Genomic DNA, 86,142 nt, shown 5'->3' with positions numbered 1-86,142 from the left:
CAGTGCGATCGCGGCCAAAGGGAGCAGCGCGACCAGGGCGGCGCGGAGCGTGTTGATACGGTTCATTCGGTATTCTCCATCCCCTTCCTCGGACGGCCGCTCGATCTGTCCCGGCGCGCGGTCCGCGAGGTGCGATAGTCCTAACACGCGAGTTCTGCATTCGTCCCATGACAGATGTGTCATAGCCGCCTGCGGACTGGCCAACAGGCCACCACTCGCCATATAACCGGGCAGAATTTAGGAAAATCGATGAGCGCGCTCGCCAATCACGCATTCGCCAAGATGAACGGCATCGGCAACGAGATCGTCGTCGTCGACCTGCGCGATTCCGAGGCACAAGGTCGGGCACAGGTTTCGGCGGCGGAGGCGCGCGCTGTGGCCTCGCCGGCCGGAGCGCCCTATGACCAACTGATGGTGCTACAGCCGCCGCGGCTCGACGGCACCGAAGCGTACATCACGATCTACAACAATGACGGCTCGGAGGCCGGGGCCTGCGGCAACGGCATGCGCTGCGTGGTGCGGCGGATCTTCGAGAAGACCGGCCAGACATCGGCGACGTTCCAGACCCGCGCCGGCCTGCTCAATTGCTGGCAGGGGCCGGCGCCCGATCTCTACACCGTCGACATGGGCGCGCCGAAGTTCGGCTGGCAGGACATTCCGCTGGCTGAGGAATTTCGCGACACCCGCTACATCGAGCTGCAGGTCGGGCCGATCGACAATCCGGTGCTGCATTCGCCCTCGGTGGTCTCTATGGGCAATCCGCATGCGGTGTTCTGGGTCGATGACGTCAATGCCTACGACCTCGAACGTTTCGGGCCGCTGCTGGAAAACCATCCGATCTTCCCGGAACGCGCCAACATCACGCTCGCCCATATCGTCGATCGCGACCACATCACGATCCGCACCTGGGAGCGCGGCGCCGGTCTCACCAGGGCCTGCGGCTCAGCCGCCTGCGCGACCGCGGTTGCGGCGGCGCGGCTGAAGCGTGCCAACCGCATCGTCGAGATCACGCTGCCCGGCGGCAAGCTCGGCATCGAATGGCGCGAGCGCGACGATCACGTGCTGATGACCGGCACCGCCGATTTCGAATATGAGGGCCGCTTCGATCCGGCGCTGTTCGCCAGCGTGGCTTAATTGCCGTGGGCGTCGACGTCGTCACCTTTGGCTGCCGCCTGAACGCATTCGAATCCGAAGTGATTCGCCGCGAAGCGGAGCAGGCGGGGCTTGCTGATGCCATCGTCATCAACAGCTGCGCCGTCACCAACGAGGCGGTGGCGCAGGCCCGGCAGGCGATCCGCAAGCTGAAACGCGAACGGCCCACGGCGCGCATCGTGGTCACCGGCTGCGCGGCGCAGACGCAAAGTCAGATGTTTGCCGACATGGCCGAGGTCGATCGCGTCGTCGGCAATGACGAGAAGATGCGCGGTGCCGCCTGGCAGGCGGCGCGCTCAGCGCTCGCAGCGCCGTTCGGCATCGATGCGAGCGAGAAAGTCGCGGTTGCCGACATCATGGCGGTGACCGAGATGGCGCCGCATCTGCTCGACGGCTTCGAGCGCGGCCTGCCGCGGGCGTTCGTGCAGGTGCAGAACGGCTGCGACCATCGCTGCACCTTCTGCATCATCCCCTACGGCCGCGGCAATTCGCGCTCGGTGCCGATGGGCGCGGTGGTCGATCAGGTCCGCGCGCTGGTCGAGCGGGGCCATGCCGAGATCGTGCTGACCGGCGTCGATCTCACGAGCTATGGCGCCGATCTGCCTGGCGCACCGAAGCTCGGCCAGTTGACCCGGCAGATCCTTCGCCACGTGCCCGAGCTGAAGCGGCTGCGCATCTCATCGATCGATTCGATCGAGGCCGATCGTGATCTACTCGATGTCATCTCCGACGACGCGCGGCTGATGCCGCATCTGCATCTGTCCTTGCAGTCCGGCGACGACATGATCCTCAAGCGGATGAAGCGCAGGCACTCACGCCAGGACGCGATCGATTTCTGCGCGCAGGTGCGCCGGTTGCGGCCGGACATCGCGTTCGGCGCCGACATCATCGCGGGCTTCCCGACCGAGTCTGAAGAGATGTTCGCGCGTTCGCTCGATCTGGTCGACGAATGCGATCTCACCTTCCTGCATGTGTTTCCCTATTCGAAGCGCCCCGGCACGCCGGCCGCGCGGATGCCGCAGGTCGCAGGCGGAGCGATCCGGGAACGGGCCAGGCGGCTGCGCGCGGCAGGCGAAGCCGCGCTGGCGCGGCGGCTTGCGGCCGAAGTCGGCGCGACACGCGAGGTGCTGATCGAGAGCGACAAGCAGGGCCGCACCGAGCATTTCCTGCCTGTGGCGATCGCGGGCGATGAGCCGGGCATGGTGCTGCAGCTAACCATGACGGGTCATGACGGTGAGCGCCTCGTCGGGTCGCCCGGCGTCAAAGCAATCATCTAGAGCCCCGTTCCGGAACGGACGTGGCTCTAAAGCGGGCGTGAATGCAGTCAGCTTTGGGGACAACAGGCGACATTGCAATCAGCGGAGTCGCCGTCTCGATCGAACTGGGGATGATCCCGGCGTCGTGCGACAATGTGGGCGACGAGACGTTGCGCCTCCTCGGCGATCCCAAAGATGGTGCCTGATTTGCGGGTTGAGGAAAAATCGACACCTGCGAAATAGATCCCGGGTGCGTCGGTCAACCCCTCGCGCTCCAGCGGCTGGCCGCGTGCATTGAGCACGCCGGGCACCTGCACAAACCGGTAATCACCCTCCAAACCAGTGCACCAGATCACCGTCGCAAGGTGGTGCTCGCTCGGGTCAAGGGACAGAATCGGCGGATCAGGCAATCGCGGCGCGACAGTCTCGGCTGGATCGTCAGTGGCCGGCGGCGCATCGAGGCAGTTGCGGTCGATGTAATCGTCGATATGCCGTCTCGTCTTGGCGGCGACCTCATCGCCGAGCCGCAAACTCTCATGCACATCGTCCGCGAAAGTAAGCCGGCCGTCGGCGATCCCTGTGAAGCGGCCGACCAGCACAACACCCTGCGCACTCAGCGATTGCAGGCTTATCGTGTGGAGCGCACCGAGCAGCGGTCGTCCCGCAAGGCGACCATCGGGACCCACGAAATCCTTGCGTGGGACGTCAAATAGACCGCTTTCCCGCTCCCAGAACCCGATATCGCGGCCCCGATAGCGTCGCGGTTTCCGCCCGGTCCGTCCAGTCGACAGGAAGACGGCCCGCCCCGCCATGACAAGGTCTTCGGCAATCTGGCCCCCGGATTGAGCGCTTCCAACCACCAGAATTGCTCCTGCGGGGAGCGCCTGCGGATTGCGGTAGACGGATGAGTCGATCTGCAGCAGCTGCGGTGGAAGCGCTCGCGCCGCCTCCGGTCGCCGTGCGCAGTTCAGACTGCCGCTGGCGATGATCACGGCTCGGGCCGTGAGTGCGCCGGCTGACGTGACGAGGCGGTAGATGCCGGCGTTCCCGTCGCGCGTCAGCGCCGTCACTGCTGTGTTGATCGCCACCGGAAGGCGGCGGAGCCTCGCATATTCCTCCAGGAGATCGACGAATTCATCGCGCGTATAAAACCCATCGGGGTCTGATCCCCTGTAACAGTCACCCGGCATCAAGGTCAGAGACTTCGGCGTGTTCAAATGGAAGGAGTCCCAGCGTTGGGTAAGCCAGGTCTCGCCGATCCGACCGCGCTCCAGCACGCGGTGCGAGAGGCCAGCCTTGGTCAGCATGTAGCTGACCCCGAGCCCTGCCCAGCCGGCTCCGATCACCGCCGCGTCAAATGGTCTAATCATGCTGATTGCTCAATGACTGCCAACCCTCGACTATCGCCACCAAGCGCCACCCGCTCGACCGTGACCTCGGTCATCGCTGCAAATGAGCGAGGCTTCGAATGGCTTCCTCCGCTCGGCAGCGAATGAAGGCGGCCAAACCCGAAACTGTCGCTGCGTATAGATGGAATTGAAATCGCGACATCGAGCGTCGCCATTTTGTTGCAGCGGGTTGGGAGGTCTTCTTCGGCTCCAACCAGTATTCCTCATACCAATCAGGCCGAACCCAAAACGCTTTGATCGACTGCTCGAAATCCTGAGGAAGGTTTTTGGGCCTCATGACGCAACTCCCTTGAGCCGACGGAGTGCTGCTTGTCGCTCACGATTCTTGAGGTCGAACATCTCTGTCATGGAGGGCAGACGGCGCTTCGCGGGTCGATCGCGCGGTTCGACGCGACGTAATCGATCTCGCCGCGCGAAATGCCGATGTCCGCCAGCTCACCGTCACTCAGGTCGGACAAAGCGGTGCGCAGCCTCGCGCGCTTGCGCCGCTCTTGAAACGTCTCCCAATGTCCTTCCAGGAAGCTGACGACGCGCCGCGCAGATGCGAGCGGTCTGTCCCACCCCGTTGCGATATAGATCGTGCTCATTGCGCAATCTCCGGATGGTCAACTCGGCCGGGCGCGCGCATCGTCGCGCCGCCTTGCGAAAATGAACTACCGCTGTGTCGCAATCGACCTGTGGCTCCGAGCGTGATAAATTCGCAAAATCTTCGGCCCGGGGCGTGTTTCTTGCCCCTGAAACCCAAGTGCGACCGATATGGCGAAGGTCAATCTCGCACTTCTCGGTGGTTTCCGACTCCAGACGGAGCCCGGAGAGCCGGTCCCGTTGTCGACCAAGAAGGCAGGAGCGCTGCTGACCTATCTGGCGCCCCACCCCGGCCAGGCTCAGCCGCGCGCAAAACTGGCGAGCCTGCTGTGGGGCGACCACAGCGAGGTGCAGGCGCGCGACAGCCTGCGACAGGCGCTGAGCCTGGTGCGCAAGGCGTTGTCGCGTCTCGACCCGGGCGCATTGATCGCTCACGAGGACACAATCAGCTTTGCGCCGACGGCGCTGACCGTCGATGCCATCGTGTTCGGGACTCTTGCTGTGCGCGAAGAGATCGAGAGTCTCGAGCAGGCCATCGCGCTCTATGGCGGCGAACTTCTGGACGGCTTCGAGGTTGCCGCGCCGGAATTCGAGGGCTGGTTGACGGCGGAACGTGAGCGATTTCGCGAAATCGCGCTCGAAGCCATGACGAGGCTGCTGGACCATCATTTGTCCAACGGCGCGATCGAGGGCGGCATTCACATCGCGGCGCGGCTGCTGGCAGCCGACCCCTTGCAGGAGCGCGTCCATCGCAGCCTGATGGAGCTCTATTGCCGACAGGGACGGCACGGCGCGGCGCTTCGCCAATACCGTAGCTGCGCCGATGTGCTCGCAAGGGAGTTGGGGATCGATCCGGATGCCACGACCAAGGCATTGCGTCGCGAGATCCTTCGCGAGTGGAATCAACGGAAAGGTGTGACCCTGGGGGGTGATGCCGCAGCGATATCTCTCGATGAGGTCGACGAGACCGAAGCGCCGACGATGCCGCGCTCGCCGGAGCGTCGCCAGGTTACGGTTCTCAGCTGTGACCTTGTCGGCACGAGCGCGCTTGCGGCTCGACTCGATCCGGAGGAGCTGCAGGCACTGATCGCTACCTATCAGCGCTGCTGTATCCCGATCATCGTTCGGTCCGGCGGCACGGTGGGCAGGCTCTCCGGGACCGGGGTGCTGGCCTACTTCGGCCACCCACAGGCGCACGAGCATGACATCGAATGCGCGATTCGCGCCGGGCTGACCCTGGTCGATACGATCGCGCGGCTTGATGGCGGCAGCGCCGGCTCACTTCAGTTGCGCGCAGGCATCGCCACCGGTCCGGTCGTGGTCGGCGATCTTCTCGGCAGTGGTGCGGATCACCAGATGATCATCGGCGAGGCCGTCCAACTCGCCGGGGCTCTGGAGAAGATCGCCGGGCCGAACACTGTTCTGATCGCGGCGAGTACCCGCCGGTTGGTCGGCAATCTGTTCGACTGCGACGACCTTGGGTCGATGGCACTCAACGGATTCTCGGAGCCGGTCCCGGCATGGCGGGTGCAGGGGACCAGCAGCATCGATAGCCGTTTCGAAGCACTGCGCGCGCCCACCACACCGCTGATTGGCCGGGACGAGGAGCTCGAATTGCTGTTGCGCCGCTGGCGGCAGGCGGCCAGCGAGGGGCGCGTGGTGCTGCTGTCGGGCGAGCCCGGAATCGGCAAGTCGCGGTTAACGGTGGAGCTGGAAAAACGAGTTCGGGAGGAGCCGCACAGCTGCCTGCGCTATTTCTGCTCACCCCACCACCAGGACAGCACGCTTTATCCGATCAGCCACCAGCTGCAAGGGGCGGCCGGATTCCGACGCGATGACACCGATGCGCAACGACTTGACAGGCTCGAGGCCGTACTGGCCCAGTCGATCGACGATTTCAGCGAAGCTGCCCCGCTCATCGCGCATCTGCTGTCCGTGCCGACCGACGGCCGTTATGCGCACTTCGACCCTGCCCCCCAGAAGCGCAAGGAGAAGACGCTTCGGGTGCTGCTGGCTTGGCTCGAAGGGCTGGCTGCCCGGCAGCCGGTACTTGTCGTGTTCGAGGACGTCCACTGGATTGATCCCACGTCACTGGAATTGTTGGACCTGATCGTCGACCGGGCGTCGACGATACCGGCCCTCGTGATCATCACCTGTCGGCCCGAGTTCACGCCCTCGTGGATCGGTCGTCCGCCGGTGACTTTGCTTGCGCTCAACCGCTTGTCGCTTGCCCAGCGTGCCGAGATGATCGCGGCGGTGGCCGGCGGCAAGGCGCTGCCGCTGGAGATCGCCGACCAGATCATCGATCGCGCCGACGGAGTGCCGCTGTTCATCGAAGAGCTTACCAAGACGGTGGTGGAGAGCGGCTTCCTGGTTGAAGCCAGTGATCGTTACGCGCTAACGGGGCCGGCGGCGGCGCTGTCGATCCCGTCGACGTTGCAAGGTTCACTGCTCGCGCGACTTGATCGTCTTCCTGAGACACGGGAGGTGGTGCAGATCGGGGCGGCGCTTGGTCGCTCGTTCTCTCATGAACTGATCTCCGCGGTGGCGCAGATGCCGCAGCAACAAGTCGATGATGCGCTCGCACGCCTCGGGAGCGCGGAACTGATCTTCCGCCGGGGCGCTCCACCCGACGCAACATATGCCTTCAAGCACGCGCTGGTCCAGGACGTCGCGTACGGCACCCTGTCGCGCACCCAGCGGCAACTGCTGCACGAGCGGATTATCAAGACGCTGGAGGAGCAATTTCCGGATACCGTGACGGCCCAGCCCGCGTTGCTTGCTTACCACTGCGAACAGGCGGGATTGATCGGAAAGGCGATCAGTTATCGACGGAAAGCCGGAGAGCTGGCGCTCGCGCGCTCGGCAACGGTGGAGGCGGAGGTCCAATTCCGCAAAGGTCTGGGCCTGCTCGCCAACCTGCCCGAAGGCCCAGAGCGCCACCACAAGGAGTTCCGCTTGCAGGCGGAGCTTGGCGTGGCCCTGTGTGCCGCTCTGGGCTGGGGCGCGCCATCAGCAGGTGAGGCCTTCGACCGAGCCCGTGAACTCTGCACAGCTATGGATCAAACCGATTGGCTCCCGACCATAATCATGGGCCAATTTGCCCATCGCTTGTATCGCGCCAAGCTGAGGTCAGCCTATCAGCTTTGTGACGAGCTTCTGAATTTGGGTAACACTTGGCAGCATAACCGGGCTCCCTCGCCCGCCTGGCGATGGACCCCTGAAGCACTCACATGGCTGGGGCGTTTCTCGAGGGCCCAAAGTCGGCTTTGGCTGGGGGAGTTGGCTGCCGCTCGCGATGGCGCCGAAGAGGCGCTTCGACTTTATCCCGCCGGCATGGATGTCGTCTCCGTCAGGCATTGGACCAATGACGTTCAAATTGTTCCACTGTCGGTCGGCATCGAGTCGCTGACCTATCTTGGACACCTTGATCAAGCGCGTCGGCGACGTGATGAGGCGATCGAGCGCGCGCATCAAATCAAACATGCGGGCTCGATGGGCTTCATCCTGTCGTGCATTGCAGGTTGCGAAGCGCACACTGAAACCGATCCCGCCATCCGGTTGGACCATGTCCGGGAATTGGAGACCTTCTGTGCGCAGCACGGCTTTGCGCATTGGGAAAACTCGGCAAAATGGCAGCGCGCATGTTGCCTGATGGCTCTCGGCCGCACGGCGGAAGCAGCCGAACTGCAAGCCGCTGCCGGTGCAGAACTGCGCACCACGGGGAGCTATCTTCACAAACCGACGCGGCTCATGTCGCTTGCGGAAGCGCTTGGTAAGTCTGGTCGCCCGAAGGAAGGACTGAAAGAGCTCGAAACGGCGGCAAGTGAAATCGAGATCACTGAAGAACGTTGGGCTGAATCAAATCTGCACCGCATTCGGGGCGAACTCCTGCTTGCAGTTGGCGACCTTGCGGGAGCGGAAGCAAGCTTCCGTCGGGCGATCGAAATTGGAATCCGCCAAAGCGCAAAATTGTGGGAGCTGAGAGCCGCCACCTGCCTCGCCCGTCTTTGGCGTGACCAGGGCAATCGGGAGCAGGCGCGCGATCTGCTCGCGCCGGTCTATCATTGGTTCACCGAAGGATTGGATACGCCGGTTCTGAAAGAAGCCGGGTCGCTGCTGGAGCAGATCACCGATTGAGCCGCCTCCGCGGGTGACGACACTGAGCAGGCTATTTGACAGATCGAATCAAGGCCAGTCGCGTCATCGCGCATGACGCGCTCAGTGCGCGCGTCCGCCCGGCTTTGCAGGCTGTGTCGCACGAACCTGCCAGAACCGCAGCAGGCGATCGGCGTTTTCGCGGGTCATTTTCGTGAACTGGCTCTTCGCATTGGCGAGCTCGACGGGTCCCATGGAGCCGGTCGTGTAACGGCATTCCATCACGGCGGCGGTGGTCTCCCAGCTCAGGCCTGCCGCCCGGCACGGCACCAGCAGGCCTTCACTGCGCAGGCTTTGCATCAGGGAGCGGATCACCTCGATGCTCGACGGCGCAAGGTCCGCCAGCGCAACAATGGTCTCTTCATATTTTCGCTGCCTGGCGAAGCCGAGTAGGGCGGCCTCGTTGAGTTCGCCGCTGTCCTTCAGCTTTGCGACCAGGCGCCGGGCTGCGGTGAAATCGCGGACCTGCGACATGTCGCGCTCGACGCCTGCGGCGACCGCGGCGATCGCGTGCCGGATCTCCTCGAACAGATATGGCGGGGCGCGCTCCAGCAAACGGCCGCGAACTTCTTCCGTTGCGTCGCGCAGGAGCTGAAGGCGGAGCTCCGAGGGCAGATCCGCGCGGATGCCGGTCTGGACTGCGAGGGCTGGATCGTGCTCGGCCTGTGCGAGGATGACGGCAAATCCACCCGGCGACAGCTTGGCGCCGGGATTGCTGACCAGGCGGTGGCTTCCGCTCGGAAAGCTGCGGGCCAATAGCGCGTCGGTGACGATTTCCTTCAGCCACCAGCGGCCGGCGACGGCGAGCAGATGCTGCTCGCTCTTGGTCTGCGCGATCTCGACCAGGTCGTCCGCGCTAAGCCGCGACGATTCCTGAAGGATCGGCCGAGCGATCCTGATCTCGTCATTGCCGGCGAGGCGGCGAATGATCGCGGGCGGTGCCTGGGCGACCGGTGCGAGCTGCTCGCTGATGTCGGTGAGCGCCATCCGGGCGCTGATGTCGGCAAGCGCCCGCAATTCGATGGTCTTCACCAGGCGCTCGAGCACGTTGTCGAACAGCTCGACCTGCTCGCTGTTGAAGCTGCCGGCGGATGCGAGGAAGAGGCTGGTGACGCGCTTCGCCGTGGCCAGGCATTTTTCGGCGGAGCCGGCGCGTATCGCGGCTTCGACCTCGTCGGCAATTGCTTGCCCGTCATTCAGCATTGCTCGTCCTGAGCCCGTCCCGATTGCTTGTTCTAAGCCAGCTTGCAGCTCTATCGGGCTTACCTGAACGTTTCGTAAGGATAATGCTCCGTAGAATCCCCTAGGCTACTCGCCGTTCCAGCCGCAGGCCTTCAGCCGCTCCTGCATGTGCGGGGGCGCCGGCGCGACGACATGCACCGGCTCCTTGTTGCGGGAGATCGGGATGCCGATTTCGCGGGAATGCAGGTGCAGGGTCGGCTCGCCGAACCGCGGACCATTGCCATAGATATTGTCGCCGACGATCGGCCAGCCCATCGCCGACGAATGCACCCGCAGCTGATGGGTGCGGCCGGTGACCGGCTCCATCGCGAGCCAAGCGAGGCCGTTGCCGCGTCCCAGCACCTTCCAGTTGGTGATGGCCTTCTGGCCATCCGGGTCCGGCTTCTGCCACCAGCCGCGCTCGGCGTTGAGCCGGCCGAGCGCCATGTCGATGGTGCCTTCATCCTCGGTGGGGCCGCCCTCGACCACGGTCCAATAGGTCTTCGCGATCTTGCTGTGCTTGAACAACAGCCCGAGCGAGGCGGTCGCCTTGCGGTGGCGTCCCAGGACGAGGCAGCCGGAGGTGTCCTTGTCCAGCCGATGTGCCAGCACCGGCGGCCGCGGCAGGCCGAACCGCAACGCGTCGAAGGAAGCCTCCAGATTGGGGCCGCCCTTGGGGCCGCGATGCACCGGCAGACCGGCCGGCTTGTCGATGACCAGCATCAGCCCGTCGCGGTGGAGCACCCGCGCAAGGATTTCTTCCGCGGTCAATTGGTGAACATCGATCAATTCGTCGAGACTTTCGTTTGTGAGCCGAAACGGCTAACACACCCGCGCCATGAACGATACCACTGCGGGAACTCCCAAACAGAGCTGGTGGCAGCGGCTGAAAGGCGGCCTGAAGCGGACCTCGAGTTCGATCGGGACCGCGGTCGCCGACCTCGTCACCAAGCGCAAGCTCGATTCAGCCATGCTCGATGACATCGAGGATGTGCTGCTGCGCGCCGATCTCGGCACCGATGTCGCGGTCCGCATCGCGGAGGCGGTCGGCAAGGGCCGTTACGACAAGGCGATCTCCGCCGACGAGGTCAAGGACGTCGTTGCGACCGAGGTCGAGAAGGTGCTGGCGCCTGTGGCGAAGCCGCTCGAGATCGATGGCTCGAAGCAGCCCTTCGTCATCCTGGTGGTCGGCGTCAACGGCTCCGGCAAGACCACGACGATCGGCAAGCTGTCGGCGAAATTTGCCGCCGAAGGCCGCAAGGTCATGCTGGCCGCCGGCGACACCTTCCGCGCCGCGGCGATCGAGCAGCTCAAGGTCTGGGGCGAGCGTACCAAGTCGCCGGTGATCGCGGGCGCCCAGGGCTCGGATTCGGCAAGCCTCGCCTTCAGCGCCCTGACCGCGGCCAAGGAGCAGGGGCGCGACGTGCTACTGATCGACACAGCGGGGCGCCTGCAAAACAAGTCCAAGCTGATGAACGAGCTTGAAAAGGTCGTGCGCGTCATCAAGAAGGTCGACGCGTCTGCGCCGCACGCGGTGCTGCTGGTGCTCGATGCCACCGTGGGACAAAATGCGCTGTCGCAGGTCGAGGCGTTTCATCGTACGGCAGGGGTCACCGGTCTCGTGATGACCAAGCTTGACGGCACGGCACGGGGCGGCATCCTTGTCGCGCTGTCGGAGAAGCACAAGCTGCCGGTGCATTTCATCGGCGTCGGCGAAGGCGTCGAGGATCTCGCACCCTTCACGGCGAAGGATTTTGCCAAGGCGATTGCCGGGATCGAGTAATTCATCCTTCGAGACGCGCGCAGGTGCGCGCTCCTCCAGCAACAACGGCAAAGCCGTTGTGCAGGGATGACGGTGGGATACGAAAGGTCGTCATCCTGAGGAGGTGCGAAGCGCCGTCTCGAAGGATGGCCAAGACACGAGTTCACAAGACACGAGTTCAATGGACTGATTGATGGACAAGACCCAGCCGCATCCGCTGTTCAAGCTTGCAACCGAACTCGGGCCGCTGCTCGTGTTCTTTGTCGCGAACGCCAAGTACCATCTGTTCGTCGCCACTGGCGCGTTCATGGTGGCGATCGTCGCGGCGATGATCGCGTCCTATGTGGTGACCAGGCACGTGCCGATCATGGCGATCGTGACCGGCGTGATCGTGCTTGTTTTCGGCACCCTGACGCTGGTGCTGCACGACGAGACCTTCATCAAGGTCAAGCCGACCATCATCTATGGCCTGTTCGCGGCCGTGCTCGGCGGCGGCCTGCTGTTCGGCCGCTCCTTCATCGCGGTCATGTTCGACCAGATGTTCAATCTGACGCCGCAGGGCTGGCGCATCCTGACCATGCGCTGGGCGCTGTTCTTCGCCGGCATGGCCATCCTCAACGAAATCGTCTGGCGTACGCAGACCACGGACTTCTGGGTGAACTTCAAGGTGTTCGGCGTGACGCCGCTGACCATGATCTTCGCCATCGCCCAGATGCCGCTGACCAAGCGCTATCACCTCGAGCCGGTCTCGCTGGAGACCAGCGAGGCGGACGCCGGCGACCTGCGGAAGTAGATCGGACGCAGCGCGGGCGATTGCGCCGCGCTGCGTCCGAGGTCTCAGAGATCAATTCTTCAGTGTTCAGCTCTTCTGCTTGGCGATGATCTTGTCCTTGATCTTGTCGTAGGTCGCCTGAGGCAGGATGTTCTTCTGCACCAGCTCATCCTTGCCCTTGTAGGGCCGGCCCTTGATGATCGCGGCCGAATAGGCCTTGCCGACACCGGGCAGCGCGTCGAGCTGGTCGGCTGTGGCGCTGTTGACGTCGAGCAGGTCATCCTTGGCCATCCCCGTCGTCTTCGCGTCGGGTGTCACAGCCTTCGGCGCGGGAGCCATCTTGTTGACTTCCGATTTGGTGGCGGGCGTGGCCGGCTGAACGCCTTGGGCCATCGACGGCGTGGCCGTCAGCATGCCGAGCGTGAGCGCGGTGGCGAGAAGTGAAGCGAGTGTGGTCTTGCGCATATGTCCCCTCCAGAGGAACGTTGATGTCAACGCTGCTGAGTTGGGGTTGCGTTCGTGGCGTTGCCGTGGCCGCGAAATGAACCGCAGATAAATGCGACGCAGTATTTTGTCGCAGGCATTTCTCTCGTCATTCAGCAGCGGTTCACAGCATCGCTGAATGACGATGTGCTTACGGTCCGGCGCGCAGCGCCTTCTCGATCTCGGCCTTCAGCACGCTGTTGACGTTGTCAGGCGTCACCGGGCCGACCAGCTTGTAGACGATCTTGCCCTCGCGCCCGACCAGGAAGGTCTCGGGCACGCCGTAGACGCCCCATTCGATCGAGGCGCGGCCGTTGCCATCGACGCCGACGATGCCGAACGGGTTGCCGTAGCGGCCGAGGAAGCGCCGCGCATTCTCGGGCGAGTCCTTGTAGTTGATGCCGATGATCTGGAAGCGCTTGTCGCGGCCGAGCTCGGTCAGCAGCGGCGCTTCGTCATGGCAGGGCACGCACCACGACGCCCAGACGTTGACGACCGAGACCTTGCCCTTGAACGCGGCGGGATCGAGACCCGGGACGGGCGCGCCGTCCTTCACCAGGCCGTCGAGCGCAGGCAGCGCGGTCTGCGGTGCCGGCCGGCCGATCAGTGCCGACGGGATTTTCGAGGGATCGCCGCCATAGAGCCGCAGCAGGAACAGCCCGGCGAGGGCGAGAAAAACCACAAGCGGCAGCACCACCAGCAGGCGGCGGGTTTGCGGCGGGCTGTTTGTCGCCTGGTCGCTCATCGAATATCCACCGCGCTGCGGCCGGAGCGGCGCGTGACGCCGCTGGCCTCGATCTCCCTGAGGCGCGCCTGCTGCCGGCGATAGTCGGCGATGATCCAGACGATCAACAGCAGCACGACGGCGGCGACCAGCGCATAGGACGTCACGATGAAGGAGGCGTAGGGACCGAGCGACATGGTGTCAGGCGGCCTGTTGATTGGCCTGCATCATCTGCAGGTTGCGCACGCGCCGGCGCAGGATCTCGTTGCGCATCGCCGCCAGATGCAGCGTGACGAACAGCAGCGAAAACGCGATCGCCATCACCAGCAGCGGCCACAGGAACGCCTTGTCGAGCGTCGATCCGCCCATCCGGATCACGGATGCCGGCTGATGCAGCGTGTTCCACCAGTCGACCGAGAACTTGATGATCGGGATGTTGATCGCACCCACAAGGGTGAGGACCGCAGCAGCCCTTGCCGCGCGCGACGGGTCCTCCACCGCGCGCCACAAAGCCATCAGGCCGAGATACATCAGGAACAGGATCAAGACCGAGGTCAGCCGCGCATCCCATTCCCAGTAGGTGCCCCACATCGGCCGGCCCCACAGCGAACCGGTGACGAGCGCAAGGAAGGTGAAGGCGGCGCCGATCGGCGCGGCGGCTTTCGCGGCGACATCGGCCAGCGGATGCCGCCACACCAGAGTGCCGAGCGCGGCCACGCTCATGACGCTCCAGACGAACATCGACAGCCACGCATTCGGCACGTGGATGAACATGATCTTGACCGTGGCGCCCTGCTGGTAGTCGTCGGGCGCCATGGCCGACTGATAGAGCCCGATCGCGAGCAGGATCGCGGTCGCGCCGGCGAGCCAGGGCAGGATGCGCGCGGTCAGCGCCAGAAACCTGGTCGGGTTGGCGAGGTCGGTCAGCGTCTCGGTCAGCTTCATGGCACCCTGATAGTCGTCCGGTGTGAGCGAGGCAATCGGCCGAATTCCCCTCGGCGAGATTTGATCGGGCCCGTCTCAGTCCAGCCCGTGCCGCAGGCTCGCGGCGGCGGCAAACGGGCCGATCACGAGGCTTGCCAGCGACAGCGCGCAGAGGATCGAGAACGGTGTTCCAAAGGGCAGCGGGCCCGAGATCGCCGCCTGCGAGGCCGCAACCCCGAAGATCAGCACCGGGATCGACAGCGGCAGCACCAGCACCGCCAGCAGCAGCCCGCCGCGATGCAGCGTCACCGCCAATGCCGCTCCGATCATGCCGGTGAAGGTCAGCGCCGGTGTTCCCGCCAGCAGGGTTGCGGCGACGGCAAGCGTCGCCGTGCCGTCGAGATTGAGCAGCAGGCCGAGGACGGGTGTGGCGATGATCAGCGGCAGGCCGGCGGCGAGCCAATGCGCCAGCGCCTTGGCGGCGCAGGCGAGTTCCAGCGGCGTTCGGCTCATCACGATGAGGTCGAGCGAGCCGTCCTCGTGGTCGGCGGTGAACAGGCGGTCGAGGGTGAGCAGGCTCGCCAGCAGCGCGCCGAGCCAGAGAATGGCGGGGCCGAGCCGCGACAGCAGCGCCAGATCCGGACCCACCGCGAACGGCATCAGCACCGTGACGGTGAGGAAGAACAGCACACCGATCAGCGCGCCGCCGCCGACGCGCAGCGCGATCCGGATGTCGCGGCGGATCAACGCGGCAAGGGCGCTCATGCCGCACCCCTGCGTTGATGGCCATGTGACCTGATATCGTACCGCGCGACTGGTGTGCTCCCTCCCCCCTTGCGGGGGAGGGTTGGGGAGAGGGGTGACCCCGGGCGAGATCGTCGGCAGGGACGTCGCTCTCGCAATCTCGTCAGCTGATCGTGAAGAGACAAATGGACAGAGTCCGTCGTGTGGCACCCCCCTCCCTGACCTCGAGAGCGAGCTTCGCTCGCCTCGGACCCCGCAAGGGGGGAGGGGACGGAGAGACCTAAGCTCCGTGTTGAGAGCGCGTTCATGCCGCACCCCCCATCCGCAGGTCACGTGCATCGATGCCGAGCGGCAGATGCGTCGCCGCTATGATCAGGCCGCCGCTGGCGAGATGGTCGCGCATCAGGCCGATGAACATCGCCTGTCCGGCCGCATCGAGTGCCGAGGTCGGCTCGTCCAGCAGCCAGACCGGCCGCCGCACTGAAAGCAAACGCGCGATCGACAGGCGGCGGCGCTGGCCGGCAGACAGGTAGGCCGCCGGCAGATGCGCGGCGTGGTCGAGTGCCACGGCGGCAAGACAGTGGCCGGCATCCTTGGTCTCGCCACCGAGGAATTCCCGCCAGAAGGAAAGATTTTCCATAACGCTTAGCGCCGGCTTCAGAGCGTCGCGGTGGCCGAGATAGTGGGCCTGTTCGGCCAGACTGAGCTCGGCGTCGCCGGCTTCCAGTGCGATCGAGCCCTCGGCTGGAACCAGCAGCCCGGCGAGGACGCGCAGCAGCGAGGTCTTGCCCGCGCCGTTGGGGCCGGTGACGGCGAGCGCCTCGCCTGACGTGGCCGACAGATCGAGGTCGGAAAACACCTCGCGCCCACCGCGCACGCATTTCAGATTTCGTCCCGAGAGCCGCATGGTTCGTCTTGTCACAGCCCTCTGAAACCTTTCGCTACCGCGTGAGAATTTTTGGGTCGCGCAACGCTGTCGCACGCTTGTCGGTGTGGCGGTGCTTCTAGAAAGGTTCTATAAGCCCGGAACTTGATGCAGCACACACAATCGGCGGCCGCAAGCCATCCAGGCCATCCCCTCGGCCCGTATCGGTCGCCGGTGTTTAGTTACCCTTGCCGGGTATAACTGAAATTGGGATCCCTCGCATGACCTCGCTCGACAGCTTCAAATGCCGCAAGACCATGAAGGTCGGCGCCAAGTCCTACGTCTATTACAGCCTGCCCCTGGCAGAGAAGAACGGACTGAAGGGCATTTCGAAGCTGCCGTATTCGATGAAGGTTCTGCTCGAGAACCTGCTCCGCAACGAGGACGGCCGCACCGTCAAGAAGGAAGACATCGTTGCGGTGTCGAAGTGGCTGAAGAAGCGCCAGCTCGAGCACGAAATCGCGTTCCGCCCGGCGCGCGTCCTGATGCAGGACTTCACCGGCGTTCCGGCGGTGGTCGATCTCGCCGCGATGCGCAACGCGATGCAGAACCTCGGCGGCGATGCCGAGAAGATCAATCCGCTGGTGCCGGTCGATCTCGTCATAGACCACTCGGTCATCGTCAACTTCTTCGGTGACAACAAGGCGTTCGGCAAGAACGTCACCGAGGAATACAAGCAGAACCAGGAGCGCTACGAGTTCCTGAAATGGGGCCAGAAGGCGTTCTCGAACTTCTCGGTGGTGCCGCCCGGCACCGGCATCTGCCACCAGGTCAATCTCGAATATCTCGCGCAGACGGTCTGGACCAAGAAGGAGAAGATGACGGTCGGCAAGAAGACCGGCACCTTCGAGGTCGCCTATCCGGACTCGCTGGTCGGCACCGACTCGCACACCACGATGGTCAACGGCCTCGCCGTGCTCGGCTGGGGCGTCGGCGGCATCGAGGCGGAAGCCTGCATGCTCGGCCAGCCGCTGTCGATGCTGCTGCCTGAGGTGGTCGGCTTCAAGTTGAAGGGCCAGCTCAAGGAGGGCGTCACCGCGACCGACCTCGTGCTGACAGTCACCCAGATGCTGCGCAAGCTCGGCGTGGTCGGCAAGTTCGTCGAGTTCTTTGGCCCAGGCCTCGACTTCCTGTCGGTCGCGGACAAGGCGACCATCGGCAACATGGCGCCCGAATATGGCGCGACCTGCGGCTTCTTCCCGGTCGATGCTGCGACCATCGATTACCTGAAGACCTCGGGCCGCAAGGCCGATCGCGTCAAGCTGGTGCAGGCCTATGCCAAGGCGCAGGGCCTGTTCCGCACCGCCAAGTCGGCCGATCCGGTGTTCACCACCACGCTGACGCTCGACCTCGGCGACGTCGTGCCGTCGATGGCCGGACCGAAGCGCCCCGAAGGCCGCATCGCGCTGCCGGCGGTCTCGACCGGTTTCGCGACCGCGCTGGTCGGCGAGTACAAGAAGCCGGAGGGTGAATCGAAGCGCTTCGCGGTCGAAGGCCGCAACTTCGATCTCGGCCATGGCGACGTCGTGATCGCCGCGATCACCTCCTGCACCAACACCTCGAATCCCAGCGTGCTGATCGGCGCCGGCCTGCTGGCGCGCAAGGCGGCCGCCAAGGGCCTGAAGGCAAGGCCGTGGGTGAAGACCTCGCTCGCGCCGGGCAGCCAGGTGGTGGCGGAGTATCTCGCCAATTCCGGCCTGCAGGCTGATCTCGACAAGGTCGGCTTCAACCTGGTCGGCTTCGGCTGCACGACCTGCATCGGCAACTCCGGCCCGCTGCCGGAAGACATCTCGAAGTCGATCAACGAGAACGGCATCGTTGCCGCCGCCGTGCTGTCGGGCAACCGCAACTTCGAAGGCCGCGTCTCGCCGGACGTGCAGGCGAACTACCTCGCCTCGCCGCCGCTGGTGGTCGCGCATGCGCTTGCCGGCACCGTGACCAAGGATCTCGCAGTCGAGCCGATCGGCATCGGCAAGGACGGCAAGCCGGTGTTCCTCAAGGACATCTGGCCGACCACCAAGGAGATCAACGCCTTCATGAAGAAGTACGTCACAGCGACGATCTTCAAGAAGAAGTACGCCGACGTGTTCAAGGGCGATACCAACTGGCGCAAGATCAAGACGACGGAAAGCGAGACCTATCGCTGGAACATGAGCTCGACCTATGTGCAGAACCCGCCCTACTTCGAAGGCATGAAGAAGCAGCCGGATCCTGTCACCGATGTGATCGACGCGCGGATCCTCGCGATGTTCGGCGACAAGATCACCACCGACCACATCTCGCCGGCCGGTTCGATCAAGCTGACCTCGCCCGCCGGCAAGTTCCTCAGCGAGCACCAGGTGCGCCCCGCCGACTTCAACCAGTACGGCACGCGGCGCGGCAACCATGAAGTCATGATGCGCGGTACCTTCGCCAACATCCGCATCAAGAACTTCATGCTGAAGGGCGCCGACGGCAATATTCCGGAGGGCGGTCTGACCAAGCACTGGCCTGACGGCGAACAGATGTCAATCTACGACGCCGCGATGAAATATCAGGCCGAGGGCGTGCCGCTGGTGGTGTTCGCCGGCGCCGAATACGGCAACGGCTCGTCGCGCGACTGGGCTGCGAAGGGCACCCGCCTGCTCGGCGTGCGCGCGGTGATCTGCCAGAGCTTCGAGCGCATCCACCGCTCCAACCTGGTCGGCATGGGTGTGCTTCCGCTCACCTTCCAGGACGGCACCTCGTGGTCCTCGCTCGGCCTCAAGGGCGACGAGAAGGTCACGATCCGCGGGCTGCAGGGCGATTTGAAGCCGCGCCAGACGCTGACCGCCGAGATCGTCTCCGCCGACGGCGGCAAGCGGGACGTCCCGCTGCTCTGCCGCATCGATACGCTGGACGAACTCGATTACTATCGCAACGGCGGCATCCTGCATTATGTGCTGCGCAAACTCGCGGCCTAAGGCCCTTTGTTTGAGCATGGTCTCCGCGCAAACACCTCGCGTTTGTCGCGAGGGACCGCGCTCTAACGCGGATTTGTGATCGGTGCCTCACCGCTTAGTGAGTAGCGGCTAAAAAGAAGGCGGCCTATGAAAAGGCCGCTTTCTCGCGTTTTGGGGCACGCAAGTTCAGGGACAAACTTCATGCTCCGTACAATTACGGATAGAAATCATCACGACTGGTTCGCAGTATGACAGCGATGATGGCCTATAATTCTATCTCGCGATGGTCCAGCGCCCTCGGTATCTGCGCGATCGTCGCAATCATCCGCCCCGCTCACGCCGATCCGCGTGCTGTCGTCGAACTCTTCACCTCGCAGGGATGCTCGTCCTGTCCGCCTGCGGACAAGATCATCGGTGAGCTCGCGAAGGACCCCAACGTCATCGCGCTGAGCATGCCGATCGACTATTGGGATTATCTCGGCTGGAAGGACACGCTGGCTGATTCCCGCTTCAGCGCGCGTCAGAAAGCCTATTCGCATATGCGCGGCGATCGCGACGTCTACACGCCGCAGGCCGTCATCAACGGCTCCGCGCATGTGATCGGCAGCGACCGCGCCAGTATCGAGAGCGCGATCAAGGACACTGAGAAGGGCGGCAGCGTGATGTCGGTGCCGGTGACGATGACGCTGACCGGCAAGCAGATCAACGTGTCGGTCGCCGCATCGAAATCGCCCGCAGTGTCGCGCGGCGAAGTCTGGATCTGCTCGATCTCGAAGTCGGTGCCGATCTCGATCGCGCGCGGCGAGAACCGCGGCCACGAGATCACCTACCACAACGTGGTGCGCAATCTGCTCAAGGTCGGTGACTGGAACGGTTCGTCCGGAAGCTGGACCGTACCGCTGGAGAACATTACGCGCGATGGCGTCGATGCCGCGGCGGTGTACGTCCAGGACGGCAATCGCGACAAGCCGGGCCCGATGCTCGGCGCGGCCTTCACCTCGCTTCGCTAGCGCGTTGCTGCGCTAGCCTGCATCAGTCGCGTCGTTGGGCCGCGCGCATGTCGTGCAGCCGCCTGGACCGACAACAAACGTGCATCCAGTGATGTGCTGAAAGGAACGCGCCGGGGCTGGGTGTGGGCATCTCGATCGCGCGGGATCGAGCAGGGTCCCCAAAACAAAAAGGACCAACTTTCGTTGGCCCAGTGTTGGGATTTAACTCCCCTGCGAACAGGCCCGATCCCGACGGCCCCGGGGGGCTGGGGGCTGAGGAATCCGGAACCGAAAGGACCGGGCCAACGCAGGATTGTCTTTTCGCAGGGCAGCGGGGCAGGCGATGGGCGGAAGTGGGGCAGCAATATGATTCCGCTAACGTTCCCGTGACTCTGCGGTTTTCCGGACAATCCGCCGCGGCTGACCTTGGTTAAGGGTTGTTTGCGTTGCGAATGGCCCCTTGCAGGCCCTTTCGCTTAGCGCAATCATGTCACTCTCGTGACGATGCCGAAGTGGGGCCTTCGGAACCCGATCGTCGCCGAGATGACAGGAGGCGCTCGATGAGTTTGATCTCGGAGGACACTGATCCGAGCGGGAACCGTGCCGCGGCGCGTCCCGTCGCCGCGACCCCACAGTCCAACTGCGTGACATTCAATCGACTTGAGCTCAACCGCATTCTCAATCTCTATGGCCGCATGGTCGCCGATGGCGAATGGCGGGACTATGCGATCGATTTCCTGAAGGACCGCGCCGTGTTCTCGGTGTTCCGGCGCGCGTCCGAAGTGCCGATCTACCGGATCGAGAAGGATCCCCGGCTGGCGCGCAAGCAGGGCATGTACAGCGTGATTTCGGCGACCGGCCTGATCCTGCGCCGCGGCCACGAACTCGAACGCGTGCTGTTCGCGATTGATCGCAAGCTGTCGGTGGTGTAGGGGCGCCTTCGTAGCCCGGAGGAGCCAACGGGTCGCGCGAACGCGCGCCCGATGACAGGCTCCGCGTAATCCGGGTCTCTGTAACCGAGGATGGATCTATCCCGGATTTCGCTGCGCTCCATCCGGGCTACGGGTTCGTTTCTGGCCTCATTCGCCAGTCTTACCCAAAACAAAAGCCCCGGCCGCATGGCCGGGGCTCGGATTGATCTGTTCTCGCTCGAGGCGCTTAGTCGCGCTGGCCGAGCAGCTGCAGGAGCAGCGTGAACAGGTTGATGAAGTTCAGGTAGAGCGACAGCGCACCAGTGATCGCCGCACGCTCTGCCATCACGCCGCCCTGCGAGGCGTAGCCGTAGATGTAGTCGTTCTTCAGCCGCTGGGTGTCCCAGGCGGTGAGGCCCGCGAACACCAGCACGCCGACCACCGATACGATGAACTGCAGCGCCGAGCTCGCCAGGAACAGGTTGACCAGGCTCGCGATGATGATGCCGATCAGGCCCATGAACAGGAACGAGCCCATGCCGCTCATGTCACGCTTGGTGGTGTAGCCGTAGAGGCTCAGCGCACCGAACGTCGCCGCGGTGATGAAGAACACGCGCACGATCGAGGTGTGCGTGTACACCAGGAAGATCGACGACAGTGACACACCCATCAGCGCGGAGAACACCCAGAACAACATCTGGGCGGTCGCGGGCTGCAGGCGGTTGATGCCGGCCGAGATGACGAACACCATCGCCAGGGGCGCGAGGATGAACAGCCACTTCAGCGGGCTCACGAACATCGCGACGCCGAACTGCGTCAGGGGCACCTTGCCGAAGTGAGCGACGGCAGTAGCCGGATCGGCCACGGCCGCCATGTAGACGCCGAGCGCGGCCAGGCCGGTGATGGCGAGGCCGATGCTCATGTAGTTGTAGATGCGCAGCATGTAGGCGCGCAGACCGGCGTCGACGGCCGCAGCGTCAATGCGCCCGGCGGCCCGGCCGAAAGGAGAAGCGTAATTGCGGTCTAGGTCCGACATGGTCGAATTCCCGTGGTTGGTCCCGGTGGAGCGCAAGGGATTTGCGGCGCCGGTCGTAAATCTATCTCAGATGGCTCGGTTTGCGGAACATTAATTCCGTGTCATTCGGCCGTCCATCCGACCTGATTGGTATGTGGGAAATTAACACATCCGACGCAAGCTTCCACGCGCGGCCGAATGTCGCTCTGGCCTAGCATGATAGGCGAAAACGGCGCTTTCGCCGCTACAAATTGTCACAAATTCCGCAGTACCGAGGCTGGTTTCTGGTTCAGCGCCAGCAGCGTACCGGCCAGCCCAAGTCCAACCGTGACGATCAGCGCGGCGACCACGACGAGCGCGGCGCTGCCGGCCTGCCAGATGAAACTCAGCGTCATCAGCCGCGTCACGATCAGCCAGGCCGCGACCGAACCGGCGATCACCCCGAATATGGCGGTTGCAAAACCGATCATCAGATACTCCAGCGCGTAGGCGCCGAGCAGTCGTGCCCGCGTGGCGCCGAGCGTCTTGAGGATCACGGCATCGTAGACGCGGTGGCGGTGTCCGGCCGCAAGTGCGCCGCCCAGCACCAGGATCGCCGAGATCAGGGTCACGGCGCTGGCACCGCGGATCGCCAGCACGAGGTTGCTGACGACGCTGCCGATGGTCTCCAGCGCCTCGCGGACCCGCACGCTGGTCACCATCGGAAACGCGTCGGCGACCTGCTTGATGATGCGCGCGTCGTCGCCGGAGCCCGCCTGGGTCGAGCTAGCATGCGGTTCCGTTAGGGTCGCGACATGGCTGTGCGGTGCGCCCTTGAAGGCGTTCGGCGAGAACACCAGCACGAAGTTGATGCCGAGGCCCTGCCAGTCGATGTTGCGCAGATTGGCGATCTTCGCCGGCACGTCGCGGCCGAGCACATTGACTACGATCTCGTCGCCGATCTTCAGGCCGAGTCCGTCGGCGATCTTCTTCTCCATCGAGACCAGCGGCGGTCCGCTGTAGTCCGGCCCCCACCATTCGCCCTCGACGATCTTCGAGCCCTTGGGGATTTCGCCGGTGTAGGTCAGGCCGCGGTCGCTCTGCAGCACCCATTCCGAATCGACATTGGGCTTGAGCTGGTCGGCCTTGACGCCGCGCGCGGCAACGATGCGCCCGCGCAGCATCGGCACGTCCTCGACGGTCGAGCCGGCTGCGATCTGGCCCAGGAAGGCCGCAAAGCGGTCGGCCTCGGTTGAGGGGATGTCGATGAAGAAGAACGACGGCGCCCGATCCGGCAGCGCGGCCAAAAATTGCCGGCGCAGATTGCCGTCGATCTGGGTGATGGTGACCAGCACTGCGAGCCCGAGCCCCAGCGACAACACGACCGACGGCGTCAGCGCGCCCGGCCGGTGGATGTTGGCGATGGCGAGCCGCAGCATTGTGATGCGGCTGCGCGGCAGCCGGCGCGCCACCGCCATCAGGATCTCGGCGATTCCGCGCAGCAGCAGAAATACCGCGATCGATGAGACGACGAATACGGCAGCCACGCGCTTGTCGTAGGCAAGCCCGATCGCGACACCGATCAGGAGCGCGATCACCACGGCCATCAGCGCGAGATAGCTCCAGCGCGGGCGGTGCCACTCGCTGGTGACGGTCTCGCGGAACAGCGCCGCCACCGGCACGTCATGGACCCGACCGAGCGGCCACAGCCCGAACGCCAGCGCGGTGAGCTGCCCGTAGAGGAAGGAGAGCGCGAGCTCGCCGGGATGCAGGGCAGGCACCACCGGCAGCGGCAGCAGCTTGCCGAACAGACCGACAATGACGAAGGGCAGTGCGGCGCCGAGCGCGAGCCCGATCACCGAACCGATCCCCGCCAGCACTACCACTTGCGTGCAGTAGATCGTGAAGACGTCGCGGCCGGTGGCGCCGAGCGCCTTGAACGAGGCGATGACGTCGCGGCGCCGGTCGATATGGCTCTTCACCGCGTTGGCGACGCCGACGCCGCCGACCAGCAGCGCGGCGAGGCCGACAAGGGTCAGGAACTGGGTGAAGCGGCTGATGGTGCGCTCAAGCTGCGGCGAGGCGTTGCTGCGGCTGCGGACCTCCCAGCCCGCTTCGGGCGCAGCAGCCCGCGCGCCGTCGATCAGGGCGGTGGTGGCGCGGTCGTCGCTGGCGCCGTCGGGCAGCTTCACCCGGTAGATCCAGCGCACCAGGCTGCCGGGCTGCAAAAGATCGGTGGCGCGCAGGCTGGCTTCACTGATCAGGAAGCGCGGGCCGAGGCCGACGCCGCCGGCGAGTTTGTCGGGCTCTGCCGCCACGACGCTGCGGATCTGGTAGGTCGCGCTGCCGATGGTGACGTGGTCGCCGAGCTTGAGGTCGAGCCGCGCCAGCAGGGTCGAATCGGCAGCCGCGCCAAAAACGCCGTCGCGTTCGGCGAGCAGGTCGGCGACCGGCATGTTCGGCTCGAGCGTCAGCTCGCCGAGCATCGGATATTTGCCGTCGACCGCCTTGAGCTCGACCAGCGCCAGCTTACCGTCACCGCTGCGCGCCATCGCACGGAGCGTGGCCGCGACCGAGACCTCGCCACGGGTGCGCAGATAGGCGACCTCGTCGGGCTTGGCCTCGCGCGAGATCAGCGAGAACGCGACGTCGCCGCCGAGCAGCGTGCGCCCTTCGCGCGACAGACCGTCGCCAAGGCTTGCGGCGACCGAGCCGACGCCGGCAATCGCCATCACGCCGAGCGCGATGCAGGCGATGAACACGTAGAAGCCGCGCAGGCCGCCGCGCAGTTCGCGCAGCGCGTAGCGGAAGGCAAGCGACGACGCGCGGCCCTGCACCGCGACTTCGGACGCAATGCTCATGTGGGGGATTGTCCGTCGATGCGGCCGGAGCGCAGCCGTACGACGCGGTCGCAGCGCTGCGCCAGCGCGAGATCATGCGTCACCAGCACCAGCGTCATGCCGCGCTCGGCGTGCTTGGTGAACAGCAGATCGACGATCTGCTTGCCCGTCGTCTCGTCGAGATTTCCGGTCGGCTCGTCGGCAACCAGGATCGCGGGATCGGGCGCCAGCGCGCGTGCGATCGCGACGCGCTGCTGCTCGCCGCCGGAGAGTTGCGTCGGATAATGATGCAGCCGTTCGCCGAGCCCGACCGATTGCAGCTCCTGCGCGGCGCGCGCGGCAGCATCGGGATTGCCGGCGAGCTCGAGCGGCACTGCGACATTCTCCAGCGCCGTCATGGTCGGGATCAGATGGAACGACTGGAAGACGATGCCGACCTGGCGGCCGCGGAAGCGCGCCAGCGCATCTTCATCGAGGGCATTGAACGAGGTGCCGTCGACGACCACTTCTCCACTGTCAGGACGTTCAAGCCCCGCCATCACCATCAGCAAGGTCGACTTGCCCGAGCCCGACGGGCCGATCAGGCCGATGGCCTCGCCCGCTGCCACACGAAGGCTGATATCTTTGAGGATATGAACCCGTGCCGCGCCGGTGCCGAGCGAGAGATTGACGTTCTTGACGGCAATAGTGTCCGGCTCGACGTCGGTCAGTGAAGAGGATGCGATGAGACTGTCCATGGTTCGGTCATATGGCACTTCCGCGGTTGCGGTCGAGGGCCGGTTGAGAATCTTCGTGCACATACTCGTGTTGCTTATGGGCTTGATGACGGCGGCGAGTGCGCAGACGCCGAGTGTGGACAAGGGACCTGAGAACGGCCCGGCGCAAGGTTCAGTAAAGCCGATCAAGATGGTGGTCCTGGGCGATTCCCTGAGCGCCGGGTACGGCCTTCCGGCCGCGGCGGCATTTCCGGTCCGGCTGCAAAAAGCCTTGGAAGCCAAGGGGATAAGGGTCGAGATGACCAATGCCGGGGTGTCCGGCGACACCGCCTCGGGCGGCCGCGAGCGGCTCGACTGGTCGGTGGCCGATGGAACCGATGCCGTGATCGTCGAGCTCGGCGCCAACGATGCCTTGCGCGGCATCGATCCCGCGGTCACGCGTGCCGCGCTCTCCGACATCATCACAAAGTTGCAGGCGCGCAAGATCGCGGTGCTCTTGTGCGGCATGCTCGCGCCACCGAACTATGGCAGCGAGTATGCTGCGAAGTTCAACGCGATCTATCCGGATCTCTCGAAGTCCCTCGGCGTGCCGCTCTATCCGTTCTTCCTCGACGGCGTTGCTGCTAATCCGAAGATCAATCAGGCCGACGGCATGCATCCAACGGCGGAGGGTGTGGACATCGTCGTAAACAACATGCTGCCCACGGTGCAGGCATTTCTCGGCGCATTATCAGGGCAGCGCAGTTGAAACGCGGGCAGCGCGCCGCGATGTGTCCGTAGGTTTACGAGCTGTTAACGCCTCATGCTTCGCAGAGTCACATATCTCGGGTACAAATAGGCATCGGTGATTCGTCGCCGGGCTGTTACAGGGGTGCGGGCTCCCAAAACCCGCGCCAAGCATCGAGGATTATAGCGATGCCGCGTCTGTTCACTGGACTGGAAATTCCGGCCGAGATCGGCCAGACACTTTCCAATTTGCGTGGCGGCCTTCCAGGCGCACGCTGGATCGATCCCGAAAATTATCACGTCACTCTGCGCTTCATCGGCGACATCGATGGTCTCTGGGCCAACGAGATCGCGACGATGCTGTTTCGGGTGAACCGCAAGCCGTTCGAGGTCAAATTGCAGGGCCTGTCGAGCTTCGGCGGACGCAAGCCGCGCGCGGTGGTTGCCGCCGTCGAGCCGAGCAGGCCGCTGATCGAACTGCAGGCCGAGCTCGAGCGGATGATGCAGCGGATGGGGCTCGATCCCGAGGGCAGAAAATTCACGCCGCATGTCACGCTCGCGCGTTTGCACGACGCTTCGAGCCAGGACGTCGCGGATTATCTGTCCGTGCGCGGCTACTTCCCGAGCCGCACCTTCACGGCGGACCGCTTCGTGCTGTTCTCGTCGCGCGCGTCGACAGGCGGCGGCCCCTATGTGGTCGAGGATTCCTACGACCTCTGCGCGTAGGGTCTCGCAGATCGCGGTTTGAGGCGCCCGGCGCTGCTCGTGCGGTCGGCCGTGGTATGCAAGGGTTTGCGTTTGCAAACCCGCTTGCATACCCCACTGGCACAATTCACGGCTTGCAATTTGCCGCGCACTAGGGCCGTAAGGTGGGCTGATGCTGTCCACCTCGCCCAATTCGTTCCTCGAACACTACAAGTCCCTGGTCGCCTCCGGCGCGATTGAGGCCGATCCCGCGCAGGCGCTCGCCGCTGAAGCGTTCGGCGCACTGGAGGAACGGCTCGCCAGCTACAAGCCGCAGCGCAAGCAGAGCCTGCTCGGACGGCTGTTCGGCGGCGACAAGGACGACAAGCCGCCGCGTGGGCTCTACGTCCACGGCGAGGTCGGTCGCGGCAAGACCATGCTGATGGACCTGTTCTTCCAGCAGAGCCCGGTCGAGCACAAGCGCCGCGCGCATTTCCACGAATTCATGGCCGAGGCGCACGAGCGCATCTATGGCTACCGCCAGCAGATCGCGCGCGGCGAGATCGCGGACGGCGACGTGATCGCGCTCACCGCGCAGGCGATCTTCGACGAAGCCTGGCTGCTCTGCTTCGACGAATTCCACGTCACCGACATCGCGGATGCGATGATCCTCGGGCGGCTGTTCGCAAAACTGTTCGATCTCGGTACCGTCGTGGTTGCGACCTCGAACGTTGCGCCTGATGATCTCTACAAAGGCGGTCTCAATCGCGCGCTGTTCCTGCCGTTCATCGCGCAGATCTCCGACCATATGGACGTGCTGCGGCTCGACGCGCGCACCGACTTCCGGCTGGAGAAGCTCGTCGGCGTCAAGATGTGGCTGGTGCCGGCGGATAACACGGCCGATGCCGCGCTCAACGCGGCCTGGCGCAAGATGACCGGTAATGCGCCGTGCAAGGCGCGCCTCATTCCGATCAAGGGACGCATCCTGAACGTGCCGTGTTCAGCGCACGGCGTCGCGCGCTTCAGCTTCATGGACATCTGCGAGAAGCCGCTTGCCGCCTCCGACTACCTCAGGCTCGCGCACGACTACCACACGATCCTGATCGACCACATTCCGGTGATGGATTACGCCGAGCGCAACGCCGCCAAGCGCTTCATCTCGCTGATCGACACGCTCTATGACAATGCCGTGAAGCTGATGGCGTCGGCCGAGGCCGATCCGGTGTCGCTGTACCTTGCCGAGGACGGCATCGAGGCGATGGAGTTCAAGCGCACGTCTTCGCGCCTGATCGAAATGAGCTCGGAATCCTATTTGGCGCTGCCGCACGGCCGGAAGGACTCCTCCGCAAGCGGCGCGTCGACCGGCCTGGTCGAGACCTGAAGTTCAGCTCGAAATTCACTCTTGCGCGCGGTCCGGTTCGGAGCAACTTTTCGTGTCTCCGGGGCGGATGTTGCTGGCATGCCTGACCGAATTCCAGGCAGGGCCTGCAATCGGGCAGGCGCGACTTGCAGGCCCTGACTTGCAGGCCCTGACTTGAATGGATCATTCGAAAGGGATAACCACCCTTGCAACCGACTTCCCTCCCTCCTGCATCCAGTTCAAAGGACTGATTTCCCATGGCACGCGACAAGATTGCACTCATTGGCTCCGGACAGATCGGCGGCACGCTGGCGCACCTCGTTGGCCTCAAGGAACTCGGAGACGTTGTGCTGTTCGACATCGCCGAGGGCGTGCCGCAGGGCAAGGCGCTCGATATCGCGCAGTCGTCGCCGGTCGACGGCTTCGACTCCAACCTGGTCGGCGCCAACTCCTATGAAGCGCTCGACGGCGCCAAGGTCTGCATCGTGACCGCAGGCGTGCCGCGCAAGCCCGGCATGAGCCGCGACGATCTGCTGTCGATCAACCTCAAGGTCATGGAGCAGGTCGGCGCCGGCATCAAGAAGTACGCGCCCGACGCCTTCGTCATCTGCATCACCAACCCGCTCGACGCGATGGTGTGGGCGCTGCAGAAGGCCTCGGGCCTGCCGCACAAGAAGGTGGTCGGCATGGCCGGCGTGCTCGACTCCGCGCGCTTCCGCTATTTCCTGGCCGACGAATTCAACGTCTCGGTCGAGGACGTCACCGCTTTCGTGCTCGGCGGCCATGGCGACACCATGGTGCCGCTGACCCGCTACTCGACGGTTGCCGGCATTCCGCTGCCCGACCTCGTCAAGATGGGCTGGACCTCGCAGGCGCGCATCGACGAGATCGTCGATCGCACCCGCAACGGCGGCGCCGAGATCGTCAATCTGCTCAAGACCGGCTCCGCCTTCTATGCGCCGGCGGCGTCGGCGATCCAGATGGCCGAGAGCTATCTGAAGGACAAGAAGCGCGTGCTGCCCTGCGCGGCCTATCTCAACGGCGAGTACGGCGTGAAGGACATGTATGTCGGCGTGCCCACCGTGATCGGCTCCAAGGGTGTCGAGCGCATCGTGGAGATCGAGCTGGCCGGCAAGGACCGTGAGGCCTTCGACAAGTCGGTCGGCGCGGTGCAGGGCCTGGTCGATGCCTGCAAGAAGATCGCGCCCGATCTGCTCGGCAAGTAATCTCAATTGGCAATGACCCGATAGGCGATCTCAATCGCCTGTCGGGTGCAAGATGATGAAATTCCGGCGGATTTTGTAGTTGCGCGAGCTTTGGTATATGGTATGCCAGCGTCAAGGCTGACGTAGGTTCGCCGCACGAGGGTTTGGGAGCGTCTTTCCATGAATATCCACGAATACCAGGCCAAGGCTCTGCTGCATGAATTCGGCGTGCCGATCTCGCGCGGCGTTGCCGTGCTGAAGCCGGAAGAAGCCGACGCCGCAGCGAAGCAGCTCCCCGGTCCGATCTGGGTGGTGAAGAGCCAGATCCATGCTGGCGGTCGCGGCAAGGGCAAGTTCAAGGAAGCGTCGGCCGGCGACAAGGGCGGCGTCCGCATCGCCAAGTCGGTTGCCGAGGTCGACGAATTCGCCAAGCAGATGCTCGGCGCGACGCTGGTCACGGTGCAGACCGGCCCGCACGGCAAGCAGGTCAACCGCCTCTACATCGAGGAAGGCTCCGACATCGACAAGGAGTTCTACCTTTCGATCCTGGTCAATCGCGAGACCTCGGAAATTTCCTTCGTGGTGTCGACCGAAGGCGGCGTCAACATCGAGGACGTCGCGCATTCGACCCCGGAAAAGATCATCTCGTTCTCGGTCGATCCGGCCACCGGCATCATGCCGCATCACGGCCGCACCGTTGCCGAGGCGCTGAAGCTGAAGGGCGATCTCGCCAAGCAGGCCGAGAAGCTGACGGCCCAGCTCTATACGGCGTTCGCCGCCAAGGATATGGCGATGCTCGAGATCAATCCGCTGGTCGTCACCAAGCAGGGCCAGCTCCGCGTGCTCGACGCCAAGGTGTCGTTCGACAGCAACGCGCTCTACCGTCACCCGGACGTGGTCGCGCTGCGCGACGAGACCGAGGAAGACGCCAAGGAGATCGAGGCCTCGAAATACGATCTCAACTATGTCGCGCTCGACGGCACGATCGGCTGCATGGTCAACGGCGCCGGCCTCGCGATGGCGACGATGGACATCATCAAGCTCTACGGCATGGAGCCGGCGAACTTCCTCGACGTCGGCGGCGGCGCCAGCGTCGAGAAGGTCGCGGCCGCGTTCAAGATCATCACCGCCGATCCGAGCGTGAAGGGCATCCTGGTCAACATCTTCGGCGGCATCATGAAGTGCGACGTGATCGCCGAGGGCGTGGTCGCCGCGGTGAAGCAGGTCGGGCTCAAGGTGCCGCTGGTGGTGCGTCTCGAAGGCACCAATGTCGAGCAGGGCAAGAAGATCATCCGCGACAGCGGTCTCAACGTTCTGCCCGCCGACAACCTCGATGACGCCGCACAGAAGATCGTGAAAGCCGTCAAGGGAGGCTAACGATGGCCGATCATCTCGATGCCCCGACACCGCTGGACGAACACCGCAAGCTCGCGGTTTTCGCGGGCGAGTGGAACGGCGAAGAGATGGTCTATCCGTCGCGCTGGACCGCGGGCGGTCCGGCGACCTCCCATGTCGTCGCGCGCATCGCGCTCAACGGCTTCTATTTGATCCAGGACAGCGTGCAGACCCGCGACGGCAAGGAGAGCTTCGCCACTCACGGCGTCTTCACCTACGACCGCGACGATCGGGCCTACCGATTGTTCTGGCACGATTCACTCGGCTACTACCCACCGTCGCCGGCGTCCGGCGGCTGGGCGGGCAAGTCGCTGATCCTGGTGCGCGGCTCGCTGCGCGGCAACGCCCGTCACGTCTATGAGGTCGTCGACGACAACACCTACAGCATGAAAATCCAGTTCTCGCCTGACGCGGAAGGGTGGGCCGACGTGCTCACCGGCGTGTACCGGCGTATCCACTAAACCCTTCACCGCTGTCTCGCGAAAGCATCTCGAACCATGTCCATTCTGATCGACAAGAACACCAAGGTCATCTGCCAGGGCTTCACCGGCAAGAACGGCACGTTCCATTCGGAAGCGGCGATCGCTTACGGCACCAAGATGGTCGGCGGCGTGGCGCCCGGCAAAGGCGGCTCGACGCACCTCAACCTCCCGGTGTTCGACACCGTCGCCGAAGCGCGCGCGAAGACCGGTGCTGACGCCAGCGTGGTCTATGTCCCGCCGCCGGGCGCCGCGGATGCGATCTGCGAGGCGATCGATGCGGAGATCCCGCTGATCGTCTGCATCACCGAAGGCATCCCGGTGCTCGACATGGTGCGCGTGAAGCGCTCGCTGTCGGGCTCGAAGTCGCGGCTGATCGGGCCGAACTGCCCGGGCGTCATGACCGCCGGCGAGTGCAAGATCGGCATCATGCCGGCCAACATTTTCAAGCCCGGCTCGGTCGGCATCGTCTCCCGCTCCGGCACCCTGACCTATGAGGCGGTGTTCCAGACCACCCAAGAGGGCCTCGGCCAGACCACCGCGGTCGGCATCGGCGGCGATCCGGTCAAGGGCACCGAGTTCATCGACGTGCTGGAGATGTTCCTGGCCGACGAGAAGACCAAGTCGATCGTCATGATCGGCGAAATCGGCGGATCGGCCGAAGAGGACGCCGCCCAGTTCCTCAAGGACGAGGCCAAGCGCGGCCGCAAGAAGCCGATGGTCGGCTTCATTGCCGGTGTTACCGCACCTCCCGGCCGCCGCATGGGCCATGCCGGCGCGATCATTTCCGGCGGCAAGGGCGATGCCGGTTCCAAGACTGCGGCGATGGAAGCTGCGGGCATCAAGGTGTCGCCGTCCCCGGCCCGCCTCGGGCACACGCTCGCCGAGATGCTGAAGTAACCGCCGTCAGGCGAAGTTCCCTTTCGAGCGCCTGGCGTATTTTGGGCGGGTTCTCCTTCGGAGGACCCGCCTTTTATTGCGTTTTGCCGCCAGAATGCTGATCAAGAAAATATGAAAATATGTTCATTTCTTAGTTCTTTTAGGCAGGAATATCCGACCCAGATAGGGTAAAGGGTATCTATCCAGCCGGCGCACTTCCAGACCGGCATCAGCGCCGTCTCCTACGCGCGAACCGAAAAAATCACCAGGACTGCCCCATGTCTCGCCAAGACGCGAACGCCGCTTTTGCACTCTCTTCATTCCTGCAGGGCACCAACGCCGCCTATATCGACGACCTCTATGCCCGCTACGAGCAGGATCCGTCGTCGGTCGACGCCGAATGGCAGGATTTCTTCAAGAGCCTGAAGGACACCCCGGCCGACGTCCAGAAGAACGCCGAGGGTGCCTCGTGGGGCCGCGTCAACTGGCCGCTGACGCCGCGCGATGAGCTGACCTCGGCGCTCGACGGCAATTGGGCCCAGGTCGAGAAGGCGGTCGGCACCAAGCTCGCGGCCAAGGCGCAGGCCAAGGGCGCCGAGCTCTCGGACGCCGACGTGCATCAGGCCACCCGCGATTCGGTCCGCGCGCTGATGCTGATCCGCGCCTATCGCATGCGCGGCCATTTCCACGCCAAGCTCGATCCGCTCGGCATCGAGGCGCCGCGCGACCGCGAGGAGCTCGATCCGCGCTCCTACGGCTTCACCGAGGCCGACTTCGATCGCAAGATCTTTCTCGACCACGTGCTCGGCCTCGAATACGGCACGCTGCGCGAGATCGTGCAGATCTGCGAACGCACCTACTGCCAGACGCTCGGCGTCGAGTTCATGCACATCTCCAACGCCGCGCAGAAGGCCTGGATCCAGGAGCGCATCGAAGGTCCGGACAAGGAGATCAGCTTCACGCCCGAGGGACGCCGCGCGATCCTCAACAAGCTGATCGAGGCCGACGGCTTCGAGAAGTTCTGCGACACCAAGTTCACCGGCACCAAGCGCTTCGGCCTCGACGGCGGCGAATCGCTGATCCCCGCGCTGGAGCAGATCATCAAGCGCGGCGGCAATCTCGGCGTGAAGGAGATCGTGTTCGGCATGCCGCATCGCGGCCGCCTCAACGTGCTGACCCAGGTGATGGGCAAGCCGCATCGCGCGCTGTTTCATGAATTCAAGGGCGGTTCGGCCAATCCGGACTCGGTCGAAGGCTCCGGCGACGTCAAGTATCACCTCGGCGCGTCCTCGGACCGCGAGTTCGACGGCAACAACATCCATCTGTCGCTGACCGCAAATCCGTCGCATCTCGAGATCGTCGATCCGGTCGTGATGGGCAAGGTGCGCGCCAAGCAGGACCAGCACGGCGATCCGCCTGATATGCGCATCTCGGTGCTGCCGCTGCTGATGCACGGCGACGCGGCGTTCGCCGGCCAGGGCGTGGTGGCAGAATGCTTCAGCCTGTCCGACCTGAAGGGCTACCGCACCGGCGGCTCGCTGCACTTCATCGTCAACAACCAGATCGGCTTCACCACCTATCCGCGCTACTCGCGCTCGTCGCCCTATCCGTCGGACGTCGCGAAGATGATCGATGCGCCGATCTTCCACGTGAACGGCGACGATCCGGAGGCGGTGGTGTTCGCGGCCAAGGTCGCGATCGAGTTCCGGCAGAAATTCCACAAGCCGGTCGTCATCGACATGTTCTGCTACCGGCGCCACGGCCACAACGAGGGCGACGAACCCGCGTTCACCCAGCCGGTGATGTACAAGAAGATCGCCGCGCATCCGACCACGCTGGAGATCTACGCCAAGCGGCTGGTCGCCGATGGCGTGCTGACCGACGGCGAGGTCGAGAAGGCCAAGGCCGACTGGCGCGCCCGGCTCGATGCCGAGCTCGAAGCCGGCTCGGGCTACAAGCCGAACAAGGCCGACTGGCTCGACGGCAAATGGGCCGGCTTCAAGTCGGCCGATCAGGAAGAAGACGCGCGCCGTGGCGTCACCGGCGTCGATGTCGCCGTGCTCAAGGAGATCGGCCGCAAGATCACCAATGTCCCGGACGGCTTCCGCGTCCACCGCACCATCCAGCGCTTCCTCGACAATCGCGCCAAGGCGATCGATAGCGGGGTCGGGATCGATTGGGCGACCGGCGAGGCACTGGCGTTCTGCACGCTGCTGCAGGAAGGCCATCATGTGCGCCTGTCCGGCCAGGATTCCGAGCGCGGCACCTTCTCGCAGCGCCATTCGGTCCTGATCGACCAGGAGGACGAGAGCCGCTACACGCCGTTCAACCATCTCGGTGGCGAAGACACCGGCCATTACGAGGTCATCAACTCGCTGCTCTCGGAAGAGGCGGTGCTCGGCTTCGAATACGGCTACTCGCTGGCCGAGCCGAATGCGCTGGCGCTCTGGGAGGCGCAGTTCGGCGATTTCGCCAACGGCGCGCAGGTGGTGTTCGACCAGTTCATCTCCTCGGGCGAACGCAAATGGCTGCGCATGTCGGGCCTCGTCTGTCTGCTGCCGCACGGCTATGAGGGCCAGGGACCGGAGCACTCCTCCGCGCGCCTCGAGCGTTATCTGCAGATGTGCGCCGAGGACAACATGCAGGTGGTCAATCCGACCACGCCGGCGAACTACTTCCACGTGCTGCGGCGCCAGCTGCATCGCGAGATCCGCAAGCCGCTGATCGTGATGACGCCGAAGTCGCTGCTGCGTCACAAGCGCGCGGTGTCCCGGCTCGACGAGCTCGGCAAGAACGCCACCTTCCACCGCATCCTGTACGATGACGCGCAGATGCTGCCGGACGAGAAGATCAAGCTGGTGCCGGACGACAAGATCCGTCGCGTCGTGCTGTGCTCCGGCAAGGTCTATTACGACCTGTACGAGGAGCGCGAGAAGCGCGGCATCGACGACATCTATCTGATGCGCATCGAGCAGCTCTATCCGGTGCCGCTGAAGGCGCTGGTGCAGGAGTTCGGCCGCTTCAAGAATGCGGAGATGGTCTGGTGCCAGGAAGAGCCCCGCAACATGGGCTCCTGGCACTTCATCGAGCCCTATCTGGAATGGGTGCTGAACCAGGTCAACGCGGCCAACAAGCGTCCACGCTATGCCGGCCGTCCGGCATCGGCGGCGACCGCCACCGGCTTGATGTCGAAACATCTCGCGCAGCTCAAGGCGCTGCTCGACGACGCACTGAACTAACGACCTTCACTGAAGCCATGCCCCGCGAGAGCGGGGCATCCGGTATCCCGCGTCACTCAGCGAAATGGCTGTCGTCACGGAATACCGGGTCGTCCGCTTTGGCGGGTGGTGGCCGGATAAATTTTTCGACCGCAAGGTTATCGAGGAAAAGACCATGACTGAAATTCGCGTTCCAACGCTCGGCGAATCCGTAACCGAGGCCACCATCGGCCGCTGGTTCAAGAAGGCCGGTGAGGCCGTCGCGGTGGACGAGCCGTTGGTGGAGCTGGAGACCGACAAGGTCACCATCGAGGTGCCCGCGCCGGTCGCCGGCACGCTCGGCGAGATCATCGCCAAGGATGGCGAGACCGTCGCCGTCGGCGCGCTGCTGGGCCAGATCAATGACGGCGCTGTTGCGGCCAAGCCGGCTGCTGCCGCTGCGGCGGCGCCCGCCAAGGCAGCAGCGCCTGCTGCAGCGCCTGCCCCTGCCGCGCCGAAAGTCCCGCCGTCGGACGCGCCGCTGGCGCCGTCGGTACGCAAGCTGTCGGCCGAAAGCGGCGTCGACGCCTCCACCGTTCCGGGCTCGGGCAAGGACGGCCGCGTCACCAAGGGCGACATGCTGGCCGCGATCGAGAAGGCCGCCTCGGCGCCGACCCCGGTCAACCAGCCCGCCGCCGCCGTGCAGGTTCGTGCGCCGTCGCCGGCGGATGACGCCGCCCGTGAAGAGCGCGTAAAGATGACGCGGCTGCGCCAGACCATCGCGCGCCGCCTCAAGGACGTGCAGAACACCGCCGCGATGCTGACGACCTTCAACGAGGTCGACATGACCGAGGTGATGAAGCTGCGCGCGCTCTACAAGGATACATTCGAGAAGAAGCACGGCTCGAAGCTCGGCTTCATGGGCTTCTTCACCAAGGCGGTCGTGCAGGGGCTGAAGGACATTCCCGCCGTCAACGCCGAGATCGACGGCTCCGACCTGATCTACAAGAACTACTATCACATCGGCGTTGCGGTCGGCACCGACCGCGGCCTGGTGGTGCCCGTGGTGCGCGACTGCGATCACAAGTCGATCGCCGAGATCGAGAAGTCGATCGCCGATTACGGCCGCCGCGCCCGCGACGGTCAGCTCAAGATCGACGAGATGCAGGGCGGTACCTTCACCATCACCAATGGCGGCATCTACGGTTCGCTGATGTCGACGCCGATCCTCAACGCGCCGCAGTCCGGCATCCTCGGCATGCACAAGATTCAGGAGCGGCCGATGGTGGTCGGCGGCAAGATCGAGGTGCGGCCGATGATGTATCTGGCGCTGTCCTACGATCACCGCGTCATCGACGGCAAGGAAGCGGTCACCTTCCTGGTGCGCGTCAAGGAGAGCCTGGAAGATCCGGCCCGCCTGGTGCTGGACCTGTAAGGTCATTCGCGCGTGACGCCCGATCAGCTCGGGCGTTACGATCTGTTGGGTGCTTAGGTTTGGGGATCAACGTGACGGATAAGGTCGTTGTCATCACCGGCGGCAGCCGCGGTATCGGCCGTGCTGCGGCGCTCGCTGCGGCGGCACGCGGCTATCGCATCGTGGTTGGGTATGCGTCCAACCAGGCTGCGGCGAACGAGGTCGTCGCCGCGATCGAGGCCAGGAACGGCAAGGCCATCGCGGTGAAATGCGATGTCGGCAGCGAACAGGACATCCTGGCGCTGTTCAAGGCGGCCGATGGCTTCGGCACGCTCGGCGCGCTGGTCAACAATGCCGGCATCGTCGGCAAGAGCGGTGTGCGCGTCGACGAGATGTCGGCGGAGCGCATCCAGCAGATGATGGCGGTCAATGTCACCGGCAGCATCCTGTGCGCGCGCGAAGCGGTGAAGCGGATGTCGACCAGGCATGGCGGCAAGGGCGGCGTCATCGTCAACCTGTCCTCGATCGCGGCAAAGCTCGGCGCGCCCAACACCTATGTCGACTATGCCGCCTCCAAGGGCGCGATCGATTCCTTCACCGTCGGCCTCGGCTACGAAGTCGCCAATGAAGGAATCCGCGTCGCCGGCATCCGGCCGGGACTGATCGACACCGACATTCACGCCGCGGGCGGCGAGCCCGATCGGGCGCACCGTCTCGCCCACATGGTGCCGATGAAGCGCGTCGGCACCGCGGACGAGATCGCCAACGCCATCGTCTGGCTGATCTCGGACGAAGCTTCCTACGTCACCAGCGCGATCCTCGACGTGTCGGGCGGTCGCTAGGGCACATTCAAAAGCGGGCGCCGGTCTGCCAACGAGATCGCGCCCGCGTCATCGTCACAGAACTTAGCTACAGGACCCTCCATCATGGCTTCTTACGATCTCGTCGTCATCGGCACCGGACCCGGCGGTTACGTCTGCGCGATCCGCGCGGCACAGCTCGGCATGAAGGTTGCCGTCATCGAGAAGAACGCGACGCTGGGCGGCACCTGTCTCAATGTCGGCTGCATGCCGTCGAAGGCGCTGCTGCACGCCTCCGAGATGTTCGAGGAAGCCGGGCACTCCTTCGCCAAGATGGGCGTCAGCGTCTCGGCGCCGAAGCTCGATCTGCCGGCGATGATGAACTTCAAGCAGCAGGGCATCGACGGCAACGTCAAGGGCGTCGAGTTCCTGATGAAGAAGAACAAGATCGACGTGCTCAAGGGCACCGGCAAGATCCTTGGCGCCGGCAAGGTCGAGGTCTCCGGCGACGGCAAGACCGAGACCGTCGAGACCAAGAACATCGTGATCGCCACCGGCTCCGACATCGCGCGCCTGAAGGGCATCGACATCGACGAGAAGCGCATCGTGTCGTCGACCGGCGCGCTGTCGCTGGACAAGGTCCCCGGCAGCCTGCTGATCGTCGGTGCCGGCGTGATCGGGCTTGAGCTCGGATCGGTCTGGCATCGTCTCGGCGCCAAGGTCACCGTGGTGGAATTCCTCGACCGCATCCTGCCCGGCATGGATGGCGAGGTGGCGAAGCAATTCCAGCGCATCCTCGAGAAGCAGGGTTTTGCCTTCAAGCTCGGCGCCAAGGTCACGTCGGTCGACACCTTGGGCAAGACGCTCCAGGCCAAGATCGAGCCGGCCGCCGGCGGCGCTGCTGAGACCATTGAAGCCGATGTGGTGCTCGTCTGCATCGGCCGCGTGCCCTACACCGAGGGTCTCGGGCTGAAGGAAGCCGGCGTTGCGCTCGACAATCGCGGCCGCGTCGAGATCGATTCGCACTTCTCGACCAACGTGAAGGGCATCTACGCGATCGGCGACGTCGTGGCCGGGCCGATGCTCGCACACAAGGCGGAAGACGAAGGCGTTGCCTGCGCGGAGATCATCGCGGGCCAGGCCGGCCATGTGAACTACGACGTCATTCCAGGCGTTGTGTATACCACGCCGGAAGTGTCGTCGGTCGGCAAGACCGAGGAAGACCTCAAGCAGGCCGGCGTCGCCTATACCGTCGGCAAATTCCCGTTCACCGCGAACGGCCGCTCCAAGGTCAACCAGACCACCGACGGCTTCGTGAAGGTTCTCGCAGATGCGAAGACGGACCGGGTGCTCGGTGTGCACATTGTCGGCGTCGAGGCCGGCGAAATGATCCACGAAGCCTGCGTTCTGATGGAATTCGGTGGTTCGGCCGAGGATCTGGCGCGGACCTGCCACGCACATCCGACCCGCTCCGAGGCCATCAAGGAAGCCGCGCTTGCGGTCGGCAAGCGTGCCATCCATATGTGATCATACGTCCGGCGCGAGCCGGGGTGAGATCAAAGCGATGTTGCGCCGCCTGCTTCAGCCGATCTGGGTCCTGCTTGCGATCATCTTCCTGATCGAGGCTTGGCTATGGGATCACCTCGAGCCGATCGTGGCCCGGGTGGTCGCGTGGATCCCGCTGCGCGCGCTCAAGCAGTGGCTTGCCGAGCGGGTCGATTCGCTGTCGCCGGCGATGACGCTGATCGTCTTCGTCGTACCGCTAATTCCGCTGTTTCCGCTCAAGCTGTTCGGGCTCTGGCTGCTCGCGAACCAATACTGGTTCAGCGCAGTCTCGCTGATCCTGTTCGCCAAGTTCGTCGGCGTCGGCGTCACGGCTTTCCTGTTCGACGTGACGCGGTCGAAGCTGCTGGAGATGCCCTGGTTCGAGGCGCTCTATAATTTCGTGATGGGATTGCGCGCCAAGGCCACCGAGCTGGTCGAGCCGGTCAAGCGGCGCATCCTCGAAATGATCAGTGGCGATGGCGACGGCTGGACGGCGCGCACGCTGCGCCTGATCGCACGCTTCCGTAAAAGCGTGCACCAGACCAGCAAGGTTCTTTGATTGGGACACTCCGTCCCGTCATCCTGAGACGCGCGCAAGTGCGCGCTCCTCAGGATGACGGGGATAGTTGGTGCCAGCCAGCCCCCTCAATGCAGATGCAGCAGGTGCGGCTGGAGCAGGCCGAGCAGCGTCATCACGACGCCGGCGAGTGTCACGAGGCCGGACACCCAGGCCAGCGCAGCGATCCCCGTGATGATGGTCGCGGATGCCAGCACGATGGCGATCTGGAAGGCGGCGGAGGCAAGCTCGAAGTGATGATATTTCGCGGTCGCCTCGTCGCGCTCATGCTCGGCGTGCTTGGCGCGCTCGGAGAGTTGCTCCGAACCCTCGCCGGTCTCCGGCTCCGAGCGGTAGCGCGCCGCGGTCTTCTGCCAGTCGTCGATCTGCTTCTGAAGCGCGGCCTTGGCCGCCTCGTCGGTGGTGGTGGCGAGGTTCAGCTTGCCCTGCTCGGCGGCGGTCTGCACCGCGGTGCGGCGGATGCTCTTGGCCTGGAAGAAGGCCCAGAGGTTGGACGCCTCGACATTCTTGCTGATCGATTCGGTCTGGGCACCCTTGCCGAGCGTTTCGGACAGCGCCAGGCACAGCGCGATCACGGCGATCAGGAGCGCGATCTTCCTGTTCTCGGTCGACGCATGCTCGGCATGCTCCGCGTGCTCCATACTTTCTTGTGCGCTCATGATTCCCCTCCGGATGAGACCGCGCCACGATTGCCGAATGCGGCGCACAAGGCAAGTGCCCCGCGTTTTGTGGCAGCCGTATGAATGAAAATGAACGGTCTAAAGATGAACGGTGGATCGGCAAGTGACGCCTGCGCCTGACGTCGAACTGACAGCGGAGCGTTCAGCCGCGGGGGTGCGCGGAGCGATAGACTTCGAGCAGGCGCTCGCTGTCGATGCCGGTGTAGATCTGCGTGGTCGACAGCGATGCGTGGCCGAGCAATTCCTGGATCGCGCGCAGGTCGCCGCCGCGGCTCAGAAGGTGCGTGGCGAAGGAGTGGCGCAACGCATGCGGCGTGGCGCTGTCGGGCAGGCCGAGCGCGCCGCGCAGCCGCTCCATGGTGAGCTGGATGATGCGCGGGCTCAAGGGGCCGCCGCGCGCGCCCACGAACATCGGCCCGATTGGATTCAGTTGATGCGGGCAAATCGCCGCATAGTCCGCGATCAATTGCAGCACGTTTTGCAGCACCGGCACCATGCGGGTCTTGTTGCCCTTGCCGGTGACGACCAGCACGTCGCCTTCGCCCGGCTTCGGCACGTCGCGCCGCTTCAGCCCCAGCGCCTCGGAGATACGCAGGCCCGAACCATAGAGCAGCGCCATCACGGCGGCGTCGCGCACCAGGATCCAGGTCTCGCGGTCCTCATCCGCGCGCTCGTCGGCGTCGGCAAAGCGCTTCGCCGCTTCCATATGGATCGGCTTCGGCAGGCTCTTCGCCACCTTGGGCGCGCGGATCGCCGACAGTGCGCCGACCTTGCCCTTGCCTTCGCGCTCCAGAAAACGTCCGAACGAGCGCAGGCCCGCCAGCGCCCGCATCAGCGATCGCCCGCCGATCTCGTCGGCGCGGCGCATCGCCATGAAGGCGCGCACATCGCTCGCTTCGAGCGCGGAAAAGGCCGCAAGCGTCACGCGCGCGCCCCAGTGTTCGGCCAGGAAGGCCAGGCATTGCCGCACATCGCGGGCGTAGGCTTCGAGCGTCTTCGGCGACAGCCGCCGCTCGGCGCGCAGATGCGAGAGCCAGCGCGTCATTTCCTGCGTCACTGATGTGTCGGCGCAGTCGAGCTCGAGCGGTTGCATGGGCTGATCGGTCCGGGCCATCTGTAAAGGGCTATTGGCGCTGCGATTCTCCTGATTATATCGCATTGCCTTCGTTTACCGTTCGCTAAGAGGGCGCAGCGGTGCTAGCCCGGCTCAAAGCTCTGATTCAATGGACCACACCACGCGCCCCAGCCCAGCCTCTGCATCGACGACGGGTGTCGTCGACGTGCTGGTGCCTGTCGCGCTGAACCAGACCTATTCCTACCGCGTGCCGCGCGGCATGGAGCTTGCGCCCGGCGACGTGATCTCTGTTCCGCTCGGGCCGCGCGAGGTCGTGGCCGTGGTGTGGGCCGAGAATGCCAGGCCCGATCCGCGGCTGCACAACCGGCTCAAGGACGTCAGCGAGAAGCTCGATGTTCCGCCGCTCCGAGCGGAGCTGCGCCAGCTGGTCGACTGGGTCTCCAACTACACGCTGTCGGCACGCGGCATGGTGCTGCGGATGACGCTGCGGATGGGCGAGAACCTCGGGCCGGAGCGGATGCGGCTCGGGGTGCGGCTGGTCGGCGAGCCGCCGCGGCGTCTGACCCCGGCACGCCGCAGGGTGATCGAGGTGCTGTCTGACGGCTTGCTGCACAGCAAGTCGGAGGCGGCGCGGGAGGCCGGCGTCAGTTCCGGCGTGATCGACGGCCTGGTCGACGAGGGCACGCTGACGGTCGAGGCGCTGCCGCCGCCGGCCGCGCCGCCCGTTCCGGATCCCTCCTATGCGCAGCCGGATTTCTCGCGTGGGCAGCGCAGCGCGGTCGACGTGATGCGGACGCTGGCGGCGAGCGGCAGCTTTCATGTCGCGCTGCTCGACGGCGTCACTGGTTCCGGCAAGACCGAGGTCTATTTCGAGGCGATCGCCGAGAATATCCGCCGCGGCAAGCAGACCCTGATCCTGATGCCGGAGATCGCGCTGACCGGCCAGTTCCTCGACCGTTTCGCGCAACGCTTCGGCGTGCGGCCGCTGGAATGGCATTCGGAGCTGACGCCGCGCACGCGGGCGCGAAACTGGGCCGCGATCTCCGAGGGCAAGGCGCCGGTCGTCGTCGGCGCCCGCTCGGCGCTGTTCCTGCCCTATGCCGATCTCGGTCTCATCATCGTCGATGAGGAACACGACCAGGCCTACAAGCAGGACGACGGCGCGCATTATCACGCGCGCGACATGGCGGTGGTCCGCGCCCATATCGCAAAAATCCCGATCGTGCTGGCGTCGGCCACGCCGTCGGTCGAGAGCGAGGTCAATGCGCGCAAGGGGCGTTATCAGCGGGTGGCGCTGCCGTCGCGCTTCGGCGGCCAGCACATGCCGCACATCGAGGCGATCGACATGCGACGCGCGCCGCCGCCGCGCGGGCGCTTCATCTCGCCTGTTCTGGCCGAGCAAATTCGCCATGCGATCGAGCGCCGCGAGCAGGCGCTGCTGTTCCTCAATCGGCGCGGCTATGCGCCGTTGACATTATGCCGCGCCTGCGGCCATCGCTTCGCCTGCACGATCTGCGACGCGTGGCTGGTCGACCATCGCTTCCGCCAGCGGCTGGTCTGTCATCACTGCGGTTTCTCGATGCCGCGCCCGAACATCTGCCCGCATTGCGCGGCCGAGGAATCGCTGGTCGCGGTCGGCCCCGGCGTCGAGCGTCTACAGGAAGAAGCCGCGAGCATCTTCCCCGAGGCACGCACCATGGTGCTGTCGAGCGATCTCATCACCTCGATCGAGACCATGCGCAGCGAGCTCAACGAGATCGCGGAGGGCCGCGTCGACATCATCATCGGCACGCAGCTGGTGGCGAAAGGGCACAACTTCCCGCGGCTCAATCTGGTTGGCGTCATCGACGCCGATCTCGGGCTGAGCAACGGCGATCCGCGTGCGTCCGAGCGCACGTTCCAGCTGTTGAACCAGGTGGTCGGCCGTGCCGGCCGCGAGCAGGGCCGCGGCGTCGGCTACCTGCAGACCCACCAGCCGGAACACCCCGTCATCAAGGCGTTGATCGCCAACGACCGCGAGGCGTTCTACGCCAGCGAGATCGACATCCGGGAGCGCACCGGCTACCCGCCGTTCGGCCGGCTGGCGAGCCTCATCATCTCCGCCGGTGACCGTCCGACGGCGGAAGGGTTTGCACGCAAGCTCGCCGCATTGGCGCCGCTCGATGAGCGGATCCAGGTGCTCGGCCCCGCCGAGGCGCCGCTTGCGGTCATCAAGGGTCGTTACCGGTTCCGCCTGCTGGTGAAGTCGCTGCGCAATGTCGACCTGTCGCAATATCTGCGCGAATGGCTGGCAGCAGCTCCGAAGACCACGGGCAATCTGAAGCTCGAAGTCGACGTCGATCCGCAGAGCTTTCTGTAGAGGGCTCTGTCCTCTGTCATTGCGAGGAGCGAAGCGACGAAGCAATCCATGCGTCCGCAAATGCGGTGAAATGGATTGCTTCGCTCCGCTCGCAATGACGGCGGCGGCTATCGGCGCGGCCAAGAAAAAGCCTGCCGTCATTCGCGACGGCAGGCCTTTTGGCGCGAGGCAGGCCTCGCGGCCGTTACGCAACGCAACGCTTACTGAAGAGCTTAGGAAACGACCTCGGCAGTGACGCGGCCGACGCCGGCACCGGTCAGGCCGATGGCGCGGGCTGCGCCGGTGGAGAGGTCGAGCACGCGGCCGCGGATGAACGGGCCACGATCGTTGATGGTGACGACGACGCTCCGGCCGCCATGAGTGACGCGGACCTTGGTGCCGAACGGCAGCGAGCGGTGGGCCGCGGTCATGGCGTTCTGGTTGAAGCGCTGGCCGGAAGCGGTGCGGCTGCCCGACTCATTGCCGTAGAACGAGGCCATCCCCGAGAATGTGTGGCCGCCGGACGGCTGGATCGATGCATTGGCGTCGCGCCAGGACGAGCCTTCGGCGCGAGCGTGATGATGGTGGTGACGATGATGCCTGGACTTCGCGGACGCCTCGGTCACGCTGCCCCCGACCAGGATAGTTGCGGCGACAAACGCAAGCGCCGTACGCGACCGGGTGACATTGCCCAGTGTCGCCTTCTTGATATTCACCATTGATAAGACCCTCAGACAGTATTGCCGCTAACGCAGCAAGTGGAACCCCCGTCCCTTCGTTGACCAAGGCCGTTTGGTTTCGCAATGAGGCACGAATTGGGCAGTAAATCTCGATTGTCTCGGGCTGAAATATCTTGTTACCGCTTTAGGGTATTCAAGCCAGGTTCCGTAACCTTGCTCGTTAACTGATTTTTAACCAAATTAATACTTACTAATACTGGTTAATTAGGCGGCGGTAAGTTTTAAGTAAGTAATCGCCAAATGAAACGGCGGCGCGCGTCGGGTTCCTTGCGCGCTCGGCCATAGGCCCATGCAAATTTCGATGGAACAAAATCGCGACGGTGCGAATCGGTGCCCGTCGCGCTGAATTTCCGCGCGCCGAATTTCATGATTCGGTCGCCGGCCACGATCGCCAAAAACCACGTGCGACAAGGCGGCTCTCACGATGCCGTCATGTTGCACCTGCGCGATGGCTATGTTAGCAAAGCCGCGATTTTAACGATCCCGGCACGTCCTGTGCCGGTCGAAAATCGAAGTCCCGCTTGAATTCCAAGGGCTTGGATCGCTAGGCGCTGCTTTGGTGGCGACGGTTTTTCCCTTGCGAATTTGACAGCAAAAAAGAGCGAGCTCGTGGCTGCTGAAGATCCGTCCGTTTCGGGAGTGTCCGGTCGTTACGCAACGGCCCTGTTCGAGTTGGCGCGCGACGAGCAAACCGTCGATCAAGTCAGGGCCGACCTCGACAAGTTCGAGGCCATGCTCAACGAGAGCGCCGATCTCAAGCGCCTGGTGCGCAGCCCGGTGTTTTCCGCGGATGCCCAGCTGAAGGCGCTGACCGTGGTGCTCGACAAGGCCGGTATCTCCGGCACGTCGGCCAAATTCCTCAAGGTGCTCACCGCCAATCGCCGGCTGTTCGCAATTGCCGATGTGATCCGCGCCTATCGCGCGCTGGTGGCGAAGTTCAAGGGCGAGGCGACTGCGGAAGTCACCGTCGCCGAGCAGCTCAGTGACAAGAATCTCGACGCCCTGAAGACCGCACTGAAGTCAGTGACGGGCAAGGACGTCGCGCTCAACGTGAAGGTCGATCCCTCCATTATTGGTGGCCTGGTGGTCAAGCTCGGCAGCCGCATGGTGGATAGTTCGCTTCGCACCAAACTCAATTCGATCAAGAACGCGATGAAAGAGGCAGGCTGATGGACATCCGCGCCGCAGAAATTTCTGCGATCCTCAAGGACCAGATCAAGAATTTCGGCCAGGAAGCCGAGGTCACCGAAGTTGGCCAGGTGCTGTCGGTCGGTGACGGTATCGCCCGCGTCTACGGTCTCGACAACGTCCAGGCCGGTGAAATGGTCGAGTTCGAGAACGGCACGCGCGGCATGGCGCTCAACCTCGAAACCGACAACGTCGGTATCGTGATTTTCGGCGCCGACCGCGAGATCAAGGAAGGCCAGACCGTCAAGCGCACCCGCGCCATCGTGGACGCGCCGGTCGGCAAGGGCCTGCTCGGCCGCGTCGTCGACGCGCTGGGTAACCCGATCGACGGCAAGGGCCCGATCCAGGCCACCGAACGCAAGCGCGTCGACGTCAAGGCGCCCGGCATCATTCCGCGCAAGTCGGTGAACGAGCCGATGGCCACCGGCCTCAAGGCGATCGATGCGCTGATCCCGATCGGCCGCGGCCAACGCGAGCTGATCATCGGCGACCGTCAGACCGGCAAGACCGCGATCGCGCTCGACACCATCCTGAACCAGAAGCCGCTCAACGCCCAGCCGGACGAGAGCCAGAAGCTGTACTGCGTCTACGTCGCGGTCGGTCAGAAGCGCTCCACGGTTGCGCAGTTCGTCAAGGTGCTCGAAGAGCAGGGCGCGCTGGAATACTCGATCGTTGTTGCGGCCACCGCGTCCGATCCGGCGCCGATGCAGTACATCGCGCCGTTCACCGGCTGCACGATGGGCGAATACTTCCGCGACAACGGCATGCACGCCGTGATCATCTATGACGATCTGTCCAAGCAGGCCGTCGCCTATCGCCAGATGTCGCTGCTGCTGCGCCGCCCGCCGGGCCGCGAAGCCTACCCGGGCGACGTGTTCTATCTGCATTCCCGCCTGCTCGAGCGCGCCGCCAAGCTCGGCAAGGATCATGGGTTGGGCTCGCTGACGGCGCTGCCGGTCATCGAAACCCAGGCCAACGACGTGTCGGCTTACATCCCGACCAACGTGATTTCGATCACCGACGGTCAGATCTTCCTGGAAACCGACCTGTTCTTCCAGGGCATCCGTCCCGCTGTGAACGTCGGTCTGTCGGTGTCGCGCGTCGGTTCGTCGGCGCAGACCAAGGCGACCAAGAAGGTCGCCGGCAAGATCAAGGGTGAGCTCGCGCAGTACCGCGAAATGGCGGCGTTCGCGCAGTTCGGCTCCGACCTCGACGCGTCGACCCAGCGCCTGCTCAACCGCGGTTCGCGCCTGACCGAGCTCTTGAAGCAGCCGCAGTTCTCGCCGCTGAAGATGGAAGAGCAGGTCTGCGTGATCTGGGCCGGCACCAACGGCTATCTCGATGCGCTTCCGCTCAACAAGGTGAAGGCTTTCGAGGATGGCTTGTTGTCGCTGCTGCGCGGCAAGCACGTCGAAATCCTGAACGCGATTCGCGACAGCCGCGATCTGTCCGACGACAGCGCCGCCAAGCTGAAGGCGGCGGTCGACGGCTTCGCCAAGACGTTTGCATAACGAATGGGGCGTCGCCCGGCTCGCTGCCGGGCGTGACGAACAGAGGCTTGCGATCTGACCATTGTGGTCGGATCGCCGGGGTGAACGAAGAATGGCGTCACTAAAAGACATGCGGGTCCGCATCGCCTCGACCAAGGCGACGCAGAAGATCACCAAGGCCATGCAGATGGTCGCAGCCTCCAAGCTGCGCCGCGCGCAGAACGCCGCCGAAGCGGCGCGGCCCTATGCCACCAAGATGGACGCGGTGATTTCCAACATCGCTGCCGCAGCCAATGGCTCGCCCGGCGCGCCGGCGCTGCTCGCGGGCACCGGCAACGACCAGGTTCACCTGCTGCTGGTCTGCACCGGCGAGCGCGGCCTGTCCGGCGCTTTCAACTCCGCCATCGTGCGCTTGGCGCGCGAGCGGGCGAACGCGCTGCTCGCACAGGGCAAGGAAGTCAAATTCTTCTGCGTCGGCCGCAAGGGCTACGAGCAGCTGCGGCGGACGTTCGAGAAGCGGATCGTCGAGCATCTCGACCTGCGCTCGGTGCGGCAGATCGGCTTCGTCAACGCCGAGGACATTGCCAACAAGGTGCTGGCGCGGTTCGAGGCCGGCGAGTTCGATGTCTGCACGCTGTTCTATTCGCGCTTCCAGTCGGTGATCGCACAGATCCCGACCGCGCAGCAGATCATCCCGCTCGAGGTCGCCGCGCCCGCCGCGGGCACGGCTCCTGCCACGTCTTATGAATATGAGCCGGAAGAGGACCAGATCCTCGGCACCCTGCTGCCGCGCAACCTCGCGGTGCAGGTCTTCCGCGCACTGCTTGAGAACAACGCCTCGTTCTATGGCGCGCAGATGAGCGCGATGGACAGCGCGACCCGCAATGCCGGCGAGATGATTCGCAAGCAAACCCTGATTTACAACCGAACCCGTCAGGCCCAGATCACGAAGGAGCTGATCGAGATCATCTCCGGCGCTGAGGCGGTCTAAGGCAGATTTTCGAAGGAGAACAGTCCATGGCTACAGCAGCCAACCAGATCGGTCGCGTTACCCAGGTCACGGGCGCCGTGGTCGACGTGCAGTTCGAAGGCCATCTTCCGGCGATTCTGAATGCGCTCGAGACCAAGAACGGCGGTAACCGCCTGGTGCTCGAAGTCGCGCAGCATCTCGGTGAATCGACCGTCCGCACCATCGCGATGGACATCACCGAAGGTCTGGTGCGCGGCCAGGAAGTGACCGACACCGGCGAACCGATCCGGGTGCCGGTCGGCGAAGGCACGCTCGGCCGCATCATCAACGTCATCGGCGAGCCGATCGACGAAGCCGGTCCGATCAAGTCCGAAGGCCTGCGCGCCATCCACCAGGAAGCGCCGAGCTACACCGATCAGTCGACCGAAGCCGAAATCCTCGTCACCGGCATCAAGGTCGTCGACCTTCTTGCTCCGTACGCGAAGGGCGGCAAGATCGGCCTGTTCGGCGGCGCCGGCGTCGGCAAGACCGTGCTGATTCAGGAACTGATCAACAACGTCGCGAAGGCGCACGGCGGTTACTCGGTGTTCGCCGGCGTCGGCGAGCGTACCCGTGAAGGCAACGACCTCTATCACGAGTTCATCGAATCCAAGGTCAACGCCGATCCGCACAATCCGGATCCGAGCGTGAAGTCGAAGTGCGCGCTGGTGTTCGGCCAGATGAACGAGCCGCCGGGCGCCCGCGCCCGCGTCGGTCTGACCGGCCTGACCGTCGCCGAGCACTTCCGCGACCAGGGCCAGGACGTGCTGTTCTTCGTCGACAACATCTTCCGCTTCACCCAGGCGGGTTCGGAAGTGTCGGCGCTGCTCGGCCGTATTCCTTCGGCCGTGGGTTATCAGCCGACGCTCGCGACCGACATGGGCGCGCTGCAGGAGCGCATCACCACCACCCAGAAGGGCTCGATCACCTCGGTGCAGGCGATCTACGTGCCGGCCGACGACTTGACCGACCCGGCGCCCGCCACCTCGTTCGCGCACTTGGACGCCACCACGGTGCTGTCGCGCGCGATCTCGGAAAAGGGCATCTATCCGGCGGTGGACCCGCTCGACTCGACCTCGCGCATGCTCTCGGCGCTGGTCGTCGGTGAAGAGCACTACAACACCGCGCGTCTCGTCCAGCAGATCCTTCAGCGCTACAAGTCGCTGCAAGACATCATCGCCATTCTCGGCATGGACGAACTGTCGGAAGAGGACAAGTTGACGGTCGCCCGCGCCCGCAAGGTCGAGCGCTTCCTGTCGCAGCCGTTCCACGTCGCCGAAATCTTCACCGGTTCGCCGGGCAAGTTCGTCGACCTCGCCGACACCATCAAGGGCTTCCGCGATCTCTGCCAGGGCAAGTACGACCATCTGCCGGAAGCGGCGTTCTACATGGTCGGCACCATCGAAGAAGCCGTCGAGAAGGGCAAGAAGCTCGCCGCCGAAGCGGCTTAAGCTTTGGGATGTCGTCATCGCCAGACCTGGTCCGGCGATCCATCGCACCAGAAGCATTTTGACTGATGGACCCGCGGGCCGAGCCCGCGGGTGACCGCGCAAAGAACGGAAAGACCATGGCCACCTTCCACTTCGATCTCGTCTCTCCCGAAAAGCTCGCCTTCTCCGGCGAGGTCGATCAGGTTGACGTTCCCGGTGTGGAGGGTGATTTCGGTGTGCTCGCCGGACACGCTCCGGTCGTCGCCACGGTTCGTCCGGGTATCCTGACGATCACGACCGCCGGCAAGCGTGAAAAGGTGATCGTGCTCGGCGGTCTTGCCGAGGTGTCGGACAAGGGGCTCACCGTGCTCGCGGACGTCGCGACCGCGATTGCGGATCTCGATCGTGCGAAGTTTGCCGAGACCATCGCTGAGATGCAGGAAAAGCTCGCGGAGCACGAGGGCACCGAGCTCGACCACGCGATCGAGCGGCTCGATCACTTCAAGAGCATCCAGCACGAGCTCAACGCGACGGCTATGCACTAGGGCGCGGTTGCTGACCAGCGATCGCGCCTTTGCGTCGAGTGAGCCGGCCCCCTTTCTGAAATCGCTCACACTTTTCCAGTCATCGCCTGCAGAGGCTTGAACGATTCAACGCCCGCCGCACCTTGCGGGCGCTGAATGCTTGTTGCGCCTGCGAGTGTCTGGCGGCATTCTCTCGGCATATTTTCTGGGTTCCGGGGCTGGCACTCATGAAGCGCAAGATCGCTGCGATCTTTGCGGCCGATATTGCAGGCTATAGTCGATTGGTTGCCGAGGATGAGGAAGAGACGCTGCGGCGGCTCGCCTCCTATCGGCAGGTCACCGACGACTTCATTGCAAAGGGCGGTGGCCGCATCTTCAACACCGCGGGCGACGCGGTGCTTGCGGAATTCCCCAGCGCCGTCGAAGCCGTGCGTTGCGCGATCGACATCCAGGAAAGCCTGCGCACGCGTAACATGGCCTATCCGCCGAGCCGGCAGATGGCGTTTCGGATCGGTATCACCATCGGCGACGTCGTCGAGCGCGACGGCGATCTGCTTGGCGACGGTGTCAATATCGCCGCGCGGCTCGAGGGCCTCGCCGAGGTCGGCGGCATCTGCGTGTCGCGCGCCGTGCATGAGCAGGTCGCCAACAAGCTGTCGGTGCAATTCGCCGATATCGGCGCGCAGGAAGTGAAGAACATCCCGACCCCCGTGCACGCCTACATGGTGGCGATGCGGCGCGAGGACGGCAGCTACGCGACGCCGCAGGTCAAGAAGCCGATCAAGGTCCCACCGCCGGGCGCGCCGGCATGGATGTGGCCCGCTGGTATTACCCTGGTGCTGTTGGCTGCGATCGGCGTCGGCGGCTTTCTCGCCTACACCAAGCTGGAAACCTCGGCGACGAAGCCTGCAGCCGTGGCCAGTTCCGCTCCGGCATCCGCGCCCCTGGTATCTGCTTCACCCGCACCGTTGGTCGCACCGGCGCCGCCGGCTTCGACGGTGCCGTCTGCGAAGCCCGCGCCGACGCCGGCGCTGGCCGCGCCGGCATCCCCGCCGGCGCCTTCGATCGCATCGGGTGACAAGCTCGCCACCGACATCATTCCGTTCGTCAGCGACCGCACCCGAAATGTGCTCGCGACCGAATATGCGCCCGCGAACGATTTCAAGGCGATTGCCCTCAACATCAACGGCTTCGTCGGATCGAGCGTGGCGCAGCCGAGCGAGGACGCGGCGAAGACGTCAGCCCTCGAGCAGTGCCAGAAGCGCGCCGACAATGCGGGCTCACCGCGCAAATGCGAACTGTACGCCGTCGGCAATACGATCGTGTACGCCCATGGCCTGCCGCCGGTGCCGCCTCTGCCATGGGTCAAGCGTGATGCGCTGGTCGAGAAGCCCTACGCCACCAAGGACGTTCCGCTGCTGCGCGAGGCGGCCAGGGCCCGGCTCGACAGCCTGTTCGTGCCGGGACGCAAGACGCGAACCATCGCGCTCGGTCCGGGCGGTCACTACTTCTTCAACGCGGGCATCGATTCGCTGGAGGAATCGGCGCGGCGCAACCTGCAGGCCTGCGGCGCGGTCGCGGGCGTGCCCTGCACGATCGTCGCGGTCGACGACGTCTTCGTGGTGCCGATTCCGGCCACGTTGCGCGTGATCGGCTTCTTCAAGGCGGCGGACAGCTCAGTCATCACGCCGGGCGAGCGCAGCGACGTCGCACGAAAGCTTGCCGACGCGACGGTAGGCTGGAATGCGGTCGCAGTCGGCACGCAGGGTCGGCCGGGATTGGGATTGAAGGCGGAGAACGAGCAGAGCGCCGTCAATGCTGCGCTCGGTGACTGCGCCAGGCGCGACAGCGATTGTCATGTCATCGCGATCGGTCCGTTCGCGGTCGGCCCGAACTAAAGCGCGATCCGGAGAATGTGAAGCAGCTTACAGCGTGGATCGTGCACAGATGACAAGCTGCGGCGCGATGACGAATCGACCTGGTCGCATCGCGATTTTACCACCGACATGACGGACACGATGCTGTGCTGACTTTCTCCACCGAGGCTCTCCGCCCGCAGGACCGATTTGAGCATTGGTGCGACGTGCGCGGCAAAAGCCTATTCGGGGTCACCATCGAGCTCGAACGCGACAGGCGGCCCGATTTCCGCGGGCGCTTTTCCGCGACACCGGTTGGCGATGCCATGCTGGCGGAAATGTCGGCGTCCTCCTATCGCGTCAGCCGGACCTCGTCCGACATCGCCCGCGTTCCGAGCAACAGCCTGCATCTCGCCTGGCAGGTGCGCGGCCCAGGCCACATGAATATCGGCCGCGACCGCGTTCAGTGGGTGGGCAACGGGGATCTGGTGTTCGGCCACTCCAATCTTCCGTTTGCGTCAACGCCCGACCGGACCGATGGCTTCCACTTCTTCAGCCTCAAGATTCCCGTCACCAGCGACCTCGTGCTTGGTGCGCGGATCGAGGACGTCCCGCCGGTCATGCTGGCGCGTGATGCGCACCTGACGCGCCTTGTCGGCGCCATGTTCCGCTCCATGACACGCGATCCGGCGCAAGCCGGGCAGTTTGCCGGCGAGGTCACGCATATGGTGCGCCTGGCGCTGCTTGCGCGCGGACGCCTGCGGCCACGCCTGGATGAGATCCGTGCCGCACTGCATGCGGGCTATCTCCATGCCGCGCACGAAATCCTGCTGCGCGATCTGCATCGCGCCTCGCTCACGCCGGCCGCAGTCGCCACCGAACTCGGCATTTCGCTGCGGCAATTGCATGCGCTGTTCGAGCCGACCGGGCTGTCGTTCGCGCGGACGCTGACGGCGACGAGGTTGCAGGAGGCGAGGCGGCTGCTCTACGCCAAGCAGGAGCGCGGGATCGACGAGATCGCGTTCGCGTGCGGCTTCGACAGCATCGCGACTTTCTATCGCGTCTTCCGCGCGGCCTACGGCATGACGCCGGGCGATGCGCGGCGCGTTCCGCCGCCAGATCGGGATGACGTTTCTTCGAATCGCCATCCCGCCCTGGCTCTTTAGTTCGAGCATGCCCTCCGCGCAAACGCATTCGCGTTTGTCGCGAGGGAAAACCGCTACACACTTTTCCGGATCATGCTCCAGATCAGCCGGCGAATTCCGCGAACCGGGTCGCGACCGTGCGATAGACGTCGCGGCGGAACGGCACCACGAGATCGGCGACGCGGTCGAGGCGCTCCCAGCGCCATTGATCGAACTCGGCGGGCTGGCCGTTGCGCGGCGTCAACGGATCGATCTCCTCGTCGCGTCCGGTGAAGCGCAGCGCAAACCATTTCTGGCGCTGCCCGCGGAATTTGGCCAGCCGGTGCGACGCCGGTCCGTCATAGGCAGGGAATTCGTAAGTCATCCAGTCGGTCTCGCCGAGATAGTCGGCGCTGACCGCCCCGGTCTCTTCCCACAATTCGCGCATCACGGCCTGCCGCGGATCCTCGCCCGCATCGATGCCGCCCTGCGGCATCTGCCATTCAAGGCCGGGCAGCACGATCTCCGGACCGTCGTCCTTGATCCGGTGACCGATCAGCACGTGTCCGTCGCCGTTGAACAGCGCGATGCCCACATTGGGGCGATAGGGCTTATCTGATGACATCTCGATACGTGTGCGTCGTGGGTCTATTTGTCCGCCAGACCGGCGAATTCCTTCACGACGCGCTCATAGACCGGGCGCTTGAACGGCACAATCAGCTCCGGCAGATTCTGCATCGGCTCCCAGCGCCAGGTGATGAACTCGGCCTTGTGGCCGCCGCCGGGGTTGGCGACGTTGATCTCGTTCTCGTTGCCGGTGAAGCGCAACGCGAACCATTTCTGCCGCTGGCCGCGATAGCGTCCCTTCCAGGCGCGGCCGGCGACGGTGCGCGGGATATCGTAGATCAGCCAGTCCGAGACCTCGCCGAGCTTCTCCACCGACTTGATGCTGGTTTCTTCGTAGAGCTCGCGCCGCGCGGCCTGAAACGTATCCTCGCCGGGATCGACGCCGCCTTGGGGCATCTGCCAGACATGCGCATCGTCGACATGCTCGATGCCGCCCGCGCGACGGCCGATGAAGACCAGTCCGGCTGCATTCAGCAGCATGATGCCGACGCAGGTTCGATAGGGCAGGTCTTCATAACGTGCCATGCTGCCGCTACCTCGCAGTTCCCGGTGCTGCCGGACCCGGCCCCCCGGCAAGGTCTCGGACTGCACCAACAGATTGATCTCTAGCCCGATTTTGATTTCAGCATCGCCGTTGTCAATGGCACAAGCATAATGCCCTTGGAGTCCAGGGTCTTGAGCCAGGCGCCGAGCCGCTCGATCGAGACCGGCAGCGCCGAGGCGACACCCACGGCGGTGCCGCGTTCCTTGGCGATGGTTTCCAGCTTGACCAACGCACGGTCGATTTCCGCCGACGTCGGCACCGCGTCGATGGCGAAATCGGCCTTGGCGAACGGCAGTGACTGGCCCGCCGAGAGCGTCTGCGCGACGCTGCGCGGGGTGGAACCATCGTCGAAAAAGCTCAGGCCGCGCTTGGCCGCTTCGCGCACGATGGGCTGCATCACTGGATCGGTCGCGACGAACCGGGCGCCCATGAAGTTGGCGATCCCGGCATAGCCCTGCAGGCGGCTGAGGTGCCAGTAGAGGCGGTCGAGATTCTGCTCGCTGCTCAATGTGGTCAGCAGCGTCTGCGGGCCGGGATCGTTGTCGGGATAGTCGAACGGCTCCATCGGGATCTGCAGCAGGATCTCGTGGCGCTGCGTCCGGGCGCGTTCTGCAAGCTTGCCGGGGTCGGCGCCATAGGGCGTGAAGGCCAGCGTTACGGCCGGCGGCAGCTTCATGATGGCGTCGGTGGTCTTGGCGGCGCCGACGCCGAGGCCGGCGACCACGATGGCGACCACCGGCATCCGGGCGGCCTTGGCGCGGTCGGCCTCGGCCGCATAGACGGTGAACGGCTTCAGGCCATCGGCAACCATGGGGATCATGCCGTAGCGCGATTTTTCCAGGAGGCGCGGGTCGATCCCGGTCGTCGCGACCGGTGGCGAATCGACATCCGCCTTTTCACGGGGATCGCCGGCGCCGATCACGACGTCCTGGCGCTTGCCGCTGGAGCCGTCGATGATGGTGACGGTTTTGGCGTCGCTGGCTGCGGCCGGCGCCTTGGCGACGGATTTGACCGCCGGCTCGGCCGTCTGGCCGGCAGGGGCATGCTTGTCGTCGGTGGCTGCGGGCGGGGGATTGCGGAGTGTGACGCGGGCCATCGGCTCGCCGCCGAGTGGGTTGTCGTTGAACAGCGCGACGCCGGCGAAGCCGACCAGCACGAGGCCCAGCAGCACGGCGAGCGCCTGCATCGCCGTGAATGGCAGGCGGAAACGGCGCGTCCTGCCCACCGTGTTCTGCCCAAGCGGCGTGCTCAGTTCGTCGGCCGCTTCTGCCATGCCCCTCCCCGAATCAACAGCGCGAACGATAGCACGATGCGGTGCATTCACGCGCACCGGCCGCCCCGTCAAAGCACGGTTACGGGTGGACATCCGAAAACAGAAAGGGCGGCCTGAGGGCCGCCCTTTCGCCGAATCGATTGGATTGGATTTAGTTCGCGGACTTGTTGGCCGGCTTGTCGACGGCGGCCTTGTCGCCGGGCGCCTTGTCACTGGACGGGGTGGCCGGTGCCGGCGTGGCGTTCGAGGTCGACTTGATGCCGTGCAGCAGGTCGTCGGCCATCTTCAGTGCCTTGTCGTCCTTGGCATCCGGCGGGACGTAGGACTGCGAGCCGGTCTTCTCGTCGCCATCGTTCTTCAGATGGCCGCGCAGCGAGGCTTCGCCCTTGGTGTCGGTGCGCGCCTTCAGCTCGTCCGGCACGTCCTGCAGCACCTCGATATCGGGCACGATACCCTTGGCCTGGATCGACTTGCCCGACGGCGTGTAATAGCGCGCGGTGGTCAGGCGGAGCGCGCCGTTGCCCGAGCCGAGCGGGATGATGGTCTGCACCGAACCCTTGCCGAACGAACGGGTGCCGACCAGCGTCGCACGCTTGTGGTCCTGCAGCGCGCCGGCGACGATTTCGGAGGCCGACGCCGAGCCGCCGTTGATCAGCACGATGACCGGCTTGCCCTTGGTCAGGTCGCCCGGATGGGCGGCGCGGCGCTGGGTTTCCTCGGCATTGCGTCCGCGGGTCGAGACGATCTCGCCACGCTCCAGGAAGGAGTCGGACACCGTGACCGCTTCTTCAAGCAGGCCGCCGGGGTTGTTTCTGAGGTCGATGATGTAGCCCTTCAGCTTGTCGCCGATCTGGCTCTGCAGGTTGGCGACCTCCTTTTTCAGGCCTTCGGTGGTCTGCTCGTTGAAGGTGGTGATGCGGATATAGGCGATGTCGTCGGCCTCGACCCGCGCGCGCACCGAGCGGACGCGGATGTTGTCGCGCACCAGCGTGACGTCGATCGGATTGTCCTGGCCCTTGCGGATGATCTTGAGCTTGATCTTGGTGTTGACCGGACCGCGCATCTTCTCGACGGCCTGGTTCAAGGTCAGGCCCTGCACGGCCTCGTCGTCGAGGTTGGTGATGATGTCGTTGGCCATGATGCCGGCCTTCGAGGCCGGGGTGTCGTCGATCGGCGAGACGACCTTGATCAGCCCGTCTTCCATTGTGACTTCGATGCCGAGGCCGCCGAACTCGCCGCGGGTCTGCACCTGCATGTCGCGGAAGCTCTTGGCATCCATGTAGCTCGAGTGCGGGTCGAGACCGGACAGCATGCCGGAAATTGCGGATTCGACCAGCTTGCTGTCATCGGGCTTCTCGACATAGTCGCTGCGCACGCGCTCGAACACGTCGCCGAAAAGGTTGAGCTGGCGGTAGGTGTCCGACGTCGCGGCACGCGCGCTCGATCCCATCAGCACAGCGCGGGGCTGTGTGACGAAAAGCGTCAGGGCCGCGCCGGTGGCGGCGCTAAGGAGAATTACCGAAGTCTTGCGCATCATCCGCGAACCTTTTCGCCTTCATTTGCGGCCCACCATGGACCTGGATCGATTGGAGTGCCGTCTTTCCGGAACTCGACATAAAGCACTGGCTGGCTCGCATTGGTCGCGAGAATGGATGCGACTTGGGATGTCGACCCCATGGTCGCGACCGGCTCCCCCGTAAGTACAAACTGGCCGATGTTTACCGAAATTCGCTCCATCCCGGCGATCAGGACATGATACCCGCCCCCGGCATTGAGGATCAAGAGTTGTCCATAGCTGCGGAAAGGACCAGCGTAAACAACCCAGCCGTCACACGGGGTTGTGACCTGGGCGCCCGGCTTGGCTGCCAAAGAAATGCCTTTTTGTACGCCTCCCGCGCCGTCGGAACCGCCAAATTCGCGAATCTTGGTGCCGTTTACGGGATAGGAGAACAGGCCTTTGGCCGAAGCGAAGGCGACCGCCGGGCTCATGCGGGCCGGGTCCTTCAAGGCGCCCAGATTCGGCTTGCCGTTAACCGTCGCCGGGGCCCCCTGGAGGCTGGCCGTGGCGGCCGCCTTGGCCGCGCTCTTGAGGTCCTGCTCCATCTTGGCGATCAGGCTCTGCAGGTCGGCGGCCTGCTTGGACAGCGCAATGGCGCGGGCGCCTTCTGCCTCCATGTCCTTCTCGGCCGTGCTCTGCTGCCGCTGCCGCTCGTCGACCAGCGCCGCAAGGCGGGTCTGGTCTTCCCTCAGCTTGTCACGATCAGCCGCCATGGCATCGCGCTCGGTCGAGATGGTCTTGCGCAGCGCGACAAGCTCGCCGAGATCGGCCGCAAGCTTTTCGGCGCGGACGCGCAACTCCGGCACCACGGCGCCGAGCAGCATCGCGGTGCGCAGCGATTGCAGCGCGTCCTCTGGCCGCACCAGCAGCGCCGGCGGCGTCCGCCGCCCGGCGCGCTGCAGCGCGGCCAGCACCTCGATCACTTCGGAGCGGCGTGAATCGAGCGAGCTGCGGATCTCGCGCTCGCGGCCATCGAGCGGCAGCAAGCGCGCCTCGGCATCCGCGATCCTTGTCTCGACGCCGCGTACCTGACCGGCAATGTCGATCAGCTGCTGATTGAGCTTGCTGCGGTCCTGGCCCATCGCGGCGATGTCGGCCTTCAGCTTCTCCTGCAGCTCGGTCGCCTTGCGCTGCTGCTCGCGTGCGGCCTCGAGCTCCTGCTCACGCTGCTTGATGGCGTCGGGCGATGTCTCCGCGGTTGCAGCCTGCTGTGCCGGCGGAGCGGATTGTTGCGTTGATGGTGCCGCTTGCGCATGCGCCGCGGGCTGTGGCTGTGCGGCGAGCACGGCGATCGACAAGGGCAGCGACGCCAGCAGCCCGCGGCGGCGCGCGGTGCCGAAATACGAAGCTGTGTCCCGCTTGTGCTGCATTCGCGTACGTTCAGTGCTTTCGACTGTCCGTCACCGCCGCTCAAGCGCGGTGATAGGGATGGCCGGCCAAAATGGTTGCGGCCCGATAAATCTGTTCCAGAAGCATGACGCGGACCATTTGGTGCGGCCAGGTCGCGGAGCCGAATGCAATACGCAACGAAGCCTTGCGCTGCAATTCCGGCGAAAGTCCGTCCGCGCCGCCGATCACGAAGGCCGTATGCGCCAAACCCTCGTCGCGCCAGCGGCCGAGCTGCTGCGCAAAGCTTACGCTGTCGACGCTCTTGCCGCGTTCGTCGAGGGCCACGAGCGCGTATTTGTCGGGCAGCAGCGCCGAGATCGCCGCGGCTTCTTCGGCAATGCGTGCGGCTGTGTCGCGCGCGCGACTTTCCGCAATCTCATGAATCTCGAGGCCGCGAAACCCGAGCTTGCGGCCGATATCTTCGAAGCGCTCGCGGTAACGCTCGGCGAGCTCCCGTTCAGGGCCCTGTTTCAGGCGGCCGATGCAGATGACGACGAGACGCATCAACGCAGACTAGCTGCGCTGCTGCCGATTCGCATCGGCCTCGATACCCCCTTAGACCGCCGCGACCGCCGGGTTCTGAGTCCACAACCGCTCGAGATTGTAGAACTCGCGTACCTCGGGCCTGAACACGTGCACGATCACCTCGCCGGAATCGATCAGCACCCAGTCGCAATTGGGCAAGCCCTCGACGTGGATGTTCTTGACCCCGTTTTCCTTGAGGCTTTTCGTCACATTTTCCGCGATCGCGCCAACGTGCCGGTTCACCCGGCCGGTGGTGACGATCATGTAGTCGGAATATGCGGATTTGCCGCGAAGGTCGATGGTGACCGTTTCTTCCGCCTTCATATCCTCGAGGCGGGAGAGGATCAGGCTCAGCGTCTTGTTGGCATCCGGTTTGTCGGCGTCCGGTTGCGCCTGCAAGGCCGCGGTTTTCGTCGATGTTTTACGCGCAGTCTTTGGAACCTTGGGTAAAACAGACTTTGACAATACAGATGTGGCCAGGGACCATTCCTTTCACTGTATCGCGGGCGCCGAATCCTCGGCCCCACGCGCCATACTACGCATGTGGGGTTAATGGTTTCAATATTCCAGTAACCCTTTTGCGCTTCATCCCGTTCTCCAGCTCCCGTCAGGGTTCCGGAGTCCGGTCGAAGACAGATTGGATTTCATTCCTGTCAGGAAGACCCAGGCGGGCGCCTGCTGGTCGGCCAGCCGTGTCGCCTGATTTTCGGGCATGCGATAGCGCGAGAGCGCCTGCGCCGCCGGTGCGGCAAGGGCGCGGAAGCTTTGGGGCGGTCGGTCGATCACGGCAATCGGCACATCGGACGCGATGCGCCGCCAATCTTTCCAGCGATGAAATTGCGCGAGATTGTCAGCGCCCATGATCCAGACGAAGTGCACGCCGGAGACACGGCGGCGCAAGTGGATGATCGTGTCCACTGTATAGTGCGTGCCAATGACAGCTTCGAGACAGCTGATGTCGATGCGCGGATCGTCGGCAACGCGGCGCGCGGCGGCGGCGCGCTCGTTGAGCGCATGCAGGCCGTCATGGTTCTTCAGTGGATTGCCCGGCGTCAGCAGCCACCACACGCGATCGAGTTGCAATCGCTTGAGCGCGAACTGGCTGATGGCGCGATGCGCGGCGTGCGGCGGATTGAACGAGCCGCCGAGCAGCCCGATACGCATGCCGTTGGTGTAGAACGGCAGGGCCTGGGCTGCGGACAACGACACGCGTGAGGCCTGCTGCAATGGTCTACCGTGCGCGTGCGATCGTGATCACGGCCGTGTCTGCCCGGTGCCGTGGACACGATACTTGAAGCTCGTCAGCTGCTCGGCGCCGACCGGCCCGCGGGCGTGGAATTTGCCGGTGGCAATTCCGATCTCCGCGCCAAAGCCGAACTCGCCGCCGTCGGCGAACTGGGTCGAGGCGTTGTGCAGCACGATCGCCGAATCGACCTCGTTGAGGAATCTTTGCGCGGCAGTCGTGTCTTCCGTCACGATCGCATCGGTGTGATGCGAGCCGTGATTTTGAATATGCGCAATCGCTTCATCGAGGCCGTCGACGATTTTCGCGGAGATGATCGCGTCCTCGTATTCGGTGTTCCAGTCCTCGTCGGACGCAGGCTTCACCCTGGCATCGGCGCCTTGCACGGTGTCGTCACCGCGCACCTCGCAACCGGCGTCGATCAACAACGCGACCAGCGGTTTCAGCTTCGTCGCAGCAGCGTCGCGATCAATCAGCAGCGTCTCGACGGCACCACAGACGCCGGGACGGCGCATCTTGGCGTTGAGCACGACCGACTTCGCCATATCGAGCTTTGCACTGGCATCGACATAGATGTGGTTGACGCCCTCGAGATGCGCGAACACCGGAACGCGTGCCTCCGCCTCGACGCGCGCGACCAGGCTCTTGCCGCCACGCGGCACGATCACATCGATGCCGCCGTTCAATCCGGTCAGCATCAGGCCGACGGCCGCGCGATCACGGGTCGGCACCAAAGTGATGGCGGCCTCGGGCAGGCCGGCTTCGCGCAGGCCCTGCACCAGGCATTCATGGATCGCGCGGCAGGAGCGGAAACTGTCGGAGCCGCCGCGCAGGATCACCGCGTTGCCGGCCTTCAGGCACAGCACGCCGGCATCGGCGGCGACATTGGGCCGGCTCTCGAAGATCACACCGATGACGCCGAGCGGCACCCGCACGCGCTCGATGGTCATGCCGTTCGGACGCTGCCAGCTCTCGGTGACGGCGCCGACCGGATCGACAATCTCGCGCACGGTCGCAACACCGCCGGCCATCCCGTCGATGCGCCCCTGCGTCAATGTCAGGCGGTCAACGAAGGCGGAGGTCATGCCGCCCGCGCGCGCCTCGGCAACGTCCTCGGCATTGGCAGCGAGGATCGCCGGCGCATTAGCGCGGATCGCGCGTTCGATTGCCGCGAGCGCCCGGTTCTTCTGCTCCGGCGGCGCCAGTGCCAGCACGCGCGCGGCAGCGCGCGCCTTGGCGGCGAGGTCGGTCATCAGGGCGGCGAGATCGGCGTTGCCGTCGATCGCCTTCAGGGGGGCACTCATGGAAGTCCCAGTCCTTGTTTGAGCATGATCTCTTCGGAAAACCGGTGTCCACTTTTCCGGATCATGCTCTAAGGCCATGTTCTAGCATGGCAATTGCGGGGTGGCGAGGCGCGGAACCGGCATGGCAGGTGGGCGGCAGGCCGGCTGTCGGCCCAGTGGGCGATTTGGGCCTATTTGGCCGGGATCGCCCCGGCCGGGCCGATCACGAGGTCGTCGCGATGGATCATCTCGGACCGGCCGCTGATACCCAGAATGGCCATCACGTCTGGCGAGGAGCGGCCCTTGATCTTCTCGGCGTTCTCGGCGTCGTAGGCGACGAGGCCGCGGCCGATTTCATGGGTGTCGGGGCCGCGCACCACCACGGCGTCGCCGCGGGCGAACTGGCCGTCGACCCGGATCACGCCGGCCGGCAGCAGGCTCTTGCCGGCACGCAGCGCCGCCACCGCACCGGCATCGATGGTCAGCGTGCCCTTGGGCTCGAGCGAGCCCGCGATCCAGCGCTTTCGCGCGGTGACGGGATTGGCTGGGGTCAGGAACCAGGTGCAGCGGCCGCCGTCGGCGATCGCCTGCAAGGGGTGCTCGATCTTGCCGGAGGCGATCAGCATGTGGGTGCCGGCGGTGGTCGCGATCTTCGCGGCCTCGATCTTGGTGGTCATGCCGCCGCGCGACAGCTCGGAGCCGGCCGAGCCTGCCATCCCCTCGATTTCCGAGGTGATGCTTTCGACCACCGGGATCAGCTTGGCGTCGGGATCGACCGCGGGCGGCGCGGTGTAGAGGCCGTCGATATCGGAGAGCAGGATCAGCAGGTCCGCGCTCGCCATGGTGGCGACGCGGGCGGCCAGGCGATCATTATCGCCGTAGCGGATCTCTGTCGTGGCCACCGTGTCGTTCTCGTTGATCACGGGCACCGCGCCCCATTCGAGCAGCTTTGCGATGGTCGAGCGCGCATTGAGATAGCGGCGGCGCTCCTCGGTGTCCTGCAGCGTCACCAGGATCTGCCCGGCGCCGATGCCGTGATGGCCGAGCACCTCCGACCAGATCCGCGCCAGCGCGATCTGGCCCACGGCTGCGGCAGCCTGGCTCTCCTCGAGCTTCAGCGGACCGCGCGGCAGCTTCAGGCGGCTGCGGCCGAGCGCGATCGAGCCCGACGACACCACCATGACCTCGCAGCCTCGCTTGTGGAGCTTCGCGATGTCCTCGACCAATGCGGCCAGCCACGATGCGCGCACCTCGCCGGCCTGCGAGTCGACCAGCAGTGATGAGCCGACCTTGACGACGATGCGGCGAAAGTTCTTGAGCGCGGGGCGTTTCATGGGTTCGGTCTGGCAGGAAGGTGGAAGCAAGAGGCGCCACGAGGTGGCATGGGAAGTCTGGTTGCCGCTCAACCCTGCGGCAGCGGCGTCGCCCACGGCTCGGCCTGGCCGCCCTTGGCCTTGTTGGACACCGGTGCCTCGCCGATCACCTCGACCAGTGCACGCAGCGCATCCTGCACGCCTTCGCCGGTCGCGCCTGAGAGCAGCAGCGGCGTCTTCTTCGCCGCCCGCTTGAGGCGGTCCTTCTGCTTCTTCAGCTCGTCGGGTGCGACGGCGTCGATCTTGTTGAGCGCGACGATCTCGATCTTGTCGGCAAGCTGGCCTTCATAGGCTTCAAGCTCGGTGCGCACCGTCTTGTAGGCCTTGCCGGCATGCTCGCAGGTCGCGTCGACCAGATGCAGCAGCACGCGGCAGCGCTCGACATGGCCGAGGAAGCGGTCGCCGAGGCCGGCGCCTTCATGCGCGCCTTCGATCAGGCCCGGAATGTCGGCGAGTACGAATTCGCGGCCGCCGTAATTCACGACGCCGAGCTGCGGATGCAGCGTGGTGAACGGATAGTCGGCGATCTTCGGCCGCGCCGCGCTGACCACCGAGAGGAAGGTCGATTTGCCGGCATTGGGCAGGCCGACGAGGCCGGCGTCGGCGATCAGCTTCAGCCGCAGCCAGATCCAGCGCTCTTCGCCCGGCGCGCCGGGATTGGCGTTGCGCGGCGCGCGGTTGGTGGAGGATTTGAAATGCGCGTTGCCGAAGCCGCCATTGCCGCCTTCAGCCAGCACGAATTTCTCGCCGAGCTCGGTGAAATCGTGCAGCAGGGTCTCGCGGTCCTCGTCGAACACCTGGGTGCCGACCGGCACCTTCAGCACGATCGGCTTGCCGTTGGCGCCATGGCGGTCCTTGCCCATGCCATTGGTGCCCTTCTGCGCCTTGAAGTGCTGCTGGTAGCGGTAGTCGATCAGCGTGTTCAGTCCGTCGACGGACTCGATGATGACGTCGCCGCCGCGGCCGCCATTGCCGCCGGACGGACCGCCGAACTCGATGAACTTCTCGCGCCGGAACGCGACGCAGCCGTTGCCGCCGTCGCCCGAGCGAATATAGACCTTGGCTTCATCGAGGAATTTCATGATTTTCACTAGTTAGGGCAGGGGGGCCGCGGCGGCAACCCGGAAAGGCCCTGACTTCAGCGAAAAGCCTTAATTTTCGGGCCTTTTTACGGCCCTCGCGGCTACGCAGGCCGCCTCCGGACCAGGAATTTCTGCAACCCCTCCAGCACCAGCTCGCGGCGCTGGTTGTGCACGGTGGAGCGCAAGGTCACGACGCCGGTGGTCTTGCCCGGCGACAGCTCGATCACCTCCAGCGCGGGGTAGATGGTATCGCCGGCATAGACCGGCTTCAGGAACTTGCTCGATTGTTCCAGGAAGCCGACCAGCGACTCCTCGACGACATAGGGAAACAGCCCCGCCCCGGGCGCGGTATGCACCAGGGTCTGGAAGCCGTGCGCAAGGAGGTCAGGCATGCCGCGGGTGCGGCAATATTCGACGTCGTAATGGATCGGATGGGTGTCGCCGCTAGCGGTCTGGAACGCCGCGAAAACCGCCGAGGTCTGGGTCCGGCTCGGAATTACGAAGCGCTCGCCGAGCACGAAATCCTCGAACCAGCGCTGCGCGGTGACCATGCGATGCTGGGTGGGGTCGAAGTCGCTCATGCGGCGTTTCCTGCTCTGTTTTTTGAAGTGGCCCAGCCGTAGCGCAGCTGCGGCACTGCGGCAATTGGTTCGATATGCCCGCGCCGGGGTTGTCCTGCTCGGCCACCTCGGTAAAACCGGCGTTCGGACCTGCCCGACTCAGAGGCGGCGACAACAAGACAACGATGAGCCTGTTCGCAAAACTGTCCTCCTACGACGATCGATCGGCGCGGCTCGCCGGCATCGGCTTGATGCTGCTGTCGATCTTCATGTTCTCATTCGGCGACGCGATGGGCAAATTCATCGTCGCCACCTATTCGGTCGGGCAATTGCTGTGGCTGCGCGCCTGCGCGGCGCTGCTCGTGCTGCTGCCGATCGTGTGGAAGCGGCGTGCGGATTTCCTGCATCTGGAGCGTCCGTGGATGCAATTGCTGCGCGTCACGCTCTCGACGCTGGAGGTTGCGGCCTTCTTCCTCGCGACCGTCTATCTACCGCTCGCCGACGTCATCACCTACTATCTCGCGGGGCCGATCTTCGTCACCGCGATGTCGGGCCTCGTGCTCGGCGAGCATATCGGCTGGCGGCGCTGGACCGCGATCCTGGTCGGCTTCTGCGGGGTGCTGATCGCGCTCAGGCCATCCGCGCAGACCATCAGCTGGCCGGCGATGATCGCGCTCGGCGGCAGCCTGTCGTTTGCCGTGCTGATGCTGATCACCCGATCGCTGCGCGCGACGCCCGATATCGTGCTGGCGACGTCGCAATTCGGCGGCACGTTCATCCTGGGTCTCGTGCTCTCGCCGATCGGCTGGGTGACGCCAACCCCGGGCAGCCTCGTGCTGTTCTTCACCGCCGGCATCATCTCGGTCGCGGCGCTGCTCTGCGTGAACCGTTCGCTGAAGCTCGCGCCGGCGAGCGTGGTGGTGCCGTATCAATATTCGATGATCGTCTGGGCGGTGATCTTCGGCTTCGTGGTGTTCGGCGACGTGCCGTCCTGGGCCACGATCATCGGCGCCGCGATCATCATCGCGGCCGGCCTCTACATCTTCGTGCGCGAGCAGCAGCTCGGGCTCACGGACTCCGCGGTGAATCCACCGGCGTGACCATCGCTGTCGTCCCGGCGCAGGCCGGGACCCATTACCCCAGCTGGTAGTTGTTCTAGCGAGGTGTCTGCCAGATTGCCTTATTGAGATGCCACGGCGTATGGGTCCCGGCCTTCGCCGGGACGACACCGTTAGACCAGCTAGCTCTCCCGCCGGACCGAGTTGTTCCAGCTCTTCAGCGAGGTCCAGACGCTGCGCGACAGCCGGAAGCAGTCGACCGGGCTCGAGGAGCCCAGCGCCTCGAAGCGGTGCAGCTCGACGCCGCCCCACTGGAAGCCGCACTTCTCGAGGATGTTGCGCGACGACGGATTGACCACGCGGGCGCCCGAGATCAGCTGGTCGAGATCGAATTCCTCGAAGAAATAATCGATCACCGCGCGTGCGGCCTCGGTGCCGAAGCCCTGGCCCCAATGGTCGACGCCGAGCCAGTAGCCGAGCTCGGCCGATGTCTCCTCGCGCCAGTCGATGCCGACCATGCCGATCGGCGTGTGGTTGTTCTCGATCAGGAAAACGGTCTCGCGTCCGCCGGCGCCGAGCGCGCGCACGAAGTCGATGGCGTCGTCCTGGGTATAGGGATGCGGCAGGCGGCGGGTGTTCTCCGCGATGCGGCGGTCATTGGCGAGGCGTGCGATTGCTTTTACGTCCGCGAGCGTCGGCTTGCGCAATGTCAGCCGTTCGGTCTCGAGGACGCAAGCTCTTGCCTCGCGCAAGGTCGGCGTCGGGATGTCCTGCAACATGTCGAGCTCCTGTGATGCGACAATCGGTACGCAACGCTTGGAACGTCACGCGCGGTCGAACCGGATCGCGCGCAACAAAAAGGGGAGGCCGGTTATCCCGCCTCCCCTCGGAGCCCTTTGCGACTCCGCCGGTTCAACAGGACCCGGCGGACTCATGTGTGTCCACCGTCTATTCGGCCGCCTGCGCCATCGGAATAACCGATACGAATGTGCGGCCATTGGCTTTGGCACGGAACTCGACATGACCCTCGACCTTGGCGAAGAGAGTATGATCGGTGCCCATGCCGACATTAAGGCCAGGATGCCAGGTGGTGCCGCGCTGACGCGCAATGATGTTTCCGGGGATCACGCGCTCGCCACCGAACGCCTTGATGCCAAGGCGCTTGCCCTTGGAATCACGTCCGTTGCGCGATGAACCGCCTGCTTTTTTATGAGCCATAGCTCGTCTCCGACTTCGCTTTGATCTCTAGATCAATTCCTTGACGGAATCATTTCACGTTTTGTCACGCTTCAAATCTGAAAGCGCGACGATCACTTCTTCTTAAGCCTTGGCCGCGGCCTTCTTGGCCGGAGCCTTTTTCGCGGTCGGCGCCTTTGCGGGCGCCTTCTTCTTGGCCGCCTTCGGTGCTGCGTCCTCGCCATCCTCGGCGGGCGCTGCGACCTTTTCCTTCTTCGGCCGCGGGCCGATGGTCGGCTTGGCGTTATCGGCGAGGATCTCGGTGATGCGAAGCACCGTGAGCTCGTCGCGATAACCGCGCTTGCGGCGTGAATTCTTGCGGCGACGCTTCTTGAACGCGATCACCTTGGCGCCGCGCTTGTGCTGCAGCACTTCGGCTGCAACGGTCGCGCCTGCGACGGTAGGCGTCCCCAGCACCGGCGTGTCACCGCCGAGCACCAGAACTTCGCCAAGCTGCACGATCGTGCCGACATCGCCGGCGATCTTGCCTATCTCGAGTACATCATTCGGAACGACACGGTATTGCCGGCCGCCGGTTTTGATGACTGCGAACATCGTTTGATTCCTTCGTGTTCGGTTCCGGCCTCGGACCGATGGTCCGGGTCGGCTTTTTGTTCAGTCGCTATGGGTTATGTGTTTCGCGCGAAGGGAATGAATTCCCAAATGGTTCGCACAAAAACAATCGGCGCGAGAAATCCCCGCGCCGGATGGGCGGACTTATAGCCGCAATCGACGGGGAGTCAAGGTAAAGCAGGGCAAAAACCGGCCAAAGATGAAGGGTTTGGCGCGATTTTGGCCCGGATTGACGGTTCAGGCCGCGGTCTGCGCCGCGGCCCGGGCGTGGCGGCGGATGGCCTGCGGCGGCTGCCCCAGCACCCGCAGGAACGCCCGCCGCATCCGTTCGCGGTCGGCAAAGCCGGTCTCGCCGGCAATTTCGTCCATCGAATGGCGGCCGTCGCCGATCAGTTCGCGGGCGGCCTCGACCCGGAGCTGCTCGATCGCCTTGGCGGGCGACTGGCCGGTCTCGGCGCGGAAGGCGCGGCTGAACTGGCGCGGGCTGAGCCGTGCCACCTCGGCCAATTCCTCCACCGACAGCTCGTTGCGCAGATGCGCCTTGGCGTAGTTGAGCGCGTTCTGGACGCGGTCGGATTTCGGAGCGAGTTCGAGCAGCGCGGAAAACTGCGACTGGCCGCCGGTGCGGCGGTGATAGACCACGAGCTTGCGCGCCACCGACCGTGCGACCTCGACGCCGAGATCATGCTCGACCATCGCCAGCGCAAGGTCGATCGTCGCGGTCATGCCGGCCGAGGTCCAGATCGGTCCGTCGATGATGTAGATGCGGTCCTGCTCGACCTTGAGCCCGGGAAATCGGGCCTGCAATTCGGCGGCGAATTGCCAGTGCGTCGACACGCGGCGGCCATCGAGCAGGCCGGCTTCGGCCAGCGAGAAGGCACCGATGCAGGGCGCAGCGATCCGCTGCGATGCCGTCATGGCGCGGCGGATATAGCCGATCAACTTCGGCGACGCCGGATGCAGCTCGTGGCCGGCGCCGATGAACAGCGTGTCGAAGCTGCGCTCGCCGAAGGCTTCGGTTTCGACATTGAAGCCGGCGGATGACCGCACCGGACCGCCATTCTCCGACAGCAGCGTGACCTCATAGAAGGGCGCGCCCGCAATCAGATTGGCGACCTCGAAGGCGGTGATGGCGGTGAAGCCCATCACCTGGAAATCCGGGAAAATGACGAAGCCGATCTCCTTCATGGAACCCTCCGGCGGCAATCTGTGTCCTAAAAAGGTGTATATATGACATTTGAGACATACAAGGGGGTCGGTAAAACCTGAGCAGCGGCCAAAACCGGCCGTTTGGGTCAAACAGGAGACCAACATGACCAAGTCAGCCAAAGGAACGGCGCTCGTGACCGGTGCGTCATCCGGAATCGGTGCCATCTATGCGGACCGGCTCGCACGGCGTGGCTACGATCTGATCCTCGTCGCACGCAACCGTGAGCGCCTCGATGGGCTCGCCAAGCGTCTGTCGACGGAGACGGGTCGATCGATCGAGATCGTCGCCGCCGACCTCACCAAGCGCGCCGACGTTTCGCGGATCGAGTCCATTCTGCGCAGCAATGCCAATATCAACGTGCTGGTGAACAACGCCGGCGTCGGTGCGACGGCACCGCTGCTCGCATCCGATGTCGACAAGATGAGCGACATGATTGCGCTCAATGTCGACGCGCTGATGCGCCTGACCTATGCGGCGGTGCCGGGATTGGTCGCGCGCGGCGGCGGCGCCATCATCAACATCGCCTCGGTCGTCGGCGTCCAGCCGGAGCTGCTCAACGGTGTCTATGGCGGCAGCAAGGCTTTCGTGCTGGCGTTGACCCACTCGCTGCAGCACGAGCTGAAGGACAAGAACATCCGGGTCCAGGCCGTGTTGCCCGGCGCCACCGCCACCGAGTTCTGGGGCATCGCGGGTACGCCGGTCGAGCATCTTCCGGGCGAGATCGTGATGAAGGCCGAGGACATGGTCGATGCGGCGCTCGCCGGCTTCGACCAGGGCGAAATCTTCACCGTGCCGTCGCTGCCGGAGGCCGCCGATTGGCAGGCCTATGAGGCGGCCCGCCAGAAGCTGATGCCGAACCTGTCGCGCAGTGCGCCTGCGGCGCGTTACGGGGTGAAGGCCGCCTGACCATTCTGAGGTCTTTGCGAAATTGCGTCCCGTGCCGGCCGAAGCGCCGCAGCGCGGGACGCAACCATTTGAGTTCCGCTTCGTTAATGCTGGGAACCTCAAGCGGGCAGGCACGGGCGAATGGCTGAAGACACTGCACTGACCACGGGCATCGCGCACCACGGTGCCGCGCGGCTGCCGTCGGTCGATATCGACAGCTTCAACATCGAGCTGAAGGACGACGAGGGCTTTCTCGGCGATCGCGCCTCCAAGGGCGCGTTCCGCAAGATCTTCGACCGCTGGCGCAAGCCGCTGCGCAAATCCGGCGAGGACCCGTTCGGCGACGAGCCGTCCGACAAGATCAGCAAGAAGAAGCTCGATGAGATGCTGGTCGGCGACGACACCGAGGCCTCCGCGGTGGTGCACAGCGCGATCGAGGAGTTCGCCCAGGAGCTCGCCTATGTGACGCGGCGCTTCCTCAACACCAAGGCCTGGGCCAAAACCGAGCGCATCGTCGTCGGCGGCGGCTTTCGCGACTCCAGGCTCGGCGAGCTCGCGATCGCGCGCACCGACATCATCCTGAAGTCGGAGGATTTCAAGGTCGACATGGTGCCGATCCGATTTCATCCCGATGATGCCGGGCTGATCGGCACACTGCATCTGGCGCCGTCGTGGATCTTCGAGGCTCATGACGGCGTGCTCGCGGTCGACATCGGCGGCACCAATATCCGCTGCGGCGTCGTCGAGACGCGCTGGAAGAAGGCGCCCGATCTTTCCAAGGCGACGGTCTGGAAATCGGAGCTGTGGCGCCATGCCGACGACGAGCCGACTCGCGAGGGCGCGGTGAAGCGGCTGGTGAAGATGCTGAAGGATCTGATCGCTGCTGCCGAGAAGGAGAACCTCAAGCTTGCGCCGTTCATCGGCATCGCCTGTCCCGGCGTCATCAAGGAGGACGGCGGGATTGAAAAGGGCGCGCAGAACCTGCCCGGCAATTGGGAGAGCAGCAAATTCAACCTGCCGGCGAGCCTGGTCGAGGCGATCCCGCAGATCGGCGATCATGACACGGCGATCGTGATGCACAATGACGGCGTGGCGCAGGGGCTGGCCGAGGTCCCGTTCATGCAGGACGTCGCGCGCTGGGGCGTGCTGACCATCGGAACCGGGCTCGGCAATGCCCGCTACACCAATCGCAAGAAAGACAACGGCAAGGACGAGAAGGCCGAGAAGAAGGACAGGGACGACGACGGCGACAAGAACGGGAAAAAGGCCAGGAAAGCCAGGAAAGCCGACGCCTGAGCGGTCGGGATTCGGCGATCGCGCGCGCTCCATCCGGGCTACGGTCTGCCTTCTCCTTCCCCCTGAAAGGGGGAAGGTCGGGATGGGGGTCTGCCGCAGGCGATGCTGTTTACGGAGAGAGCTGATCCCCACCCGCTTTGCTCTGGCGAGCAAAGCGACCTCCCCTTCAAGGGGAGGTTGGAATGTCGCAGACCGATCGCGCGGTAAGGTTGATCGGTTAGGTTAAGATCGGCTTCGCGTTGCCGTTTCGGCACCGGCCGCTACCGTGAGCCGTGTCGCTCCCGCCGACCGGCGAAGCCGCACTTCCCGGCCAGCAATACTGAAAAGCGGCACGGGACCGCCAGTTTTTGTCGCGTCCTGGCGGTCCCACCACTTTCTACTTCCAATTGATTCGCTCGAAGAAACCTCCGATCTCGGCGGCTGCGCGGTCGGGGTCCTCGCGATGCGCGAAATGCCCGACATCGGGAAACATCTTCAGGTCCAGATTGGAGAAGGTCTCGCCCAGCCGGTCGGTCCATGAGTAAGGAAACAACGGGTCGTGCTCGGCCCAGCGGATGCAGGTCGGCACATCGATTGGCGGCAGCGCAGGCGCCTCGTTCTGCATCATCTTCACGCGCCCCGCGTGTGACGCGCGGTAATGCGCGAAGCCGCCGGCGAGGTTGCCGGGCTTGAAGAAATTGTCGGCGAAGTCCTCGATCACGTCGTCGAACGCAGCCTTGCGGTGGGTCCAGTTGTGCAGGAAATGGCCGATGTAGGTGCGGCAGCTGTCGCGGTTGGCGCCGACCAGTGCGGGCGCCATCTCCATCTGGTGGAACGACTGGTACCAGATGTGGTTGAGCCGGTCCGGCGCGGCCATCCGCGCCCCGATGCCGGGATAGACGAAATCGAAGAAAAACAGTCCGGCGATCCGCTCAGGCGCCTTGCGGGCGAGCGGCTGCATCACCGCGCCGCCGACGTCGTGGCCGACCACGCCGGCCTTGTCGATGCCGAGTGCGTCCAGTAGCGCGAGCATGTCGTCGGTATGCTGGTCGGGCCCAAATGCGCCTTGCGGCTTGTCGCTGTCGCCGAAGCCGCGCAGGTCGGGCGCGATCAGGGTGTAGCGGTCGGCCAGCCGCGCCATCACCGGCTCCCAGGTCAGCCAGAATTCCGGCCAGCCATGCAACAGCAGCAGCGGCCTGCCGCTCCCGGTCCGGGCGACGTGGAACGCCGCACCGTTGGCTCGAATCGTCACATGCTCCATGGTCCGCTCCTGCTGTCTCTGGATCGCCCGCGCGCCGATCGAACCAGAGCCTTCCCGCTAGCGCTTTGTTTCCGCGCGCTTTCTTGCGCCGTCCCGGTGCTTCGGTGGCGCGCGGTGCCGGTGATGGAAATATTATTGCAGCGCCTTGTCTGGCCCGCCATCCTCGCCTAGAACACGCTCGACCGCGGGTGGTGCAAATCACCTGGGCCGCTGGAGAGGTGGCAGAGTGGTTGATTGTACCGCACTCGAAATGCGGCATAGGTGCAAGCCTATCGGGGGTTCGAATCCCCCCCTCTCCGCCATCCTTCGCTGTGGTATCCGGACCCTGCTCCAATCCGACCGGTAGCCCGGGTTCGCAAGGTGTCCGCGCGTCAGCCTTCCACGCCGCGACGTGACGGCAAGCGTGGAGCCACCGAGCGACGAAATCAGCAACCCGAATCTCGGACGTGCAGAAGCTTGCGACAATCGCGATGGCGCGTCGAGCCAAAGGCCTGCTTAACGAAGCGCCCTTTCGACTTGGCGCTCGGCGTCAGCGGCCTCTGAAGCAGCCGCGATCAGCCGCGGCCTCAGGGTCTCGGTGTTTCGAACAGTCTTGGCGAGAAAACTATTGATCCGAAGCGGCCAGCTGCGCCGTTTGGCGGCCGCCGTTGATCTCTCTCAACTGGTTCACGTATTCCTCAGGCTTCAACAAGTGGAATGGAGCCTTCAAACCCATGAAGTTGGCGATGCGACCAATAAAGGCCGTGCAATTGGTCGTTTCCGCATTCCAAAGAGGTGAGGTCGCCTGGAGGTGCTTGATGTACGCGAAAACCTTCTTCGCGTCGGCCTCGCTCAAGTACACGCGATAGCTGGCCGTCAAATACTGCTCGTCAAGGTCACCGTAGCTTGCTCCGGTTTCGGAGGGCACCCAGGTAAGATGTCCAAGCACATAAGGCAGCACATCGCCTGCCGGGTGGAGCCCCGCGACCTCGACCTGCTTCTCGCTTGTCTTGCCGTACCAGATAAACGCATGCCCATAAGACGCCGCCGTGCGGGCACGAAAGTCGACGTAATACGGCCCTTTGACCGAAGACCTTCGAGCCGGCTTCGCGGCTGCTTCGGAAGCGGGACCGTTTGGACCAGCCACGGCCGCTGCCACAGCCTGCCTCGACGACGGCTTACGCGGCTTGTCCTGCTGCAGTGGCGCTTGATCCGTTTGCGCAGCCAGTTGCTGCGCATGACTGATGCCCGCTTCCAAAGTCACGGAAGCGAAGACGACACCAATTCCTGCAAGCAGCCGCAAGCTGCTCCGTTTCCGATTGGATTCTGGCACGGTCAAGCCCTCACAAGGGTAGCCAACCCCAGGCAGGACCCTTCAGCAAAACTGAAGGGTGCGCTGCCTGAGCGATCCTCGATCTAACCCTTCGTTACGATCGGGGCAGGGGCTTTTCCGACCGGGTACTTGCCGACGGGGTACTTGCCGATCGGCATCTTGCCAACCGGAGCCGTAGCAGTAACCGGCTGCGGATGGGGAAGGTCTGCCGCGCTGGCGGCAGCCACAAAACCGAACGTCGCAACTCCAGCAACCAGGAACTTCAACATCGTGATCTCCGAGATGGATAGCGTGAACATGAACAGCCTACCCTCTAACGGCGATGGCGTAATTAACGCTGTAGCGAAACTGGCGGTTGCGCGGTCGTTTCCTTGCCGAGTGTGGCAAAAACGGCACGGGATTGTTGCTTGCGTGAGTGTCCGGATGCGAGATCGGCGGCGAGCGTAGTCTTGTGGCCGGTAACCGGCTCAGAACAGCCTCGGTAAAATGCGTCCGGTCCGGGCCATATACTCGCGATATTCGTCGCCGAAGGTTTCCAGCATCATCTGCTCTTCCTTGGCGATCCGCCCGAAAAACAAGGTTCCAAATCCGATCAGGCCAGCGAATCCAGCTACCCAGTTCGGCAGGAGCAATGCCTGGGCAACAGCCCAAAGCCAGAACGCGGTATACATCGGATGGCGAACACTCCGATAAATACCGCCGGTGATCAGGCGATGATTTTCCCGCACGTCAAGACTGACGGACCAATTCCGACCAAGAGCTCGATGGGTCAGCCGGAACATGACCAGCGCCGCAACCGCGACGAAAACACCGAGCCAGGCTTGAGCCGGCCGGAAGGCGTATGAGGCGAAATGAGGCATGGTCGTTGCGATGTAGACGAGCGGCACAATGCCAAGACCCGTGAGCGATATCAGCAGCAGGGTGTTTTCGCGCGTACCTCGGGCGCTCCTTGCGACCTTTTCACGGCGAGAACGACGCGCGTATCTGTAGCGGATGAGATACCAACCGACCGCCATCATCACGAACACGAACTTGGCAATACCGGGCGTCATCGTGGACCACGCGCTTGTTTCGCTGGCGCGCCATCTTTGCCGATCATCGAAAGGGACCATCCTTGGCGAGCGTCTGAGATCTGACAAAAACAGGTCCACAGACCGGCATGAAGTAATCATACAGGGCTTGCGGGTCGTTTCCACCGATTAGTTGGCAGCCCGACAGGTGGATCCAGGGCGGATGCGTTGTCGGGTTCGCCCTTTCGAGACGGATAGCACAACGCGGTCGAGCGTTATGATCGCATTCAGCTGTCTCAAATGGCGGCCGTTGAGAAAGGCATCTACGAAGACATTCTTCCGCGTTCCCGTGTCCAGCCGGCCGACGGGATTGCCAACGCCAGACCAGTCGGCATGGCAAGGCTTTTTCTATCGCGCGCGCGGCGAAGCCGCGGTGGCTCTCCGGTCTATCTCCAACACTCGCGGGAGCAACTGCGCGGCAATGAAAGCATGCCCGGCGTCCGTGAGGTGAATGAGGTCGAAAGCATAGTACTGCGCAGGTATCTCTTCGTCGTACAAAATAACCTTGATGGCGCGCTCACGGAGCCGCCGCTCCATCGCCGCGATGTTGGCCGCCCGCTGCTCCTTCGTGACAAGGAAGCGCCTATCGTTGCCTCCAGGCTGCAAGATCACGATGTCGGTTCCCTTCGGCACATCGCTGTCAATGCGCTTGAGCATGCCGGCGGTGGTGTCAAAGGGAACTCCGGCATTGGCGACGGTCGCATTGACGCCCTTGTCTCTCAGCAGGGCTTCCAGCTTGGCCGGGTAAGCGCCTTGCTTCCCAACGTACCAGCCTTGGGTGTTGCTTGCGCCGACTGCCACGATGTGAATCGGCTTGGGGAAGGCTGCGCACACGGTTGCCGCGCAACACATGGCGATCGCGATCGAGAGTTTTCTAAATGGCGTCACCGACTGCCTCTCCCGGCTTGAAGTGCTAAAGCAAACAACACCGACACCGGGCTCCTGCAGGGGTCTGACCTAAAGCCTCACATCTTGCGTCAACACCAACTTCAAACTGTCTTTTGGGCGGTATGCTAAGAGTTGGTCGAAGGTTGGGCTGCAGGTGAAACGAGGTTCGAAGGACCCTGATTTTTTCGTGGGCGCGCGACAGCCGATCCGATTGCCCTGATCTTTCGTATGACCATGCTATGCAACGCAGCGTCTTTATCGATGTTGAAGTGGGTGACGTTCACATCACGAACATAATAGTTGGTCAGCTCACCGCGGAAGCCGGGTCCGCGACCGATTCGAACGCTTTCACTCTTGTACAGATTCAGAACGCGCCCGACATTGGCCGATGCCACATGCGACGATGTTCCGTCGAATGGAACAACCAGCGCAACGGGCACGCCCATTTGGCCAAGGTACTCTGCCATCGACATCACGGCATCTGCGCCAAGAGAGTGCCCCACCAGGATGATAGGCCCGCGTTGGCCTGCCCTATATCTCACGATGATGTCGTCGGCGACGCTTCGCCATTGGGTGTGATTTGCCACAACCGCGGCAACGCCAGCCGCTTGCAGCTGGGCGGCAAGGCTGTCCATGCCCAACGAAAAGACGTTCAACAGTCCGCGGAATAGATAAGCATGCGCCGCAGAAGAATGCAGGCGAGCGGGCGAATTTGTCGATCTAAGCGCCACCGCCGTTCCGGGCTTCGCCTGAGCCCCATTGTTCAAAAGCAAACTGCTTGCAAAAAAAATCGTCAAGCCGGCGCAAATCAGCGCCATGCTGTAACGCAATCTCTTCATTGTTGGAATCCTTCGCCACCTTAAGTCGAGCCGCATTAAATCAGACTTACGAATCGTGACAATCATGAACGGCTTCGAAAACCGCGTTGAGGCGCGCAATTGGCTCACTGTCGCGGATTTGCCACACGAAGAAAGCGATCGTGTCGCGACCGTCAGGGTCCTCCACGGCCAATGACTCCCGGCACCCTGCACTTTTTTGCTCAAAGCCAAACTCAACGAGTGTCACCCCGCGGACGAAGTGGTAATTTTACAGGCCGAGATCCGCATCATCCATGTCAGGTTCATCAGGGACTGCGGTCAACGAGGAGCGCCGCCAAAGTGTCCAAGTATTTCCGTTTTACAGAATGAGCGCCGATCAATATCCTTCCAGAATTCGAGTTGCTGGATGATTCGACGGCGGCACGTTTTCCACATTGGTGGTTACGATCCAATCACCCCCGAAGCGCAGGTCGAACGCTTGCGGCGCTCGCTCTCGAGCTTCCAAAAGATTTGGGGCGCTTCTTCACGGCTGTCGGAAATATCGAGCACGTCTGCAATCAGTGCTTCGTGCAGCCTGGAAGCATGGGGGCCGAACTGGAAAACTCACGTCACCTTCGAAATGCTCCGCTGGGATGATCTCATCCGGTGCGATTCGAAAGTCGGCTTCGTGCATCGTCTCGCTCAATCCCTGAAAGCGTTATTCGATTTCATCGTAACGGGAACGATATTCAGGTATGCGATCGCAAGCTGGAAGTACGCTCTCTTTTTCATCTTTCCATATTGCTGTTTGCTATTGATCGCATTTTGCAGCGTTGGGCTGTCATACCTGTTGATCAGGCTCATACACGCTCCATTTTGGATGGAATTACTGCTGGGACTTTTCTTGTCGCTTGCCGTCTTCGTCGGCGCGATGCTCTGGATCGGACCAAAGCGCAGGATAAATCACATTCTCGATGATGCCATTTTCTCCCACCAATTTCTTTACGGGCAGAAAAGCGAACTTGATAAGCGGCTCGACGCTTTTGCGAACCTGATATCAAGAACGGTTCGGGCCGCAGAAGTTGATGAAGTTCTGATTGTTGGCCACTCCCTTGGCGCGGCGCTCACAATTGCGGCGGTGGCGCGCGCCCTGAAATCGGGTCCTCCGCTCGAAACGAGCGGGCCCAAGCTATGCATTCTCACGGTGGGTGCCACTATTCCTAAATTCTCGCTGCATCCGATGGGCGGCCAAATACGGGAAGCGGCGCAGCTCGTGGCCGGAACGCCGGCGATAGACTGGGTCGAATACCAGGCACGAGATGACGCAATCAGCTTCTATCGCTTCGACCCCGTCACTCTGAAACGTGTCAGTCGAGACCATTCAGGTGACCACCCGAGGATTCGGCGCGTCCAAATACATTCAATGGTAAGTCCAGCCCGCTTCAAGCGTCATCGCTTCAACTTCATGCAGATCCATTATCAGTTTCTGATGGGAAACGATCAGCGCTCGGTTTACGACTATTGCATGATTACCTGCGGGCCGCTCGACTTCGACGTCGCGACTTCACCGTCTGGAGCGGTTGGGCTGTTCGAGGCGGACGGTGCGGTGGCGACGATCGAAGTCGATGATCGGCTGGATCCGTCATGTCGAGAATAGCGTAGCCGGCACCAGGTTGTTGAGCGGGAGAGCCTGAGCTCCCTGCGCGTCAATGCGGTCTCGCAAGGCGCGCTCAGTTCCGCCATCCCGTCGCATCGGGGACGTTGTGCAGCTTGTCGGGATTGCGGGTCACGTAGACTGCGACGACCCGTTCGTTTTCGATATGCAAGGCGGTCGTTTGAACGAGGTCGTCCTCGATCGTGATGAAGCCCGGCAATCCGTTGATGATTGCGTAGCGGATCAAGCGGGAGGGATGCGCGGCGAACAGGCGCGCGAGCCCCGCGAAGCGCTCCATCGCGGCGTCCAGCCCGATCAGGGGGCGCGTCGGCGCGGGGACCTGGCCACCGCCATCGGCATAGACCACGACATCTTCGGCCAGCATCGCGCGCAACGCGGCGAGGTCGCCGGTGCGTGTGGCCGTGAAGAAGGCGTTTGCGAGCCGCAGCCCTTCTTCATTGCCGACGACGAACCGCGGCCTGGCATCGTGGATATGCGCGCGGGCACGGCTGGCAAGCTTACGGCAGGTCGCAGCTTCGCGGCCGATCGTCTCGGAGACGGCATCGAAGCCCAGTCCGAACACGTCATGCAGCAGAAAGGCCGCGCGTTCCAACGGCGACAGGCGTTCCAGCGCGATCATCAACGGCAGGGTGAGATCGTCGGCCGCTTCCGCCTCCTCGGGGTCGAAGAAGGGTTCGGGGAGCCACGGTCCGACATAGGCCGCTCGCCGGCGCCGCGCCGATTTCAATTCGTTCAGGGATAGCCGCGTGACGATGGTGTGCAGGAGAGCCCGGGAATCGCGTACCTGTTCGCGATCGGCGGCGAGCCAGCGCACCCAGGCGCTGTGCACGACATCCTCTGCATCGGCGACCGAGCCCAGCATCCGGTAGGCGAGGCGCACCAGGCGCGGCCGCAGCTCGGCGAAGATTTCGGCTGCCGATGGTTCAGCTGCATTTGTCATGATGCAGCCCGAACTGCTGCCGAGGCCGCGTCGCGGCCACGCGCAAACTGCAGCGCGGTCTTCGCCACCCGCTGCCCCAAATGACGCGCGGTTGCGAGATCTGAGTCAGGCGGCGCGGTGTCCGGACCCTCGTCGGTGTTCGATTGCGCGCCGGCACCAAGCCAGAATCCCAGCCGGTTTGGATCGGCGTCCGATCCCGATGCGGAGTTGTTGCCCGGCGGCAGGTCGAGATTGACCCAATGCATCCCGTGTTGCGCGGCGAACAGCGCAAGCTGGATCAAGGTGGAGAGCTTGTCGCCGGCATGCGCCCCCGAATTGGTGAAGCCGGCCGCGAGCTTGTCCTTCCACAGGTAGCCCTTGGACATCACGGCACCCGACGTTGCTTCCTGAAAGGCTTTGAAGGCCGCCGACGCGGCGCCCATGTAGGTCGGCGTGCCGAAGATCAAGGCTTCCGCACCTGTCAGCCGATCCCAGTTCTGGTCCACGCTCTCGACAGGCACCAGCAGCGCCTCCGCGCCGTCGACATCCTCAACGCCGGAGCGAACGGCCTCCGCCTGACGCCGCGTATGGCCGTAGGCGCTATGATAGACGATCGCGATCAGGGTGTTACCGCGGCCGGTTCCGATATTCTGCATGGTGTCCTCTGCTGCTGCGATTGCAGAAGCTAAGACAAGGCAGCGCGTCGAAACGTGACATGGTTTGCGTACTTTCGTCCGGAGGATGTTGTTCCAATGAGCGCCGCTCAGGCCGGATCGGGCGCCGCGGGCTACTGTGCATGGGGTTGTTTTCGATATTTTGGCGGGAGCCGCGGCCGCCGGGCGCGTTCGACCCTTGCCGAAGGATGACCGCGACAGGCAGCGCGCCGGCCTTGCGCCGGTAACCTTAATTTTTCCTTTCGATTGTCGGTAAAGTTTTATCGATTATCCTGATGGTCATTGAGCGGCGTGACGAACCGCACGATGAGAGGCAACAGCCGAGTGGCTGCACAACCTCTCTGAAATCGAAGGGTGCGCAGAGCGCAGTGCCAGCCACCTTTCGGGCTGTCCGGCGGCGGCCGGCGGGGCAAATCAATTTTGAAATGCATTGGATTGCCAGGTTGCGGCGCATATCGCGCCGCATGATGCTTCTCAATTGGGATGTTCCAAGATGACGTTCGCGTATTTCTTGATCGCGGTCGGCGGCGGCTTTTTGCTGCTGGCAAGCTTCGTCGCATTTGCCCTTTGGCGAAATGCACTCCATTCGACGGCGCGGATTTAGCAACAGGCGAGGTTGAGCTCCGACGGCCTTGCTCAGGGGGACGAGCGAGGCCGGCGGGGGATGGCCGCACCGCCGCGCGGCCTGACAGCCGAGCACCGCGCCTTACAACCTGCCCCAAGGCGACGCGTGCTCGGCTGTTCATTCCCCGACTGACCTTCGTCGTTCGAGACGTCGATCGTGAAGGCAATTCCTCCGGCCCTCCGCATCACCTCCACGAAGCGAGCTCGAACCTGCGCGTGATCGCGATGGCCTCGAGGAAGGTCTCATCGTGGCTGACGACCAGCAGCGCGCCGTCATAGGCCCGCAACCCGGCCTCGACCACTTCCATGGATTCGATGTCGAGGTGATTGGTCGGCTCGTCGAGGATCAGCAGGGGCGGCGGCCTCACGCCACCGAGAACGCAGGCGAGGCCGGCGCGAAGCAACTGGCCGCCGCTGAGGCTCGCGACGGTTTGCAGGGCGGCATCGGCGCGAAACATGAAGCGCGCCAGCGCCGCGCGGCAGGCGTTCTCGCCGGCATCCGGATTGATGCGGCGGAAATTATCCAGGATCGAGGCTGACGCATCGAGCAGGCTGACCGCCTGATCGAACATCGCAAAGCGGGTCATCACCTCGACGCTGCCGCGGACCGCGGTCAGGCCGCCGCTGACGAGCTTGAGCAGCGTCGTCTTGCCGGCGCCGTTGGGGCCTGTGATCGCAACACGCTCCGGGCCCGAAATGGAGAAGGTGAGATCACGCAGGATCGGCGCGTCCGCGGTGTAGCCGGCATCGGCGGCCTCGATCCGCAGCACCATCCTGCTCGCCGGCAGATGTATCGACGGCAATTGCACCGAGAATGGTTGCAGCACCTCGATGCGCTGGCGCGCTGCGGTGGCCAATTCGAGCGCCTGGGTCCGCCGCCGCTCGGCGAGCCGGGCCTTCTCGCCTCCGGTGTCCTCGCTGCGATCCCTGCGCAGCCCGGCGGCGATGCGCGGCATGTCGCCCTTGGCGCTTTTCTTCGCGCCGGCGCCATCCTTGCGCGCCTGCCGTTCGGTCGTTTGCCTTGCCTTGCGGTCGATCTCGGCGACGCGCTTCTCGGCATCGGCCAGATCGTGGCGCGCCGCCGAAAGCTCGATGGCCTTGCGCGCACGGTACTGGCTCCAATTGCCGCCATAGCGCCGGGCTTCCAGCGAGGTCAGTTCGACGATCGCATCCATGGTCTCGAGCATCTCGCGGTCGTGGCTGACGATGATCGCGCCATGCCGCCAGTCCGCGAGCAATTCGATCACAGCCTTGCGTCCGGCGCGGTCGAGATTGTTGGTGGGCTCGTCCAGCAGCAGAAAATCAGGCTGAGCGAAGGTGAGGGCCGCAAGGCGCGCCCGGGTGGCCTGTCCGCCTGACAGCATCGCCAGCGGCGCGTCGAGCACGTCGTTCAGTCCGACGCGCGCGAGCGCGGCCGCGATGCGCGTATCGAGCGTCCAGTCGACATCCGCAAGCTCCTCAGTGGCCGCAAGGCCCTGTTCGGCACGGCGCAACGCGGCCAACGTGTGGCGCGCATCGAACAGGTCGATGACGCATTCGTCCGGCGCCATCTGAACCGTCTGATGCAGCATCCCGATCCGTCCCTGCACCGAGACCGCACCGGATTGCGGCGTGCGCCGGCCTGCGATCAGGTCGAGCAGCGTCGTCTTGCCGACGCCGTTGCGGCCGACAAGGCCGGTGCGTTCGGGTGTGAAATTGAAGTCGATATTGGAAAGGAGAACCCGACCGTCAGGCGCAGACAGGGTCAGATTGGAGAGCGCGATCGATGCTGGCATGGATATCCCCGTGGGCAAGGCTGATGGGCATTGCTGTCAGGGTGAAATCCATGGTCGTCGGCATCCTCAGGCGTTGATGATTGAATCGATGTAATCGCCTAATGCGCCGGGATCAAGGCGCGAAGCCAAACGTCAGGCCGCTTCGGCGAAGGTCCAGCGGTCGGGATCGGCCGTGTGGCCGATTAGAGCGAGGCCGTAGGCGATCGATTCGAATTGATCCGCCGAGGTCAGCCGCGCTTCGCCGAAGCGCTCGGCGAACAGGCGTTGCACCGCCGGCACGAACGAGGTGCCGCCGGTCAAAAACACCTTCTCCACGTCGCTCGCGGTGATGCCGGACTTAGCCAGCGCCTCGTCGACGGTCGCGCCCAGCCGCTCGATGTCGTCGGCGATCCAGGATTCGAAATCGTCGCGCGTCACGGTCGCGCCGATATCGATGCCTTGGCGGGCAAAGCGGAACTCGACGCGATCGTTGCTCGACAGCGCGACCTTGGTGTCGGACACGGCGCGGTAGAGCGCGAAGCCGAGATCATGGTCGACGATGGTGATGAAATCGTTCAGCGGTGCCGGGTCAATCGCGGTGCGCGCGAGCTGCTGCAATTCGCGCAGATCGCCATTGCCCCGCATCATCGCGAGCTGATGCCAGCGGGCGAGGCTCGAATAATAGTGATTGGGGATCGGCAGCACCTTGTCGAACGAGCGGTAATTGGTGCCCTTCCCGAGCCGCGGCGAGACGATGTGGTCGACGATGCGGTAATCGAAGGTATCGCCGGCGATGCCGATGCCGGCATGTCCCAGCGGCTCGGCGCGCAGCACGCCGCCCTTGCGCGAGAAGCGCATCACGGAGAAGTCGCTGGTGCCGCCGCCGAAATCGGCGACCAGCACCGTGGCGTCGTGGTCGAGGCTGCGTGCAAAGGAGAACGCCGCGCCGACCGGCTCATAGACATAGCGCGCATGGCCGGCGCCGAGCCGCTCGAACGCGGCCCGGTAGCGCTGCATCGCGAGCTCGTCATTGGGATTGCCGCCGGCAAACTTCACGGGGCGACCGACCATGATGGTCGGTGCGCCCAAATCGAAGCCTTCGCCGGCATGGCGCGTCAGCGTGCGCAGGAACGCCGCCAGCAGATCCTCGAACTTGTAGCGCTGCCGAAAGATCTGGGTGGTGTTGAAGGCCGAACTCGCTGCAAACGTCTTGAACGACTGGATGAAGCGATGGATCGTCCGCCCTTCTAGGAACTGCTCGATCGCCCACGGACCACCCTCGGCGTGCGGATGCAGGCCGGCGCCGGGCCGTTCCTCCCAGAAGCACAGCGCAGACACATAGACGCTATGCGTGCGGCCGCCATGGTCGAAGCGGATCGCCTCGACGCGGCCGTCGCCATCGGACAGCGCGACAACGGTGTTGCTGGTGCCAAAATCGACGCCAATCGAGACGGCGGGCGGGGCGCTCGACATGTCATGCTCGGAATATGATGTGAAAGGGGGCGGACCTTTAGCGGCTTTGGCCGGGCTTGCCAACCCTTCCGGACGATATCCGAGTTGGGCCGGTTCCACCTCCCCTTGGAAAGGGGGAGGTCGCTTTGATCGTCAGAGCAAAGCGGGTGGGGATCCGCTCTCTCCGCAGAATGCATCGTCTGCGGCTGCCCCCCGATCCCGGCCTTTCCCCTTTCAGGGGGAAGGAGAAGAAAGATTACGGCCCGATGAAGCGGCTCAGTCCTCTAGTGCGTAGGCGATGACGTAGTCGCCGCGTTTGGTGCCGAACGAGCCGTGGCCGCCGGCCGCGGTGACGACATATTGCTTGCCATCGACCTCGTAGCTCATCGGTGTCGATTGGGCGCCGGTGGGCAGGCGGTCTTCCCAGAGCACCTTGCCGTCGCGCACGTCGTAGGCGCGGATCGTGTACTCATAGGTCCCGGTGTAGAACGCGACGCCGCCGGCGGTGGTGATCGGCCCGCCCAGCATCGGCACGCCCATCTTGAACGGCAGCGGAAGCGGCGTGGTGTCCCGGATCGTGCCGTTGGGATGCTGCCAGACGATCTTCATCGTCCTGAGATCGATGGCGGCCATCGAGCCCCATGGCGGCCGGTAGCACGGCACGGAGAGCGGCGAGAGGAAGCTCGAAATATCCACCCCGAACGGCGTGCCGTACATCGGCTGGGTTCCGACCTCGCTGCCGACCGGCTTCTCGGCGGTCGGCGCCGGAGGATTTTGCGGGCCGCGCGGAATGAGCCTCGATGCAAACGGCAGCGACATCGGGTTGGCGATTGCGATCTGCCTGACCGGATCGATGGCGATGCCGCCCCATTCGAACATGCCGAGATTGCCGGGGAAGACCAGCGTGCCCTGCAACGACGGCGGCGTGAACGTGCCCTCGTAGCGCAAGCGGTGGAACATGATCCGGCACAGCAGCTGGTCGAAGATCGTGCCGCCCCACATGTCGGCGCCGGTCAGCTTCGCCTCGGGCCGGAATGTCAGTTCGGAAAACGGCTGCGTCGGCGCGCTGCGGTCGCCCGGTGCGGGCCCTTGCGGCACCGGACGTTCCGGCGCCGGCACGATCAATTCGCCGGTCCTGCGGTCGAGCACGAAGATGTTGCCCACCTTGGTCGGCTGGATGATCGCGGGAATGACGCCCTTGGCCGTCGTGACATCGACCAGGCTCGGCTGCGAGGGAACGTCCATGTCCCAGAGATCATGATGCACGGTCTGGTACGACCAGGCACGCTTGCCGGTGTCGACGTCCAGCGCGACGATCGAGCTGGAATAGCGCTCGACCAGCGCATCGCGATTGCCGCCCCAGATGTCCGGTCCGTTGTTGCCGGTCGGGATGTAGACCAGATTCAATTTCGGATCGAACGAGGCGGTGATCCAGGAGTTCGGTGAGCCGTTGGTGTAGTGCCGTGTCGGTGACGGCAGCGCGTTCTCGTCCGCAGCAGCGGAGTCCCAGGCCCAGACCAGTTTGCCGGTGTAGACATCGAAGCCGCGGATCACGCCGGACGGCACCTCGACCGCATAATTGTCGATCACCGCGGCAGCAACGACCAGGATCTTGTCACTGACGACCGGCGGCGACGTCGGCTCGAAGAAGCCCGCGGTCTTGATCGCCATCCCTTGCTGCAGGTCGAGGATGCCGTGATCGGCAAAGCCCTCGCACGGCTTGCCGCTGTCGGCATCGAGCGCGATCATGCGGCCGTCATTGACCGGCAGGAAGATCCGCCGCGGGCATTCGGCCGGCGCCGGATTGCCGGTGCTATCGACGGCACCAGTTGCGGTTTCGTGATAGGAGACCCCGCGGCAGGTCATGTGCTGGAACGTCTTGTTGTGCACGAGCTTGGGGTCGTATCGCCAGCGCTCGGTGCCGGTCTTGGCGTCGAGCGCAAACAGCACCTGATGCTGCGAACACAGATAGAGGGTGTCGCGCACCTTGATCGGGGTGACCTCGAACGTGGTCTCGCCGGAATCCTCCGGTGTCTTCACGTCGCCGGTGCGGAAGGTCCAGGCGACCTTGAGCTTGCCGACATTGTCGGGCGTGATCTGTTTCAGCGGCGAATAGCGCTGCCCGAACTGCGTGCGACCGTACGCGCGCCAATCGCCATCCGGCTGCGGGTCGGCTTCGCTTTGCTGCACGGCCGCGCCGGTGCCGGCAATCGTGCCATTGATGTCGTGATTGCTCGACAGCAGACCGGCCATGAGGACGACTGCGGCCGCCACCACGCCGATCCAAAGCGGCGCCGTCGCGCGCGCGTAGGATACCGGCGCGTCTCGCACAAGGCCGCGAACGATCACCGGCGTCAACAGCCAGAGCGCCATCGGGAAGATGACGTCGCCACGCGCCGCGAGCGGCCACCAGTCGAATTTCACTTCGTAGACGGCCCATGCCAGCGTGCCGACCAGCACGATCGCAAACAGCCAGAGCGCCTGACGGCGCTGCGCCAGCAACAGCGCAGCCGTGGCGAGAATGCCGATGCCGATGACGATGTAGACGATGGAGCCACCCAGTGCGGCGAGCCAGATGCCACCGCCCGCGAGGACCAGGCCGATCAAGGCGTAGATAATACCCGTGATGAAGACGGCGCTGGATCGCTGCATGGCTGCACCAGTGCGGAAGAGGCACCGGGCTTGTCCCGCGCAAGCGCATCAGACCGCGTCCGCTTTCAAGAACTGTGGTTCAATCAACAGTAACTTGCAACCGGGAACTGCGACGTTGATACAACACAAGCGTGTAAAGTTGCGATATTGGTTCCTGCCGAAGCAAGGT

Annotated in this window: 76 protein-coding genes and 1 tRNA gene; 33 read left to right on the top strand and 44 right to left on the bottom strand. The window is 64.2% G+C overall.

Annotation, left to right across the window (positions count from 1 at the left end):
- Positions 1 to 249 precede the first annotated feature (249 nt).
- Together dapF and mtaB are read left to right on the top strand one after the other, a co-directional pair.
- Positions 250 to 1,134, top strand: a complete 885-nt coding sequence (gene dapF / locus FNJ47_RS04020; RefSeq protein ID WP_163150843.1) for a diaminopimelate epimerase — start codon at positions 250 to 252, stop codon at positions 1,132 to 1,134.
- Positions 1,135 to 1,139: 5 nt separating this feature from the next.
- Entirely contained in the window at positions 1,140 to 2,429 is a 1,290-nt protein-coding gene (gene mtaB, locus FNJ47_RS04015; protein WP_163150841.1) for a tRNA (N(6)-L-threonylcarbamoyladenosine(37)-C(2))-methylthiotransferase MtaB, read from the top strand.
- Positions 2,430 to 2,476: 47 nt separating this feature from the next.
- On the opposite strand, the gene FNJ47_RS04010 is transcribed toward mtaB, so the two are convergent.
- From FNJ47_RS04010 to FNJ47_RS04000, 3 genes are all read right to left on the bottom strand, one after another.
- Positions 2,477 to 3,778, bottom strand: a complete 1,302-nt coding sequence (locus FNJ47_RS04010) for a flavin-containing monooxygenase (RefSeq protein WP_163150839.1) — start codon at positions 3,776 to 3,778, stop codon at positions 2,477 to 2,479.
- A complete protein-coding gene (locus FNJ47_RS04005; protein ID WP_163150837.1) occupies positions 3,775 to 3,972 on the bottom strand; it encodes a hypothetical protein in 198 nt (65 codons plus the stop codon). The genes FNJ47_RS04010 and FNJ47_RS04005 overlap by 4 nt, the downstream gene beginning before the upstream one ends.
- A gap of 189 nt (positions 3,973 to 4,161) precedes the next feature.
- Entirely contained in the window at positions 4,162 to 4,404 is a 243-nt protein-coding gene (locus tag FNJ47_RS04000) for a DUF1127 domain-containing protein (RefSeq protein WP_163150835.1), read from the bottom strand.
- Between the two features lie 238 nt (positions 4,405 to 4,642).
- Between FNJ47_RS04000 and FNJ47_RS03995 the strand changes: the two genes are divergently transcribed.
- Positions 4,643 to 8,542: an AfsR/SARP family transcriptional regulator gene (locus tag FNJ47_RS03995; protein WP_163150833.1), complete on the top strand. Its 3,900-nt coding sequence runs from the start codon at positions 4,643 to 4,645 to the stop codon at positions 8,540 to 8,542.
- A gap of 81 nt (positions 8,543 to 8,623) precedes the next feature.
- Here FNJ47_RS03995 and FNJ47_RS03990 read toward each other — a convergent pair whose 3' ends face one another.
- Together FNJ47_RS03990 and FNJ47_RS03985 are read right to left on the bottom strand one after the other, a co-directional pair.
- Positions 8,624 to 9,763, bottom strand: a complete 1,140-nt coding sequence (locus tag FNJ47_RS03990; protein WP_163150831.1) for a DUF2336 domain-containing protein — start codon at positions 9,761 to 9,763, stop codon at positions 8,624 to 8,626.
- A gap of 105 nt (positions 9,764 to 9,868) precedes the next feature.
- Positions 9,869 to 10,570 (bottom strand): RluA family pseudouridine synthase, encoded by a 702-nt coding sequence (locus tag FNJ47_RS03985; RefSeq protein ID WP_163150829.1) that lies wholly within the window; start codon positions 10,568 to 10,570, stop codon positions 9,869 to 9,871.
- A gap of 49 nt (positions 10,571 to 10,619) precedes the next feature.
- On the opposite strand from FNJ47_RS03985, the gene ftsY reads away from it, so the two are divergent.
- Both ftsY and FNJ47_RS03975 read left to right on the top strand, forming a co-directional pair.
- Positions 10,620 to 11,564, top strand: coding sequence for a signal recognition particle-docking protein FtsY (ftsY, locus tag FNJ47_RS03980; protein WP_163150828.1), 945 nt, complete (start codon positions 10,620 to 10,622; stop codon positions 11,562 to 11,564).
- A gap of 172 nt (positions 11,565 to 11,736) precedes the next feature.
- Positions 11,737 to 12,336, top strand: a complete 600-nt coding sequence (locus tag FNJ47_RS03975) for a septation protein A (RefSeq protein WP_163150826.1) — start codon at positions 11,737 to 11,739, stop codon at positions 12,334 to 12,336.
- 66 nt (positions 12,337 to 12,402) lie between these two features.
- On the opposite strand, the gene FNJ47_RS03970 is transcribed toward FNJ47_RS03975, so the two are convergent.
- From FNJ47_RS03970 to ccmA, 6 genes are all read right to left on the bottom strand, one after another.
- On the bottom strand, positions 12,403 to 12,780 hold the full coding sequence (locus FNJ47_RS03970; RefSeq protein ID WP_163150824.1) for a ComEA family DNA-binding protein: 378 nt from the start codon (positions 12,778 to 12,780) through the stop codon (positions 12,403 to 12,405).
- Positions 12,781 to 12,949: 169 nt separating this feature from the next.
- Positions 12,950 to 13,543, bottom strand: coding sequence for a DsbE family thiol:disulfide interchange protein (locus FNJ47_RS03965; protein ID WP_163150822.1), 594 nt, complete (start codon positions 13,541 to 13,543; stop codon positions 12,950 to 12,952).
- Positions 13,540 to 13,719 carry a heme exporter protein CcmD gene (gene ccmD, locus FNJ47_RS03960; protein ID WP_163150820.1) on the bottom strand — a complete coding sequence of 60 codons (180 nt, stop codon included), beginning with the start codon at positions 13,717 to 13,719 and terminating at the stop codon, positions 13,540 to 13,542. Before ccmD ends, FNJ47_RS03965 begins: the two co-directional genes overlap by 4 nt.
- Positions 13,720 to 13,723: 4 nt before the next feature.
- A complete protein-coding gene (locus tag FNJ47_RS03955) occupies positions 13,724 to 14,467 on the bottom strand; it encodes a heme ABC transporter permease (RefSeq protein WP_163150818.1) in 744 nt (247 codons plus the stop codon).
- A gap of 75 nt (positions 14,468 to 14,542) precedes the next feature.
- Positions 14,543 to 15,211 (bottom strand): heme exporter protein CcmB, encoded by a 669-nt coding sequence (gene ccmB / locus FNJ47_RS03950; RefSeq protein WP_163150816.1) that lies wholly within the window; start codon positions 15,209 to 15,211, stop codon positions 14,543 to 14,545.
- Between the two features lie 283 nt (positions 15,212 to 15,494).
- Positions 15,495 to 16,097 carry a heme ABC exporter ATP-binding protein CcmA gene (gene ccmA, locus FNJ47_RS03945; RefSeq protein WP_163150814.1) on the bottom strand — a complete coding sequence of 201 codons (603 nt, stop codon included), beginning with the start codon at positions 16,095 to 16,097 and terminating at the stop codon, positions 15,495 to 15,497.
- 239 nt (positions 16,098 to 16,336) lie between these two features.
- On the opposite strand from ccmA, the gene acnA reads away from it, so the two are divergent.
- From acnA to FNJ47_RS03930, 3 genes are all read left to right on the top strand, one after another.
- Positions 16,337 to 19,057, top strand: coding sequence for an aconitate hydratase AcnA (gene acnA / locus FNJ47_RS03940; RefSeq protein WP_163150812.1), 2,721 nt, complete (start codon positions 16,337 to 16,339; stop codon positions 19,055 to 19,057).
- A 227-nt stretch (positions 19,058 to 19,284) separates the two neighbouring features.
- Positions 19,285 to 20,046, top strand: a complete 762-nt coding sequence (locus FNJ47_RS03935) for a DUF1223 domain-containing protein (RefSeq protein WP_163150810.1) — start codon at positions 19,285 to 19,287, stop codon at positions 20,044 to 20,046.
- Positions 20,047 to 20,585: 539 nt separating this feature from the next.
- On the top strand, positions 20,586 to 20,957 hold the full coding sequence (locus FNJ47_RS03930; protein ID WP_163150808.1) for a DUF2794 domain-containing protein: 372 nt from the start codon (positions 20,586 to 20,588) through the stop codon (positions 20,955 to 20,957).
- Between the two features lie 226 nt (positions 20,958 to 21,183).
- Here FNJ47_RS03930 and FNJ47_RS03925 read toward each other — a convergent pair whose 3' ends face one another.
- The 3 genes from FNJ47_RS03925 to FNJ47_RS03915 form a co-directional block, all read right to left on the bottom strand.
- Positions 21,184 to 21,972 (bottom strand): Bax inhibitor-1/YccA family protein, encoded by a 789-nt coding sequence (locus FNJ47_RS03925; protein WP_163150805.1) that lies wholly within the window; start codon positions 21,970 to 21,972, stop codon positions 21,184 to 21,186.
- Between the two features lie 233 nt (positions 21,973 to 22,205).
- Positions 22,206 to 24,791: an ABC transporter permease gene (locus FNJ47_RS03920; protein ID WP_163150803.1), complete on the bottom strand. Its 2,586-nt coding sequence runs from the start codon at positions 24,789 to 24,791 to the stop codon at positions 22,206 to 22,208.
- Positions 24,788 to 25,507 carry an ABC transporter ATP-binding protein gene (locus FNJ47_RS03915; RefSeq protein ID WP_163150801.1) on the bottom strand — a complete coding sequence of 240 codons (720 nt, stop codon included), beginning with the start codon at positions 25,505 to 25,507 and terminating at the stop codon, positions 24,788 to 24,790. The genes FNJ47_RS03920 and FNJ47_RS03915 overlap by 4 nt, the downstream gene beginning before the upstream one ends.
- 55 nt (positions 25,508 to 25,562) lie before the next feature.
- Between FNJ47_RS03915 and FNJ47_RS03910 the strand changes: the two genes are divergently transcribed.
- From FNJ47_RS03910 to FNJ47_RS03855, 12 genes are all read left to right on the top strand, one after another.
- Entirely contained in the window at positions 25,563 to 26,234 is a 672-nt protein-coding gene (locus FNJ47_RS03910) for an arylesterase (RefSeq protein WP_163150848.1), read from the top strand.
- 167 nt (positions 26,235 to 26,401) lie between these two features.
- Positions 26,402 to 26,938, top strand: a complete 537-nt coding sequence (gene thpR / locus FNJ47_RS03905) for an RNA 2',3'-cyclic phosphodiesterase (RefSeq protein ID WP_163150799.1) — start codon at positions 26,402 to 26,404, stop codon at positions 26,936 to 26,938.
- A gap of 151 nt (positions 26,939 to 27,089) precedes the next feature.
- Positions 27,090 to 28,277 carry a cell division protein ZapE gene (gene zapE / locus FNJ47_RS03900; protein ID WP_163150796.1) on the top strand — a complete coding sequence of 396 codons (1,188 nt, stop codon included), beginning with the start codon at positions 27,090 to 27,092 and terminating at the stop codon, positions 28,275 to 28,277.
- Between the two features lie 236 nt (positions 28,278 to 28,513).
- The gene (gene mdh / locus FNJ47_RS03895; protein ID WP_163150794.1) at positions 28,514 to 29,482 is read left to right on the top strand and encodes a malate dehydrogenase; all 969 of its coding nucleotides are present in this window, start codon (positions 28,514 to 28,516) and stop codon (positions 29,480 to 29,482) included.
- 159 nt (positions 29,483 to 29,641) lie between these two features.
- On the top strand, positions 29,642 to 30,838 hold the full coding sequence (gene sucC / locus FNJ47_RS03890; RefSeq protein ID WP_163150792.1) for an ADP-forming succinate--CoA ligase subunit beta: 1,197 nt from the start codon (positions 29,642 to 29,644) through the stop codon (positions 30,836 to 30,838).
- 2 nt (positions 30,839 to 30,840) lie between these two features.
- A complete protein-coding gene (locus FNJ47_RS03885) occupies positions 30,841 to 31,317 on the top strand; it encodes a DUF1579 family protein (RefSeq protein WP_163150790.1) in 477 nt (158 codons plus the stop codon).
- 36 nt (positions 31,318 to 31,353) lie between these two features.
- A complete protein-coding gene (gene sucD, locus FNJ47_RS03880) occupies positions 31,354 to 32,235 on the top strand; it encodes a succinate--CoA ligase subunit alpha (RefSeq protein WP_163150788.1) in 882 nt (293 codons plus the stop codon).
- Positions 32,236 to 32,492: 257 nt separating this feature from the next.
- A complete protein-coding gene (locus tag FNJ47_RS03875) occupies positions 32,493 to 35,453 on the top strand; it encodes a 2-oxoglutarate dehydrogenase E1 component (RefSeq protein WP_163150786.1) in 2,961 nt (986 codons plus the stop codon).
- 154 nt (positions 35,454 to 35,607) lie between these two features.
- Complete coding sequence (gene odhB, locus FNJ47_RS03870) at positions 35,608 to 36,846, top strand: 2-oxoglutarate dehydrogenase complex dihydrolipoyllysine-residue succinyltransferase (protein ID WP_163150784.1); 1,239 nt, start codon at positions 35,608 to 35,610, stop codon at positions 36,844 to 36,846.
- A 71-nt stretch (positions 36,847 to 36,917) separates the two neighbouring features.
- The gene (locus FNJ47_RS03865) at positions 36,918 to 37,667 is read left to right on the top strand and encodes an SDR family oxidoreductase (protein ID WP_163150782.1); all 750 of its coding nucleotides are present in this window, start codon (positions 36,918 to 36,920) and stop codon (positions 37,665 to 37,667) included.
- An 84-nt stretch (positions 37,668 to 37,751) separates the two neighbouring features.
- A complete protein-coding gene (lpdA, locus tag FNJ47_RS03860) occupies positions 37,752 to 39,152 on the top strand; it encodes a dihydrolipoyl dehydrogenase (RefSeq protein ID WP_163150780.1) in 1,401 nt (466 codons plus the stop codon).
- 37 nt (positions 39,153 to 39,189) lie between these two features.
- Positions 39,190 to 39,729, top strand: coding sequence for a hypothetical protein (locus FNJ47_RS03855; protein WP_163150778.1), 540 nt, complete (start codon positions 39,190 to 39,192; stop codon positions 39,727 to 39,729).
- A gap of 86 nt (positions 39,730 to 39,815) precedes the next feature.
- Here the strand turns inward: FNJ47_RS03855 and FNJ47_RS03850 are convergent, their stop codons facing one another.
- Both FNJ47_RS03850 and FNJ47_RS03845 read right to left on the bottom strand, forming a co-directional pair.
- Positions 39,816 to 40,406 carry a DUF4337 domain-containing protein gene (locus FNJ47_RS03850; protein ID WP_163150776.1) on the bottom strand — a complete coding sequence of 197 codons (591 nt, stop codon included), beginning with the start codon at positions 40,404 to 40,406 and terminating at the stop codon, positions 39,816 to 39,818.
- Positions 40,407 to 40,569: 163 nt separating this feature from the next.
- Entirely contained in the window at positions 40,570 to 41,520 is a 951-nt protein-coding gene (locus FNJ47_RS03845) for a tyrosine recombinase XerC (RefSeq protein ID WP_430649351.1), read from the bottom strand.
- A gap of 130 nt (positions 41,521 to 41,650) precedes the next feature.
- On the opposite strand from FNJ47_RS03845, the gene FNJ47_RS03840 reads away from it, so the two are divergent.
- Positions 41,651 to 43,861, top strand: coding sequence for a primosomal protein N' (locus FNJ47_RS03840; RefSeq protein WP_163150773.1), 2,211 nt, complete (start codon positions 41,651 to 41,653; stop codon positions 43,859 to 43,861).
- Between the two features lie 212 nt (positions 43,862 to 44,073).
- On the opposite strand, the gene FNJ47_RS03835 is transcribed toward FNJ47_RS03840, so the two are convergent.
- Positions 44,074 to 44,559, bottom strand: coding sequence for a septal ring lytic transglycosylase RlpA family protein (locus FNJ47_RS03835; RefSeq protein WP_163150771.1), 486 nt, complete (start codon positions 44,557 to 44,559; stop codon positions 44,074 to 44,076).
- 630 nt (positions 44,560 to 45,189) lie between these two features.
- On the opposite strand from FNJ47_RS03835, the gene FNJ47_RS03830 reads away from it, so the two are divergent.
- From FNJ47_RS03830 to FNJ47_RS03800, 7 genes are all read left to right on the top strand, one after another.
- Positions 45,190 to 45,750 carry a F0F1 ATP synthase subunit delta gene (locus FNJ47_RS03830; RefSeq protein ID WP_163150769.1) on the top strand — a complete coding sequence of 187 codons (561 nt, stop codon included), beginning with the start codon at positions 45,190 to 45,192 and terminating at the stop codon, positions 45,748 to 45,750.
- A complete protein-coding gene (atpA, locus tag FNJ47_RS03825) occupies positions 45,750 to 47,279 on the top strand; it encodes a F0F1 ATP synthase subunit alpha (RefSeq protein WP_050400871.1) in 1,530 nt (509 codons plus the stop codon). Before FNJ47_RS03830 ends, atpA begins: the two co-directional genes overlap by 1 nt.
- 91 nt (positions 47,280 to 47,370) lie before the next feature.
- Positions 47,371 to 48,249, top strand: a complete 879-nt coding sequence (locus FNJ47_RS03820) for a F0F1 ATP synthase subunit gamma (protein ID WP_163150767.1) — start codon at positions 47,371 to 47,373, stop codon at positions 48,247 to 48,249.
- Positions 48,250 to 48,275: 26 nt separating this feature from the next.
- Entirely contained in the window at positions 48,276 to 49,718 is a 1,443-nt protein-coding gene (gene atpD / locus FNJ47_RS03815; protein ID WP_163150765.1) for a F0F1 ATP synthase subunit beta, read from the top strand.
- Positions 49,719 to 49,834: 116 nt separating this feature from the next.
- Positions 49,835 to 50,242 carry a F0F1 ATP synthase subunit epsilon gene (locus tag FNJ47_RS03810; RefSeq protein ID WP_163150763.1) on the top strand — a complete coding sequence of 136 codons (408 nt, stop codon included), beginning with the start codon at positions 49,835 to 49,837 and terminating at the stop codon, positions 50,240 to 50,242.
- Between the two features lie 206 nt (positions 50,243 to 50,448).
- A complete protein-coding gene (locus tag FNJ47_RS03805; protein WP_163150761.1) occupies positions 50,449 to 52,119 on the top strand; it encodes an adenylate/guanylate cyclase domain-containing protein in 1,671 nt (556 codons plus the stop codon).
- 125 nt (positions 52,120 to 52,244) lie between these two features.
- A complete protein-coding gene (locus FNJ47_RS03800; protein WP_163150759.1) occupies positions 52,245 to 53,243 on the top strand; it encodes a helix-turn-helix domain-containing protein in 999 nt (332 codons plus the stop codon).
- 82 nt (positions 53,244 to 53,325) lie between these two features.
- Here the strand turns inward: FNJ47_RS03800 and FNJ47_RS03795 are convergent, their stop codons facing one another.
- From FNJ47_RS03795 to FNJ47_RS03740, 12 genes are all read right to left on the bottom strand, one after another.
- The gene (locus FNJ47_RS03795; RefSeq protein ID WP_163150757.1) at positions 53,326 to 53,826 is read right to left on the bottom strand and encodes an RNA pyrophosphohydrolase; all 501 of its coding nucleotides are present in this window, start codon (positions 53,824 to 53,826) and stop codon (positions 53,326 to 53,328) included.
- A 23-nt stretch (positions 53,827 to 53,849) separates the two neighbouring features.
- A complete protein-coding gene (locus FNJ47_RS03790) occupies positions 53,850 to 54,353 on the bottom strand; it encodes an RNA pyrophosphohydrolase (RefSeq protein WP_163150755.1) in 504 nt (167 codons plus the stop codon).
- A gap of 80 nt (positions 54,354 to 54,433) precedes the next feature.
- Positions 54,434 to 55,645, bottom strand: coding sequence for a divergent polysaccharide deacetylase family protein (locus FNJ47_RS03785; protein ID WP_163150846.1), 1,212 nt, complete (start codon positions 55,643 to 55,645; stop codon positions 54,434 to 54,436).
- A 151-nt stretch (positions 55,646 to 55,796) separates the two neighbouring features.
- Positions 55,797 to 57,182, bottom strand: a complete 1,386-nt coding sequence (locus FNJ47_RS03780) for a S41 family peptidase (RefSeq protein WP_163150753.1) — start codon at positions 57,180 to 57,182, stop codon at positions 55,797 to 55,799.
- Positions 57,179 to 58,573, bottom strand: coding sequence for a murein hydrolase activator EnvC family protein (locus FNJ47_RS03775; protein WP_163150751.1), 1,395 nt, complete (start codon positions 58,571 to 58,573; stop codon positions 57,179 to 57,181). Before FNJ47_RS03775 ends, FNJ47_RS03780 begins: the two co-directional genes overlap by 4 nt.
- Before the next feature lie 40 nt (positions 58,574 to 58,613).
- Positions 58,614 to 59,096 carry a 23S rRNA (pseudouridine(1915)-N(3))-methyltransferase RlmH gene (rlmH, locus tag FNJ47_RS03770; RefSeq protein ID WP_163150749.1) on the bottom strand — a complete coding sequence of 161 codons (483 nt, stop codon included), beginning with the start codon at positions 59,094 to 59,096 and terminating at the stop codon, positions 58,614 to 58,616.
- A gap of 51 nt (positions 59,097 to 59,147) precedes the next feature.
- Entirely contained in the window at positions 59,148 to 59,516 is a 369-nt protein-coding gene (gene rsfS, locus FNJ47_RS03765) for a ribosome silencing factor (protein WP_016847840.1), read from the bottom strand.
- 186 nt (positions 59,517 to 59,702) lie between these two features.
- Positions 59,703 to 60,326 carry a nicotinate-nucleotide adenylyltransferase gene (locus FNJ47_RS03760; RefSeq protein ID WP_163150747.1) on the bottom strand — a complete coding sequence of 208 codons (624 nt, stop codon included), beginning with the start codon at positions 60,324 to 60,326 and terminating at the stop codon, positions 59,703 to 59,705.
- Positions 60,327 to 60,371: 45 nt separating this feature from the next.
- Positions 60,372 to 61,664, bottom strand: a complete 1,293-nt coding sequence (locus FNJ47_RS03755) for a glutamate-5-semialdehyde dehydrogenase (RefSeq protein ID WP_163150745.1) — start codon at positions 61,662 to 61,664, stop codon at positions 60,372 to 60,374.
- A gap of 170 nt (positions 61,665 to 61,834) precedes the next feature.
- Positions 61,835 to 62,977 carry a glutamate 5-kinase gene (proB, locus tag FNJ47_RS03750; protein ID WP_163150743.1) on the bottom strand — a complete coding sequence of 381 codons (1,143 nt, stop codon included), beginning with the start codon at positions 62,975 to 62,977 and terminating at the stop codon, positions 61,835 to 61,837.
- Between the two features lie 68 nt (positions 62,978 to 63,045).
- Positions 63,046 to 64,098: a GTPase ObgE gene (obgE, locus tag FNJ47_RS03745; protein WP_163150741.1), complete on the bottom strand. Its 1,053-nt coding sequence runs from the start codon at positions 64,096 to 64,098 to the stop codon at positions 63,046 to 63,048.
- A gap of 101 nt (positions 64,099 to 64,199) precedes the next feature.
- Positions 64,200 to 64,679 (bottom strand): MaoC family dehydratase, encoded by a 480-nt coding sequence (locus FNJ47_RS03740; protein ID WP_163150739.1) that lies wholly within the window; start codon positions 64,677 to 64,679, stop codon positions 64,200 to 64,202.
- A gap of 164 nt (positions 64,680 to 64,843) precedes the next feature.
- Between FNJ47_RS03740 and FNJ47_RS03735 the strand changes: the two genes are divergently transcribed.
- Positions 64,844 to 65,758 carry a DMT family transporter gene (locus FNJ47_RS03735; RefSeq protein ID WP_163150737.1) on the top strand — a complete coding sequence of 305 codons (915 nt, stop codon included), beginning with the start codon at positions 64,844 to 64,846 and terminating at the stop codon, positions 65,756 to 65,758.
- A gap of 140 nt (positions 65,759 to 65,898) precedes the next feature.
- On the opposite strand, the gene FNJ47_RS03730 is transcribed toward FNJ47_RS03735, so the two are convergent.
- The 4 genes from FNJ47_RS03730 to FNJ47_RS03715 all read right to left on the bottom strand — a co-directional run bounded on the left by FNJ47_RS03730 (position 65,899) and on the right by FNJ47_RS03715 (position 68,713).
- The gene (locus tag FNJ47_RS03730) at positions 65,899 to 66,495 is read right to left on the bottom strand and encodes a GNAT family N-acetyltransferase (protein WP_163150735.1); all 597 of its coding nucleotides are present in this window, start codon (positions 66,493 to 66,495) and stop codon (positions 65,899 to 65,901) included.
- Positions 66,496 to 66,664: 169 nt separating this feature from the next.
- Positions 66,665 to 66,934: a 50S ribosomal protein L27 gene (gene rpmA, locus FNJ47_RS03725; protein WP_021080922.1), complete on the bottom strand. Its 270-nt coding sequence runs from the start codon at positions 66,932 to 66,934 to the stop codon at positions 66,665 to 66,667.
- Between the two features lie 102 nt (positions 66,935 to 67,036).
- Positions 67,037 to 67,507 (bottom strand): 50S ribosomal protein L21, encoded by a 471-nt coding sequence (rplU, locus tag FNJ47_RS03720; RefSeq protein WP_163150733.1) that lies wholly within the window; start codon positions 67,505 to 67,507, stop codon positions 67,037 to 67,039.
- 255 nt (positions 67,508 to 67,762) lie between these two features.
- Positions 67,763 to 68,713 carry a GlxA family transcriptional regulator gene (locus tag FNJ47_RS03715; protein WP_163150730.1) on the bottom strand — a complete coding sequence of 317 codons (951 nt, stop codon included), beginning with the start codon at positions 68,711 to 68,713 and terminating at the stop codon, positions 67,763 to 67,765.
- A 124-nt stretch (positions 68,714 to 68,837) separates the two neighbouring features.
- Between FNJ47_RS03715 and FNJ47_RS03710 the strand changes: the two genes are divergently transcribed.
- Positions 68,838 to 69,641 (top strand): SDR family NAD(P)-dependent oxidoreductase, encoded by an 804-nt coding sequence (locus tag FNJ47_RS03710; protein ID WP_163150728.1) that lies wholly within the window; start codon positions 68,838 to 68,840, stop codon positions 69,639 to 69,641.
- 120 nt (positions 69,642 to 69,761) lie between these two features.
- Entirely contained in the window at positions 69,762 to 70,916 is a 1,155-nt protein-coding gene (locus FNJ47_RS03705; protein WP_163150726.1) for an ROK family protein, read from the top strand.
- Positions 70,917 to 71,292: 376 nt separating this feature from the next.
- Here the strand turns inward: FNJ47_RS03705 and FNJ47_RS03700 are convergent, their stop codons facing one another.
- Positions 71,293 to 72,156: an alpha/beta fold hydrolase gene (locus FNJ47_RS03700; protein ID WP_163150724.1), complete on the bottom strand. Its 864-nt coding sequence runs from the start codon at positions 72,154 to 72,156 to the stop codon at positions 71,293 to 71,295.
- A gap of 212 nt (positions 72,157 to 72,368) precedes the next feature.
- On the opposite strand from FNJ47_RS03700, the gene FNJ47_RS03695 reads away from it, so the two are divergent.
- A tRNA-Ser gene (locus FNJ47_RS03695) sits at positions 72,369 to 72,458 on the top strand.
- Positions 72,459 to 72,760: 302 nt separating this feature from the next.
- Here the strand turns inward: FNJ47_RS03695 and FNJ47_RS03690 are convergent.
- From FNJ47_RS03690 to FNJ47_RS03670, 5 genes are all read right to left on the bottom strand, one after another.
- The gene (locus tag FNJ47_RS03690) at positions 72,761 to 73,438 is read right to left on the bottom strand and encodes a hypothetical protein (RefSeq protein WP_163150722.1); all 678 of its coding nucleotides are present in this window, start codon (positions 73,436 to 73,438) and stop codon (positions 72,761 to 72,763) included.
- A 113-nt stretch (positions 73,439 to 73,551) separates the two neighbouring features.
- Positions 73,552 to 73,737, bottom strand: a complete 186-nt coding sequence (locus tag FNJ47_RS03685) for a hypothetical protein (protein ID WP_163150720.1) — start codon at positions 73,735 to 73,737, stop codon at positions 73,552 to 73,554.
- 198 nt (positions 73,738 to 73,935) lie between these two features.
- Positions 73,936 to 74,520 (bottom strand): protein-S-isoprenylcysteine O-methyltransferase, encoded by a 585-nt coding sequence (locus tag FNJ47_RS03680; RefSeq protein WP_163150718.1) that lies wholly within the window; start codon positions 74,518 to 74,520, stop codon positions 73,936 to 73,938.
- A gap of 366 nt (positions 74,521 to 74,886) precedes the next feature.
- Complete coding sequence (locus FNJ47_RS03675; protein ID WP_347341606.1) at positions 74,887 to 75,426, bottom strand: SGNH/GDSL hydrolase family protein; 540 nt, start codon at positions 75,424 to 75,426, stop codon at positions 74,887 to 74,889.
- Positions 75,427 to 75,551: 125 nt separating this feature from the next.
- The gene (locus tag FNJ47_RS03670; RefSeq protein ID WP_163150716.1) at positions 75,552 to 76,265 is read right to left on the bottom strand and encodes a hypothetical protein; all 714 of its coding nucleotides are present in this window, start codon (positions 76,263 to 76,265) and stop codon (positions 75,552 to 75,554) included.
- A gap of 385 nt (positions 76,266 to 76,650) precedes the next feature.
- Here FNJ47_RS03670 and FNJ47_RS03665 point away from each other — a divergent pair, with 385 nt between their 5' ends.
- Positions 76,651 to 77,880 (top strand): alpha/beta hydrolase, encoded by a 1,230-nt coding sequence (locus tag FNJ47_RS03665; protein WP_163150714.1) that lies wholly within the window; start codon positions 76,651 to 76,653, stop codon positions 77,878 to 77,880.
- 73 nt (positions 77,881 to 77,953) lie between these two features.
- On the opposite strand, the gene FNJ47_RS03660 is transcribed toward FNJ47_RS03665, so the two are convergent.
- From FNJ47_RS03660 to FNJ47_RS03640, 5 genes are all read right to left on the bottom strand, one after another.
- Positions 77,954 to 78,838: a sigma-70 family RNA polymerase sigma factor gene (locus FNJ47_RS03660; protein WP_163150712.1), complete on the bottom strand. Its 885-nt coding sequence runs from the start codon at positions 78,836 to 78,838 to the stop codon at positions 77,954 to 77,956.
- Positions 78,835 to 79,473: a flavodoxin family protein gene (locus FNJ47_RS03655; RefSeq protein ID WP_163150710.1), complete on the bottom strand. Its 639-nt coding sequence runs from the start codon at positions 79,471 to 79,473 to the stop codon at positions 78,835 to 78,837. The genes FNJ47_RS03660 and FNJ47_RS03655 overlap by 4 nt, the downstream gene beginning before the upstream one ends.
- A gap of 827 nt (positions 79,474 to 80,300) precedes the next feature.
- Positions 80,301 to 81,890, bottom strand: coding sequence for an ABC-F family ATP-binding cassette domain-containing protein (locus FNJ47_RS03650; protein ID WP_163150708.1), 1,590 nt, complete (start codon positions 81,888 to 81,890; stop codon positions 80,301 to 80,303).
- A gap of 132 nt (positions 81,891 to 82,022) precedes the next feature.
- Complete coding sequence (locus tag FNJ47_RS03645) at positions 82,023 to 83,342, bottom strand: Hsp70 family protein (protein WP_163150706.1); 1,320 nt, start codon at positions 83,340 to 83,342, stop codon at positions 82,023 to 82,025.
- A gap of 255 nt (positions 83,343 to 83,597) precedes the next feature.
- Positions 83,598 to 85,973: a glucose/quinate/shikimate family membrane-bound PQQ-dependent dehydrogenase gene (locus FNJ47_RS03640; RefSeq protein WP_163150704.1), complete on the bottom strand. Its 2,376-nt coding sequence runs from the start codon at positions 85,971 to 85,973 to the stop codon at positions 83,598 to 83,600.
- Positions 85,974 to 86,142 lie beyond the last annotated feature (169 nt).

It is taken from the genome of Bradyrhizobium uaiense (assembly GCF_010811875.1).
Classification (GTDB): Bacteria; Pseudomonadota; Alphaproteobacteria; order Rhizobiales; family Xanthobacteraceae; genus Bradyrhizobium; species Bradyrhizobium uaiense.
Note: the sequence above shows the minus strand (reverse complement) of the source record. Positions and strands in the feature narration are given on the sequence as shown.

Excerpts from the sequence above, each read along its gene's own strand:
- dapF (WP_163150843.1), top strand. The coding sequence starts at position 250 with ATGAGCGCGCTCGCCAATCACGCATTCGCCAAGATGAACGGCATCGGC.
- FNJ47_RS04010 (WP_163150839.1), bottom strand. The coding sequence starts at position 3,778 with ATGATTAGACCATTTGACGCGGCGGTGATCGGAGCCGGCTGGGCAGGG.
- FNJ47_RS04005 (WP_163150837.1), bottom strand. The coding sequence starts at position 3,972 with ATGGCGACGCTCGATGTCGCGATTTCAATTCCATCTATACGCAGCGAC.
- FNJ47_RS04000 (WP_163150835.1), bottom strand. The coding sequence starts at position 4,404 with ATGAGCACGATCTATATCGCAACGGGGTGGGACAGACCGCTCGCATCT.
- FNJ47_RS03990 (WP_163150831.1), bottom strand. The coding sequence starts at position 9,763 with ATGCTGAATGACGGGCAAGCAATTGCCGACGAGGTCGAAGCCGCGATA.
- ftsY (WP_163150828.1), top strand. The coding sequence starts at position 10,620 with ATGAACGATACCACTGCGGGAACTCCCAAACAGAGCTGGTGGCAGCGG.
- FNJ47_RS03975 (WP_163150826.1), top strand. The coding sequence starts at position 11,737 with ATGGACAAGACCCAGCCGCATCCGCTGTTCAAGCTTGCAACCGAACTC.
- FNJ47_RS03970 (WP_163150824.1), bottom strand. The coding sequence starts at position 12,780 with ATGCGCAAGACCACACTCGCTTCACTTCTCGCCACCGCGCTCACGCTC.
- FNJ47_RS03965 (WP_163150822.1), bottom strand. The coding sequence starts at position 13,543 with ATGAGCGACCAGGCGACAAACAGCCCGCCGCAAACCCGCCGCCTGCTG.
- ccmD (WP_163150820.1), bottom strand. The coding sequence starts at position 13,719 with ATGTCGCTCGGTCCCTACGCCTCCTTCATCGTGACGTCCTATGCGCTG.
- FNJ47_RS03955 (WP_163150818.1), bottom strand. The coding sequence starts at position 14,467 with ATGAAGCTGACCGAGACGCTGACCGACCTCGCCAACCCGACCAGGTTT.
- ccmB (WP_163150816.1), bottom strand. The coding sequence starts at position 15,211 with ATGAGCGCCCTTGCCGCGTTGATCCGCCGCGACATCCGGATCGCGCTG.
- ccmA (WP_163150814.1), bottom strand. The coding sequence starts at position 16,097 with ATGCGGCTCTCGGGACGAAATCTGAAATGCGTGCGCGGTGGGCGCGAG.
- acnA (WP_163150812.1), top strand. The coding sequence starts at position 16,337 with ATGACCTCGCTCGACAGCTTCAAATGCCGCAAGACCATGAAGGTCGGC.
- FNJ47_RS03935 (WP_163150810.1), top strand. The coding sequence starts at position 19,285 with ATGACAGCGATGATGGCCTATAATTCTATCTCGCGATGGTCCAGCGCC.
- FNJ47_RS03930 (WP_163150808.1), top strand. The coding sequence starts at position 20,586 with ATGAGTTTGATCTCGGAGGACACTGATCCGAGCGGGAACCGTGCCGCG.
- FNJ47_RS03925 (WP_163150805.1), bottom strand. The coding sequence starts at position 21,972 with ATGTCGGACCTAGACCGCAATTACGCTTCTCCTTTCGGCCGGGCCGCC.
- FNJ47_RS03920 (WP_163150803.1), bottom strand. The coding sequence starts at position 24,791 with ATGAGCATTGCGTCCGAAGTCGCGGTGCAGGGCCGCGCGTCGTCGCTT.
- FNJ47_RS03915 (WP_163150801.1), bottom strand. The coding sequence starts at position 25,507 with ATGGACAGTCTCATCGCATCCTCTTCACTGACCGACGTCGAGCCGGAC.
- thpR (WP_163150799.1), top strand. The coding sequence starts at position 26,402 with ATGCCGCGTCTGTTCACTGGACTGGAAATTCCGGCCGAGATCGGCCAG.
- zapE (WP_163150796.1), top strand. The coding sequence starts at position 27,090 with ATGCTGTCCACCTCGCCCAATTCGTTCCTCGAACACTACAAGTCCCTG.
- mdh (WP_163150794.1), top strand. The coding sequence starts at position 28,514 with ATGGCACGCGACAAGATTGCACTCATTGGCTCCGGACAGATCGGCGGC.
- sucC (WP_163150792.1), top strand. The coding sequence starts at position 29,642 with ATGAATATCCACGAATACCAGGCCAAGGCTCTGCTGCATGAATTCGGC.
- FNJ47_RS03885 (WP_163150790.1), top strand. The coding sequence starts at position 30,841 with ATGGCCGATCATCTCGATGCCCCGACACCGCTGGACGAACACCGCAAG.
- sucD (WP_163150788.1), top strand. The coding sequence starts at position 31,354 with ATGTCCATTCTGATCGACAAGAACACCAAGGTCATCTGCCAGGGCTTC.
- FNJ47_RS03875 (WP_163150786.1), top strand. The coding sequence starts at position 32,493 with ATGTCTCGCCAAGACGCGAACGCCGCTTTTGCACTCTCTTCATTCCTG.
- odhB (WP_163150784.1), top strand. The coding sequence starts at position 35,608 with ATGACTGAAATTCGCGTTCCAACGCTCGGCGAATCCGTAACCGAGGCC.
- lpdA (WP_163150780.1), top strand. The coding sequence starts at position 37,752 with ATGGCTTCTTACGATCTCGTCGTCATCGGCACCGGACCCGGCGGTTAC.
- FNJ47_RS03855 (WP_163150778.1), top strand. The coding sequence starts at position 39,190 with ATGTTGCGCCGCCTGCTTCAGCCGATCTGGGTCCTGCTTGCGATCATC.
- FNJ47_RS03850 (WP_163150776.1), bottom strand. The coding sequence starts at position 40,406 with ATGAGCGCACAAGAAAGTATGGAGCACGCGGAGCATGCCGAGCATGCG.
- FNJ47_RS03845 (WP_430649351.1), bottom strand. The coding sequence starts at position 41,520 with ATGCAACCGCTCGAGCTCGACTGCGCCGACACATCAGTGACGCAGGAA.
- FNJ47_RS03840 (WP_163150773.1), top strand. The coding sequence starts at position 41,651 with ATGGACCACACCACGCGCCCCAGCCCAGCCTCTGCATCGACGACGGGT.
- FNJ47_RS03835 (WP_163150771.1), bottom strand. The coding sequence starts at position 44,559 with ATGGTGAATATCAAGAAGGCGACACTGGGCAATGTCACCCGGTCGCGT.
- atpA (WP_050400871.1), top strand. The coding sequence starts at position 45,750 with ATGGACATCCGCGCCGCAGAAATTTCTGCGATCCTCAAGGACCAGATC.
- FNJ47_RS03820 (WP_163150767.1), top strand. The coding sequence starts at position 47,371 with ATGGCGTCACTAAAAGACATGCGGGTCCGCATCGCCTCGACCAAGGCG.
- atpD (WP_163150765.1), top strand. The coding sequence starts at position 48,276 with ATGGCTACAGCAGCCAACCAGATCGGTCGCGTTACCCAGGTCACGGGC.
- FNJ47_RS03810 (WP_163150763.1), top strand. The coding sequence starts at position 49,835 with ATGGCCACCTTCCACTTCGATCTCGTCTCTCCCGAAAAGCTCGCCTTC.
- FNJ47_RS03805 (WP_163150761.1), top strand. The coding sequence starts at position 50,449 with ATGAAGCGCAAGATCGCTGCGATCTTTGCGGCCGATATTGCAGGCTAT.
- FNJ47_RS03795 (WP_163150757.1), bottom strand. The coding sequence starts at position 53,826 with ATGTCATCAGATAAGCCCTATCGCCCCAATGTGGGCATCGCGCTGTTC.
- FNJ47_RS03790 (WP_163150755.1), bottom strand. The coding sequence starts at position 54,353 with ATGGCACGTTATGAAGACCTGCCCTATCGAACCTGCGTCGGCATCATG.
- FNJ47_RS03785 (WP_163150846.1), bottom strand. The coding sequence starts at position 55,645 with ATGGCAGAAGCGGCCGACGAACTGAGCACGCCGCTTGGGCAGAACACG.
- FNJ47_RS03780 (WP_163150753.1), bottom strand. The coding sequence starts at position 57,182 with ATGATGCGCAAGACTTCGGTAATTCTCCTTAGCGCCGCCACCGGCGCG.
- FNJ47_RS03775 (WP_163150751.1), bottom strand. The coding sequence starts at position 58,573 with ATGCAGCACAAGCGGGACACAGCTTCGTATTTCGGCACCGCGCGCCGC.
- rlmH (WP_163150749.1), bottom strand. The coding sequence starts at position 59,096 with ATGCGTCTCGTCGTCATCTGCATCGGCCGCCTGAAACAGGGCCCTGAA.
- FNJ47_RS03755 (WP_163150745.1), bottom strand. The coding sequence starts at position 61,664 with ATGAGTGCCCCCCTGAAGGCGATCGACGGCAACGCCGATCTCGCCGCC.
- proB (WP_163150743.1), bottom strand. The coding sequence starts at position 62,977 with ATGAAACGCCCCGCGCTCAAGAACTTTCGCCGCATCGTCGTCAAGGTC.
- obgE (WP_163150741.1), bottom strand. The coding sequence starts at position 64,098 with ATGAAATTCCTCGATGAAGCCAAGGTCTATATTCGCTCGGGCGACGGC.
- FNJ47_RS03740 (WP_163150739.1), bottom strand. The coding sequence starts at position 64,679 with ATGAGCGACTTCGACCCCACCCAGCATCGCATGGTCACCGCGCAGCGC.
- FNJ47_RS03735 (WP_163150737.1), top strand. The coding sequence starts at position 64,844 with ATGAGCCTGTTCGCAAAACTGTCCTCCTACGACGATCGATCGGCGCGG.
- FNJ47_RS03730 (WP_163150735.1), bottom strand. The coding sequence starts at position 66,495 with ATGTTGCAGGACATCCCGACGCCGACCTTGCGCGAGGCAAGAGCTTGC.
- rpmA (WP_021080922.1), bottom strand. The coding sequence starts at position 66,934 with ATGGCTCATAAAAAAGCAGGCGGTTCATCGCGCAACGGACGTGATTCC.
- rplU (WP_163150733.1), bottom strand. The coding sequence starts at position 67,507 with ATGTTCGCAGTCATCAAAACCGGCGGCCGGCAATACCGTGTCGTTCCG.
- FNJ47_RS03715 (WP_163150730.1), bottom strand. The coding sequence starts at position 68,713 with ATGAAGGAGATCGGCTTCGTCATTTTCCCGGATTTCCAGGTGATGGGC.
- FNJ47_RS03710 (WP_163150728.1), top strand. The coding sequence starts at position 68,838 with ATGACCAAGTCAGCCAAAGGAACGGCGCTCGTGACCGGTGCGTCATCC.
- FNJ47_RS03705 (WP_163150726.1), top strand. The coding sequence starts at position 69,762 with ATGGCTGAAGACACTGCACTGACCACGGGCATCGCGCACCACGGTGCC.
- FNJ47_RS03700 (WP_163150724.1), bottom strand. The coding sequence starts at position 72,156 with ATGGAGCATGTGACGATTCGAGCCAACGGTGCGGCGTTCCACGTCGCC.
- FNJ47_RS03685 (WP_163150720.1), bottom strand. The coding sequence starts at position 73,737 with ATGTTGAAGTTCCTGGTTGCTGGAGTTGCGACGTTCGGTTTTGTGGCT.
- FNJ47_RS03680 (WP_163150718.1), bottom strand. The coding sequence starts at position 74,520 with ATGACGCCCGGTATTGCCAAGTTCGTGTTCGTGATGATGGCGGTCGGT.
- FNJ47_RS03670 (WP_163150716.1), bottom strand. The coding sequence starts at position 76,265 with ATGAAGAGATTGCGTTACAGCATGGCGCTGATTTGCGCCGGCTTGACG.
- FNJ47_RS03665 (WP_163150714.1), top strand. The coding sequence starts at position 76,651 with ATGATTCGACGGCGGCACGTTTTCCACATTGGTGGTTACGATCCAATC.
- FNJ47_RS03660 (WP_163150712.1), bottom strand. The coding sequence starts at position 78,838 with ATGACAAATGCAGCTGAACCATCGGCAGCCGAAATCTTCGCCGAGCTG.
- FNJ47_RS03655 (WP_163150710.1), bottom strand. The coding sequence starts at position 79,473 with ATGCAGAATATCGGAACCGGCCGCGGTAACACCCTGATCGCGATCGTC.
- FNJ47_RS03650 (WP_163150708.1), bottom strand. The coding sequence starts at position 81,890 with ATGCCAGCATCGATCGCGCTCTCCAATCTGACCCTGTCTGCGCCTGAC.
- FNJ47_RS03645 (WP_163150706.1), bottom strand. The coding sequence starts at position 83,342 with ATGTCGAGCGCCCCGCCCGCCGTCTCGATTGGCGTCGATTTTGGCACC.
- FNJ47_RS03640 (WP_163150704.1), bottom strand. The coding sequence starts at position 85,973 with ATGCAGCGATCCAGCGCCGTCTTCATCACGGGTATTATCTACGCCTTG.